At 64.6% G+C, this 115,343-nt stretch carries 98 protein-coding genes, 2 tRNA genes and 5 pseudogenes (1 of these 105 cut by a window edge); 65 read left to right on the forward strand and 40 right to left on the reverse strand.

Features of this window, described 5'->3' with window-relative positions; all coding sequences use genetic code 11:
• Positions 1-94: 94 nt before the first annotated feature.
• A complete protein-coding gene (locus LTH96_RS05290; protein WP_241464707.1) occupies positions 95-1,921 on the reverse strand; it encodes an AMP-dependent synthetase/ligase in 1,827 nt (608 codons plus the stop codon).
• Positions 1,922-2,072: 151 nt separating this feature from the next.
• A complete protein-coding gene (locus LTH96_RS05295) occupies positions 2,073-2,432 on the reverse strand; it encodes a hypothetical protein (RefSeq protein WP_241464708.1) in 360 nt (119 codons plus the stop codon).
• 352 nt (positions 2,433-2,784) lie between these two features.
• Between LTH96_RS05295 and LTH96_RS05300 the strand changes: the two genes are divergently transcribed.
• Complete coding sequence (locus tag LTH96_RS05300) at positions 2,785-3,003, forward strand: hypothetical protein (protein WP_241464709.1); 219 nt, start codon at positions 2,785-2,787, stop codon at positions 3,001-3,003.
• Positions 3,004-3,202: 199 nt separating this feature from the next.
• On the opposite strand, the gene LTH96_RS05305 is transcribed toward LTH96_RS05300, so the two are convergent.
• Positions 3,203-3,278 (reverse strand) — tRNA-His (locus tag LTH96_RS05305).
• Between the two features lie 106 nt (positions 3,279-3,384).
• Positions 3,385-3,999 (reverse strand): oligoribonuclease, encoded by a 615-nt coding sequence (gene orn, locus LTH96_RS05310; RefSeq protein WP_370644394.1) that lies wholly within the window; start codon positions 3,997-3,999, stop codon positions 3,385-3,387.
• 70 nt (positions 4,000-4,069) lie between these two features.
• On the opposite strand from orn, the gene mptB (LTH96_RS05315) reads away from it, so the two are divergent.
• The 4 genes from mptB (LTH96_RS05315) (at position 4,070) to LTH96_RS05330 (ending at position 10,009) form a co-directional block, all read left to right on the forward strand.
• Entirely contained in the window at positions 4,070-5,860 is a 1,791-nt protein-coding gene (gene mptB / locus LTH96_RS05315) for a polyprenol phosphomannose-dependent alpha 1,6 mannosyltransferase MptB (protein WP_241464710.1), read from the forward strand.
• Positions 5,850-7,493 (forward strand): polyprenol phosphomannose-dependent alpha 1,6 mannosyltransferase MptB, encoded by a 1,644-nt coding sequence (gene mptB, locus LTH96_RS05320; protein WP_241464711.1) that lies wholly within the window; start codon positions 5,850-5,852, stop codon positions 7,491-7,493. Before mptB (LTH96_RS05315) ends, mptB (LTH96_RS05320) begins: the two co-directional genes overlap by 11 nt.
• A complete protein-coding gene (locus LTH96_RS05325; protein ID WP_241464712.1) occupies positions 7,490-8,920 on the forward strand; it encodes a glycosyltransferase 87 family protein in 1,431 nt (476 codons plus the stop codon). The genes mptB (LTH96_RS05320) and LTH96_RS05325 overlap by 4 nt, the downstream gene beginning before the upstream one ends.
• A gap of 69 nt (positions 8,921-8,989) precedes the next feature.
• A complete protein-coding gene (locus LTH96_RS05330; RefSeq protein ID WP_241464713.1) occupies positions 8,990-10,009 on the forward strand; it encodes an AEC family transporter in 1,020 nt (339 codons plus the stop codon).
• Here LTH96_RS05330 and LTH96_RS05335 read toward each other — a convergent pair.
• Together LTH96_RS05335 and LTH96_RS05340 are read right to left on the reverse strand one after the other, a co-directional pair.
• Positions 9,975-11,657: an amino acid ABC transporter ATP-binding/permease protein gene (locus tag LTH96_RS05335; protein WP_241464714.1), complete on the reverse strand. Its 1,683-nt coding sequence runs from the start codon at positions 11,655-11,657 to the stop codon at positions 9,975-9,977. The two genes, LTH96_RS05330 and LTH96_RS05335, sit on opposite strands and share 35 nt — an antisense overlap.
• The gene (locus LTH96_RS05340; protein WP_241464715.1) at positions 11,654-13,402 is read right to left on the reverse strand and encodes an ABC transporter ATP-binding protein; all 1,749 of its coding nucleotides are present in this window, start codon (positions 13,400-13,402) and stop codon (positions 11,654-11,656) included. The genes LTH96_RS05335 and LTH96_RS05340 overlap by 4 nt, the downstream gene beginning before the upstream one ends.
• A 331-nt stretch (positions 13,403-13,733) precedes the next feature.
• Between LTH96_RS05340 and chrA the strand changes: the two genes are divergently transcribed.
• The 4 genes from chrA (at position 13,734) to thiD (ending at position 18,980) form a co-directional block, all read left to right on the forward strand.
• The gene (chrA, locus tag LTH96_RS05345; protein WP_241464716.1) at positions 13,734-14,966 is read left to right on the forward strand and encodes a chromate efflux transporter; all 1,233 of its coding nucleotides are present in this window, start codon (positions 13,734-13,736) and stop codon (positions 14,964-14,966) included.
• A gap of 98 nt (positions 14,967-15,064) precedes the next feature.
• Positions 15,065-16,225, forward strand: coding sequence for a DUF418 domain-containing protein (locus LTH96_RS05350; RefSeq protein ID WP_241464717.1), 1,161 nt, complete (start codon positions 15,065-15,067; stop codon positions 16,223-16,225).
• 12 nt (positions 16,226-16,237) lie between these two features.
• Positions 16,238-18,016 carry a gamma-glutamyltransferase gene (locus LTH96_RS05355; protein WP_241464718.1) on the forward strand — a complete coding sequence of 593 codons (1,779 nt, stop codon included), beginning with the start codon at positions 16,238-16,240 and terminating at the stop codon, positions 18,014-18,016.
• An 85-nt stretch (positions 18,017-18,101) separates the two neighbouring features.
• A complete protein-coding gene (gene thiD, locus LTH96_RS05360; protein ID WP_241464719.1) occupies positions 18,102-18,980 on the forward strand; it encodes a bifunctional hydroxymethylpyrimidine kinase/phosphomethylpyrimidine kinase in 879 nt (292 codons plus the stop codon).
• A gap of 43 nt (positions 18,981-19,023) precedes the next feature.
• Here thiD and LTH96_RS05365 read toward each other — a convergent pair whose 3' ends face one another.
• Positions 19,024-20,019 carry a GTP pyrophosphokinase family protein gene (locus tag LTH96_RS05365; RefSeq protein ID WP_241464720.1) on the reverse strand — a complete coding sequence of 332 codons (996 nt, stop codon included), beginning with the start codon at positions 20,017-20,019 and terminating at the stop codon, positions 19,024-19,026.
• A gap of 543 nt (positions 20,020-20,562) precedes the next feature.
• On the opposite strand from LTH96_RS05365, the gene nrdH reads away from it, so the two are divergent.
• The 5 genes from nrdH (at position 20,563) to LTH96_RS05390 (ending at position 25,324) form a co-directional block, all read left to right on the forward strand.
• Complete coding sequence (nrdH, locus tag LTH96_RS05370) at positions 20,563-20,814, forward strand: glutaredoxin-like protein NrdH (protein WP_241464721.1); 252 nt, start codon at positions 20,563-20,565, stop codon at positions 20,812-20,814.
• Between the two features lie 7 nt (positions 20,815-20,821).
• Positions 20,822-21,250, forward strand: coding sequence for a class Ib ribonucleoside-diphosphate reductase assembly flavoprotein NrdI (gene nrdI, locus LTH96_RS05375; RefSeq protein ID WP_241464722.1), 429 nt, complete (start codon positions 20,822-20,824; stop codon positions 21,248-21,250).
• Between the two features lie 41 nt (positions 21,251-21,291).
• Positions 21,292-23,436, forward strand: coding sequence for a class 1b ribonucleoside-diphosphate reductase subunit alpha (nrdE, locus tag LTH96_RS05380; protein ID WP_241465087.1), 2,145 nt, complete (start codon positions 21,292-21,294; stop codon positions 23,434-23,436).
• Between the two features lie 78 nt (positions 23,437-23,514).
• Entirely contained in the window at positions 23,515-24,489 is a 975-nt protein-coding gene (gene nrdF / locus LTH96_RS05385) for a class 1b ribonucleoside-diphosphate reductase subunit beta (protein ID WP_106123034.1), read from the forward strand.
• 40 nt (positions 24,490-24,529) lie between these two features.
• A complete protein-coding gene (locus LTH96_RS05390; protein ID WP_241464723.1) occupies positions 24,530-25,324 on the forward strand; it encodes a lipoate--protein ligase family protein in 795 nt (264 codons plus the stop codon).
• Between the two features lie 51 nt (positions 25,325-25,375).
• Here the strand turns inward: LTH96_RS05390 and LTH96_RS05395 are convergent, their stop codons facing one another.
• The 3 genes from LTH96_RS05395 to LTH96_RS05405 all read right to left on the reverse strand — a co-directional run bounded on the left by LTH96_RS05395 (position 25,376) and on the right by LTH96_RS05405 (position 27,849).
• Positions 25,376-26,032, reverse strand: a complete 657-nt coding sequence (locus LTH96_RS05395) for an MBL fold metallo-hydrolase (RefSeq protein ID WP_241464724.1) — start codon at positions 26,030-26,032, stop codon at positions 25,376-25,378.
• An 8-nt stretch (positions 26,033-26,040) separates the two neighbouring features.
• Positions 26,041-27,150 carry an S-(hydroxymethyl)mycothiol dehydrogenase gene (locus LTH96_RS05400; protein ID WP_241464725.1) on the reverse strand — a complete coding sequence of 370 codons (1,110 nt, stop codon included), beginning with the start codon at positions 27,148-27,150 and terminating at the stop codon, positions 26,041-26,043.
• 87 nt (positions 27,151-27,237) lie between these two features.
• Complete coding sequence (locus LTH96_RS05405) at positions 27,238-27,849, reverse strand: vitamin K epoxide reductase family protein (RefSeq protein ID WP_241464726.1); 612 nt, start codon at positions 27,847-27,849, stop codon at positions 27,238-27,240.
• Between the two features lie 379 nt (positions 27,850-28,228).
• Here LTH96_RS05405 and LTH96_RS05410 point away from each other — a divergent pair, with 379 nt between their 5' ends.
• The 14 genes from LTH96_RS05410 to LTH96_RS05475 all read left to right on the forward strand — a co-directional run bounded on the left by LTH96_RS05410 (position 28,229) and on the right by LTH96_RS05475 (position 43,891).
• Entirely contained in the window at positions 28,229-31,474 is a 3,246-nt protein-coding gene (locus tag LTH96_RS05410) for an Rne/Rng family ribonuclease (RefSeq protein ID WP_241464727.1), read from the forward strand.
• A gap of 209 nt (positions 31,475-31,683) precedes the next feature.
• Complete coding sequence (gene rplU, locus LTH96_RS05415) at positions 31,684-31,992, forward strand: 50S ribosomal protein L21 (RefSeq protein WP_241465088.1); 309 nt, start codon at positions 31,684-31,686, stop codon at positions 31,990-31,992.
• A gap of 52 nt (positions 31,993-32,044) precedes the next feature.
• Positions 32,045-32,299: a 50S ribosomal protein L27 gene (rpmA, locus tag LTH96_RS05420; RefSeq protein WP_036475435.1), complete on the forward strand. Its 255-nt coding sequence runs from the start codon at positions 32,045-32,047 to the stop codon at positions 32,297-32,299.
• A 107-nt stretch (positions 32,300-32,406) separates the two neighbouring features.
• Positions 32,407-34,077 (forward strand): GTPase ObgE, encoded by a 1,671-nt coding sequence (obgE, locus tag LTH96_RS05425; protein WP_241464728.1) that lies wholly within the window; start codon positions 32,407-32,409, stop codon positions 34,075-34,077.
• Positions 34,074-35,228 (forward strand): glutamate 5-kinase, encoded by a 1,155-nt coding sequence (gene proB / locus LTH96_RS05430; RefSeq protein WP_241464729.1) that lies wholly within the window; start codon positions 34,074-34,076, stop codon positions 35,226-35,228. Before obgE ends, proB begins: the two co-directional genes overlap by 4 nt.
• Positions 35,229-35,230: 2 nt before the next feature.
• On the forward strand, positions 35,231-36,634 hold the full coding sequence (locus LTH96_RS05435) for a glutamate-5-semialdehyde dehydrogenase (protein WP_241464730.1): 1,404 nt from the start codon (positions 35,231-35,233) through the stop codon (positions 36,632-36,634).
• 54 nt (positions 36,635-36,688) lie between these two features.
• Positions 36,689-36,868 (forward strand): hypothetical protein, encoded by a 180-nt coding sequence (locus LTH96_RS05440; protein ID WP_241464731.1) that lies wholly within the window; start codon positions 36,689-36,691, stop codon positions 36,866-36,868.
• A 59-nt stretch (positions 36,869-36,927) separates the two neighbouring features.
• Complete coding sequence (gene nadD / locus LTH96_RS05445; protein WP_255728037.1) at positions 36,928-37,524, forward strand: nicotinate-nucleotide adenylyltransferase; 597 nt, start codon at positions 36,928-36,930, stop codon at positions 37,522-37,524.
• 127 nt (positions 37,525-37,651) lie between these two features.
• Positions 37,652-38,620 (forward strand): hypothetical protein, encoded by a 969-nt coding sequence (locus LTH96_RS05450; RefSeq protein ID WP_241464732.1) that lies wholly within the window; start codon positions 37,652-37,654, stop codon positions 38,618-38,620.
• A gap of 11 nt (positions 38,621-38,631) precedes the next feature.
• Entirely contained in the window at positions 38,632-39,003 is a 372-nt protein-coding gene (gene rsfS, locus LTH96_RS05455; RefSeq protein WP_241464733.1) for a ribosome silencing factor, read from the forward strand.
• Positions 39,004-39,141: 138 nt separating this feature from the next.
• Positions 39,142-39,217: transfer RNA gene (locus LTH96_RS05460), tRNA-Ala, on the forward strand.
• A 191-nt stretch (positions 39,218-39,408) separates the two neighbouring features.
• The gene (locus LTH96_RS05465; RefSeq protein ID WP_241464734.1) at positions 39,409-40,398 is read left to right on the forward strand and encodes an aldo/keto reductase; all 990 of its coding nucleotides are present in this window, start codon (positions 39,409-39,411) and stop codon (positions 40,396-40,398) included.
• A gap of 61 nt (positions 40,399-40,459) precedes the next feature.
• Complete coding sequence (locus LTH96_RS05470) at positions 40,460-42,058, forward strand: NAD-dependent epimerase/dehydratase family protein (RefSeq protein WP_241464735.1); 1,599 nt, start codon at positions 40,460-40,462, stop codon at positions 42,056-42,058.
• Between the two features lie 153 nt (positions 42,059-42,211).
• On the forward strand, positions 42,212-43,891 hold the full coding sequence (locus LTH96_RS05475) for a catalase (RefSeq protein ID WP_274617590.1): 1,680 nt from the start codon (positions 42,212-42,214) through the stop codon (positions 43,889-43,891).
• Between the two features lie 103 nt (positions 43,892-43,994).
• On the opposite strand, the gene LTH96_RS05480 is transcribed toward LTH96_RS05475, so the two are convergent.
• The 5 genes from LTH96_RS05480 to LTH96_RS05500 form a co-directional block, all read right to left on the reverse strand.
• Positions 43,995-44,252, reverse strand: a complete 258-nt coding sequence (locus LTH96_RS05480) for a Rho termination factor N-terminal domain-containing protein (protein WP_241464736.1) — start codon at positions 44,250-44,252, stop codon at positions 43,995-43,997.
• Between the two features lie 46 nt (positions 44,253-44,298).
• Positions 44,299-45,189, reverse strand: a complete 891-nt coding sequence (locus LTH96_RS05485; protein ID WP_241464737.1) for an SDR family oxidoreductase — start codon at positions 45,187-45,189, stop codon at positions 44,299-44,301.
• A 62-nt stretch (positions 45,190-45,251) separates the two neighbouring features.
• A complete protein-coding gene (locus LTH96_RS05490) occupies positions 45,252-46,439 on the reverse strand; it encodes an alcohol dehydrogenase catalytic domain-containing protein (RefSeq protein ID WP_241464738.1) in 1,188 nt (395 codons plus the stop codon).
• Positions 46,440-46,575: 136 nt separating this feature from the next.
• The gene (locus LTH96_RS05495) at positions 46,576-46,998 is read right to left on the reverse strand and encodes a DUF3054 domain-containing protein (RefSeq protein ID WP_241464739.1); all 423 of its coding nucleotides are present in this window, start codon (positions 46,996-46,998) and stop codon (positions 46,576-46,578) included.
• Between the two features lie 15 nt (positions 46,999-47,013).
• Positions 47,014-47,676: a cyclodeaminase/cyclohydrolase family protein gene (locus LTH96_RS05500; RefSeq protein ID WP_241464740.1), complete on the reverse strand. Its 663-nt coding sequence runs from the start codon at positions 47,674-47,676 to the stop codon at positions 47,014-47,016.
• Positions 47,677-49,318: 1,642 nt separating this feature from the next.
• On the opposite strand from LTH96_RS05500, the gene LTH96_RS12945 reads away from it, so the two are divergent.
• The 3 genes and pseudogenes from LTH96_RS12945 to LTH96_RS05505 all read left to right on the forward strand — a co-directional run bounded on the left by LTH96_RS12945 (position 49,319) and on the right by LTH96_RS05505 (position 50,777).
• On the forward strand, positions 49,319-49,447 hold the full coding sequence (locus tag LTH96_RS12945; protein WP_255728070.1) for a hypothetical protein: 129 nt from the start codon (positions 49,319-49,321) through the stop codon (positions 49,445-49,447).
• 457 nt (positions 49,448-49,904) lie between these two features.
• Positions 49,905-50,021, forward strand: a pseudogene (locus LTH96_RS13220) (hypothetical protein); the annotation flags it as partial.
• 360 nt (positions 50,022-50,381) lie between these two features.
• On the forward strand, positions 50,382-50,777 hold the full coding sequence (locus tag LTH96_RS05505; RefSeq protein WP_241464741.1) for a hypothetical protein: 396 nt from the start codon (positions 50,382-50,384) through the stop codon (positions 50,775-50,777).
• 605 nt (positions 50,778-51,382) lie between these two features.
• On the opposite strand, the gene LTH96_RS13225 is transcribed toward LTH96_RS05505, so the two are convergent.
• Entirely contained in the window at positions 51,383-52,030 is a 648-nt protein-coding gene (locus tag LTH96_RS13225; protein ID WP_241464742.1) for a HigA family addiction module antitoxin, read from the reverse strand.
• 419 nt (positions 52,031-52,449) lie between these two features.
• Between LTH96_RS13225 and LTH96_RS05520 the strand changes: the two genes are divergently transcribed.
• The 3 genes and pseudogenes from LTH96_RS05520 to LTH96_RS13235 form a co-directional block, all read left to right on the forward strand.
• A complete protein-coding gene (locus tag LTH96_RS05520) occupies positions 52,450-52,695 on the forward strand; it encodes a PspC domain-containing protein (protein WP_241465090.1) in 246 nt (81 codons plus the stop codon).
• A 916-nt stretch (positions 52,696-53,611) separates the two neighbouring features.
• Positions 53,612-53,866 (forward strand): annotated as a pseudogene (locus tag LTH96_RS13230) (AAA family ATPase); the annotation flags it as partial.
• 320 nt (positions 53,867-54,186) lie between these two features.
• A pseudogene (locus tag LTH96_RS13235) lies at positions 54,187-54,261 on the forward strand (hypothetical protein); the annotation flags it as partial.
• 621 nt (positions 54,262-54,882) lie between these two features.
• Here LTH96_RS13235 and LTH96_RS05530 read toward each other — a convergent pair.
• Positions 54,883-55,464: a recombinase family protein gene (locus LTH96_RS05530; RefSeq protein WP_241464744.1), complete on the reverse strand. Its 582-nt coding sequence runs from the start codon at positions 55,462-55,464 to the stop codon at positions 54,883-54,885.
• A gap of 215 nt (positions 55,465-55,679) precedes the next feature.
• On the opposite strand from LTH96_RS05530, the gene LTH96_RS05535 reads away from it, so the two are divergent.
• Both LTH96_RS05535 and LTH96_RS05540 read left to right on the forward strand, forming a co-directional pair.
• Positions 55,680-56,588 carry a TIR domain-containing protein gene (locus LTH96_RS05535; protein WP_241464745.1) on the forward strand — a complete coding sequence of 303 codons (909 nt, stop codon included), beginning with the start codon at positions 55,680-55,682 and terminating at the stop codon, positions 56,586-56,588.
• A 5-nt stretch (positions 56,589-56,593) separates the two neighbouring features.
• Entirely contained in the window at positions 56,594-57,061 is a 468-nt protein-coding gene (locus LTH96_RS05540; RefSeq protein WP_241464746.1) for a hypothetical protein, read from the forward strand.
• 185 nt (positions 57,062-57,246) lie between these two features.
• Here LTH96_RS05540 and LTH96_RS05545 read toward each other — a convergent pair whose 3' ends face one another.
• Positions 57,247-57,423, reverse strand: a complete 177-nt coding sequence (locus tag LTH96_RS05545; protein WP_241464747.1) for a hypothetical protein — start codon at positions 57,421-57,423, stop codon at positions 57,247-57,249.
• A gap of 379 nt (positions 57,424-57,802) precedes the next feature.
• Here LTH96_RS05545 and LTH96_RS05550 point away from each other — a divergent pair, with 379 nt between their 5' ends.
• Positions 57,803-58,525 (forward strand): AAA family ATPase, encoded by a 723-nt coding sequence (locus LTH96_RS05550; RefSeq protein WP_241464748.1) that lies wholly within the window; start codon positions 57,803-57,805, stop codon positions 58,523-58,525.
• Between the two features lie 382 nt (positions 58,526-58,907).
• Here LTH96_RS05550 and LTH96_RS05555 read toward each other — a convergent pair whose 3' ends face one another.
• Positions 58,908-60,050 (reverse strand): hypothetical protein, encoded by a 1,143-nt coding sequence (locus LTH96_RS05555; RefSeq protein WP_241464749.1) that lies wholly within the window; start codon positions 60,048-60,050, stop codon positions 58,908-58,910.
• 660 nt (positions 60,051-60,710) lie between these two features.
• Between LTH96_RS05555 and LTH96_RS05560 the strand changes: the two genes are divergently transcribed.
• From LTH96_RS05560 to LTH96_RS05580, 5 genes are all read left to right on the forward strand, one after another.
• Entirely contained in the window at positions 60,711-61,019 is a 309-nt protein-coding gene (locus LTH96_RS05560) for a type II toxin-antitoxin system RelE/ParE family toxin (protein WP_370644397.1), read from the forward strand.
• 14 nt (positions 61,020-61,033) lie between these two features.
• Positions 61,034-62,137 carry a HigA family addiction module antitoxin gene (locus LTH96_RS05565; RefSeq protein ID WP_241464750.1) on the forward strand — a complete coding sequence of 368 codons (1,104 nt, stop codon included), beginning with the start codon at positions 61,034-61,036 and terminating at the stop codon, positions 62,135-62,137.
• A gap of 204 nt (positions 62,138-62,341) precedes the next feature.
• Complete coding sequence (locus tag LTH96_RS05570) at positions 62,342-62,989, forward strand: N-6 DNA methylase (protein WP_241464751.1); 648 nt, start codon at positions 62,342-62,344, stop codon at positions 62,987-62,989.
• On the forward strand, positions 62,986-64,647 hold the full coding sequence (locus tag LTH96_RS05575; protein ID WP_241464752.1) for an Eco57I restriction-modification methylase domain-containing protein: 1,662 nt from the start codon (positions 62,986-62,988) through the stop codon (positions 64,645-64,647). The genes LTH96_RS05570 and LTH96_RS05575 overlap by 4 nt, the downstream gene beginning before the upstream one ends.
• Entirely contained in the window at positions 64,640-67,270 is a 2,631-nt protein-coding gene (locus LTH96_RS05580) for a DEAD/DEAH box helicase family protein (RefSeq protein ID WP_241464753.1), read from the forward strand. The genes LTH96_RS05575 and LTH96_RS05580 overlap by 8 nt, the downstream gene beginning before the upstream one ends.
• A gap of 65 nt (positions 67,271-67,335) precedes the next feature.
• On the opposite strand, the gene LTH96_RS05585 is transcribed toward LTH96_RS05580, so the two are convergent.
• On the reverse strand, positions 67,336-69,429 hold the full coding sequence (locus tag LTH96_RS05585) for a DUF262 domain-containing protein (protein ID WP_241464754.1): 2,094 nt from the start codon (positions 69,427-69,429) through the stop codon (positions 67,336-67,338).
• 425 nt (positions 69,430-69,854) lie between these two features.
• Between LTH96_RS05585 and LTH96_RS05590 the strand changes: the two genes are divergently transcribed.
• Entirely contained in the window at positions 69,855-70,787 is a 933-nt protein-coding gene (locus LTH96_RS05590; RefSeq protein ID WP_255728000.1) for a restriction endonuclease, read from the forward strand.
• A 302-nt stretch (positions 70,788-71,089) separates the two neighbouring features.
• On the opposite strand, the gene LTH96_RS05595 is transcribed toward LTH96_RS05590, so the two are convergent.
• From LTH96_RS05595 to LTH96_RS05630, 8 genes and pseudogenes are all read right to left on the reverse strand, one after another.
• Positions 71,090-71,425, reverse strand: coding sequence for a hypothetical protein (locus tag LTH96_RS05595; protein WP_241464756.1), 336 nt, complete (start codon positions 71,423-71,425; stop codon positions 71,090-71,092).
• 245 nt (positions 71,426-71,670) lie between these two features.
• Entirely contained in the window at positions 71,671-72,789 is a 1,119-nt protein-coding gene (locus LTH96_RS05600) for a competence protein CoiA family protein (RefSeq protein WP_370644410.1), read from the reverse strand.
• A gap of 606 nt (positions 72,790-73,395) precedes the next feature.
• Positions 73,396-74,554: pseudogene (locus tag LTH96_RS05605) on the reverse strand (IS3 family transposase).
• 932 nt (positions 74,555-75,486) lie between these two features.
• Positions 75,487-76,518 (reverse strand): ATP-binding protein, encoded by a 1,032-nt coding sequence (locus tag LTH96_RS05610; protein WP_241464758.1) that lies wholly within the window; start codon positions 76,516-76,518, stop codon positions 75,487-75,489.
• A 1-nt stretch (position 76,519) separates the two neighbouring features.
• The gene (locus tag LTH96_RS05615) at positions 76,520-78,571 is read right to left on the reverse strand and encodes a Mu transposase C-terminal domain-containing protein (RefSeq protein ID WP_241464759.1); all 2,052 of its coding nucleotides are present in this window, start codon (positions 78,569-78,571) and stop codon (positions 76,520-76,522) included.
• Entirely contained in the window at positions 78,568-79,272 is a 705-nt protein-coding gene (locus LTH96_RS05620; protein ID WP_241464760.1) for a TnsA-like heteromeric transposase endonuclease subunit, read from the reverse strand. The genes LTH96_RS05615 and LTH96_RS05620 overlap by 4 nt, the downstream gene beginning before the upstream one ends.
• Before the next feature lie 870 nt (positions 79,273-80,142).
• Positions 80,143-81,099, reverse strand: coding sequence for an MFS transporter (locus LTH96_RS05625; RefSeq protein ID WP_255728002.1), 957 nt, complete (start codon positions 81,097-81,099; stop codon positions 80,143-80,145).
• 30 nt (positions 81,100-81,129) lie between these two features.
• Positions 81,130-81,432 (reverse strand): hypothetical protein, encoded by a 303-nt coding sequence (locus LTH96_RS05630; RefSeq protein WP_241464762.1) that lies wholly within the window; start codon positions 81,430-81,432, stop codon positions 81,130-81,132.
• Positions 81,433-81,638: 206 nt separating this feature from the next.
• Here LTH96_RS05630 and LTH96_RS05635 point away from each other — a divergent pair, with 206 nt between their 5' ends.
• From LTH96_RS05635 to LTH96_RS13245, 5 genes are all read left to right on the forward strand, one after another.
• The gene (locus tag LTH96_RS05635; protein WP_241464763.1) at positions 81,639-82,019 is read left to right on the forward strand and encodes a MerR family transcriptional regulator; all 381 of its coding nucleotides are present in this window, start codon (positions 81,639-81,641) and stop codon (positions 82,017-82,019) included.
• A gap of 171 nt (positions 82,020-82,190) precedes the next feature.
• Positions 82,191-83,714: a SulP family inorganic anion transporter gene (locus LTH96_RS05640; RefSeq protein WP_241464764.1), complete on the forward strand. Its 1,524-nt coding sequence runs from the start codon at positions 82,191-82,193 to the stop codon at positions 83,712-83,714.
• Positions 83,715-83,844: 130 nt separating this feature from the next.
• A complete protein-coding gene (locus tag LTH96_RS05645; RefSeq protein ID WP_241464765.1) occupies positions 83,845-84,042 on the forward strand; it encodes a hypothetical protein in 198 nt (65 codons plus the stop codon).
• Positions 84,043-84,350: 308 nt separating this feature from the next.
• Entirely contained in the window at positions 84,351-84,671 is a 321-nt protein-coding gene (locus LTH96_RS13240) for a transposase (protein ID WP_370644411.1), read from the forward strand.
• 30 nt (positions 84,672-84,701) lie between these two features.
• Positions 84,702-84,872, forward strand: coding sequence for a hypothetical protein (locus tag LTH96_RS13245; RefSeq protein ID WP_370644398.1), 171 nt, complete (start codon positions 84,702-84,704; stop codon positions 84,870-84,872).
• A gap of 12 nt (positions 84,873-84,884) precedes the next feature.
• On the opposite strand, the gene LTH96_RS05655 is transcribed toward LTH96_RS13245, so the two are convergent.
• Together LTH96_RS05655 and LTH96_RS13250 are read right to left on the reverse strand one after the other, a co-directional pair.
• Entirely contained in the window at positions 84,885-85,661 is a 777-nt protein-coding gene (locus LTH96_RS05655) for a universal stress protein (protein WP_241464766.1), read from the reverse strand.
• Positions 85,662-85,781: 120 nt separating this feature from the next.
• Positions 85,782-86,309, reverse strand: coding sequence for an integrase core domain-containing protein (locus LTH96_RS13250; protein WP_370644399.1), 528 nt, complete (start codon positions 86,307-86,309; stop codon positions 85,782-85,784).
• A 403-nt stretch (positions 86,310-86,712) separates the two neighbouring features.
• Here LTH96_RS13250 and LTH96_RS13255 point away from each other — a divergent pair, with 403 nt between their 5' ends.
• Together LTH96_RS13255 and LTH96_RS05660 are read left to right on the forward strand one after the other, a co-directional pair.
• Positions 86,713-86,913: an SdpI family protein gene (locus LTH96_RS13255; RefSeq protein WP_370644412.1), complete on the forward strand. Its 201-nt coding sequence runs from the start codon at positions 86,713-86,715 to the stop codon at positions 86,911-86,913.
• Between the two features lie 296 nt (positions 86,914-87,209).
• Positions 87,210-87,434, forward strand: coding sequence for a PLDc N-terminal domain-containing protein (locus LTH96_RS05660; protein ID WP_241464767.1), 225 nt, complete (start codon positions 87,210-87,212; stop codon positions 87,432-87,434).
• Between the two features lie 347 nt (positions 87,435-87,781).
• Here the strand turns inward: LTH96_RS05660 and LTH96_RS05665 are convergent, their stop codons facing one another.
• Positions 87,782-88,381 carry a rhomboid family intramembrane serine protease gene (locus LTH96_RS05665; protein WP_241464768.1) on the reverse strand — a complete coding sequence of 200 codons (600 nt, stop codon included), beginning with the start codon at positions 88,379-88,381 and terminating at the stop codon, positions 87,782-87,784.
• A gap of 327 nt (positions 88,382-88,708) precedes the next feature.
• Here LTH96_RS05665 and LTH96_RS05670 point away from each other — a divergent pair, with 327 nt between their 5' ends.
• The 3 genes from LTH96_RS05670 (at position 88,709) to LTH96_RS05680 (ending at position 91,268) form a co-directional block, all read left to right on the forward strand.
• Positions 88,709-88,987, forward strand: a complete 279-nt coding sequence (locus LTH96_RS05670; RefSeq protein ID WP_241464769.1) for a hypothetical protein — start codon at positions 88,709-88,711, stop codon at positions 88,985-88,987.
• A 425-nt stretch (positions 88,988-89,412) separates the two neighbouring features.
• Positions 89,413-90,135 (forward strand): response regulator transcription factor, encoded by a 723-nt coding sequence (locus tag LTH96_RS05675; protein ID WP_241464770.1) that lies wholly within the window; start codon positions 89,413-89,415, stop codon positions 90,133-90,135.
• Positions 90,132-91,268 carry a cell wall metabolism sensor histidine kinase WalK gene (locus LTH96_RS05680; protein ID WP_241464771.1) on the forward strand — a complete coding sequence of 379 codons (1,137 nt, stop codon included), beginning with the start codon at positions 90,132-90,134 and terminating at the stop codon, positions 91,266-91,268. The genes LTH96_RS05675 and LTH96_RS05680 overlap by 4 nt, the downstream gene beginning before the upstream one ends.
• Before the next feature lie 92 nt (positions 91,269-91,360).
• Here LTH96_RS05680 and LTH96_RS05685 read toward each other — a convergent pair whose 3' ends face one another.
• Positions 91,361-92,551 (reverse strand): heparan-alpha-glucosaminide N-acetyltransferase domain-containing protein, encoded by a 1,191-nt coding sequence (locus LTH96_RS05685; RefSeq protein WP_241464772.1) that lies wholly within the window; start codon positions 92,549-92,551, stop codon positions 91,361-91,363.
• Positions 92,552-92,925: 374 nt separating this feature from the next.
• Here LTH96_RS05685 and LTH96_RS13260 point away from each other — a divergent pair.
• From LTH96_RS13260 to LTH96_RS05705, 5 genes and pseudogenes are all read left to right on the forward strand, one after another.
• Positions 92,926-93,042, forward strand: a pseudogene (locus LTH96_RS13260) (putative RNA methyltransferase); the annotation flags it as partial.
• A 51-nt stretch (positions 93,043-93,093) separates the two neighbouring features.
• Entirely contained in the window at positions 93,094-93,768 is a 675-nt protein-coding gene (locus LTH96_RS05690) for a methyltransferase domain-containing protein (RefSeq protein WP_241464773.1), read from the forward strand.
• A 38-nt stretch (positions 93,769-93,806) separates the two neighbouring features.
• Positions 93,807-94,322: an NfeD family protein gene (locus tag LTH96_RS05695; protein ID WP_241464774.1), complete on the forward strand. Its 516-nt coding sequence runs from the start codon at positions 93,807-93,809 to the stop codon at positions 94,320-94,322.
• Between the two features lie 38 nt (positions 94,323-94,360).
• Positions 94,361-95,593: an SPFH domain-containing protein gene (locus LTH96_RS05700; RefSeq protein WP_241464775.1), complete on the forward strand. Its 1,233-nt coding sequence runs from the start codon at positions 94,361-94,363 to the stop codon at positions 95,591-95,593.
• 77 nt (positions 95,594-95,670) lie between these two features.
• Positions 95,671-96,012, forward strand: a complete 342-nt coding sequence (locus tag LTH96_RS05705; protein ID WP_058889192.1) for an RNA polymerase-binding protein RbpA — start codon at positions 95,671-95,673, stop codon at positions 96,010-96,012.
• 108 nt (positions 96,013-96,120) lie between these two features.
• On the opposite strand, the gene LTH96_RS05710 is transcribed toward LTH96_RS05705, so the two are convergent.
• The 3 genes from LTH96_RS05710 to LTH96_RS05720 all read right to left on the reverse strand — a co-directional run bounded on the left by LTH96_RS05710 (position 96,121) and on the right by LTH96_RS05720 (position 101,272).
• Entirely contained in the window at positions 96,121-96,855 is a 735-nt protein-coding gene (locus tag LTH96_RS05710) for a polyprenol monophosphomannose synthase (RefSeq protein WP_241464776.1), read from the reverse strand.
• Between the two features lie 78 nt (positions 96,856-96,933).
• Positions 96,934-98,229, reverse strand: a complete 1,296-nt coding sequence (locus LTH96_RS05715; protein ID WP_241464777.1) for a hypothetical protein — start codon at positions 98,227-98,229, stop codon at positions 96,934-96,936.
• Positions 98,222-101,272, reverse strand: a complete 3,051-nt coding sequence (locus LTH96_RS05720) for an RNA helicase (protein WP_241464778.1) — start codon at positions 101,270-101,272, stop codon at positions 98,222-98,224. The genes LTH96_RS05715 and LTH96_RS05720 overlap by 8 nt, the downstream gene beginning before the upstream one ends.
• Positions 101,273-101,368: 96 nt before the next feature.
• Here LTH96_RS05720 and LTH96_RS05725 point away from each other — a divergent pair, with 96 nt between their 5' ends.
• Complete coding sequence (locus LTH96_RS05725) at positions 101,369-102,583, forward strand: MFS transporter (RefSeq protein ID WP_241464779.1); 1,215 nt, start codon at positions 101,369-101,371, stop codon at positions 102,581-102,583.
• A gap of 99 nt (positions 102,584-102,682) precedes the next feature.
• Here LTH96_RS05725 and LTH96_RS05730 read toward each other — a convergent pair whose 3' ends face one another.
• Both LTH96_RS05730 and LTH96_RS05735 read right to left on the reverse strand, forming a co-directional pair.
• A complete protein-coding gene (locus tag LTH96_RS05730) occupies positions 102,683-103,729 on the reverse strand; it encodes a LacI family DNA-binding transcriptional regulator (protein WP_241464780.1) in 1,047 nt (348 codons plus the stop codon).
• Positions 103,705-105,432: a glycoside hydrolase family 13 protein gene (locus tag LTH96_RS05735; RefSeq protein ID WP_241464781.1), complete on the reverse strand. Its 1,728-nt coding sequence runs from the start codon at positions 105,430-105,432 to the stop codon at positions 103,705-103,707. The genes LTH96_RS05730 and LTH96_RS05735 overlap by 25 nt, the downstream gene beginning before the upstream one ends.
• 284 nt (positions 105,433-105,716) lie before the next feature.
• Between LTH96_RS05735 and LTH96_RS05740 the strand changes: the two genes are divergently transcribed.
• The 4 genes from LTH96_RS05740 to gdhA all read left to right on the forward strand — a co-directional run bounded on the left by LTH96_RS05740 (position 105,717) and on the right by gdhA (position 111,003).
• Positions 105,717-107,015, forward strand: coding sequence for a maltose ABC transporter substrate-binding protein (locus LTH96_RS05740; protein ID WP_241464782.1), 1,299 nt, complete (start codon positions 105,717-105,719; stop codon positions 107,013-107,015).
• 3 nt (positions 107,016-107,018) lie between these two features.
• A complete protein-coding gene (locus tag LTH96_RS05745) occupies positions 107,019-108,626 on the forward strand; it encodes an ABC transporter permease subunit (protein WP_241464783.1) in 1,608 nt (535 codons plus the stop codon).
• 1 nt (position 108,627) lies between these two features.
• Positions 108,628-109,575: a sugar ABC transporter permease gene (locus tag LTH96_RS05750; protein WP_241464784.1), complete on the forward strand. Its 948-nt coding sequence runs from the start codon at positions 108,628-108,630 to the stop codon at positions 109,573-109,575.
• Between the two features lie 69 nt (positions 109,576-109,644).
• Complete coding sequence (gdhA, locus tag LTH96_RS05755) at positions 109,645-111,003, forward strand: NADP-specific glutamate dehydrogenase (RefSeq protein WP_241464785.1); 1,359 nt, start codon at positions 109,645-109,647, stop codon at positions 111,001-111,003.
• Between the two features lie 22 nt (positions 111,004-111,025).
• Here the strand turns inward: gdhA and LTH96_RS05760 are convergent, their stop codons facing one another.
• Positions 111,026-111,415 (reverse strand): DUF779 domain-containing protein, encoded by a 390-nt coding sequence (locus LTH96_RS05760; RefSeq protein WP_241464786.1) that lies wholly within the window; start codon positions 111,413-111,415, stop codon positions 111,026-111,028.
• Between the two features lie 36 nt (positions 111,416-111,451).
• Positions 111,452-112,975 (reverse strand): aldehyde dehydrogenase, encoded by a 1,524-nt coding sequence (adh, locus tag LTH96_RS05765; RefSeq protein WP_241464787.1) that lies wholly within the window; start codon positions 112,973-112,975, stop codon positions 111,452-111,454.
• 215 nt (positions 112,976-113,190) lie between these two features.
• Here adh and LTH96_RS05770 point away from each other — a divergent pair, with 215 nt between their 5' ends.
• Entirely contained in the window at positions 113,191-114,381 is a 1,191-nt protein-coding gene (locus LTH96_RS05770) for a transcriptional regulator (RefSeq protein WP_241464788.1), read from the forward strand.
• A 51-nt stretch (positions 114,382-114,432) separates the two neighbouring features.
• Entirely contained in the window at positions 114,433-115,170 is a 738-nt protein-coding gene (locus tag LTH96_RS05775; protein WP_241464789.1) for a YigZ family protein, read from the forward strand.
• 71 nt (positions 115,171-115,241) lie between these two features.
• On the opposite strand, the gene LTH96_RS05780 is transcribed toward LTH96_RS05775, so the two are convergent.
• Positions 115,242-115,343 carry the 3' end of a GAF and ANTAR domain-containing protein gene (locus tag LTH96_RS05780; RefSeq protein WP_241464790.1) on the reverse strand. The gene runs 702 nt beyond the window's last position, so 102 of the gene's 804 nt are visible here — the last part of the coding sequence; its start codon lies off the right edge, out of view; it ends in the stop codon at positions 115,242-115,244.

Below are 115,343 nucleotides of genomic sequence, written 5' to 3' on the forward strand. Positions count from 1 at the left end.
ACCCTCCGGGCCCCGGGGTATCTCGCCGCGGCGCAGGCGGCCCGCGGGGGGCGCCCGGGGGCGCCGCGTCGAGATCGGCTGTGGGGTGAGCGGCTCAGTGTCGCTTGGCGCGGTGGGCGGCCTTCTCGTAGAGGTTCTCGACCACACGCTGGAAGTCACGCATGACCTCGGCCCGGCGGATCTTCAGCGAGGGCGTCAGGTGCCCCGAGTCGATGGTGAAGTCATCCTCGAGCACGGTGAAGCTGCGGATGGACTCGGCCTTCGAGACACTTGCATTGGTGGCATCGATGACCTGCTGCAGATGCTCCAGAACCTGGGGGTGCTCGGTGAGCTCGCTCATCGCGGTGTCGGGGTCGAGACCTTTGCTGCGCAGCCAGGACGGTATGACATCGCCGTCGAGGGTGATCATCGCGCTGATGAAGGGCTTGCCGTCACCGACCACGACTACCTGGGAGACCAGCAGGTCTGCCCGGATGGCATCTTCGAGCTGCGCGGGGGCGACGTTCTTGCCTCCGGCGGTCACCAGGATCTCCTTCTTGCGTCCGGTGATGATCAGCCGACCCGCCTCATCTAGACGACCCAGGTCACCGGTGTAGAACCAGCCATCGGCGGTGAAGGACTCGGCGTTGAGCTCGGGCCGGTTGCGGTACCCCCGGAAGACGCTGCTGCCCTTGACCAGCAGCTCGCCGTCGGACTCCACGCGCACGGCATTGCCTGGGAGCGGGATCCCGACGGTGCCGATCCGGTAGACCGAGGGGATGTTGCCGGTGACCGGGGCCGTGGTCTCGGTGAGTCCGTAGCCTTCGATGATCTGGATGCCCACGCCGTTGAAGAAGTGGCCCAGCCGTTCACCCAGCGGGGACCCGCCGGAGAAGGCGTGGGTGACGTTGCCGCCCATCCGGTTGCGCAGCTTCGAGTAGACCAGCTTGCTGAACACGGCGTGCTTGAGCCGGAGACTCAGCGGAACGCGGCCCTCGGCGGTGGCGCGCGACCAGTCCACCGCCGCGTCGGCCGCGGCCTTGAAGATGCGCTTCTTGCCATCGCCTTCGGCCTTCAGCGCGGCGGCGTTGTAGATCTTCTCGAAGACCCGCGGAACTCCGAGCAGGAAGGTCGGCCGGATCACGCCGAGATCTTCGATGAGCTGCTTGATGTCGGGGGTGTGCGCCACCCGTCCGCCGGCGGCGATGAAGATCACCGAGATGAACCGAGCGAAGACGTGGGCCATGGGCAGGAACAGCACCGTGGAGGAGTGTCTGCCGACGACGCCGTCCATGGCGGCAAGGGTCTGCAGGCTGTGGTCCACGAAGTTGCCGTGGGTCAGCTCGCAGCCCTTGGGTCGGCCGGTGGCTCCCGAGGTGTAAATGATGGTGGCGAGATCCTCACCGACGGCGGTGGCCCGGCGGCCCTCGAGGTCCTGGTCTGAAACAACAGCGCCGGCCTGCCGGAGCTCGTCCAGTGCGCTGGACTCGATGAGCAGCACCTCGGGGGTCTGCTGGAGTCCGGATCCCTTCAGGCCCTCCAAGATGGTCTCCCGATGCCCGGGCGTCTCAGCGAAGACCAGGCTGAGTGCGGAATCCTCGGCGATCCAGGCGATCTGTGCGGCGGAGGAGGTCTCGTAGACCGGGACCGAGACGGCGCCGGCGTACCAGAGCGCGAAGTCCAGCAGGCTCCACTCATACCGGGTCGCAGACATGATCCCGACGCGATCGCCCAGCGTGACACCGCGCTGGATCAGGCCCTTGGCGAGAGCTGCGACGTCGGTGTGGAACGCGGCGGCGGTGACGTCCACCCACTCGCCGGCGGCGTCACGGCGCGTGAACAGGACGTTCTCAGGGTCCTCGGTCCGCTGCTGCTCCAGAAGATCGGTGATGTTCATATCGGCCGGCACATCGATGAGCGCCGATATCGCGGTTTCCTGCACGGAGTTCCTCCCGGTGTGGTGACGCGTTCTTCGGCGAGCGCTGCTGGTGATCCGGTGTTGACCACCGCCTTAGGAAGAATATCCTGCCCGCGATGAGGTGTGCTCAGAGGCGAAATCCGGCGACGCCGTGTGAAGCGCCCGAGGGACGGTTTCAGACCGACGGCAGGTCCACGTGGTTCATCGCGCCGTCCTGCAGGCGCAGCAGAATGCTGCGGGGTGCCCGGCCGGACGCATCCTGATAGCGGATGCTGAACGGCTCGCCTGCCACCAGGGTGATCGGAAGATCCAGCGGGTCCCGCTTCAGAGACTCGGCCAGGCTGTCACCCTCATTGAGGATGGCCACGACCTTCGCGTCCAAGCTGCTGGTCAGGGTGATGACTCCGGGCTGATGTGACGCGGTGATCCGTGCGTCCTTGCCGGCGTGTCCCCGAGCGATGGCCACCACAACGGCAGCCACCGCCAATATCGCGATCGCGCCGGCGGCGAGCCAGTTCGCGGAGAGAAAGTCCATGCCCCAACCCTACTCACCGTGCTGGGCTCCAAGGCAACCGGGCCCGATGGCAGCCGGGGCGACGAAGCCGATCACGGCAAGCCAGGCGCGGGAAGGAGATCTCTGGCTGCGTTGAGCGCGGAGTCATTTCGGTGCCCTGGTCTCCCACGCTTCGACCAGGAGCTCGGAGAGCTCATCGGCCTCCTCCTGCTGAGCCTCGCAGATGAGATCGCATGAACCCTCAAGGCTGATCTGCGGGGACGACTCCGGGCGGCGTGCTGCAAAAAACTTGCAGCGAAGCGTGAACGAAACCGGGTCGAGCGGCGTAACCCCTAGAAACACTCCCATCCAGCGACCGAGGGGACGCCAGGACATGAGCAGTCGAGCTGAACTCGAGGACCAGGCCCATTTCGCCCTGATGGACGTCAACAGGCACTGGTTGGAAGCACTCACCGCGGAGCAGGCAGGGGATCTGATCAGATCCCACTCCGCATTCGAAGACATGATCACTGCGGCGCGCGCAGGGAAAGCCGCACTCGAAGCCGTGGAGAGCATGGTCGAGGAGCGCCGAAGCAAGGAACACGCAGCATAGGATCTGGCACCGGTGGGCAGTGGCGCGCTGTTCACCGCATAGAGACTTTTCCATCCGCGTACGCGTGCCGCGTGGACTTCACCGTTCCCAAGCTCCACCGAGGCGCATGCTGACCCAGGAGCGCCAGGGTCTCGGCCCTCGGTCCGCCTTCGCGCGCGCAACGAAAAACGGCCCTGGTCGGATGACCAGGACCGTTCCATGGGGTGAGCGACGGGGCTTGAACCCGCGACCCTCGCGACCACAACGCGATGCTCTACCAGCTGAGCTACGCCCACCATGTGGAGCCGAAGCCGGCTCCCGCACTCGCTGCTCATCAGCCTTGAACGCCTGAAAGCAACGCATGTCAGTCTACACAGACTCCGGCCGAATCCGGAAATCGGCTCAACTCTGCTTGAAGACCGTCCGGCGGTAGTGCCGCAGCTCTTCGATGGAGTCCTGGATATCTCCGAGCGCCCGGTGGTTGCCGGTCTTCGCCGGCGCGGACTCCTTCGCCTGCGGGTACCAGCGGGAGGAGAGCTCTTTGATGGTGGAGACATCGATGAGTCGGTAGTGCAGGTGCTTCATCAAGTCCGGCATGGCCACACGCAGGAAGGCCTTGTCCGCGTGGACCGAGTTCCCGGCCAGGGGCGCCACACCCGCCTCAGGGATCCAGGCCTTCACATAGTCCAGGACCCGCTGCTCGGCGACCTGGACCGAGACGCCGTTCTTGAGGTCCTCGAGCAGGCCCGAGGCGGTGTGCATCCTCTGCACGATCGGGGCCATCGTCTCCAGCCGCTCGGCCGGGTCCGGGCTGATGACCACCTGGACCCCTTCACCGAGGATGTTCAGCTCGGCGTCGGTGACCAGCGCCGCGATCTCCACCAGGACATCGTGATCGGGATTCAGCCCAGTCATCTCACAGTCGATCCACACCATCCGGCCCGCCCAGGAGCCACCCGGGCTCACCGGCACAGACGTGATGGATGAGGCGTTGGTCTCAGTCTCTTCAGAATTCACGGTTCTCACTCTACCGACAGCCCGCCAGGCGCCGGGGTGACAGCGACTGTGGGTGATAAATTCAAGGGCGATGAGCGCTGAGGCTGGAGCCACCGAGAACAGCCCTGCACCGCGCGGTGCCGAGGGCGCCGTCGGGCTCGGCAACCCCGATCAGCGCCCCCAGACAGACCCCGATCCGCGCCCGCCGCGCAAGCGGGACATCTGGCTGCACATCCTGCGGTCCTCCACCCGCCCCAAGAGCGTCTGGTCCCCGATGGTCGAAGGCCTGCTCGGGTCGATGCTGGTCCTCCTGGGCTCCTTCGGCGTCGGATGGCTGGTCAGCGTCTCCCCGCTGTCCCGGCAGCCGTGGATCATCGCGTACCGCACCGAGACGGTCGGCGTGGTCGTCGCCACGATCGCGCTGACCCTGGGCTGCTGGGTCATGCTGCGCGCCTGGCTGCGGCTGGGTCGGGTGCTGGAGAACCCCGATCAGAGCCAACAGTGGCCCACTCGCTCGCTGCGCACGGTCAACGCCGCCGTCGTGCTCTGGTCGCTGCCCCAGCTGGTCGCGCTCCCGATCTTCTCCCGCGACGTCTTCGCCTACCTGAATCAGGGCAGGCTGGTCCTGGCCGGTCAGGACCCCTACACCACGGGCGTCTCCACCCTGGACAACTGGTTCCAGCTGGGCACCGACATCCTCTGGGCCGAATCCGAGACGCCTTACGGTCCGCTGTTCCTCTGGCTCGAGGCCGCGGTGATGAACATCGCCGGAGACAGTCCCGACCTTGCGCTGTTCCTCTTCCGGCTCGCCTGCGTGGGCGGGGTGGTCATGATGATGATATTCGTGCCCAAGCTCGCCCGGATCCACGGGATCGACCCTGCCCGGGCGCAGTGGATCACGCTGGCGAACCCGCTGCTGATCATCAGCTTCATCTCCAGCGCCCACAACGACGCGATCATGGTCGGCTTCGCCCTGGCTGGCATCTACGCCGCGGCCCACAGCAGGGGAGTCCTCGCCACGCTGCTGGTGGTCGTCTCGATCGGGATCAAGCCGATCACCATCGTGCTGCTGCCTTTCATCGGGCTGCTCTGGGCCGGACCGGTGGCCTCCTGGTCACGGAAGTTCACCTACTGGTTCCTCACCGCTGGCATCGCCGCCGCCGTGATGATCACCATCGGCCTCATCCAGGGCTACGGCTTCGGCTGGCTCGCCGTCCTGGCCGGCACCGGCACCGGAAGCGTCTTCTGGTCCCCGATCGGGATCGCCGACGGCTGGCTCGGCACGTTGCTGCGCTCCTTCGGACTCGACAGCAGCTGGACCCTGGAGGTGTTCAAGATCGCAGGCCGGCTCCTCTCGGTGGCCGTGGTGCTGTGGCTGATGTTCCGCGGCAGTGAGAAGTTCATCGTCCAGCGGATGGTCTGGGCGTTCACCGCCCTGGTGGTGCTCTCACCGATCATCCAGCCCTGGTACCTGCTGTGGCTGCTGCCGCTGTTCGCGATCACCGGGATCCGCAAAGACTGGCAGTTCAAGTGGGTGGTGTTCACCATCGCCTTCTTCCTGACCTTCGGCGCCTCGGACCAGCTGTCCATCTACCAGTTCCTGCAGCTGGACGCTCAGATGCTCGCTCTCTCCGTCACGGTGTCCTGGATCTGCATCGTCTGGCTGGCCCTGCTGGACCGGCAGACCCGCTGGGTGGTCTGGGAGGGCTGGGGCCTGCCCGCGGTCCGCTGGGAATGGCCCCGACTGCGCGGCCGCCGATCCTCCCAGACCGACGACGGCGCACGGGCGAGCCCCGCCGCCCACGACGCCGCCACACCGGCCGACGCCGCCGCACCGGCCGCCGAGCCCGGGGGAGAGGAGACCGCTCCAGGTGCGCGCTAACCTCGTCTCCCGCAATGCGCTGCGCGCGCGCTCTTTCCTCGGCCAGTGGCCGCCGACCGCCTGGTTCATCGGCGGCGAAGAGGCCGCCGCCTCGCACACCGCCCGTCAGGGACTGCTCGCCTCGATCATGATCATGTTCGGCTCCTGGGGCGTGGGCTGGCTGGCGATGACCCCGCAGTCGCTGCTCGCGCTGAACCCGGTGCTGCTGCCGCTGCGCACGACGACGGCGGGCGTGGTCACCTGCACGGTGCTGCTGGTCTTCGGCGCGCTGCTGCTCGTGCGGTCCTGGCTGCGCCTCTCCCAGCGGGTGGGGTCCTGGTCGGCGCGGGCGACCCCGGTGATGCGCCGGACCCTGTTCATGTGGGCCACCCCGCTGATGTTCACGCTGCCGATCTTCTCCCGCGATGTCTACTCCTACCTGGCCCAGGGCCGGGTGCTGCACGCCGGACTGAACCCCTATGAGCACGGCGTCTCCGAGCTCCCCGGATGGTTCATGGAGGGCGCGGACGGGCTCTGGGCGGAATCCCCGTCCCCCTACGGACCGCTGTTCCTGGTGCTGGCGCAGGTCGTCTGGTTCGTCTCCGGCGGCGTCCCAGAGATCGCGATCCTGCTCTTCCGCGGCCTGTCCCTGATCGGGATGGCACTGATGCTCTACTGCATCCCCCGGCTGGCCAAGGCCTTCGGCTCGGAGCCTTCCTGGGCGCTGTGGCTGTGCCTGCTGAACCCGATGACCCTGCTGGTGTTCCTCCCGGCGGCCCACAATGACGCGCTGATGATCGGGCTGATGCTCGCCGGCACGCTCGCGGGGCTGCGCCGGAGACGGGTGCTGTGCCTCGTGTTGGTGGTCGCGGCGATCGCGGTGAAGCCCATCGCGATGGTGGTGCTGCCCTTCATCCTCCTGCTGCCGCTGCGCAGCACCGCCGCGCTGCGGCACCGTTTCCGAGAATGGGCCATCGGGGGCACCGCCGCCGCCGTGCTCCTGGTCGCCGGTGGCGCGGCGCTCGGGATCGGCCTGGGCTGGATCGCAGCCGCCCTGGGTGCTGGCGCCGCGGTGCTGCAGGCCGCCCCGGTGGGACTGCTCGGGATCGGCCTCGGTGCCGCGCTGCAAGCGCTGACCGGGGTGGACGCCGCCGTGGTGACCGAGATCGTCTACACCCTGGCGCGCGCCGCGGCCGGCGCGATGCTGGCGTGGATGCTGCTGCGCCGCAACGTCGGCAACCCGGTCCTCTGGGCCGGCTACGGGCTCACCCTGGTGGTGCTGACCTCCTCGATCATCCAGCCCTGGTACCTGCTCTGGCTGCTGCCGTTCTACGCGGTGGTCCACGTCTACCGCGGACGAGTCCTGGTGCTGGTGACCACGGTCTTCACGGTGATGGTGCTCCTCTCGATGGTCGGTCAGCTCTCGGTGGCGCAGTGGATCGATGCGGCCGCGATCTACACCATCGCCATCGCCGTGGTCACCCTGTACCTGATCTATGTGGTCTTCCTGGACCCCAACACCACCGAGTTCTTCGACATGCGGCGGCGCTCCCAGCGCTGGAATGCACAGCACGGGTGGGAGCGGCTGAGAGGATTGACCCCGCCGCGCACCTCCTGGGCGGCCGAGGACATCTACGAGAAGGACACGACGTGAAGCTCCCCGGCTCCCGACTGCTCTGGCTGCTGCTGGCCGCCACCACCCTGGGCGCCGCGCTCTCCGTGGCGGCCGTGCAGTGGTGCCGGATCCACGGCTGGACCGACCCCGATCAGCACATCCACATGTGCTACTCCGACTTCTCCCTGCTGTTCAGCCAGCGCGGGCTCGCCGAGGGACTCTTCCCCTTCGTCGATGACGTCCCGGCCGATCAGGTCATGGAGTACCCGGTGCTGCTGGTCATGGTCGCCGGGGTGCTCGCGCTTCTGGTCCCCGGAGAGGGCATCACCGACGAGCGGATCCTGGCGTTCTACGACCTCAACCACTTCGCGGTGATCCTCTGCTGGCTCGGCGTCGTACTGGCCACCGCGTACTCCACCGCAGGTCACCGACGCCAGGACGCGCTGATGGTGGCCCTGGCCCCGGGGATCATCCTCTCGCTGTCGATCAACTGGGACATGTGGGCGGTCTTCCTGGGCGCCCTGGCGCTGCTGCTCTGGGGCCGCTCGCATCCGGTCTGGGCCGGGGTGCTCATCGGTCTGGGCGCTGCGATGAAGCTCTATCCGCTGTTCTTCCTGGGCGCGATCCTGGTGCTGTGTCTGCGCAGCGGGCGGCTGCGCTCCTTCGCGGCGACGACGATCGCCGCAGTGCTGACCTGGCTCGCGGTGAACCTGCCCTTCATGCTCCTGCAGTTCGAACAGTGGTCCACCTTCTACCGCTTCTCCTCCGAGCGCGACGTCAGCTTCTCCTCGGTCTGGTTGTTCTTCAGCTGGCTGCCGCTGGACGGCGCCGGGTTCTCGCTGCTCTCCAACGGGCTCTTCCTGCTGTGCTGCCTCGGCGTGGCCTACCTGGGCTGGGCGGCTCCCACCCGGCCGCGGATGGCGCAGCTTTGCTTCCTGATCGTGGCCAGCTTCCTGCTGCTGGGCAAGGTGTACTCCCCGCAGTTCGTGATGTGGCTGATCCCGCTGCTGGTGCTGGCGCGCCCGAAGGTCCGCGGATACCTCGTCTGGCAGGCCGCGGAGGTCTACCACTGGGTCTCGGTGTGGATGATGAGCGCGAAGATCACCTCCGGCGGGGAGTTCGCCGGCGGCACCGAGCTCATCGACTGGGCCTACCACATCGGGATCCTGGCTCACATGGCCACCCTGATCTACCTGATGGTCCAGGTGGTCCGCGAGATCCTGGACCCCGAGAAGGACATCGTCCGCTCCCAGCCGAGGGATCGGGACCGGGCGGCCGCGAGAGCAGCAGCGACCGACGACGACGCGCGCAGCTCCCACCAGCGCACCTCCGCACCGCGCCATCCAGATCCGGATGGCACGGTGCTGGGGGAGACAGACCCGCTGGCCGGTGTCACCCGCGGGCGACCCGATGCGTTCGGGCTGCCCGGACTCGGCCGGACGACCTCCTTGAAGCTGCGCTGGTGACCCGCCGGCTGCTGCCGCGGGCCGCGCCGGCTGCGCCCGCTGGTCTCTTCCACGGCGGGGGAGACCCTGATGCTTGACATGCTCGCCGTCATCGGCCCGATGTTCCTGGTGATCGGCGTCGGTTTCGCCGCCGGATTCATCCCGCGCTTTCGCAGCGGGCAGGACCACCTCAACGGCTTCCTGTTCTACTTCGCGCTGCCCACCTTCATCTACACCGCGATGATCACCGCCCCGCCCACCGCCGGCTTCCCGCTGCTCGCGGTGGTCATCGTCGCCGTCGTGACCCCGCTGGTCTCCATCGCCCTGTACTACGGCAGCCGCCTCTTCGGCGTCCGCGGCCACGAGGGCGCCGCGGCGACCTCGCTGGCCGGCAGCTTCGGCAACGTCGGGTACTTCGGAATCCCGGTGTCGATCAGCGTGCTGGGCCCCGAAGCCGGCCTGGCCGCCGGGATCGTGCACATGATGCACAACCTGATCTACCTCAACGGCTACCCGCTGGTCCGCACCGTCGTAGCTTCCCGTGCCACACAGACCGGGGACGCGCAGACCGGGGATGCGCAGGCCGGGCACGCGGAGCGGGCCGGCGGCATCGGGCACCTGCTGCGCACGCAGATCGGGCCGATCCTGAAGCGGGCGCTGCTGCTGAACCCGGTGTTCATCGCCATGGCGCTGGCGCTGCTGGTGGTCTTCAGCCCGCTGAGCCTGCCCGCGCCGATCAACGAATCGGCGAGCCTGCTCGGGCAGACGGCGGTCCCGCTGGCGCTGTTCTGCGTCGGCCTGGCGCTGCACCCGGCGATCGAGGGGATCCGCAGCGGGGGAGTGCCCAAGCGTCTGATCGGACTGGGCACGGTGGGCAAGATCCTGGTGCTGCCGGTGCTGACCTGGCTGGCGGTGCTGCCCTTCTATGACCAGCTGGGACCGATCTGGGCGGGCACGCTGATCATCATCGCCGCGATGCCGTCGTCCACCACGGTCTATGTCTTCGCTCAGCAGTACGAGGGCGACGGCCGGCTGGCCGCCTCGATCCTGGTGACCAGCACGCTGGCCTGCCTGATCACGCTCCCGCTGCTGGCAGAGCTGCTGCTCTGATCTTCCCCGCGTCGATCTCGTAGACGCTGCCCACATGGCGCAGCACCGCGCTGCGGTGGGCGATCATGATCACCGTCGCGTCGGTGGCCTCAGGCATCCGGCGCAGGATCTCGGCCTGGGTGAGCGGATCCTGGGCCGAGGTGATCTCGTCGAGGATCAGCACCGGGCTGCCCCGCAGATACCCGCGAGCAAGCGCCAGCCGCTGTGACTGACCCCCGGAGAGCCGGGCGCCCTCGCTGCCAAGCTGCGTGTCCAGACCTTCCGGCATCGCCTCGATATCGGCGGACAAGCAGGCGGAACGGCAGGCGGCAAGGATCTGCTCCTCGGTGGCCGCCGGGCTGCCCAGCAGCAGGTTCTCCCGGATGGTGCCGCTGATCATCACCGGGCGCTGCTCCACCACGGTGATGTTCGCGCGCAGCGCGGCCAGCTCGAGATCACGCACATCGGTGCCCCCGAGCCGCACCTCACCGGCCTGCGGGTCCCAGACTCGGGTCAGCAGCGAGGCCAGCGTGGACTTTCCCGACCCGCTGACCCCGACGACGGCGGCCACCTGCCCGGCTTCGACGTGAAGCTCCACGTCGCGCAGCACCTCTCGCTCGGTGCCGGGGTAGCCGAAGCTGACCCCGTGGAAGGACACCGAGGCGGCGCCGTCGCGCTCGGTGCTCACCGCGACGGGGTGGGTGGGCTCGGCGACCTCGCGCGTGCTCTCCTCGAGCTCGCGCAGGTTCGCCGCGGAGGCCAGCGCCGCAGGCAGCGAGATGCCCAGCGCCTCGATCGCGGCGAGCGCGGGGGCGGTGCCGGGCACCAGGGCCAGCACCAGCAGCAGCTCGGTGTAGCCGATCACGCCCTCCTGGGCCTGGGGCAGTCCCAGCAGCAGCAGGATGAACAGTGCGAGCACCTGCCAACCCTGACCGGCAGCCGCGCGCAGTCCCTGCAGCACCGAGGCGCCGCGGGAGCCTTCCCCGATCTGGGCGCCGATGTGGTCCACCCGCTGAGCCCGCTGTTCCTGGGCGCCGAAGATCGTGATCTCCTGAGCCCCGCGGAGGTCGTCGCTGATCTCCTGGGCCAGGGCGCCCCGCGCACGCACCTGAGCGGTGCTGTTGGCGCGTCCGCCGCGGCGACCGATGCCGATCAGCGCGGCAGCGGCCGCCAGGTAGATCAGCAGCAGCCCGAGTCCCAGCGCTGCGCCGGTCAGGTTCCAGGTGAGCACGACGGCGGCGGCGGGGATCAGCACCGCAGTCACCACCGGGGCCAGGGTGTGCGCGAAGAAGACCTCCACCCGGTCCACGTCACGCGTGGCGGCTGAGAGCAGCCGGCCGCTCCCGCGGGAGGCGGTCACCGCCGGGGCCAGCGGGATCAGCTTCTCGTAGAGCCTGATCCGCAGCTGCTCGAGCAGCGCGAAGGCCGCGGTGTGCCCGGAGAGCTGCTCGGCGTAACGGGTCAGGCCTTTGGCCGCGGCCAGGGCGATCATGACCGCCACGACGGTCCCCAGCTGCGGGATGTCCTGGCCGTCGGCGAGACGGCCCACCAACCAGGCCGGATAGACCAGCAGAGCGGCGCCGCAGAGCAGGGTCAGCGTCCGGGCGAGGGCCGAGAGCGCGAGCAGCCCGGCGGATCCCTTGGCCAGCGTCAGCAGATGCATGATCATCGGTCTTCACCTTCTCCTGCAGTGGCCTGCGCGTAGTAGCCCTCCTCGGCGAGGAGCTCCTCTGGGGTGCCCAGCGCCGCGGTGCGTCCGGCTTCAAGGACCAGGACCTGATCGGCCCAGCGGGTGGTGGCCAGCCGGTGGGCGATGATGATCAGCGTGTGGTCTCCGGCGAGGCTGCGCAGCGATTCGTCGACCAGTTGTTCGGCGCGCCGGTCCAGGTCAGCGGTGGGCTCGTCGAGGATCAGCAGCTTGGCCCCGGAGAGCAGCGCGCGGGCGATCGCGAGTCGGCGGATCTGTCCTCCGGAGAGCGAACCGCCGTCCTCACCGACCTGGGTGGCCAGTCCTCTGGGCTTTGCGGCGATCTCCGCGTCGAGGCGCGCCTGGGCGAGGACCTCCCAGAGCTGGCGATCGGTGGCGTCGGGACGGGCGAGGCGGAGGTTCTCCGCCACGGTGCCGGAGAAGATGAACGGCTTCTGCGGCACGGTCACCGCCGCCTGCTGCAGCGCCGCAGAATCGGCCGGCTGACCCTCGAGCAGCAGCTGACCGGCCGCCGTCGGGATCAGGCCCTGCAGCACCGCGGCCAGGGTGGACTTGCCGGCTCCGGAGGGACCGACGACGGCGACGGCGGTGCCGCGCGGGACGCTCAGCGTGACTCCGCGCAGGACGCTGCTGCCGCCGCGGTCCACGCCGAGATCCTTCAGGCGCAGCAGTTCGACGGTCTCCGCCGCAGGTTGTGCACGCGCAGCTTCCGACGGGGCCTCAGCGACCGTCGTCGGGGTCGTCAGCGTCTGGGTGAACAGTCCCTGCTGGGTCCGTCCGGCCATCGCGACGTAGAAGGAGCGGCCGAGCTTGTCGATGGGTTCGTAGAGCATCGTGGCGAGCAGCACCACGGCGAGGAATCCGCCGGCGGTGATCGCACCGACGTCGAATCGCCACAGGGCCAGCCCGACCGCGGCGGTAATCATCACCAGCGAGAAGAGCGCGTCATTGACCAGGATCATCAGCTGGCTGCGCTTGAGCAGCGTCACCGCCTGGACCCGCAGGGCAGCGGCGGCCTCGGCCACGCTGCGCCGGCCGGCGTCTTCAGCGCCCAGCAGCACCAGCCCGCCGAGGGAGCGCAGCACCTCCTGGAACTTCGCGGTGGCCTGTCCGGCGAGGCGCCGGTAGGCGGCGGTGGGGCCGCGGAAGCGCGCCAGGAAGAACCGCACCAGCACCGGGACCAGCAGCACCAGGACCAGCAGCACGACGGCGATCACCGGGTCTACGAAGATGCCCAGCATCAGCAGCACCAGGGCCGGGGCGGTGAACGCCGCCAGCGCCGGCCCCAGGAACTCCGCACGGTATTCCGCGATGCGTTCCACCCCGCCGGTGAGCAGCTCAGCCTCACCCGTGCCCGGGCGGCCGCCGCCAGGGCGCCCACCGGGACCGCCGCCGCCGGGGCCAGCAGGTGGCCCTGACGGAGCGGCCGGGTCACGGCCCAGCGCGACCCGGATCCCGCTGGCCCGCCAGCGCTGTTCCTCGACCGCGCGCAAGCGAGGCGGCACGGCGGCGGCGATTCCGGCGCAGATGATCGCAGCGGCGCCGGCGATCGCGCCGAGGACCAGCGCACCGGTGGGGTCCGTCTCGCCGAGCGCCGCATCCAGGACCTGGCCCAGGGCGAGGAACAGCGTGGCGAGCGCGATCGTGCGGATCCATTGCAGCGCGGCAGCGATCCACGCGCGGGGAGGCATATCTTGCAGAAGCACGCCTCAGATCATTCCAGGTTCAGCGGGCCCCCGTGGGCCAGTGCAACATTTGCGAAGCGCCGTCCGATGCGCTGATCGAGCTGCCGTGATGCAGCCACCGGGTGACGCCCCGGCCGGGACAGCAGTCAGCGCGGCGTCGGACTCCATCGCGATCAGCTCGGAGGCCTCGGTGCGGAGGTCCAGGTGAACGCCGCTGGGCTCAACGGACACGCGCTCGACACCGATCTGCGCCGACCGGTGCCGCGGATGACCTGATCTGGCTGAACAGGACCAATCGGCTGACCGGGGCTGTTCAACTTCTGTTAACCTTCCTGCTCGAGTGTGTGCGCAGATGACTGAGCACGCAGAGGACGACGCCGGCCCCGCCGTCTCCCGACACCCCGGCACCGTGGCAGAGGTGTTCCTGGTCTTCCTGCGCCTGGGGCTGACCTCCTTCGGCGGGCCCGTGGCCCACCTGGCATATTTCCGCGAGGCCTTCGTCACCCGACGCCGCTGGCTCACCGAGAAGGCCTACGCCGACCTGGTGGGGCTGTGTCAGTTCCTGCCCGGCCCGGCGTCGAGCCAGGTCGGCATGGCGCTGGGCCTGCAGCGCGCCGGCTACCCCGGGATGATCGCGGCCTGGTTCGCATTCACCATGCCCTCGGTGGTGCTGCTGGTGGCGTTCGCACTGGGGGTCCAACACGCCGGGGACCTCACCGAGGCCGGCTGGATCGACGGACTCAAGGCCGCCGCGGTGGCCGTGGTGGCCCACGCGGTGCTCTCGATGGCCAAGGCGCTGACCCCGGACGCTCCGCGGGCGTCCATCGCGGCGGCCGCGATGGTGCTGGTCCTGCTGGTGCCGAATCCCTTCATCCAGGTCGTTGCGATTCTCGCCGCCGGGGTCATCGGGGCCCTCTGGCTGCGCCCCCCGGAGACCGGGCCGAAGCCCGAGGACGCGTTCACCGTGCGGGTCTCCCGACGTGCCTCCTGGACCGCGGGTGCGCTCTTCGCCGCGCTGCTGGCGGGCCTGCCGATCCTCGCCGCCGCCAGCGGCACCGGATTGGCGGCCATGGTCGACTCCTTCTACCGAGCCGGGGCGCTGGTCTTCGGCGGCGGCCATGTGGTGCTGCCGCTGCTGCAGGCCGAGACCGTCCCCGCCCTGGTGGACCCCGAGGTATTCCTGGCCGGCTACGGGGCCGCGCAGGCAGTCCCCGGCCCGCTGTTCACCTTCGCCGGCTTCCTCGGCGCCTCCAGCACCGGCACGCCCACCGGCCTCGCCGGCGCCGCCGTCGCGGTCCTGGCCATCTTTGCGCCTGCCGCGCTGCTGGTCATCGCGGCGCTGCCATTCTGGGAGCGGCTGCGCAGCAACACGTCCGCGCAGAAGGCGCTGATGGGGGTCAACGCCGGAGTGGTCGGCATCCTGGCCGCCGCGCTCTACACCCCGGTCTTCACCGCCGGGGTGCTCGAGGTGGGAATCGAGGCGCTGGTGCTCGCTGTCCTGGCCTTCGTGGCGCTGAACAGCTGGCGGGTCCCGGCCTGGGCCGTGGTGCTCGCCGCGGGCCTGCTCGGCTGGGTGCTGCTCTGAGACCCGGCTGACGGGAACCTGGATGTAGAGCAAAAGCGCAGGACCGAGAGGTACAGTTCTGAGGTACTTGACTGCTATGGCGAGGAGGACCCTGCCGCATGCTGAGCTCCCAAGCTCGCGGGCTGAGTCGTCTCTATGCCCTCGACGTGGCGCGCGCCGCCGCGGTCTTCGGCATGATCATCGTCAATGTCGGTCCCTACAACACCGACGGATGGGCCTCCTGGATCGTACGGGCCCTCAATGGTCGCGCCTCCATCCTCTTCGTGGTGCTCGCCGGGATCGGCGTGACCTTTCTGGCGCGCCGCTCGCTGACCAAGGGCATCACCCGGCGCAGCACGCTGCTCTGGCGGGGCCTGCTGCTGCTGGCACTGGGCCTGGGACTGCAGACCCTGGAGCATGGGGTCAACGTCATCCTCACCACCTACGCGGCGCTGTTCTTCCTGGCGGCGTTCATGGTCAAGATGTCCACCCGCTGGCTGTTCTGGTCCGCGACCGCCTCTGCGCTGCTGGGACCGGTGCTCTGGATCCTCGCGCGGCAGACCACGCACTTCCACATCGAACCCGCCCAGATGGGGGACTCTCCGTTCCAGATCATCGGCGCGATCCTGGTCTCTGGCCCCTACCCGCTGGTGGTCTGGATCGCTCCGTTCTTCCTCGGGGTCTGGCTGGGCCGGCAGCCGCTGGGCAACGCGAAGCTCCAGTGGCGCCTGGTCTACCTGGGAGCCATCGCCGGGTTCGGCGCCTTCGGAGCCTCGGAGGTGCTGGTCCGGGTCCTCGGCGAGCCGGACACCACGCAGGTCGGCTTCGATCGGATGATCTCCGCGGTGGGACATTCGCAGATGCCGCTGTGGCTGATCAGCTCCAGCGGCACCGCGGTCATGCTGCTCGGCATCCTGCTGATCGCGGTGCCTCATTTCAACCAGGGCATCCGGCCGCTCGTCGTGGTCGGGCAGATGCCGCTGACCGCCTACACCGCGCACCTGGTGATCATCGCGCTCTTCATCTACCCCGGACCGCAGAAGCCGCTGGAGGGCTTCTTGATCAGCTGCGCGATCATGCTGGGGCTGATCCTCTTCGCCGTCGTGTGGATGGCCAACTTCCGCTACGGCCCGCTCGAGGCGCTGCTGCGGATGACTCCCGCATTCCTGCGCGTCACCTACCGCCTTCCCGAACGTCACCGCCGCCGGCAGCTCGCGCGCCCCTACCCGCGCCGGGCGAAGCCGGGGGCATCCATGGAACAGAAGCCGACGCCTTCCTGAGGGAGACGAAACATGCAGCCGAAGAACCCCCTGTCGCACCGCGACGCACCGATTGACGTCCACGCACCGCCCCACCTCCTTGAAGCGCCCCACACCGTGCGCCCCCGGACGCTGCGCAGGCGGGCTGCGAAGACCACAGCGCTGCTCGCCGCCTTCGGGCTGCTCGTCGCCTGCGCCACCGAGGAGGAGCCCCCACCGCCGCCCCCGCCGGCGCCCAGCGAGGAGCCGCAGGAGCCCACCAGCACCCCCGAACCGGTGGAGGACACCCTCACCCAGCAGGGAGTCAGCGCCGGGCATCCGCTCGCCGTGGACGCCGCAGAGCAGGTCCTCGCCGACGGCGGCAACTCCGTGGACGCGGCCATTGCCGCCGCCTTCGCCATGTCGGTCGTGGAGCCCTTCGCCTCTGGGCTCGGCGGCGGCGGCTCGGTGGTCATCGCCGGCCAGAACGGTGACCCGCTCTTCTACGACTACCGCGAGATGGTCGGGGTGGACGGGGAGATCCCCGAGACCGGCATCGGCGCACCGGGCTTCGTCGCCGGCATGGGACGCCTGCATCAGGAACACGGCAGCCTGGACTGGGAGCGGCTGCTCCAGCCAGCCCAGCAGCTCGCATCCGAGGGCTTCGAGGTCTATGACTTCCTGGCCAGCCGGATGACCGAGGACCTCGGGCCCGAGGCCATCGAAGGGGTGGAACCCTTCGAGGTCGACGGCGAGGCGCTGGCCAGCGGAGACCAGCTGGTCCAGACCGAACTCGCCAGCACCTTGGAGACCCTCGCCGCGGAGGGCTGGGACTCCTTCTACACCGGCAGCCTCGCCGAGGAGCTGACCCAGGTCGAGGGCATCGATGCGCAGACCCTCGCCGACTACGAGGTCACCGCCTCCGCACCGGTCTCCGGGGAGTTCGGCGACTACGAGGTGCTCGCCGCGGCGCCGGCGCTCCCCGGCCCGGCGCTGGTGCAGCTGCTCCAGATCGCTGAGGCCCAGGGCATCGCCGAGCTGGAACCGGGCTCTGCGGAGTACATCGAGACCCTCTCTGAGGCCTGGCTCGTCGCCGAGGAGACCGTGTTCACCCAGATCGGCGACCCTGCCTTCGTGGAGGTCCCCGTCGAGGAGCTCACCGACGCGGCCGCCAACGCCGAGATCGAGGTCTCCGCCCAATCCGCCGCGCAGGATGCCGCCCAGGACTCGGAGGAGCAGCCTGCCCAGGCTCAGGCGGACGCTCCGCAGGATGCCAACACCACACACATCTCGGTGATCGATGACGAGGGCATCATGGTCTCGATGACCAACACCTTGACGAACTTCTGGGGCGCCGGGGAGGTCAGCGGAGGCTTCTACCTGAACAACCAGCTCAGCCGCTTCGAGGCGGTGGACTCCCCGGCGAACCAGCCAGAGCCCGGCCGCAAGTCGGTGACCTGGTCGATGCCCAGCATCGTCCTCGATGACCAGCAGCGACCCGTGCTGGGCATCGGCACCCCGGGTGGACACCAGATCCTGAACATCATGGGCACCGTGCTCACCCAGTGGGGCCTGCAGGACGCGCCCCTGCAGGAGGCCGTGGACGGGCTGCGCTTCCGCCTCATCGAGGAGGACGAGCTTCTGGTCCTCGACGATGAGCCCGACGAGGAGACCCGGGAGGCCCTGGAAGACCTCGGCTGGGAGCTGCAGGTCTGGCCGGACGAATGGGGCGGCTTCGGCTCGGTCCAGGCGCTCGAGGTCGACTACGAGACCGGCGAGGTCACCGGCGCCGACGATGACCGGCGCGTGGGCAGCCACACCGTCATCGACTGACCTGGGACCTGCCTGCATGATCCGGCCCGCGCCCCGCCGATGAGAGCGGCGGAGGGGAGCGGCGCGGGCCGATTAGCATGGAGCCATGAGTCTCCCGTCACCGCGCAGCATCCCCAACATCCTCTCGATCGCCGGAACCGATCCCACCGGCGGCGCCGGCATCCAGGCGGACCTGAAGAGCTTTGCGGCGCACCGTGGATACGGCATGTGCGTGGTGACTGCGCTGGTGGCACAGAACACCCAGGGGGTGCGCGGCATCCACCTGCCCCCGGCGAGCTTCCTGCGCGCACAGCTGGATGCCGTGTCCGATGACGTGGCGCTGGACGCGATCAAGATAGGGATGCTCGGCACCGAGGAGATCATCACCACGGTGGCCGAGTGGCTGGACGCGCTGGGGCTCAGCGGGGATCACGACGACGCCGGGATCCGACCCGTGCTGGTGCTCGACCCGGTCATGGTCGCCACCTCCGGGGACCGGCTCCTCGACGCCGCCGCGGAGTCGGCGCTGATCCACTTCCTGCACCGGGCGGACCTGATCACCCCCAACGTGCCCGAACTCGCGCTGCTGGCCGGGACCGAGCCGGCGACCGACCCCGCGGGGCTCATCTCTCAGGCGCGCACCGTGGCGGATGCACATCAGGTGGTGGTCCTCGCCAAGGGTGGACATCTCGACGACGCCTCGGCGAAGGAGTTCGTCGTCGACACCCTGGTCTACCCCGGGCAGTCAGGAGCGCGTCAGGAGGAGGAGCAGTTCCTCTCGCCGCGGATCCACACGCAGAACACCCACGGGACCGGTTGCTCGGTCTCCGCGGCGCTGGCGACTCTCGCCGCCCGCGGCCACAGCTGGTCGACCGCGCTGCCGGTGGTCAAGGACTGGATGACGGCCGCGCTCCAGGACTCTGAACGCCTCGACGTCGGCAAGGGTCACGGCCCGATCCAGCACTTCGCGCAGCTCTGGCGCTGAGCTTCCAGCGCGTACCTGCCGGCGTCGGGCTGGCGCAGATGCCTCAGCCCTGCGGCGTCTCGTGCGGTCCACCGGCGTGCTTGGCGATGTCTTCCCACTTCCAGGTGGTCCCCATCGCGTCATCCGAAGGGAACCAGGCCCCGGTGGTCGCGCGATCACGTGGAGTCGGCCCGGTGGCACCCTGACCCGAGACCGGCGCCTGATCCTTCAGCGCGGTGACCCGGTCCCTGATCGAAGCCATCTGCTGATCCAACGCCGCGGCCTGGACCGCGGCGTCGCGCAGCTCATCGAGGATGTCGTCGGGCACCTCGCCGTCGTAGGTGTAATAGATCTTGTGCTCCAGCGAGGCCCAGAAGTCCATCGCCACGGTGCGGATCTGCACCTCCACGTAGACGAACTCGGTGCGGTTGGAGAGGAAGACCGGCACCTGCACGATCACATGCAGGCTCTGGTACCCGTTGACCTTGGGCGTGCGGATGTAGTCCTTGACCTCGACGACCCGCAGGTCCGGCTGGCTGCACAGCATCTCCGCGACCCAGTAGGCGTCTGAGACGAAGGAGCAGGTGATCCGGATCCCTGCGATGTCCCGGATGGAGTGCCGGATGCTCTCCAGGGTGGGTTCACAGCCATAGCGCTGCACCTTGTCCAGGATCCGGTCCAGGGATTTCAGCCGGTAGTTCACATGCTCGATGGGGGAGTAGTCGCGGGTGTGTTCGAACTCCTCGCGCAGCACGTTGATCTTGGTGAGCACCTCATCCATGCCGAACTTATAGTGCAGCTGGAACTCGGTGAGCTGCCGCCGGATGTCCACCATCCGCACCGCCACGCCGTCACCCTCCTCTCCGGCGCTGCTGTGCAGCTCCGAGAGCAGCGCTCGGTAGACATCGGACTCGCTGCGCTGCGCCTTCTTCGCCAGCGGCGCCTGCTGGGCCAGGTCCTTGCCGGGCGGGACGCGGACCCCGGCGCTCAGCGAGACTCGGTCAGGGGCATCGACGGGCAGGAAATGGCTGTCAGTGGCAGGAGCGCGTCCAGCGGACATGGGGGAAGTTCTCCTAGGGGGTTTCAGGGGTTCACAGCGCGGGGCTGGGAGACGACGGTCACGGGACCGGTGATTCTGATTCTCGACCCTAGGTGCACTCTCTGTGAAGTCCCTCTACGGAATCGTTGTGATCGCCCAGACAGCTTCCGCCGACAGCCGCGAAGCCGCGATACTCTGCAGGACCCATGTTTGGGCGGTATTGCTCGTCGATGGGATCCTGGATGAGACCCCAACCACAACATCTGGTGAATGATCGAGGGCGCAGACGCAACATCTTCCGATTTCACGGTCCAGACACGCCGAGACACGCGGTGGTTCAAGAAACTTCTTCTCGGGAGTATCGAACTCCACAGCTGTGGAGGAAGAGCGGGTGAGGGCGCCGCTTCCGCGCCATTCCAGGGGAGTCATGGTCCACAGGTCCTGTGGACAGTCGGTGGAGAACTACACGGGTGCAAGTACATCATCTAGTGCCTGCTGATATCGCCGAACCCAAGATGTAGTATTGAGGCATAGCCAAAACGTCACGTTTGAATCGGGGAGCCCATGTCTGTCACTGTCTACACCAAGCCCGCCTGCGTCCAGTGCAACGCCACTTACCGCGCCCTGGACAAGAACGGCGTGACCTACGAGACCGTCGACATCACCCAGGATGCCGAGGCCCTCGAGCGGCTGCGCGGCCTGGGCTACATGCAGGCACCCGTGGTCATCACCGAGTCCGACCACTGGTCCGGATTCCGTCCCGACAAGATCTCCGAGCTGACCGTTCAGCACGCTGCGATCAGCTCGGTCGCCTGATGCAGCCGTGAGCACCTCGGCGAGGCTGATCTACTTCTCCTCGGTGTCGAACAACACGCACCGATTCGTGGAGAAGCTTCAGCGCGGGGCAGGGGAGGTTGCGAGGCTTCCGCTGCTCACCAGAGATGAGACCCTCGAGGCGGAACAGCCCTTCGTCCTGGTCCTTCCCTCATATGGGGCCGACGCCGGCGAAGGCTCGGTGCCGAAGCAGGTCATCAAGTTCCTCAATGTTGAATCCAACAGGAACCTCCTGCGCGGAGTGATCGGCGCGGGCAACACGAATTTTCATGAGAGCTACTGCATCGCAGGCGACATCGTCGCCGCCAAGTGCGGAGTCCCTCATCTATACAGATTTGAACTGATGGGCACACCAGAAGACGTGGCCACGGTCGAGATGGGATTGGAAGAGTTTTGGAAACAGCAACCAAGCCGCTGAACGCGGCGAGCACCGCACAGACCCAGCACGGCAGGGACTCCATGGACGCACCGCTGGCCAAAGTCATGCCCGCCCAGTGGCAGGGACTGAGCTATCACGAGCTCAACGCCATGCTCAACCTCTACGGCCCCGACGGCGAGATCCAGTTCGAGGCGGATCAGCTCGCGGCCCGCCAGTACTTCCTGGACCATGTGAACACCAACACGGTCTTCTTCCACAACCTGGAGGAGAAGCTGGGCTACCTGGTCGAGAACGACTACTACGAGCCCGAGACCCTGGAGCAGTACTCCAAGGAGTTCACCAGGGCCATCTTCGACCGCGCCTACGCCGCGAAGTTCAGGTTCCCCACCTTCCTGGGCGCCTTCAAGTTCTACACCTCCTACGCGCTGAAGACCTTCGACGGTGACCGCTACCTGGAGCGCTACGAGGACCGCGTGACCATGGTCGCGCTGCACCTGGCCCGCGGCGACGAGCAGCTGGCGAACAAGATGGTCGACGAGATGATCTCCGGCCGCTTCCAGCCCGCGACCCCGACCTTCCTGAACTCAGGCAAGAAGCAGCGCGGTGAGCTGGTCTCCTGCTTCCTGCTGCGCATCGAGGACAACATGGAGTCCATCGCCCGCGCCATCAACTCCTCCCTCCAGCTCTCCAAGCGCGGGGGAGGCGTGGCCCTGTCGCTGACCAACATCCGCGAGAACGGCGCCCCGATCAAGCACATCCAGAACCAGTCCTCCGGTGTGATCCCGGTGATGAAGCTTCTGGAAGACTCCTTCTCCTACGCCAACCAGCTCGGCGCACGCCAGGGCGCCGGCGCGGTCTACCTCAACGCCCACCACCCCGACATCTTCCGCTTCCTCGACACCAAGCGGGAGAACGCAGACGAGAAGATCCGGATCAAGACCCTCTCGCTCGGCGTCGTCGTCCCGGACATCACCTTCGAGCTCGCCAAGAAGAACGAGCCGATGTACCTGTTCAGCCCCTATGACGTCCAGCGCGTCTACGGGAAGGCGTTCAGCGAGATCTCGGTGACCGAGAAGTATCACGAGATGGTCGACGATGCGCGGATCCGCAAGACCAAGATCAACGCTCGCGAGTTCTTCCAGACCCTGGCCGAGATCCAGTTCGAGTCCGGCTACCCGTATGTGATGTTCGAAGACACCGTGAACCGGGCGAACCCGATCGCCGGACGGATCTCCATGTCCAACCTGTGCTCGGAGATCCTCCAGGTCTCAGAGCCCAGCGAGTACGCCGACGACCTGAGCTACTCGGAGATCGGCAAGGACATCTCCTGCAACCTTGGCTCGATGAACATCGCCAAGGCGATGGACTCACCGGACTTCGGGCAGACCATCGAGACGGCGATCCGCACCCTGACCGCGGTCTCGGACATGTCCTACATCAACTCGGTCCCCTCCATCGCTGAGGGCAACCGGCGCTCCCACGCGATCGGTCTGGGGCAGATGAACCTGCACGGCTACCTGGCGCGGGAACGCGTCTACTACGGGTCCGAAGAGGGCATCGACTTCACCAACATCTACTTCTACACGGTGCTCTATCACGCCCTGCGCTCCTCGAACCAGCTCGCGATCGAGAGCGGCCAGAGCTTCGACGGCTTCGAGAACTCCCAGTACGCCACCGGTGAGTTCTTCGAGAAGTACACCGAACAGCTCTGGGCGCCGGCGACCGAGAAGGTCCGCACCCTGTTCGGCCACGTGGCCATCCCGACCCAGGCCGACTGGCTGGAGCTCAAGGCCTCGGTCATGGCCCACGGCATCTACAACCAGAACCTGCAGGCGGTGCCGCCCACCGGCTCCATCTCCTACATCAACAACTCGACCTCTTCGATCCACCCGGTGGCCTCGAAGATCGAGATCCGCAAAGAGGGCAAGCTCGGGCGCGTCTACTACCCGGCGCCCTACCTGACCAATGACAACCTGGAGTACTACCAGGATGCCTATGAGATCGGGTACGAGAAGATCATCGACACCTACGCCGCTGCGACCCAGCACGTGGACCAGGGCCTGTCCCTGACGCTGTTCTTCAAGGACACCGCCAGCACCCGCGACATCAACAAGGCGCAGATCTACGCATGGCGCAAGGGCATCAAGACGCTCTACTACATCCGCCTGCGCCAGCTTGCGCTCGAGGGCACCGAGGTCGACGGCTGCGTCTCCTGCATGCTGTGACCCTCGCGCCCACCGGGGCCGTGATCATCACGGCCCGTCCCGGAACTCCACGCTTCTTCTAGAAAGAGACCCCTGACGTTGACACCATCTAAAGCGCTCCTCGAGCACGTCGAGGCGATCAACTGGAACCGCCTCGAAGACGAGAAGGACAGCGAAGTCTGGAACCGCCTGGTCAACAACTTCTGGCTGCCGGAAAAGATCCCGCTGTCCAACGACGTCCAGTCCTGGGCGACGCTGACCGAAGAGGAGAAGACCCTCACCATGCGGGTCTTCACCGGGCTGACCCTGCTGGACACCATCCAGGGCACCGTGGGTGCGGTGGCGCTGATCCCGCACGCACTGACCCAGCACGAGGAGGCGGTGATGACCAACATCTCCTTCATGGAGTCGGTCCACGCCAAGTCCTACTCACAGATCTTCTCCACGCTGTGCTCCACCAAGGAGATCGACGAGGCCTTCCGCTGGTCCAAGGAGAACGCGAACCTGCAGCGTAAGGCGCAGATCGTGATGGACTACTACCACGGCGATGACGGGCTGAAGAAGCGGGTGGCCTCCACCATCTTGGAGTCCTTCCTCTTCTATTCCGGGTTCTACCTGCCCATGCACTGGTCCTCGCGCGCCAAGCTGACCAACACCGCAGACATCATCCGGCTGATCATCCGCGACGAGGCCGTGCACGGGTACTACATCGGCTACAAGTACCAGCGGGCGCTGGAGCGCGAGACTCCGGAGCGCCAGCAGGAGCTCAAGGACTACACCTACGAGCTCATGTACGAGCTCTACGAGAACGAGCTGCAGTACACCCACGACCTCTACGACGGCGTGGGCCTCAGCGAGGATGTGAAGAAGTTCCTGCATTACAACGCCAACAAGGCCCTGATGAACCTGGGCTATGAGGCGATGTTCCCCAAGGAGCTCACCGACGTGAACCCCGCGATCCTCTCCGCGCTGAGCCCGAACGCCGATGAGAATCACGACTTCTTCTCCGGCTCTGGATCCTCCTACGTGATCGGCAAGGCCGAGGAGACCGAAGACGACGACTGGGACTTCTGATCCGCCCACCGGCTGACAGATCTCGCCAGACACACATCGCATGACAGACACAGGGCCGCTCCAGGTCTACCGACAGCGCGCAAGCCACGGCGCCGAGGCTGACCTCGAGCTGGCCCTGACTCTGCTGCAGCGCACCCGCGCCGCGAAGGCCCTCCGCATCCGGGACTCTCAGAGCGACGGCGGGATCGCACCGTTGTTGCGGCTCTACCGTCCAGAACCCACGGTGGCCTTCGGACAGCGCGACCAGCGGCTGCCGGGATTCGCCGCGGCTGCCCAGGGCTGCCGCGAGGAGGGCTTCACTCCGCTGGTCCGTCGCGCCGGGGGTCGTGCGGCGGCCTATCATCCGGGTTCCCTGGTCATCGACCACATCGAGCCGGACCCCGATCCGATCCGTGCATCCCAGACCCGGTTCACCGAGTTCGGCGAGCTTCTGCGCGAAGCACTGGAGACGGCGGGGGTCTCGGCCCGCCTGGGACCCATCCCCGGCGAATACTGCCCGGGCGACCATTCGATCCACGGCATCTCGAGGGTGGATCCTGACCTCAGGATCAAGCTCATCGGGACCGCCCAGCGGGTCATCAGCTCGGGCTGGCTCTTCTCCTCCTCGATCATAGTCGAGGACGGAGCATCGATTCGTCGGGTGCTGTCCCGCGCCTATGCGGCTCTGGGGCTTCCCTGGGACCCGCTGACCGCCGGTGCGATCACCGATCTCGGCGTGGACACCACCGTGGAGAACATCGAAGCCGCGGTGCTCCAGGTCTACCGCCGGCACTGGTCGCTGGAAGAGATCGACGAACCCTCGCCGACCCCTCCCAGCGTCAATGCGCGCCGTTGATCAGTGCCCGCAGCTGATCACTCCCTGCGGCTGATCACCCTGCGCGTCCGATCACTCTCCGCGATCGATCCATTCCTGCAGCTGCGGCGACTCGGCACCGATGGAGGTCGACGGGCCGTGCCCGGTGTTGACCACCGTCTCGGCCGGCAGCTCCTGGAACAGTCGAGTCCGGATCGACTCGATGATCGTCTCGAAGCTGGAGTAGGACCGACCGGTGGCGCCGGGACCGCCGGAGAACAGCGTGTCTCCGGAGAACAGCACCGGTTGTGTTGCGCCGTCGGGGCCGGTCAGCGCCTCGGAGTAGAAGCAGGTGGACCCGGGGGAGTGGCCCGGGGTGTGGATCGCCACCAGGGTGGCGTCTCCCACGGTGAACACGTCGCCATCGCCGATGTGCACATCCGGCACGGTGCCCCCATGCACGGAGTCCCAGAGCATCTGATCCTCCGGGTTCAGATGGATCCTGCCGCCCAGGCGCTTCTGCACCTCCAGAGCCTGGCTGATGTGATCGTCATGCCCATGGGTCAGCAGGATCGCGCTCACGGCACGTTCCCCCACGGCCTTGGCCACGGCGTCGGCGTCGTGGGCGGGATCGATGATGATGACCTCGTTCGCATCGCCGATGATCCAGACGTTGTTGTCCACATCCCAGGTTCCGCCGTCGAGCGAGAACGTTCCGGAGGTGACGAGATTCTCAAAGCTGGTGCTCATGGGATTCCTCAATTCTGGGTGGAGGACTGAAGCTCGACGACCGAGCGCAGCACCTCGCCGCGGTTCATCGTGTCGAAGGCTTCCTGGACCTGGTCGAGGCTGACGCGTTCGGTGACGAAGGCGTCGAGGTCGAGGTTGCCGTTGCGGTAGTGGCTCACCAGCATCGGGAAGTCCCGGGAGGGCAGGCAGTCGCCGTACCAGGAGGACTTCAGCGATCCGCCGCGGCCGAAGAAGTCGGCCAGCGGAAGCTCCAGGGTGTGTGAGGGATCGGGAACCCCGACGAGCACCACCCGTCCGGCGAGGTCGCGGGCATAGAACGCCTGCTTGTACGTCTCTGGTCGGCCCACGGCGTCGATGACCACATCAGCGCCGAAGCCGCCGGTCAGCTCGCGGATGGTCTCGACCGCGTCGGACTCTTTCGAGTTGATGGTGTGGGTTGCGCCGAGGTCGGCCGCCTTGGCAAGCTTCCGGTCGTCCAGGTCCACGGCGATGATGGTGGTGGCCCCGGCCAGCTTCGCGCCGAGCACCGCGGCGGTGCCGACTCCGCCGGCGCCGATCACAGCGACAGACTCGCCGCGCTTGACCTCGCCGGTGTTGATCGCTGCGCCGATTCCGGCCATGATTCCGCAGCCCAGCAGGCCCACGGCTGCATTGGACTCGGCGGGCAGGTCCTGGATCACGGTGCACTGTCCGGCGGCGACCAGGGTCTTCTCCGCGAAGGCGCCGATTCCCAGCGCGGCCTCCAGCGGGGTGCCGTCGGTGAGCGTCATCTGCTGCTGCGCGTTGTGGGTGTCGAAGCAGTACTTCGGCTCGCCCTTGCGGCAGGCGCGGCACTCGCCGCAGACAGCTCGCCAGTTCAGGATGACGGTGTCACCGACAGTCACATTGGTCACGCCTTCGCCGATCTTTGAGACCCGGCCGGTGGCTTCGTGGCCCAGCAGGTACGGGAAGTTGTCGCCCACCTCGCCCTGCTGGTAGTGCTGATCGGTCTGACACACGCCGCAGGTGAGGACATCGACGACGACCTCACCAGCGATCGGGTCCGGCACGATGATCTGCTCGAGAACGGCGGGGCCGTTCTTCTCTTTGACGACGACGGCACTAACGGTCTGGGACATTGCCAGCTCCTAAATATCTGCAGGTCACACGTTCGGCGTGTCTTGCACGCCGGTTTCCACGATATCTCAGGAGCCCGACGGTGCTCCTCAGCCGGTGAAGACCTGAGGGAACTGCACGATGATGCTGCCCAGCACCACCAGGTAGATCAGCGCGATGACCACCCACCACCAGTCAGCGGAGAGCTTCTGCAGTCCGGTGCCCGCGGGCAGGGCGCCGGTGGCGATGTTGCGAGCGGTGACGACCACGAACATCGGGATGACCGCTGCCCAGACCACCATGCAGTAGGGGCAGAGCGCGCCGATGACGAACACCGCCTGGGACCACAGCCAGATGCAGAAGATCAGCGCGAAGGTCACGCCGGCCTGCAGCCCCAGCCAGTACCAGCGCGGAAGCGGGACCCGGCTCAGGATGGTCACGGCGACAAGGATCGCCATCGGGAAGCCGATCACGCCCAGGAAGATGTTCGGGAAGCCGAAGCTGGAAGCCTGCCAGGAGTCCATCACGAGCCCGCAGGAGACCCAGGGGTTGATGTCGCAGGCGGTGGTGTAGTCAGCGTCGCGCCAGAGCTGGACGCGCTCATACATCAGCAGCCCGCTGGCCACCGCGGCGATGACCGAGGTCAGCAGCAGCCAGAGGCCCACCGATCGTGTGGAGGCGACGGCGGGACGAATCAGCTGCTCAGTCGGGTAAAGGGCCATGCGGGGATTCTACGCAAGATATCTGGAGGGGTATGCGATACTGAGTTGCATCGGCGAGCGGACCACACCCGCAGACCGAGAAGGCTTGCACGCCATCACCTGGGCCTCAGCGATGCCGCTGTGAGAAACGGTCACAGCAGAGGCCGGGGAGTGATGAGCAGCCACTGGAAGGCCGCGCAGAGCGCGCTCCGAGAATGGGAGCAGCGCCCGGAAAGCCAGTGCAGCTAGGAACATAGGTTTGAGACAACATCAATAAGTGGAATGAGCAGGTCGCACCCTTTGTGAGAGCCAGGGTCAACGCGACCGGCTGAATCCACCTAAGCAGAGCCGCAGACGCGGTGAGTGTGGCACCGTGGGAGCGGTCAGGAGCAACTCCATAATGTCCCACCCCGAGACCCCCGCAGACGACGCAGCGGGCAGCAACGACATCTTCAATCCCTTCAGTGCGCCGCAGCCGTCGCCGGAGAGCTCCGAGCCCTCCCGCAGCGCCGCAGAGGCGGAGTCGGCCCAGGAGCCCAGAGCAGCCGTTCAGGACGACGCCGTCAACGTCCTGTTCCAGGCGCCGGATCTGGCCACGGTCAAGCCACGGACCCCGGCGAAGACCCGCAGCGCCGACACCGAGGACTCCGACTCCCAGGACGAGGACCAGCCTGAGTCCGGATCACGCCGGCGCGGTTCGCGACGCAGCGGCTCCAACGCGGGAAGCCCGTCCAAGGACGACTCGGCTTCGCGCAGGGGCGACCGGTCCGCCAGTGATGGTGACCCCAGCTCTGGCGCCCAGGACCGTCCAGGACAGGACCGTTCAGCACAGGGCGGTGACTCGGCGAACAGCGATTCCCAGGGCCGCGACTCACAGAACAGCAGCTCCCAGGATGGGGACTCCGAGGACGACGAGTCCCAGGACTGGGATGCGCAGTCCGAGGACGACCAGGACGGTGACGGCCAGGGCCGTCGCTCGCGCCGCAAGCGTCGCCGCGGCGGTCGGAACAAGAACCGCAGCTCCGAAGACTCCAGCGACTCCGACTCGTCGGACTCGCAGAGCTCAGCGGGGGACTCCGCGGACCAGCGGGACTCTGCGCGGCAGAACGGCTCGAAGAACTCCGAGTCCAAGAACGGCGACTCCAAGGACGGCGAGTCCGGCGACGGGTCCGGTTCGCAGAGCCGCTCCGAGCGGGAGACCAGCTCCGCGGACGATGACGAGCCGGTGATCCGCAAGCGCCGTCGTCGTCGTCGCGGCAGCGCCGACCTGGAGGTCGAGTCCAACGAAGATGACGCCCACACCGTGACCCGGGTCCGCGCGCCGCGCGAGGCCGCTGAGGCTCCGGTCTCGGACAAGGTCACCGGGCTCAAGGGCTCCACCCGGCTCGAGGCCAAGCGGCAGCGCCGGCGGTCCTCCCGGGACACCGGACGCCGCCGGCAGGTCATCACCGAGGCCGAGTTCCTGGCGCGCCGCGAGTCCGTGGACCGCAAGATGATCGTGCGCCAGCGCGGCGAGCGAATCCAGATCGGCGTGCTCGAGGACGGCGTGCTCGCAGAGCACTACGTCTCGCACACCACCCAGGATTCGCTGATCGGCAACGTCTACCTCGGCAAGGTCCAGAACGTGCTGCCCTCCATGGAGGCCGCCTTCGTGGACATCGGCCGCGGCCGCAACGCCGTGCTCTACGCCGGTGAGGTCGACTGGGCCGCGTCCCGTCTGAGCGGAGGCCCGCGCAAGATCGAGAACGCGCTGAAGTCCGGGGACTCGGTGCTCGTCCAGGTCACCAAGGACCCGGTCGGACACAAGGGAGCCCGGCTGACCAGCCAGATCTCGCTGCCCGGTCGCTACCTGGTCTTCGTGCCCGGCGGTTCGATGACCGGCATCTCGCGGAAGCTGCCCGACACCGAGCGCGCCCGGCTGAAGAAGGTCCTCAAGGACCACATGCCCGACAACGCCGGCGTGATCGTGCGCACGGCTGCGGAAGGCGCCTCCGAGGAGGAGCTGACCAACGACATCAACCGGCTGCGCTCGCTCTGGGAGCAGATCCAGCGCCAGTCCGATGACAAGAAGGTGCTGGCACCGGAGCTCTTCTACGCCGAGCCCGACCTGACCATCAAGGTGGTCCGTGACGTCTTCAACGAAGACTTCTCCTCCATGGAGGTCCAGGGTGACGAGACCTGGGACAACATCGAGGCGTACGTCACCTATGTGGCTCCGCACCTGCTCGACCGGCTCCAGCAGTGGATCCCGGAGGAGCAGCAGGCCGACGACATCTTCTCCCACCACCGGATCGACGAGCAGCTGAACAAGGCGCTGGACCGCAAGGTCAACCTGCCCTCCGGCGGCTCGCTGGTCTTCGACCGCACCGAAGCCATGACCGTGGTCGACGTCAACACCGGCAAGTTCGTCGGCTCCGGCGGCAACCTCGAGGAGACCGTCACCAAGAACAACCTCGAAGCCGCCGAAGAGCTCGTCCGGCAGCTGCGCCTGCGCGACATCGGCGGGATCATCGTGGTCGACTTCATCGACATGGTCCTCGAGGTCAACCGCGATCTGGTGCTGCGCCGACTGGTCGAGTGCCTGGGCCGAGACCGCACCAAGCACCAGGTCGCTGAGGTGACCTCGCTGGGTCTGATCCAGATGACCCGCAAGCGCATGGGCACCGGCCTGCTGGAGGTCTTCTCCGAAGACTGCGAGCACTGCGCTGGACGCGGCGTGATCACCCACGCCGAACCGATCGAGCACGGTGGATCCTTCACCTCGCACGGGGACCCGCAGAAGGCCCGGGCGCCGAAGAAGCGGCGCAAGGCCAAGGGTCGCCGCCCCGAGGATGACAACGACTCCCAGCAGTCCACCCCCGAGGTCAGTGCCGAGGAGAAGGAGCGGCAGGAGAAGGCCCGCCAGGCACTGGCCCAGGTCGCCGCGGCCACCGCGTCGAAGCACGCCGAGGAGGAGCAGCGCTCCACCGGGGATCGCGACAAGAACACTGACGCCGGTGCCGAGCAGGGCTCCGCGAAGAACGCCGAGACGGGTGCTGACCGCAACGACGGCGACCGCTCTGCCGAGAACGCTCAGTCCGGCTCCACGTCAGGGTCCCGTCCGGCACGCCGCAGGGGACGACGCAGCGCCAGCCAGCCCGCTGGCAGCGCGGGGTCGAGCACTCCGGCTGACTCCGGCGCAGCTGATTCCGGTGCAGCGAAGACCGACAGCGTGAAGACCGGCACGGCCAAGTCCGACGCCGCGGCAGCGGCTCCGGCCGAGGCCTCCGGCGAGAAGGTGCTCAAGATCGGCGGCGAGGAGGTTCCGCTTCCGCGCGCCGAGAAGCGCGAGCAGAAGGCGCCCGCCTCCGCAGGCGCCTCCAGCCAGGACAAGCAGGCCTCGCTCGACACCCTGGGTCAGGCGCTGGACTCGCGTGAACCGCGCAGCCCGGCACCGGCCCGTCGCCGTCGTCGTGCCGCCGGATCGGTCCAGGGCGCCTCCGGCGAGGTGCAGCAGATCGCCGCCGCGCAGAAGCCTGAGGGCAAGACCTTCTCCTCGGCGCAGGCCGAGCAGGGATCTGCCGAGACCGCGACGAAGAAGCCGGCGACTGAGCCGGTGATGCTCGGCGTAGGGGTCAAGGCCGAGGAGATCTCCCGCCCCGAGTAGCCAGCGGGCCGGGCCTGCTCCACCCGCTGGGTGGATCGGGCTCGGCCAACTTGCTGTCCCAGGGGTCCTCGCGTAAGGTTGACCCTTGGTGTTATAAGCACCAACATGTCTTCCGCGCAGATCGGCGGAGAGTCTCTGCAGAGAGAATTCACCGCTGATATGCGCGATTGGTTTAGTCCGAAATGATCATCGAGAGAAGTGAGTCCCAAGTGGTGTACGCGATTGTCCGCGCTGGCGGCCGCCAGGAAAAGGTTTCCGTTGGAGACCTCGTGACCGTTGACCGAGTTCCGGGCGCGGCAGGCAGCACCATTAAGCTGCCGGCAGTGATGCTGGTGGACGGGGACAAGGTCACTACCGCAGCAGATGAGCTCGCCAAGATCTCGGTCGAGGCCGAGGTCCTGGAGAACTTCCGCGGTAAGAAGATCGTCATTGAGAAGTTCAAGAACAAGACCGGCTACCGCAAGCGCCAGGGTCACCGTTCTGAGCTCACCCGCATCAAGGTGACCTCGATCGCCTGAGGCGATCAAGGTTCGCAGTTTCCCCGTTCTTCCCGAGAGGTAGGCAGACCCAATGGCACATAAAAAAGGTGCGAGCTCGACTCGCAACGGCCGCGATTCCAACGCCCAGTACCTGGGCGTGAAGCGCTTCGGCGGTCAGAACGTCTCCGCTGGTGAGATCCTGATCCGCCAGCGCGGCACCAAGTTCCACCCCGGCGTCAACGTCGGACGCGGTGGCGACGACACCCTCTTCGCACTCGCAGAAGGCGCCGTCGAGTTCGGCAGCCGTCGCGGTCGGAAGGTCGTCAACATCGTCCCAGCAGCCTGATCCAGGCCTGCACAGACGTTTCGCACGTAAAGTCGAGGGTGGGCCCACTTGATGGGCCCACCCTCGACTTGTCTTAAGTCAGAATTTTCTTCAAGGAGTCTCCAGCCATGGCACATTTCGTCGACCGAGTGGTCCTCCACACCACGGGCGGTAACGGTGGCCACGGCTGCGTCTCCGTGCACCGCGAGAAGTTCAAGCCCCTCGGCGGGCCCGACGGCGGCAACGGCGGCGACGGCGGCTCCGTGGTCCTCGTGGTCGACCCGCAGACCACCACCCTGCTGGAGTACCACCACCGTCCGCATCGCCACGGCGAGAACGGCGGCGTCGGCCAGGGCGACCTCCGGCACGGCACCCGCGGTCCCGTGCTGGAGCTGCCCGTGCCCGAGGGCACCGTGGTCAAGGACCGGGACGGCCGGGTCCTCGCCGACCTCGTCGAACCCGGTGCCCGCTACACGATCTCCGAAGGCGGACAGGGCGGTCTCGGCAACGCCTCACTGTCCTCGAAGAAGCGCAAGGCCCCCGGCTTCGCCCTGCTCGGCACCCCCGGTGAGGCGAACGACATCGTCCTGGAGCTGAAGTCCGTCGCGGACATCGCCCTGGTCGGATTCCCCTCCGCCGGCAAGTCCAGCCTGATCGCCGCGATGAGCGCCGCGCGGCCCAAGATCGCTGACTACCCCTTCACCACCCTGGTGCCCAACCTGGGCGTCGTCGAAGCCGGTGAGACCCGGTTCACCGTGGCTGATGTGCCCGGACTGATCCCCGGCGCCGCCGAGGGCAAGGGCCTGGGACACGAGTTCCTGCGCCACGTGGAGCGCTGCGCCGCGCTGGTGCACGTGCTCGACTGCGCCTCGCTGGAGAGCGACCGCGATCCGCTGGGCGATCTCGACGCCATCGAGGCCGAGCTCGCCGCCTACGCCCCGGACAAGGTCGAAGGCGCCGGCGGCACCGAGGACAACTCCTCCAACGCGGTTCCGCTCAACGAGCGCCCACGCCTGGTCGCGCTGAACAAGACCGACCTGCCCGACGGTGCCGCGATGGCTGAGATGGTGCGCGCCGAGCTCACCGGCCGCGGCTACCGGGTCTTCGACGTCTCCGCACTGAACCGCGACGGACTGCGCGATCTCGGCTTCGCCATGGCCGAACTGGTCCTCGAGGCGCGCGCCCAGCGCGAGATCGAACCCGCCCCGGTGCCGGTCACCGTGCGGCCACGCGCGGTGAACCGCAAGCAGTTCACCGTCACCGCGGAGTCCAAGGGCGGCGAGCCGCTGTGGCGCGTGCGCGGGGACAAGCCCGAGCGCTGGATCCTGCAGACCGACTTCGGCAACGACGAGGCCGTCGGCTACCTCGCCGACCGCCTGGTCGCCGTCGGCATCGAGGACGAGCTCTTCAAGCAGGGCGCCAAGCCCGGCGAGGCCGTGGTCATCGGCTCCGAGGAGGACGGCGTGGTCTTCGACTGGGAGCCCACCATGGCTGCCGGTGCCGAGCACCTGGGCGGTCCTCGCGGCACCGATCTGCGCCTGGACGACCATTCCCGGCCCACCCGTGCGGAGAAGAAGCAGGAGCAGGCAGACCGCCGCGCCGCGAAGGTCGCCACCCGCGCCGAGATGGACGTGGAGTACCGCTCCCAGGCCGGCGCGCCCACCAAGCGCAAGGACGACGGCGCGCCCACCAGCGTCACCGATGAGGACGGCGTGGAGATCTTCTACCCGCACGGCAATCCTGACGACCTGCAGGACGAGGGCTTCGGCACTGATGAGGCGGAGGCCGACCAGCGATGAGCACGCCCCGGCTGACCGAATCGATGGTCACCGCCCGCACAGACCTGGTCAACGCCAGGCGCGTGGTGGTGAAGATCGGCTCCTCCTCGCTGACCACCCTTGACGGGGGGATCTCCGTGGACGCGCTGAATCGGCTGGTCGCGGATCTGCAGGTGCTGCGTGCGCGCGGCACCGAGGTCGTGCTGGTCTCCTCCGGTGCGATCGCCGCGGGCCTGGCCCCGCTGGGTCTGGGCACCCGGCCGGCCGACCTCGCCACCCAGCAGGCTGCGGCGGCCGTCGGCCAGGGGCTGCTGCTGGCGCACTACACCCGGGCCTTCGCCCAGTATCAGACCACCGTCTCGCAGGTGCTGCTGACCGTGGAGGACCTGATGCGGCGCACCCAGTACACCAACGCGCTGCGCACCCTGGAGAAGCTGCTCAGCCTCGGAGCGGTCCCGGTGATCAACGAGAACGACGCGGTGGCCACCCACGAGATCCGCTTCGGCGACAATGACCGGCTCGCCGCGCTGACCGCGAACCTGCTCCGCGCGGACGCGCTGATCCTGCTCTCCGACGTGGACGCCCTCTACGACGGGCCGCCGGAACAGGGCGGCTCACCGGTCTCCCATGTCTCCGGTCCCGAGGACCTGACCGGGGTGACACTGGGCCGCCGCGGGAAGGCCGGCGTCGGCACCGGGGGCATGGTGACCAAGGTCGAAGCCGCCCAGATCGTCGCCTCCAGCGGCATCCCGGCGCTGCTGACCTCCGCGCCGAACGCCCGCCGGCTCTTCCACGGCGAAGACGTGGGCACCTTCTTCGAGGCCAGGGGACGACGCCGCGGCGCCCGGTCCGCCTGGATCGCCCACCTGGCCCACCCCAAGGGCCGGCTGAGCATCGACGACGGGGCTGTCGCCGCCGTCGTCGAAGGTCGACGCTCACTGCTGCCGGCCGGGATCCTCGCCCTGACCGGGGACTTCGAGGCTTCGGACCCGGTGGAGATCACCGACCGGGCCGGCACCGTGCGGGCCAGGGGACTGGTGGGGTACTCCTCCACCGAGCTCCCGCAGATGCTCGGGCGCTCCACCGCCGAGCTGGGCACCGACCTGGGGCCGGAATATGAACGTGCAGTGATTCACGCAGATGACATCGTCCGCATCGAGACTAGGCTGTGAGCATGGCAGACCAGCAGAAGACCCAGCAGCCCGAGACCAGCTCCGCGAAGGACGACTCCGAGGAGACGGTGAAGGACGTCCCGGGTGAGACCCCGAAGGACGTCCCGCAGGAGGTCGCCGACGGCATCAGCGCAGTCGCCGAGCGCGCCCGCGAAGCATCCCGGGGTCTCCGCGGCCTCGACCGCGAGCACAAGGACCGGACCCTGGCTGCAGTGGCCTCCGGCCTTCGCGAGTCCGTCGTCTCCCTCACCGAGGCGAATCATGAAGACCTCGAGCGAGGCCGCGAAGCAGGACTCAGCCGCTCGCTGCTGGACCGGCTGGCGCTGAGCCAGGAACGCATCGAGGCCCTCGCCGCATCCGTCGAAGAGATCATGGGCCTCAGCGACCCCGTCGGTCGGGTGCTGCAGGGCCGCACGCTGCCCAACGGGCTGCGCCTGACCCAGGTCAGCGTTCCGCTCGGAGTGATGGGAGTGATCTACGAGGCCCGCCCCAACGTGACCGTGGACATCGCAGCCCTCGGGCTCAAGTCCGGCAACGCCGTGATCCTGCGCGGCGGGTCCGCCGCGCAGAAGACCAACGAGATGCTGCTGGCGATCATCCGCGACGCGCTGCGCACGACCGCGGTGCCCGTCGACGCGGTGCAGTCCATCGACAGCTTCGGACGCGAGGGTGCCACCGCGCTGATGACCCAGCGCGGCTCCGTCGACGTGCTCATCCCGCGCGGAGGCCGGGAACTGATCCAGCACGTGGTGCAGAACTCAAGAGTGCCGGTGATCGAGACCGGTGAGGGCAACGTGCACATCTACATCGACGCCCACGCCGACGCGGAGACCGCACGCAACATCGTGGTCAACGCCAAGACATCGCGGCCCAGCGTCTGCAACGCCGCCGAGACCCTGCTCCTGCATGTCCACGCCGCCGAGGCCGGCCAGGAGGTCCTGCGCGGGCTGCTGCGCAGCGGCGTGAACCTGCACGTGGACGCGCGTGCCCGCGAATGGCTGCCCGCCACCCAGCCGGAGAGCCTCACCGAGGATCCGGTGAAGTTCGGCACCGTCACCGAGGTCACCGAAGACGACTACGCCACCGAGTACCACGATCTGGAGATGGCCGTCGGAGTGGTGGACTCACTCGATGACGCCATCGCCCACATCACCCGCTTCTCCACCGGGCACACCGAGGCGATCGTCACCGACTCGGTGGCCAACGCCGACCGGTTCGTCGCCGAGGTCGATGCCGCGGCCGTGATCGTCAACGCGTCCACCCGCTTCACCGACGGCGGGCAGTTCGGCCTCGGTGCGGAGGTCGGCATCTCCACCCAGAAGATGCACGCCCGCGGGCCCATGGGGATGGCCGAGCTGACCACCACCAAGTGGATCGTCCGCGGCGAGGGCCAGGTCCGCGCCTGATTCCCGTACACTGGGGATCGATAAATCCACGTTCATCCCACCTGAGGGAGAAGCATGTTCAACCTGCACGTCATCGCCACAGTTCTCGGCGCCGAGGAGCCCAGCGCGCTGCCGATCGAAGCGCACTGGTTCGGCATCATCATGTTCGTCCTGCTGATGTTCCTGCTGCTGATCACCATGAGCTTCGCCGATAAGGGCCGCCAGCTGCCCGCGGCACCGCACAGCGATCACTGACCCTCTTGGCGCAACGTCACCCGCGCGTCGCGGCGACCTCTGAGCGTGCTCCAGGTCCGCTGCGACTGGGGATCATGGGTGGCACCTTCGACCCGATCCATCACGGTCACCTGGTCGCGGCCAGCGAGGTGGCAACAGAGTTTTCCCTCGATGAGGTCATCTTCGTCCCCACGGGGGAGCCGTGGCAGAAGGCGGGCCGTGAGGTCGCGCCCGCTGAGCATCGCTACCTGCTGACCGTGGTCGCCACGGCCGCAAATCCTCGTTTCACCGTGTCCCGCGTGGACATCGACCGCGGGGGAGCGACGTACACCATCGACACCCTGCGCGACTTTCGCGAGATGTACCCCGATGCTGAGCTGTTCTTCATCACCGGTGCCGATGCGATGGCCCAGATCATGTCCTGGAAGAACGTCGATGAGCTCTGGGAGCTCGCGCACTTCGTCTCGGTGACCCGTCCCGGGTACATCTCCGAGGACTTCGGCCGGACCGATGAGATCTCCCTGATGGAGATCCCGGCGATGGCGATCTCCTCCACGGACTGCCGCGAACGCGTCCGCGCCGAGAAGCCGGTCTGGTACCTGGTGCCCGACGGCGTGGTGCAATACATCGCCAAGCACCGGCTGTACCAACCAGATTCAGCGGACCCCGCGCGTTGAGTGCTCCGCACCCTCACGCCTCGGCATACGATGGACATCGGTGCTCCACCGTTGAGACCGATTTGATCCAGGGCAACGTCCCTACTCGGGCAGCACTGTCTGGCCGGGGACTTCAGGAGGCCGCACGATGACCGCAGAGAACACCGAGCTGAACGACGCGTCAGACGGCGAAGATCTGCGCGCCCGGTACCTTCCGGTCTCCCGCAAGGAGCTGCGCCGTCAGCGCGAAGCTGAGCTCGCCCAGAAGCGCACCGGAAAGCGTCGTGCGCCGAAGCGGGTCATCGACGGGGTCTCAGCCGACGCGACCGCGCCGGAGAGTGGCCTTGGATCCCCCGAGGCCGCTGAATCCCTCAACGACGCCGAGCCCGGCGCCGTCGGCGGGTCCGGCACAGCCCCCGCGTTCACGACCGGTTCCGAGTCCACCAGCGGATCCAGCTCCAGCACAGCGCCTGCCGCCGCCTGGGAATTCTCCCTCCCAGCGCCTTCCACCCAGGACTCCACACCCGTTTCGGCAGCCGTGGCGGCTGCTGAGGCTGACCACTCGGAATCTCAGCAGCCTGAAGAGGCCGAGTTCTTCGGTGCCGAAGAGGGTGAGACGCCTGAGGATCGGGCAGAGACCGACTGGTCCGAAGCTGATCTCGCGGCCGAGGACAGGATCGCGGAGCTGCGGGAGCTCACCCAGGCCGTGGTCGCCGCCGATGATCCAGACCGAGTGGATCCCGAGCTGCTGAAGAAGCAGCAGGCCCTCGCAGCCCGGGCGATGCAGGCCAACCAGGAACGGCTGCGCAGGGAACAGGTCGAGGCGGACCGGGATGATGAGGAGCGGCGGCGTCCTCTGCGGCCCGAGTCCGACGTGATCACGCGCAAGACCCTGCGGGCTCACCTGGAATCTGATGAGCCCGCGGAGCCGACCGTCTACGCGACCGGATCCATCGAACCGATCCAGGCGCGCGGAGCCCACGGTCTCGAAATCGACGCGATGGTCGAACACAGCACACGTCAGGGAGCGCGTCAGTCCATGATGGGCTGGCTTGTGATCATTCTCGCCCTGCTGCTGATCATCACGGTCGGTGTTGTACTCTCATTCATCCTCTAAGCTTGGACGTCATGGCTATCACCGAACTAGTGCTCTCTGAACTCCGCACCGCGGCCTCTGCGGCTGCGGACAAACTCGCGACAAACATCGTCGGGCTGGACGTGGGGGAGCGGCTCGGCATCACCGACGCTTTCCTGGTCTGCTCGGCACCTTCTGAACGGCAGATCGGCGCCATCGTCGACGAGGTCGAGCGCCAGCTCAAAGAGGTCCACGACTCCTCACCGCTGCGCCGTGAAGGCCGCGGCACCGGTACCTGGGTGCTGCTGGACTACGGACACATGGTCGTCCATGTCCAGCATGAAGAAGAACGCGCGGTCTACGGCCTCGACAGGCTCTATGCCGATGTTGCCAAGGTCGACCTGCAGCTTCCTGATGCACCGTAGGTAGGGGCGCATAGCCCCAGGTCAGCGGCTGGGCCAGGCAATTCTCCGGAAGTTGGACGCCGATTTGCGCAGCGATTCGGGTTCACAGTACAGTAGGGGAGTTGCCGCGGCGCAGTTGCTGAGCCGGGGTGGTGATCTGGGGGTATGGCGCAGCTGGTAGCGCGTCCGCATGGCATGCGGAAGGTCAGGGGTTCGAATCCCCTTACCTCCACCAGAGCGAAGCAGGTCCGGAGTCCAACAGGACTCCGGACCTTTTTCGTATGCCTGCATGCCTCCCCGCTGACCTGGCTGTTCTCTCCGCGCCAAGCCGGCGCGCCGGGACCTGAGACGTGTCCTCGGTGAGGAGTAGGCTGGTGTCGATCGTCACAGCTGTCTCAGATCACAGCCAACCTCGGAGGTTTCCCTATGCAGCATCGTGTCCTTGGCCGCACCGGTCGCGAAGTATCCACCATCGGTCTCGGCACCTGGCAGTTCGGCGGGGACTTCGGTCGCGTCGAGGAAGCCGACGCCTACGCCGTCATGGATGCCGCAGCTGAGCAGGACGTCACCATGTTCGACACTGCAGACGTCTATGGCGACGGCCTCAGCGAGCAGCTGATCGGCACATGGCTGGGCAAGAACCCTGAATGGACCGGACTGGTCGCCACCAAGATGATCCGCCGCGCGGAAGAACCCAGCCTCGAACACGCCACGGCTGAGAACTTCCAGGCCTGGATCGACCGCTCCCGGAAGAACCTCGGAAGAGACACCCTGGACCTCGTCCAGCTGCACTGCCCCAACGATGATGTCTTCAGCTCAGATGCCGTCTTCGACCGCCTGGATGCCCTCGTGGAATCCGGCGCCATCGCCCACTACGGCGTCAGCGTGGAGACCACTGACCAGGCCCTGAGCGCCATCGCCCGCCCAAATGTGGCCTCGGTGCAGATCATCCTCAACGCCTTCCGGCAGAAGCCGCTGGAGGCCGTGCTGCCGGCCGCACAGGAAGCCGGAGTGGGCATCATCGCGCGCGTCCCGCTCGCCAGCGGACTGCTCAGCGGACGCTACACGAAGGACACCACCTTCGAGGAGACCGATCACCGCAGCTACAACCGCTCCGGTGAGGCCTTCGACATCGGGGAGACCTTCTCCGGGGTGGACTTCGCCACCGGGGTCGAGGCGGCCGCGGAGTTCTCTGAGCTGGCCAAGCAGGAGGGGCTGAAGCCGACGACGGCGGCCCTGGCCTGGGTCGTCCAGTCCTCCGGCGTGAGCACCGTCATCCCCGGGGCGCGAAATGCCGAGCAGGCCCGCCAGAACGCGCAGGCCGGTGGAGCGCCGAAGCTCTCCGAAGACTTCCGGGCAGCGGTGAGCAGGCTCTACGCCGATAAGATCGCGCCCTCGGTCCACGCCCGCTGGTGAAGACCGCGGGGCGTGCGCTGAACTGAGCACCCAGACCAGATACCACCGAGCAGGAGGACCTATGCGCATCGCCGTCATCGGAGCCACGGGCAACGTCGGAACAGCGGTGCTGAGGCACCTGAGCAGCCGCACCGAGGTGGACAGCGTGCTGGGGATCGCACGGAGACTCCCCGACACCGACGCCGCCCCGTATGCGGACGCGCAGTGGCATCGCGCGGACATCCAGTACAGCGAGGTCGTGCCCGAGCTGGCCGAGGCGCTCTCCGGCTGCGACGCCGTGATCCATCTGGCCTGGCTGATCCAGCCCAACAAGGAGCGCACCCTGCTGCGCCGGGTCAATGTCGACGGGACCCGGCACGTGCTGGAGGCCGCGGCCCAGGCGGGGGTGCGCCAGGCCGTCGTCGCCTCCTCGGTCGGGGTGTACTCCCCAGCCGAGGATGACGTCGCGCACGATGAGCAGTGGCCCACCGAGGGCATCCCCGGGTCCCACTACAGCGAGGACAAGGTGGCCCAGGAGCGCGTCATGGACGAGTTCCTGCAGGCTCATCCTGACTTCTCACTGGCCCGGTTGCGACCCGGGCTGGTCTTCCAACGCGAAGCCGGCTCCGAGATCCAGCGCTACTTCGCCGGAAAGCTGGCACCGGTGCAGCTGCTGCAGCTCTTCCGACCTGCGGTGGTTCCGGTCCCCGGCGGCATTCGCACCCAGGCTGTGCACGCCGATGACCTGGCTGCCGCCTACGCACAGGCCGCGATTCTGGGGGCACAGGGCGCATTCAACATCTGCGCCGATGACCTGCTCGACGGGGACGCCATCGCGAAGGTCGTCTCCGGTGAGAAATCCCCAGGAATCGCGCTCCCGCTGCCGGCTGCTGCGCTTCGTCCGATGATCAAGGCCGCCCACCGGGCCGGGATCCTCCCGACGGATGAAGGCTGGCTGGACATGGGCCGCCACGTGCCGGTGATGGACAACTCCCGGGCGAAGAAGGAGCTCCACTGGGCACCGGAGCATTCCGGTGCCCAGGCACTGGAGGAGCTCGTCCAGGGCATGGCCGCCGGGGTCGGCGCCCCCTCGGCGCCGCTGCGCCCCCGGGACCTCGACGCCGCGGACCGGCCGGAACTTCCATCTGCTGAGCACGAGCTGGGCGGAGAGGTCGACGCGCTGCTGCTGCGCCAGTACATGTCCGACCATCTTGCCGGAGCCACCGCGGGAACGAATCGGATCAAACGCATGGCGGCCGACTACGTCGACACACCGGTGTTCCCGCAGATCTCCGAGGTGGCCGAGGCGATCAGGCGCGAACGCGGCTTTCTGGTCAAGCTCATCCAGCGTCAAGGCTTCTCGACTCCACCCGGGTCCACCACCATCGCGTGGCTGGGGGAGCGGGTGGGACGGCTCAAGCCCAACGGCAGACCACCGGGCGGCCGATCGCCCTCCACGCTGGTGCTCGAAGCGGAGATGATGATCACCGCGGTCACCGGCAAGCTTCACGGGTGGTCTGTGATGAAGGACCACGCCCACGCCCTCGGGGTGGATCCGCAGGTGTTCCAGGGGTTGATCGAGGATGCCGAGGCCCAGCGCGAGCAGCTGGAGACCGTCCACGAATACGCCCGGCACCGAGCCTTCCGCAAAGACCGCGACACGTTCGAGAAGACACGCTGAACCACTAGTTCTGAACTACTCGTAATAACTTCTTGATCTTGCTAAGCTCAGAGAGTCCACCCCATAAGCCTGCCCGCCTCATGTCGGGCAAGTGAGGGTCCTCTTCAGTCCATGAGACGCAGGGGACCTCGCTGCAGCGAAAAGGAGAGCGAATTGGCACAGACCGATCCGATCCTGACCACTCGACAGGGTCACCCTGTCACCAATAACCAGAACCAGCGCACCGTGGGCAACCGCGGTCCCGCCACGCTGGAGAACTACCAGTTCCTCGAGAAGATCAGCCACTTCGACCGGGAACGCATCCCGGAGCGTGTGGTCCACGCCCGTGGCTTCGTGGCCTACGGCGAGTTCGAGGCCACCGGCATGATCGGCGACGAGCCGGCGTCGAAGTACACCCGCGCCAAGCTCTTCCAGGAGGCCGGCAAGAAGACCGACCTGGCGATCCGCTTCTCCACCGTCATCGGCGGCCGTGACTCCTCAGAGTCCGCCCGGGATCCCCGCGGCTTCGCTGTGAAGTTCTACACCGAAGACGGCAACTGGGACCTGGTCGGCAACAACCTTCCGGTGTTCTTCATCCGCGATGCGATCAAGTTCCCCGACGTCATCCACTCGCTGAAGCCGGACCCGATCACCTTCCGCCAGGAGCCCAACCGCATCCTGGACTTCATGGGCCAGACTCCCGAGTCGATGCACATGCTGACCCACCTCTTCAGCCCCCGCGGCATCCCGGCGACCTACCGCCACATGGAGGGCTTCGGCGTCAACACCTACAAGATGGTCAACGCCGAGGGCGAGACCGTCCTGGTGAAGTACCACTTCCACCCGCGCGCCGGCGTCGCCTCGATGACCGAGGCAGAGTCTGCCAAGGTGCAGGGCCAGGACCTCGGCCACGCCTCGAAGGACCTCTTCGAGTCCATCGAACGCGGCGAGTTCCCACAGTGGGATGTCCACGTCCAGATCATGGAGGATCACGAGCACCCCGAGCTCGGCTGGGATCCGCTGGATGACACCAAGATCTGGCCCGAGGACCAGTTCCCGCTGCGCAAGATCGGCGTCATGACGCTGAACCGCAATGTGGGTGACCACCACAACGAGAACGAGCAGATCTCCATGGGCACCGGTGTCCTGGTCGACGGCCTGGACTTCTCCGATGACAAGATGCTGGTCGGTCGCACCTTCTCCTACTCGGACGCGCAGCGGTACCGCGTGGGACCGAACTACCTGCAGCTGCCCGTCAACCAGCCCAAGGGCCGCGACGGCAAGGTCTACACGAACCAGCGCGGCGGACTGATGTCCTTCGGCAACGACGTGCATCCCGAGCAGAACCCGCACGTGAACTACGAGCCCTCCATCCACAATGGACTGCACGAGTCCCCGGAGCCGCAGCCGAACAACGCTCCGGCCGTCGGCGGACAGCTGGTGCAGGAGAACCTCGATCGCCGCAATGACTACCTGCAGGCACGCGGTCGCTACAACACCATGATGGACTGGGAGCGCGATGAGCTGATCAACGTGCTCACCGGCATGCTCGAGCAGTCCGAGCGCGACGTGCAGGAGCGCATCGTCTGGCACTTCTTCATGATCCACGATGACTACGGTCAGCGGATCGCGAAGAACATCGGCCTCACCGTGGAGGATGTGTCGCACCTGTTGCCGTTGGCGGTGCAGAACTTCACCGAGGAGGAGGAGCAGCGCCTCGCCAACCTCGGCAACAATGGCGACACCATTGACCCCGAGCAGTGGGGCACCTGGACGGCGTCCGTCGAGAACCGCCAGGCCTCGGCCGAAGACGTGCTCGCCGGCAACCTGGGAAGCCCCAGCTACAGCAAGTGATGCTGCACAAGAACTGAGCGTCAGCTGAGACGGCAATGGCCGGGAACCCGACGGGTTTCCGGCCATTGCCGTCTCAGCTGGCCTGCTGGTCCCGCTGAGAACCTCAGTGGTTGCGCAGCGCGTCGATCAGTTCAGGCTTGTTCATCTTCGAGTACCCGGTGAGACCGAGCTCCCTGGCCCGATCCTGCAGCTGCGCCACGGTCCGGTCCTCGTAGTTCGACGCCTCCCCGCCCTTCTCGCCTTCGCTGCCGCGGCCTTCCTTGGCAGCCGCGTTGGCGATGCGAGCGGACTTCTCCTTGGAGTTGCCCTCCTCGCGGAGGCGTTCGTAGAGCTCCTCATCCTTCACGCTTGATCGTGCCATGGAGAAAATCCTTCCGTCGGCTCATGCTGGACTCAGGTGCTGCGGCTCAGAAACCCTTGCCGCCGGTGACCGGGATGACCGAGCCGGAGACGTAGGAGGCCTCCTCGCTGGCGAGATAGACGTACGCCCCGGCGAGCTCCGCGGGCTGCCCTGGGCGGCCCAGGGGAGTGTCCTGACCGAATTGAGCGACGCCGTCGAACCCGGTGGCCGGGATCAGCGGAGTCCAGATAGGGCCCGGTGCCACACCGTTGACGCGGATGCCCTTCTCGGCCAGCTCCGCTGCCATCGACTCGATGAAGGCGACCTGGGCAGCCTTGGACATCGCGTAGTCGAAGAGCACGGGCTTGGGGCCCACCGCCTGGATGGAGGTTGTCACGATGATCGAGGCCCCGGGGTTCAGATGGGGCACCGCCTCACGGGTGATCACGATATGCGCGATGAGGTTCGTCTCGAAGACCTTGCGCACCTCAGCGGTAGGCGTCGAATCGACGCCGTCACGGGCCCGCTGGTAGGCGGCGTTGAGGATCAGCACGTCGATCCCGCCGAGGTCTTCGACGGCGCGGCGCACGATGCCCACGGCGCTCTCCTCGTCGGTGATGTCCACCGGGTAGGTGGCGCACTGACGGCCGGCCTCGCGCACGTGCTGAGCGGTGACCTGGGCGTCCTCCTCCTCCTCTGGGAGGTAGGCGATGGCGATGTCCGATCCCTCGCGGGCGAAGGCGATCGCGACGGCGCGGCCGATGCCGGAATCGCCGCCGGTGATCAGGGTCCTGCGCCCCTTGAGCCGTCCGTGGCCGACCCAGCTCGCTTCGCCGTGATCCGGCTCCGGACCGGTCTTGCCGGTCAGCCCGGGCTGGTCCGGCTGCTCCTGCTCGGGGAGGTCGCTGTGACGGTACTTCGTCCGGGGGTCCTGCTGGGTGTATGGATCGCTCGTCATGACTGATGTCCTTCGAGAGAGGTGTGTCCGGCAGGCAGCCGGCTCAGGTTGGTGGCCGCCGCTCAGACTGCTGACCTGGTGGGATCCAGGACGACCTTGATGCAGCCGTCTTCCTTCTTCTGGAACATCTCGTAGGCGCCGGGAGCGTCGGTCAGCGGCAGCGTGTGCGTGATGAAGTCGTCCACAGCCAGGGGATCTGCGGGATCTTCGACCAGCGGCAGGATCTTGTCGACCCAGTTCTTCACGTTGGCCTGGCCCATCTTCACGGTGATCTGCTTGTCGAACATGGTGATCAGTGGAAGCGGGCTGGCGGCGCCGCCGTAGACGCCGCTCAGCGAGATCGTGCCGCCGCGGCGGACGAGCTCGATGGCCGAGTACAGGGCAGCCAGGCGATCCACGCCGACGGTCTGCATCATGGCCTTGCCGAGGGCGTCGGGCAGGAACTGCGCGGAGATCTGGGCTGCCTTGGCGATGGGGGAGCCGTGGGCTTCCATGCCGACCGCATCCACGACACCGTCGGGGCCGCGGCCGTCGGTGGCCTCGCGGATCTGGTTCAGCGATTCCTCGCCGGTGTCGAAGACCATGACGCCGTGGCGGGCGGCCATCGCGCGGCGTTCGGCCACGGGATCGATGGCGTAGACCTTCATGCCCTGGTGCTTGGCGATGCGCGCCGCGAACTGGCCGATCGGGCCGAGTCCGATGATCGCGATGCTGTCACCGCTCTTGAGTCCGGTGTAGGCCACGCCCTGCCATGCTGTGGGGATGACGTCGGAGAGGAAGAGGTAGCGGTGGTCGGGCAGCTCGTTGCCGACCTTGATCGGGCTGTAGTCCGCGTGGGGGACTCGCAGGTATTCGGCCTGGCCGCCGGGGACGGCGCCGTAGAGCGCGGAGAAGCCGTAGAGGGCGGCGCCCATGCCCTGCTCGCGGACCTGGGTGACCTCACATTGGGTCTGCAGGCCGCGCTGACACATGAAGCAGCTGCCGCAGGAGATCTGGAAGGGGATGACCACTCGGTCACCGACGGCGAGGTTCGAGTCGGGACCCGCCTCGACGACACGACCCATCGGCTCGTGGCCCAGGATGTCGCCGGGGGTCATGAACGGGCCGAGCACCTCATAGAGGTGAAGGTCCGAGCCGCAGATCGCGGTGGAGGTGACCTCGATGATCGCGTCGTTGGTCTGTTGGATCTGTGGATCCGGGACGGTCTCCACACTTACCTTGTTATGGCCCTGCCATGTCACTGCTTTCACGTCGCGTCTCCTCAGAAGTTCTTCTGCGCGGCATATCTGGGAGAGATGTCATTCTTCACTCCCGGAATCACCCTTACAGGGTCCACGTTATCGACTACCACCTGGCAGTGAGCTGGACATGAACCCCACGTTGGCCTCAGCGCGTCACGCCGCGACGCGTGGGTCGGCCAGTGAGCAGACCACTGACCAGGCGTCTGCCGAGCAGCAGGGTGCCCAGTACGCCGAGCGCCACCAGGATGAAGGACCATTCCGCGCCGCCGCCGCCGCAGAGCACGCGCACAGTCATGCCCAGAGCCACGGTGCCGAGGATCACGACGACGGCGTCCGGCCAGAGCCGCGAGGGGCTGCGCCAGAAGCGCACTGCCAGCGAGCTGACCAGCAGTGCGAGCAGGAACGGTGCAGCGGTGCCCCACACATCGCTGAAGGCCAGTCCGGTCTCGTGGGAGCGATTGCCCGTGGCGGCGAAGGCAAGCACAAGCAGGCCGTCCAGCAGCAGGAGCAGCCAGGGGAGTGCGGCATGGCGGGTCGGCGCTGCCTGCGGGGAGGGGGAGGAGTGCATGGACCGAGTCTAGGACTATGCCTCTGCGTGCGTCGGGGCTGCCCGATCATCTATCGAGGCGGTGCAGGCATCGATGCGGCTGATCGCGGTGGTCAGCGTTTCTACGGTGGCCCAGAGGTCGGGGTGCTGATCCTGGATCTCCTCGAGTGTGGAACCTGAGGACTTCAGGGTGGCCAGATCGAAGCTGGCGTTGGTGCGTGCACCCGCGACGGCGGCCCGAAGTGCCCCGAAGGCGACGACGACGTCGGCGATCACGGCTCGCTTGCCATGTTCTGCCAGCCAGGACAGGTCGTCGATGGCCGAGACGGCGTATTCGCCGAGTTCTGCGGAGGTCTGCGCCGCACCGATCGCGGCCTCACGGATGGCCTTCTCGCGCTTCGGTCCCCGCTCCAGCTTGAAGGCTGCGCCGAAGGCGTGGGAGGCGGTGGCGTCGTCGTCGGCCAGCTGCAGGGCGGTCTGCCGAAGATCGCCGGCTCGGGCGAGGATGGCGGCGAGCGTGTCCCGCCGTTCTGGATCGGCTTCGGTGTACCCGGCGACCATGGAGGTCAGCGACGCGGCGATGGCAAGCATCGTCCCGGCCCCGGCGCCGCCGCCCGGGGATCCGGTGGACTGGGACAGGCCTTGGGTCCATTCGGCGACCGTCGAGCGTTGCGTGGTGATCTCTTCCGCATCAGTCATGGGTCGAGTCTGTCCTACGACTGGTAGGAATGAAACGCAGGCTGCAGGGGAGTGCAGGTCCAGGCAGAGGTGGAGTGGGCCGAGAGCTCCCTGTCATCGACTCATGTCGATCCCGCTCAATACGGGTATCCGTAAATCTAATTTATAGACATTATCTTCACTGCTAACTCAGTGTAGAAACTAGGATCGCTGGTCTCGACTCATGACAAGTCGACCGTCGTCCCACCGGGGACCCTCTCGCATCTGCGCGCCGACATGGTGACTTACGCAGCGTGATTGCTGAGCGCAGAGCAACTCGTGATCCGCCTGCTGGCCGAGCCGGTCGATAACGGCGCCACCGTCGATGATGTCGCTGCAGCACCAAGCCTGTCGCGCGCCGATGCTGAGACGCTGATCGCAGGCTCAGACTCACCGAACCCGGACTCAGCTGAGTCGCTGCTAGGCACCCGAGCGATGAGGACGGTGGGTGCGGGGAGGAGGAGGCATGTGACCGTTCGCACTATAGATGGCGTAGATGACCAGTAGTTATGCGAGCATAAACGCTTCAGCTTCCTTCACGGCTTCGCACTCAACTTGGCTTAAGAGGAATCTTCACGCTCGAGTGTTGAGTGCAGCTTGAGCACCCCGCATCCTGGGTGAAGTGCCCCGGGTTTGATGCAACATCCCTTTAAGTTGAATGGATGTAGCCATGCCTCGTCGAATCGACCCCGCTCTGAAGGAACGCGCAGTCCGATTGGTGCTCGATCACCAATCCGAATACTCCTCCCGCACCGCCGCAGTTGAAGTCATCTCCACACAGGTCGGTGGAACTTCCTGCCCCGCACGCAGCCACAGTCGACGGTCCCGCGGAACGGCTGCGCCATCGTTCATTCCCGCACACACCATCTCACGGTGCACACACGTCTCAGACCTTCCGAAGCCGGATCCAGACGTGAACTACCAGCACCCACTCAATAGCGAGTACGTGGTTCTCAGTGGGGAAATAGGCGAGCATGACCGTGACCACTGGTCCGATCGACTGGCCGCCGTTGGCGCCCAGCCCCAGTTGAATATCACCAAGAAGACCACGTTGGTCGTCATTGGAGCTAAGGCAGGAAAGGGCAAAGCATCGGACGTAGAGACACGACGCACTGCAGGTCAACCCGTCCGCACCATCCCAGGCGATCGCCTCATCCACCTTCTGGACGACGTCCAGCACTTGGAGACCCCCGAGTACCTCAGCGCGCCCGACATCGTCCAGCAATCGGACTTAGCGACTGACTCATCACGAGTCGAGGACCGTGAAACGCTTCGTCGAGAACCTCTGCCTGCTGGCCAGCCCGACCCCATCCTCGAGACTCCGTCCCCTCGACAGCCAGAGGCGAGCACCCCGATCGACACGCCGTCACACGTTGGTTTGGCATCAGGCACGGACTCTGACTCGAGGACCTTTCAGCGTTGGGACGGCCCGCCGGGGAGCCACCCCGAAGGATGGACTCTGGCGATGCAGCATCGAGGGCGTCCGCGCCGGATCACCACATCTCAGCTGAATCGGAACCCCACCGGGACACTCAAGCAGGTCGGCGCTGCCGCGGGGATCATCTTTGCGAGCTTCATTGCAGCCGTGATTCTCACGCCACTACTTGGCCCAATAGCGCCCCTGATGTTCATCGCGGGAATCGTCTACGGCATCGTCTACCCGATCAAGTCTGCTCGAGCGGACAGGCTGCGCTGGCAATACTGGTCCAGCCGCCCTGAGCCGCGGATGGTTCTGCTCGCATACTCCCGTTGAGTCTCCTGGAATGTCGACTTTCGCCATGCCCACTGTCTTCCACAAGCGCTCTTTGGAGACGGTGGGCAACGCACGTCTGGTCGAGGTTGACGAGGCGCAGCAACAGATGACGGTGCCTAGGTATGGCGGTGGAGCGCCGTGTTTGGTGAGAATGAAGATCCACCGAGGGGAGCGATCGTGGTCAGTGGCAAGGAGCAGTACGACGGGAAGAGTACGGCAGAGATGTTCGACATCTTGCGGCACGAGATCCTCGCAGCGCGATTGAAGGTCACTCTCGACAGAGAGCTCAACCGGCCGACCTCCGTCAGGGTGAGGAGACTGGCCGCAATGAAGCTGCCACCGGTGGACTGGACGCGGTCTAAGGAAGATATTCCGCAGTGGGTGCACTGCGGTTGCTGCTCGAAGAGCCTAGGGGGACAGCCCGCGAAAACACGCCGGTCTCTGTTTCGACGTTTCCGGCCATGGCGTGCTTTATTTCGCTAGCTCCCTGGAAGGCGCGTTCGCGGAGACCCGGGCCCGGTTCCGACCATCACCAGTCATCAGAAAACACGGGGCAGAAAAGATTCACACCTAAGGAGGGTCGGGGGAGTGCCGTGTGGCTGGCGAGAGAAGCGCACGATCGAAGAAGCGGTCCTCAGCAATCCCTTGCCATTCTTGGATGTGGGGAGTCCCCACACCGACTAGGTGCTCACCACTGCCATGGCAGCAGAGCTAGTCGACCTGGGGAGGGGAACATTGACGTGGCCAGTGTCCGCTGACGCAACCGGCTGCTCACCCGGGCCGTCGCGTCGTGGGCCTTTGATCAGCGCGATGCCGCTGGCAGCGGTGCGCACCGCGGAGAGGCAGGCAGATTGTCGAGGGCCCTCGTGGGCGTCCAGACCGAGCGCTAGAATTCGCTGACTGGATTGTCCGGTCGCAACGGAAGGTGCGGGACATGGTGGAGATGAGACACAAGGACTCCGCTCAAGAGAAGCTCGACCTTCTGAATCAAGACCCGCAGACTCAACTTCTCACTGCGGGTGAGATGGCGGACTACGTAGACAAGGCCCGTAACTGGCCCTCGGATGCTGCGCGCAAGGGTCGACTGATCTCAGTCAGGCACGCTGGGAAGACCTACTACCCTGCCTTCCAGATCGACCCGGTGCATCGAGAGCCCTGGGGGTGGGTCTCGACCATGGCGAGGATCCTGACGAACGAGGGGGTCAGTGGCCGGTCTTTCACCATGTGGGCGGCGACACCGTCACCGCGCTTCGGCGGCGACACCCCGGCGATGCACACCCGCGACCCGGACTTCATGCCCAAGGCAGCAGCGGACCTCGCTGAGCTATGAGCCTTCTCCCTGCCATTCGGCACCGCCGGCCCGGGCGGTGCGCACCGCTGAGGCCCACACCTCGGCGTCGACGAGCAGATATCGCGCATCGAGGTTGCCGAGCGGACGCTTCTCGGGCGGAAGCTCGCGCAGAGCGGAGATCTCATCGAGCCGGCTGCCCTAGGGCTCGGTCACGAGGCCAAAGAGATATTGGTTGTCCCACGCCCCGGCGGTGGTGACGCTCAGGACTCGCTCAGCCTGGAGCAACTTCGCTTCCCGGACGGCCCTTGGTTACCACTCGATGCGCTCAAGGTTAGCCAGCAGCGACGCATCGTCGAGGCTGTCCTAACGATGTGCACTCAGGGTGGTATCGATGTGCCCTCGGGCTGGGGCCAGGGTCGTAGTGGTCTGATACCGGCACCACCCCGACGTGCAGCCCCCAGCAACCTGTAGAACTTGTAGAACTTGTGGAGACTGTAAAGGAAAAAAACGTTGCTTCGAGCAACTACATACTGAGGGGCGGCGCCAGGAGGAGGGTTTCTTCTGGGTGTCAGGGGGGGCGTCGGTGAATGAGTCTCACCTTAAACCCCTGCGCAGGCTCAGCAGGGCTCGGGTGCAGCTTCTCGTCAGCTCAGCGATCCGCCACCAGTGGCGCGGTCGTAGGTCGCCTGGAGGTTCATCCAGAAGCGCTCTGAAAGATCGAAGCGCTGCGCGAGCAGCGTGGCCACCTCAGCGGTGATGTCTTGGGCGCCCTGAGTGATCGAGGTGAACTGCGCCGGGTTGAGACCGAGTTCTTGAGCCACCTGCTCCGGTGCCAGCCCGAGGGGCTTGATGAACTCCTCTAACAGGATCACCCCGGGGTGGATGAGATGTGTCGAGGGTTTCACGGCGCCATTCTGTGGGTTGTTGGCCTCGTCATAGCGCTGCGCACGCTCGAACTCAGCGCGGTCGGGGAGCTTCATCTTGGCCAGGCGCAGCACGGGGGCCGGGGTGGGGTGCCCCAGAGACTCGTCCAGAGCCAATCTGATCTCAGCCATGAGGATGTCGCGATGCAGAAGTTTCAGAGCCACCACCCGAGGAAGCTCTGGCCCGTACTGCGCATGTGCCAGGTCGCGCTGGGAGGGGACCTTCATCTCGGCCAACTCCCGCACGGTGCCCTGGTGGGGTCGGCCGAGCTGCTCATTCAGCGCGAAGGTGACATGCGCAGACAGGATGTGCCGGCGTAGCTCGTTCATGGCCAGCCATCGCTCGGTGGGATTCTCTGGTCGCTTCACCAGATCAGTATCACGCGGGGGATCGGCACTGTGAAGAGGGGGTGTCGACTCAGTCTCCGGAGGAAGGGGGGCGGTGATTGATTGACTTCCGTCACACATGGTTGCAGATGGAATGTAGTGGGCCGCGTCGAACGCGTTTCACTTCGACGGCGCGATCGCTGCGACCAGAGCTGGAGGCCACCCATGCTATGGGTGCTCACCGTAGGTCGATGGCTACACCGCCGCGGGGTCTCCCGGGGTGTCTCACTTCTAAGGGTGAGGACCAGCGTTGCCGGTCGCAGTTGACCCGGGCGTACTTGCCTGGGTACATGGTCCACCTCGATGCGAAGAAGCTCGCCAGGATCCCCGACGGTGGCGGCTGGCCGGCCCATGACCGCGGCGCCGGGGCGACATGGTGGCCCGTGCGTACTATGGAAGGCATGGAAAAACTCTTTGAAACTATTCGTAGGCTCGGTTTCCGGCGTGGACCTGGCCGCGTCGTCGCAGGCATCGGGGGAAGCCTGGCCGAGACGTTCGGACTCAACGTGTGGTTGGTCCGCTTGCTGATCTTCTTGTCCTTTTTGCTTCCCGCGTTGGGAGTCGGAGCGTATCTGTTGGTGTGGGTTCTGACGCCCTGGCAGGACGGCAGCATCCCGTTGGAGCGCGCCTTAGGAGGCCGCCGCTAGACGTGAACCTAACCACGTCACGACGGTGAGAGATCGTCCGGTGTCATCGAAACGACCGTGTCTCGGAAAACTGTAGGTTTATAAGACATCTATGGGTGCGGGTCGATTGACGGTTTGCATTTCGACCGCGAGGTCGGAGCGACTCAACGGACGAAAGTGGAATCCAGGACTACCCGTCGGTGGTGTGGAGATACGATTTACCTAACGACCGACTAAAAAATGAGTCAATACCAGCGGATGACGTGGGAGCTTAACGGTGGACACCTGGATCGATCAGTTTCTGGCAGCTTTCCCGGACCGCACGGACGTGGCAGACGCAAATTCGACTGCGTTCGACTTCTCGATCGACAGAATAAACATGGCCGGGGGTGAATCGGTCCCAATACAACGAGCCGGCGTCACGGCTATCGTAGGCTCGAACAACGCAGGCAAATCGACGCTTCTTCGCGAAATCTCGGAGTTGATCTCCCATCGTCGAGGATCAGCCGAACGACCCCGAGTAGCCGTCGAGTCCCTAAACGTGACTCGACGAGGAACCACTGCGGATGCAATTTCTTGGCTCGGACAGAACGCGAGTTTCGTTGTTCAGGACCATCAATCCGGGTTTCATCGGGCAGAGACGGGGATACTGGATCCGGCCACCATTCAGTACAACTGGACGCACTCTTCCGCAGGTCTTGGTGGACTCGCGGGATCCGTCGTGTTCTACGGTGACGCTCAGCGGAGATTTAATATCGGGGGTGCCGCCGAGATGCGTGACTCCCATACGGACCCGCCCGAGCATCCCATCCACTACTTACAGGACTCGAAAGAACTTCTCGAGAACGTCAGTGCAATCTCCCAACAGATATTTGGCAAGCCACTGACGTTGGACACTCTGGGTCGAACCATACGCCTACGCGTCGGCGAGACAGAGATGGAACCACCTAGGATTGACGATATTTCGGCAGAGTATCGAGAGCGCGTAGCCGCCTTGCATCCCCTGGATGCCCAAGGCGATGGTATGCGCAGTCTCATGGGACAGCTGTTGCCAATAATTACTGCAGCGTACAAGATTGTCATAATTGATGAACCAGAAGCGTTCTTGCACCCGCCGCAAGCTCATGCTCTCGGAGCCGAGCTGGGACGTATTGCCGTAAGTACTGGTCTACAAATAATTGTCGCCACCCACGACCGAAGTTTTTTAACCGGTTTGCTCGACTCTGGTGTAGATGTTTCAGTAGTTCGGTTGACCCGCGGTGATGGGCCCGCGCGGGGTAGCCGACTCGACTCGAATCAGCTTAGAGATCTTTGGGCGGATCCAGTGTTGAAGTACACGAATGTACTGGATGGCTTGTTCCACCGATTAGTAGTCGTCGCAGAAGCTGAAGGCGACTGCGCGTACCTCGCGGCTGCAGTGGAGACTGGTGAGCCGAGGGAAGACAGCGTTCCGCGCAACGAAATTTTGTTTGTTCCAACGGGGGGCAAGGATGGGATGGCCAAGGTCGCAGCGGCGCTAACAGCGGTAAACGTTCCAGTTGTCGTTGCACCGGACCTGGATATGCTGGCGGATGTATCAAAGCTTAAGGCTCTCGTTGAATCATTAGGTGCCGAATGGACTACTGAGATGTCTGACGCGTGGCGTCTGGCGACGGTGAACCTCAACACTAGCCGAGAGCCCGCGACTGTTAACGATGTTCTTGTGTCAATAGAATCTGCTTTGCATGCGAGTCGCGGAGAGAAGTTCAGTGCTGAGCACAAGAAGACTATAAGTGCGCTTTCCCGCACTAAAGATTCGCCATGGTCTGCCGTAAAAGAGCATGGAATGTCTGCTTTTAAAGGTGAATCATACACGGCGGCGCAAAAATTGCTCGCTCTTTTGGATGAGGCTGGAGTGGTGCTTGTCCGCGAAGGGGAGCTCGAAGGACTTGCGCCAGAGGTCACCGCAAGGAAAGGGCTGCCTTGGCTTCAAGCTGCTTTGACGGATGGACAGCAGAGTAACCAAGTTACACAAGCACACGTGAAAAGAATTCTCAATTCCGGAGTGTTTAAAATTAGAAATATTGTGAATAGAGCTGCAGAGTAGTAAATGTAAAAGCTACTAAAAAAGTATGGTAAGAATCCAATATTAAATTGTAAATGCGTTACTGGAATGAAATCCTTCGTCGCTAGTTCTTTCGAATGCCTCGCAACCTTTCTCCTAGAGGTTTACCCGTCTGGTTGTGCGCGCTGGAGCTCTCGGTAGATCGTGGCGCGGGAGACATCGAAGAGCTCCGCCAGCTCGGACTGAGTATGAGTTCCAGCTGCATGGGTGGCGAGTAGGTGCTTGCGCTTCGAAGGTGAGAGCTTGGGCTGCTTCCCACGTAGCCGCCCCTTGGACTTTGCGATCGCCATCCCTTCTCGTGTGCGCGCCCGAATCAGATCGGCCTCGAACTCGGCCACCATGCCGAGGACGTTGAAGAGCAGTCGGCCCACCGCATCATTTGGATCGTAGAGACTGGCCCCGATGCTCAGCGTCACCCCTTTGGTGGTGAGCTCGTCAGCGATGTTCCTCGCATCCGGCAGCGACCGGGCGAGTCGGTCGAGCTTGGTCACCACCAGTGTGTCCCCAGAGCGGACGGCGGCGAGGGCTTCACGGAGCCCGGGGCGGGTTCGGTTGGTGCCGGTGAGTCCGTGGTCGACGTAGACCTGATCGGGGTCAACGCCGAGTCCGATGAGTCCTTCGCGTTGGGCGGTGAGGTCTTGTCCGGTGGTCGAGACCCGGGCGTATCCGAGCTTCAGTCCAGTCATGGTGTCTAGTGTTCCAGATAAGGGACCTTCACAGGGCTTTTAATCGGGCGGGGTATACGTGCATCCGGAGCCCAGTGTCTGTATGGGCTGGTTTCGGGGTGGGGAAGTGCCCGGTGAGCGACCGGCTTACGGGCATTCGTTGAGGGCACCGACTTTCGTGAACGGCAAAGCTTTTCCCTCCCCAAGATCAGTCGGATGCTCACGAGGAGAACCCATTGAACAACGCGAGTGACAATCGTTCCGTCTTCGTTGTGCACGGTCGCAATGAGCTGCTCCGAAAATCGATGTTCGACTTCCTACGGAGCATCAATTTGTCACCGATGGAGTGGACATCTGCCGTTGAGCTCACCGGCGAGGGGTCGCCCTACATCGGGCAGATCCTCGATGCAGCCTTCGACCACGCGACCGCTGTGGTTGTCCTTATGACACCGGACGAGGTGGCGTACCTGCAGCCTCGCTACGGCAATAGCGACAACGACCAGGAAACTCAGCCTGCGCCACAAGCTCGCCCCAATGTGTTGTTTGAAGCGGGGATGGCTTTGGGGCGTGACCCCAAGCGCACTGTTCTCGTGGAAGTAGGGGAAGTGCGTCCTTTCAGCGATGTTGCTGGACGCCACGCAATCAAACTATCGAACGCTCCTGCGACCCGTCAGGCTCTGGCGAACCGGCTTCGAACGGCAGGCTGTGCTGTCGATCTCCATGGTACGGACTGGCACACGAGCGGGGACTTCGCTGCGCCACCTCCTCCCGGCGACGGCCTCCAACTCGGGCGTCGAATACCAAGCAGCACTACCGCGAGGAAAGCAGTCGACTTCGATCTGAAGTACTTCATTAAGGGTGGCAATCGTATGGACAAGCTACAGGTGATCAACCGAGGCACGGAGATCGCCTACGACGTCACTCTGGCAGTGCCTGAGAACTCAGCGCTGGATCTGCGGTCGACCGATGTCGGGCCAATCACGAAGATCCCGGGTGGTGGCCGTTCTGTCACCGTTGACGTCTTCAATACGGGACGCATGCTGTCCGGTTCGCAAGGGGAGGACGCCTTCGACGTCACCATCACAGCCCGTGCCGAGGGTGGCGAGCAGGTAACCCAGGATGTTTTTCTCGATCTGAACGGATGATGACGATGGATGATGAGTTTCAAATTCCGGTGAGTCTGCCACTCGACAGTGACGGCTTCCTGCGTCGCGAGTGCCCAAGCTGCGAACGGGAGTTTAAGTGGTTCAGTCACGCCGAGGACGATGAGAATGCCGAACTTGTCGCGCAATACTTCTGTCCACTATGTGGTGTCGCAGCAGGTTCCGATTCATGGTGGACCCACGCGCAGCTTGAGTACGGCTTCGGCAGCGCTAGTGGGGCGATTGACCAGGCTGTACAGGATAGTTTGGCGGACGCATTCAAGGGCATCAAAGGCATGAAACTTGAGCCCAACTCGTCATTCAGCCTTGATTTTGAGACCCCAGCTGCATTGGTCGAGCCCGACGACATGGTTATCGTCGAACCGCCCTGCCATCCCAATGAGCCGGTGAAGGTCCCTGAAGCTTCCGCGGAACGTGCTTTTTGTCTGATCTGCGGTGCACAGTTCGCAGCGTAGGTGGGGACAACCTGCTCGTCGTCCGGCAGAGGAGCGGTTTACGAACGATGGACCATTTCATTCCACAGTGAGGCCACCATCTGACGCTCGAGTAGCGCAAATGGCCTTCTGTATGTGTGAACTACCGACCAGCACTGGCGGCAGGGCTTTCACGCGTCCGGAACTCCCGCCGTCATCCGGCACGATCACCACAGATAGGACTGGCTGACGTCGTAGCCCAGACCCTCGAGGTAGGTATTGAGCTGCTGTTGAGCGTCGGCACGATTCCGGAAGCCAGCGAAACTGAATCCGCTCATGTCGGCATCCTCGGGGACTTTAAAGATCATGGCGGTTCCGAAGGCGGGAACGCTGATATGGGCCATGCTGGGATTCCTGTCTGTTTGGGCTCTAGCTGCTCGAACCCATTCTGAGTGGCGCCCTTCACCATACGGGTCTGCTGTGGCAGCTTCACCCGATGTTGTCGTTCTCGTGGCGCTTCGTGTCGTGGTTACGTAGCGTAAAGCCGATCGTCTTCCGGGCGGCCTGCACATCTCGCAGGGCCGATTGGTCTGGGGTGGATGCGGAGCGCCCGACTTAGCCTGGGCGTATGGATCTCTTCTTTTGGTCGCGGTACCGTTCCTCGTCATGTTTACCGCCACTTGGTTCCCGCTGAGGGCGTTCGTTCGACGGAATGCCACTCAGGTGCGGTGAGGGATCCTCTTGCGGGGCCCAGTTCAGTGCTGTGGCTGGCACACTGGCCGCATGGCCTTCGAGCGGTTCCCAATCCGAAGACTCACCGAGAATCCGTCCAACATACTTGATCGGCAGAGTTGGCCGGCGACGTTGGCGCCTGTTGCGACGATCCTTGATCACGGACTGGATCTTGGCTTAGCTACGGTTCTGGTGGGTGAGAACGGGTCCGGTAAGTCGACCATCATCGAGGCAATCGCGTTAGCCTACGGGCTCTCCCCCGAGGGAGGCTCGACCGGAGCCCAGCACACCACGCGTTCTACAGAGTCGGTACTCGCGGATCACCTCCACGTGGTCCGCAACGCCGGCGCTACCCGACGCGGATACTTCCTCAGAGCCGAAACCATGCATAGCTTCTATACCTACCTCGAGTTGAACCCCAGCACGAGCCGGGCGGACGTTCCTTTTCACGAGATGTCCCACGGTGAATCGTTCCTCGAACTCGTGGGTGATCGGTTTCGCGGTTCGGGTCTGTGGGTCCTCGATGAGCCAGAATCAGCACTGTCCTTCTCTGGTTGCCTGGCGTTGCTCAGCGTGTTGAAAGAACGCGTGGCGGCTGGGGATTCACAGGTGATCCTTTCGACGCACTCACCGCTACTGGCTGCCTTGCCCAATGCGCAGATCCTCGAAGTGGGCAGTTGGGGTCTGCGTCCTCGACAGTGGGAGGATCTCGACCTGGTCGCGAGCTGGCAAGCTTTCCTCGCTTCGCCCGAGCGCTACCTGAGACACCTCTAGCTGAATCACCACCCCCGTGCCTCATCTGACAACCTCATCTGTACGCTGAGGGATCCTCTACCGTGCGCATCCTTCTCGCAGCCCAGCGCTGCCCGCTTGCTAGCTTCAGGGAGCGCCCAGGCCACGAACACTGCTTGTCCAAGAAGGCTCTCTAGTGTCGTGACTACCTCTTGAAGGTGCGAGTGATTCAGTAAACCCCGCGTCCGGAAACAGTGTCCCCTCACACTCCGGCCGCGGGGTTTGCGCATTCCTGGTGCAAGGGTTCGATCTCAGCGCCAGGAGCGAGAGGCACTCCTATTAGTGCCCGCTACGGGATCTCCTTGCGTGCGACCGCAACCTCGCGACGATCAAGAGGAAATCGGTACACGCGGTAGTGACTGCTCTAGCTCATGGACTGTTCCGGTTCGGTCGAAGACAGATGGTTCAGCGTGAGATCGATGAGGTCTACGAGGTCCTGGGCTGAGACGCGTGAGAAATCGATGTCGCTAATTGCTTGGAACCTCAGTGCACCGTCACCGTAGAACGCCGGTGTGGTTCTGCGTCGCGTGTTCCTGCCGCCGTCCTTCATTGGGGCTCCTTTGAGGCCGTGGACTATGACGGCTTCCCAATCGCCCCGTGCTGTCGGACGGCTAGATTTCCCTCGGGACAGCGCTTCTCCGAGGTCAGAACGATCCTCCGTGAGTCGGACGTGGAGAGCCTGGTGGTCGATGTCGTGCTCCATGCTGTGGGCTAGGTCGTATGCGGCGCGGCGGACTTCCTCGTCTTCTTTATGCCCCGGGCGAGGGTCGAAGTCCACGCCGAAGCGCAGTTCACCTCCGGGCTTGTTGTCCCGCCATCGGACCTCGGCGATGAAGGTTCGATCCTCGCCTTCGCCTCGGATCGGGGCCCACGCCTTGATAATCGGAAGGCCGCCACCGCTGGTCACCCCAGCGACGGCCATGTACCCACGTGAGTGGAGCTCCTTCACAAGACGCCGGGTGACGACACGGGCGAGGAACTTCTGCTTCAACTCATCGAGTTGCAAGCCACCTTCGGCTGCGCCAGTCTCGAGCACCCCAGAGATTATTCGGTCCCATTCCTTCAAGAGCGTGGCTGCCTCACGCGCGAGGGAGCGTGCGAGCTCGTCCTGAGAAGACTCCCATCCGCTGAACAGACTGCTCAGACTCAAGAACTTCCAGCGGTCGGAGACCTCTGATAAGCGCACCTCATCTGCGCCGAGTGCCGCCAGGTAGAGATCGAGATCCGGATCCAACGCTTCGTATTTGTCTTGCTGTTGGGCAGACATCAGATGGCCAAGCTTCACTTCAATTACTGCGCTCTTCGAGCCGGCGGTAAGCAAAAGGTCGGCGTTGTTAGCGGCAGATACCTCCCGAACGAGGTCGTCTGGGACGAACCCGACGAGTGGTTCCCAAGGGGCCGGGTCACGGTCACTCAGGAACTGAATGAGGTCTGACACGTTGGTCTCTTGGGCCAGAAGGCGTTCGAGTCCTCTTCCACGCACCCATGGTGCTCCGGTTCTCTCCATAGAGAGGATTGTGGCACGACAGACTCAGGTGTCACGCAGCTGGTGATGACTACCCGATCCGGGCGAGACTGCGCAGGCCACCCTCGACCGCGAGAACTCCCGTATTTTTGCCGGGGGAGAGGTGTCTCATCCACCGTCTTGCAACCCAAGGGTTGGAAGACGCTAGGCGGGTTTGGTGCAGAAGGAAGTGATGGACCCGCGCGACTAGCGCGTGCTGGTTCAACAGGAGGGGCGAGGTCGTGCTGAGAGTGGAGAACTTGAGCGTCATCGGTGTGTTGGAGCTACCCATCCGCTGATGGGTAGCTCCGACGAATGCCGATCAGCCCTTTCCGAGTGTTGAGCCGGCCTTGGACTTCACAGCCTTGCTTGTTGAATTGGACGCAAGCTTTGCTCCCGCCTTCGAGAGCATCGACTTCGATGGTTTGCTGCCTTTTCCCACTGACTTACCTCCCGTCGCTTAAATAGATTCGAGTACCAGTACTGCCTCTGTCTCGATCCGAGTGGATCCGTGAGGGCGGTGGCCGCCGACTTTGCTGACCGCAGCCTTGTATTGACCAAGTTACTCGTATACAGTGATTCACACAAGGGGTGACGAGATGAAGCCGAGTAATTGAGTGGTTGATAGGCTAGCGTGGACCTGGCGCTATTCGGCTGGGTTAGGTGGATCTGTTGCGCATCGCCTTTGAAGATGACGAGCTTCGACGGATGGCTGAGGATGCTGCCTACGCACCAAAGCGGTGGGGTCCAGAGCTGGTTAGGGCCTACCGACGGAAAATTCAGGTACTTCACGCGGCTTCTGACGAACGTGATCTGCGCGCGATGCGTTCCCTCCGACTGGAGCAGCTCAGGGGGGACAGAGCTGAGACGTCTTCTATCCGAATCAACAAGCAGTTCCGACTTATCATCAGGTTCAGAACCGATGACGATGGGCGCGTCGTGACCGTCATTGAAATGGTCGACTACCACTGAGAGAAGGTGAAGTCGTGAGCACTCCGATCATGGCGGAGGCATTTCCGGCAGGGGAGCACCTTGCTGAGGAGCTTGAGGCGCGTGGGTGGACCCAGGCTGATTTCGCCGAGGTGCTGGGGCGACCGACGCAGTTCGTGTCCGAGATCATCTCCGGCAAGAAGGAAATCACTCGGGAGTCTGCGGCACAGATCGCGGCAGCCTTGGATACCTCGGTTGAGTTCTGGTTGAGCCTTCAAGACTCCTACCTGCTCTGGAAGCAATCCCAGAACGCGCAGACCCGTGAGAATCTTGATGCGGTCAAGATGCGCGCGCAGCTACGAAAAAAGGCCCCAATCTCGCTGCTCCGGAAGCGTGGGTACATCAAGGCCACGGACCTTGAGGGTCAGTCGCGTGAGGTCGATCGTCTCCTCGGAGAAACTGTGCCTTTAAAGTGGGCGGCTCGGCGGAGCAATGAGGACGAGACAGTTACTGTCCTACAGCGCGCCTGGGTCGCCTGCGTGAAGCTGAGTGCCACCTCGCTCACCGTCCCGACCTACGACCGTGAGGCCTTTGAGAATCTTGCCTACAAGCTCTCGGGGATGGCTTGTGAGCCGGAGGCGTTCTCAGATTTCCAAGCTTTGTTCGCCGAGGTCGGAGTGAAGCTCGTCTACGTGGAAGCTTTCCCTGGCGGCAAGCTCGATGGTTGTGCAATGTCGGTGGACGGGACGCCAGTCATAGGGATCTCGGGGCGCGGCAAGCGACTCGATATTGTCCTATTCACGATCCTGCACGAAGTCGCACACGTCCTTGAAGGTCACCTAAACGACGACGGAGTGCCGATCCTCGACGACCTCAAAAGTAGCGACGTAAAGGATGCCACCAAGAGTGAGCTCGATGCGGAAGGAAAGGCCGATCAACTCGCTAGCGTTCTCGCCATACCGGGTGATCTCCCCGTCATCCCTGAACGCGTGAGTTCCTCATGGGTCCGTGCGCAGGCGGAACAATTAGGTGTACACCCCATCGTTGTCGTTGGTCGGCTTCAGAATGGTGGGCGTTTGTCGTGGAAGACAACGCTGGTGCGTGATGCACCGACTGTGACGGCACACATCGAGCGTTGGGCCGCATTGAGTCCAGTCTGATTTGGCCGCCTAAGGGAAGCTATCTCGTCGTCAATGAGGTGAATGTGGCGCCAGCTGTAGCTCCGAGATCACCCGCTGAGACCTACGCAGCCGGGGGACGACGTACGACCAGGCCGTTGAGGTCACAGATTTTCTCTACGTCGACCGCAGGACCGTTTATCGTATTGTTCAAGAGATGGCCAAGCACAAGCTGAAGGAGCGACAATGAGCCTCAAGGAGGCAGAGAGCCTGGTCAAGTCCAAGCAGCGGGTCGCCGACCACGGTGAGGTATTCACACCCGCATCGATGGTTGTGGAAATGTTGAACCTTGTGAAGGGTGAAACAGGACGTATCGACGCGCGGGTCCTGGAGCCGGCATGCGGCTCGGGAAACTTTCTGGTTCCGGTTCTGCTTCACAAGCTCGTCACCGTGCAAGTCAGGTACGGTAAGAGCCAGTTCGAAAAGCGGCATTACGCCCTATTTGCACTGATGTGCACCTACGGCATTGAGCTTCTGTCCGACAACGCGCAGGAGTGTCGTGACAATCTCTGTGCCGTGTTCAACAGCTTCCTGGACGTCGACAGGGACAACGAATGGGCGCGAGTCGCCCGCTGGGTCCTTGAGGCCAACATCGTCCAGGGCGATGCGTTGACCATGACTCTCCCCGATGGTGAACCGATCACCTTCCCTGAGTGGGGATATCTCGGTAAAGGTAAGTTTCAGCGTCGGGACTTTCGCTACGCAGATCTCACGCAGCGGGCCTCGTTCGAGGGGACCTTGTTCGGAGAGATCGCTGAAGAAGACCTTTTCACAGCGGTTCGAACTCACCCGATCATGACTGTTCACCAGATCGCCAAGCAGGTGGCCATATGAGTCAGGCGCCCTTGGCGCTTCAGGCCTATAACCCCGATGTCCTGACCTGCATTGCCAACCTTTCCAACGATGAGGTCTTCACCCCGCCCGAGATGGCCAGCAGGATGCTTGACGTGCTTGCCACGGCCTGGGCGGAGGCTAACCACGGTGCCGATCTGTGGGCTGACCCCACGGTGACCTTTCTTGACCCGTTCACCAAGTCCGGCGTCTTCCTCCGCGAGATCGTCCGCCGTCTTACCGAGGGTCTGACCCCCACAATTCCGGACCGAGAGCAGCGTGTGGACCACATCCTCACGCGGCAGGTCTATGGCATCGCCATCACGGAGCTAACGGGATACCTCGCCCGACGCAGCGTCTACTGCTCCAAGTACGCCAACGGGCCGCACTCGGTGGCCCAATCTTTCACCACAGAGAACGGGAACATTTGGTTCCAACGCACCGAGCACACCTGGGGCGGCGGCAAACGCGAGTTCTTGACGGATTCGCTCACCGGTGAGGAGATCGCCGTCTATGCCAAGCGGAGGTGTACATACTGCGGGGCCGGTGAAGAAGACTATGGGCGTGGCAACGGGTTAGAAACCCATGCTTACGCTCTCATCCACACAGACGACGCCAAGGCTCGCATTGCTGAGCTGTTCGGAGAAGACATGCAGTTCGACGTGATCATCGGTAACCCCCCGTACCAGCTCAGTGACGGCGGGCATGGCTCTTCAGCGGCCCCGATCTACCAGAAGTTTGTGGAGAAGGCCCTCGAGCTCGACCCCCGATTCGCGGTTTTCGTCACCCCCTCACGCTGGTTCGCCGGCGGGAAGGGGCTTGATGAATACCGCAGGAGAATGCTTGGCGACCACCGCATGAAGAGCATTGTCGACTACCCCAAGCTCTACGAAGCCTTTCCTGGAGTAAAGATCCGAGGTGGTGTGTCTTATTTCCTCTGGGATCGCGACTACAACGGCCCCTGCACCATCCAAACAATATGGGACGGCCAGCCGGTCGGCGACCCCGTTTCTCGCTACCTCGACGCTTACGACGTTCTCGTTCGCCGTAATGAGGCCGTCTCGATCCTCGAGAAGATCAGGGCAAAGAATGAACCGACCCTCGATAGCCGAGTCTCGAGTGGCAAACCGTTTGGGCTCCGGACGTTCTTCCACGGCAGGGAGACCCGCCACGGTATCAACGAGCCCATTCAGCTCTTTGGTTCGCGAAAAGTGACCTGGGTCGAGCGCTCGGAAATCCCACTCAATGACGCCTGGGTCAACAAGTGGAAGGTCCTCATGACCGCGGTACAGGGCACGAGTGCTGCCGTGGAAACTAAGTTCCTCTCCAAGCCGATTATTGTCGGACCGGGCACTGCCTGCACCGAGACCTATCTAGTGGCCGGCAAGTTTGACGACGAGGAAGAAGCCACGAGGTACGCGCTTTACCTCCGAACCCGTTTCGTTCGCTTCTTGGTTTCACTACGTAAGTCCACCCAGCACGCAACCAGAGATGTTTACGCGTTCGTGCCGAATGTTCCGCTGGATCGGGATTGGACCGATGCGTTGCTCTACGAGCGATACGGGTTGACCCGCGAGGAGATCGCTTTCATAGAGTCTCAGGTCGCCGCACACAGTGACGATCTCTTTGATGCAGCTCAGGATGCAGACGACGATGAGTAAGAGCATCGAGGAACTGATGCCAGCGAAACCCACCGCCCGGTTAAGGATCTACGCTTGGGCACCGGCCCACCCGCCGAACGACTATGCCGGACTGATCAAGATCGGCCAAACCACTAAGGCCGATGTAAATGATCGGATTCGTGAGTCCCAGGGACAGATGCAGCAGTCTTACGTCCTGCATGTTGATGTGCTCGCTGAACGTGAGGACGGCTCACTCTTCCGCGATAGCGACGTTCGCCAGCGCCTTATCGACAAGGGCTTCGTCAATCCCAGGTTTGGTTCTTCTCGGGAGTGGGTACGTTGTTCGCCAGCGGACGTGTTGACGGCGATCCTCGAGGTGCGCACCGGGGTTGAGGTGACCGGCACCCACCACGAGACATTCGCGATGCGGCCCGAACAGACTTATGCCGTAGACAAGACATACGGCTACTATCGCGAGATCTGGGATGAGAGCCCCGAGGCAGTGCCGCGCTTCCTATGGAACGCGAAGATGCGGTTTGGCAAGACTTTTGCCTCCTACCAGCTCGCCAAGAAGCTCGACGCTAAACGCGTGCTCGTTGTGACTTTCAAGCCCGCCGTGGCCGACGCTTGGAAAACTGATCTGGAATCCCATGCCGATTTCGATGGCTGGCAATATCATTCAGCCTCGACCGCGCACGGACTCGATTTTGTTGACCCTGACCGCCCTCTGGTGTACTTCGGTTCGTTTCAGGACCTGCTGGGTCGGGACAAAAGGACCGGCGCTATCAAGGCCAAGAACGAGTGGGTGCACAGCGCGAACTGGGACCTGGTGATCTTCGACGAGTATCACTTTGGTGCCTGGCGGGACAGCGCCAAGGAGCTCTTCGAGGGTGAGGACGCAGCGGTCGCCAAAAAGGAACTTGCCGCCCAGAGTCAGGACGCGCTCGAGGCGTTTGACGAGGAACTCGACGAGTTGGGCAACACCGAAGGCGACTTCCTCCCAATCACCACCCACGCATACCTCTACCTCTCCGGCACCCCGTTCAAAGCCCTGGCGACAGGGGAGTTCATCGAGGAACAGATCTTCAACTGGACCTACACCGACGAACAACGCGCGAAGCTGGAGTACGCGGAAACCTACCCCGGCGAGTGGAACCCCTACGGGGCGTTACCGGAGATGCGCTTGCTGACCTACCAGATGCCTGATGAAATCGTCGCCGTCGCTAACCAGGGTGAGTTCGACGAGTTCGACCTTAACGAGTTCTTCGCCGCCGAGGGAACCGGCGCGCACTCGGAGTTCAGGCACAAGGATGACGTGCAGAAGTGGCTCGACATTATCCGCGGGGCACACCTACCCACCCAGGTCGATGCAATGCACCTGGGGACTAGACCGCCCTTCCCGTACTCTGACGCGCGTCTCCTGCCTTACCTACAGCATTCGTTCTGGTTCTTGCCCAATGTCGCAGCATGCGAGGCGATGGCCAACCTTCTTACCGAACGCCAGAACGTTTTCTGGCACGACTACCAGGTCCTCACCGTTGCAGGCCCCAATGCCGGCATTGGCCTGGCGGCTTTGCCCCCGGTGAGGGATGCCATCGGAGACGGCCACGGCACCAAGACCATCACCCTTTCGTGCGGCAAGCTCACCACCGGTGTGACCGTGAAGCAGTGGTCCTCGATCCTCATGCTGCGGAACCTCGACTCACCGGAGACTTACTTCCAGGCAGCATTCCGAGTGCAGTCTCCTTGGTCCATCAAAAACCCCCACGGCGACGATCCCAGCAAGGAAGTGGTTCTGAAACCGGTCTGCTTCGTCTTCGACTTCGCCCCTACCCGGGCCTTGCGTCAAATCTCCGACTACGGCTATGGGCTCGCGCCGGAAGCCATCAATCCCGAACATTCCATCGAGGAGCTGGTCAGTTTCTTGCCTGTTTTGGCCTACGACGGGTCGAACATGACCCAGGTCGATGCCGGTGGCATTCTCGATATCGCTATGGCCGGAACTTCGGCGACTTTGTTGGCACGAAAATGGGAGTCCGCGATCCTTGTCAACGTCGACAACGAGACGCTCCGCAAGATCATGGGTAGCCAGACCGCCATGAATGCTGTCATGAACATCGAAGGATTTCGTGCGCTAGGAAGCTCGATCTTCGAGACTGTTGTGAACAAGAGTGAGGCGGTCACCGACGCCAAGAAAGAGCGGGGTGAGACACTCACCCCCAAGGAAAAGAAGGAGCTCAGCGCTGAGGAGAAGGACTACAAGTCCAAGAGGAAGCAGATTCAGGAAAAGCTCATCAAGTTCGCCACGCGCATCCCGGCGTTCATGTACCTCACCGATTACCGCGAGAACACCCTCCGCGACGTCATCACCAAATTGGAGCCCGAACTGTTTAAGGCAGTCACCGGACTCACCGTCGACGATTTCCACCTTCTCGTGTCCCTCGGAGTTTTTAACGCCACCCACATGAACCAAGCTGTCTTCGCCTTCCGCCGCTACGAAGAAGCATCCTTGTCCTACACCGGTATCGAGTCACACCGGGGACTCCGGCGATTCGGGCTCTATGACACTGTGGTGGAAGTTGGGGAAGATCCCGAATTCGACGAGCGTAGAACGAAGGCAGCAGCCAGGACCGCATCGCCGACCATGGATGTGATCACCTAAAGGCCGTGCTCGGCTCGGGGGTCGCCCTTTAAGGCACTGCTGCGCACATATGGAAGTCTCTACGCTCAGATTTCGACGACTCGCAGTTGCGAGAGGAGGACGGGTTCAGCAAACCGAGCCGTCCAGTATTCCCATCCGTCGGCGTCCTCTGCTCCATCCGCTCGGGCCGCTGATTCGGGTGTTCGATACTCCGTGTCATTAAGCAGAATAGTGCCGTCTTGAGTGACCTCAGCAATAGATTCCGTACGCCCGTCCGTCGGTACTAGCGGTGTACCCGGGGGTATCACGCCAGCCAAGACCAGCTCATCGAACGATTCCATCACCAATTCCGGAAGCACCTGGGGAGACCTCGGCGGCTGCGGGGTGTAGTTCGGATCCGAGAGCTTCCGGAACCCTTCCCGCGTCACAGCTGCGATGAGCTTACGCCGGGCTACGAGGAAGCCTTGGTAGTCCATCTGCATCCAGTTGTCCGGCAAGGCGTGCCACCACATTTGCCGGGCGAGCCTCTCTGTACCGATCGACTTGTCACCCACTTGCTGGGGCCAATACTCGTCGGGGGCCTTGTTGGAAATGTCGATGTTGTCGGACCACTCGACCAAGGATTGGTTGGCAACCTGGTTGATCTGACGGGTAGCGCTGTATCCAAGGTTCTTGCGCAAGTGGTCCTGCGGGAACAGGTGGTGTTTCTCCATGCCTTTGACCAATGTCCGAGAGGGATCGAGCCAGTCCTTGACCTTCAGGGTAGAGAGCAACGCATCTGCGTCGAGGATGTTCAGCGCTGCTACGTAACCGGTGTGGGCAGGACCGTACATGTTTGAAGTGTGCAGATCCTCGGGCAGGCTGACGAGCCACCAATCTTCTGTGAGGGTGGTTTCGATCTGAATGTTGATGGCCTCTCTGAAATCCTGCGGAGTCTGTCCAATTCCTTCCAACCGATTGAGGTCGTCCTGGCCGCGGGTCTCCGGGCTGGTCGAGTAGCGTCCCGTGATTTGAGCCATGAAGTACCAGCGCGCCATGACCTCCCGGAGTTCATCGACTGGGACGTTGAACTCGGTGCGCCCGATCAGCCACAGCGCGTACCCGTAGAGGAAAGTGTTCTTCGAGGTGACCATCGAGCCGGTGCGGATGCCAGCGCGTTCGATGACCTTCAGGAACTCGTCCCAGTTGTTGGGGTGGAGGGTTCGCGTCTGGCCGCTTTTAAGCCTGGCCAGTTCCCTGTCCCGATGTTCTGGGATGATTTGTCGGGTGCGGGGATCGCGTCCACGCAGAGCGTTGTAAGCATCTTGCAGACGCGAGCGGCGGTTGCCGATGGCAACCACCACCCGCAGGATCTGTCCCGAATCCAAAGTGAGATAGGGGTTCTTGGGTGTCCACGTAATTTTCGTGTCGGTTATGCGGGCCATCTCTTGAGCCGTAAACCGTGAAGCTCTTGCGAAGTCCTCCAGCTCTTGCCGGCCTTCTTCCCAGAACACAGAGAGCCAGGTGAGGATGAAGTCAGCGGAGGCGAGCTTTACGCCTTCGGAGTTGATGCGCACGAAGATATCGGCCACTGTTTCGCGCGGCACATCCTTCTTGAGTTGGACAACTTGGAACTCATAGTTGAGAACCTGGGCGAGACGGTTGACGGTGAGTTCGATCGCCCGTTCCTCGTCCCGGTTCAGGCGTTCCACGCTGCGGGCTTTCTCCAACTTTGCGATGTACTCGTGACGGGTGTCGATCGCAGAAGAGAAGACACCCCGGATGTCCTGGATCCAATCTGGAGAACGCTTAATAGCCGAGTCTGGGATCGCGAACCGCTCGGTCAAAGGATTGAAAGCGACGACAATACGCTCCTGCGAGTAGTCCTCACGGAGCACCTTCTCGCCGGTGACAACGGCGTAGAGGGACGTCAGTCGTTGTTGTCCATCGATGACCTGCATGGAGGCCGACTGGGATTTGTCCGAGACTCCGATGGTGCGGGAGTGGTGTTCGCCGGCGTTCTCCCAGAACATCAGCTCTCCGACGGGGAACCCTTGATACATCGAATCGACGAGGTCACGCGACTTGGAATTGGACCAGACAAACGGACGCTGAATATCGGGCAGGCGGACTTGGCCGGAGGAAACACCGCTCACCAGCTCCTGAACAGACCACGGGTGATGACCGAATGTTTCCGGCATAGACAGCCTCTCTCAGAGATGGACTTTCCCCCACTATCCCATCTTGCACTGACAGGCTGCTCCCACCGTGGAGTGAAGGGTTGACCGGGACTGACGTCAGCACAGGTTGCCCAGGCCCCTTTCTAGAGGGTTCGGCAACGTTTCATGGTGGGTGATCATGAAACGTCGCAGGTTTGAGACCGCATCCTTCTAAGCTGGGAGGATGCAGCCATGCCTCGTCGAACCTGCTCTGGAAAAAACCTACTGTCCGATTGGTGCTCGATCGGCAGTCCGGCACTCCTCTTGTCCAGTTGCGGTGAAGATGAGCTCTAATCAGGTTGATGTCCTTCTAGACAACAGCACCCGTTCAACGCGAAGAGCCGTCACTTGTGACAGGAGGATGAACTCTTCGCCCCATTCCAAGCCCGCACATCCCGAGGGGAACTATGAGCGAGTCACCCGCAGAGTCCGCCGTTCCGATTTGGCCACATTTCTTGCCACACGTTTTGCGGGTACTCAACTCCGGTGAATCTTTACCACGCAGAGACTTGGTCGGACGTGTCCTTCAGTCCGCTGAGCTTTCCGAGGCAGCCCTCGGGGAAACCATCGCTGCGGGTGACGGGCGTGCCGCTAACCGGGTGGGCTGGGCGCTCACGAACTTGTACAAGGCGGGTTGGGTCGACCGGCCCCAGCGCGCCGTGTATCGCATCACTGAGGCGGGGCGCGCATGGTTCATGCAGAATCCTGACGCATCGCTGAGTTTCAGTGAAGCCCAGCAACTCTTCCGGGACTACTGGCCCCAAGAGGTGGCAAGCACCAGGACCGTGGGTTCGAATCCCACGGTACCGGTGGAGGCTACTGAATTGGACCCCATTGAACAGGTGGAGTCCGGGGTCGAGCGGCTCAAGGATGAGGTTTCCGACGAGTTGCTGCGTCGACTCCGCGAGAGCAACCCCACGTTCTTCGAGGATGCTGTGGTGAGTGTCTTGTTGGCCATGGGATACGGGGGCGCGGAGCAGCGCGGAAAACGCATTGGCGGAACCGGTGATGGCGGTGTGGATGGTGTCATCGATCAGGATGCCCTCGGTCTTGACCAGATCTACGTTCAGGCTAAACGCTACGCCGATGGGAACTCCGTGGGGCGCGAGGCGATCCAGGCGTTCATGGGGGCGCTCCATGGGCTCGGCGCCCACCGTGGCGTCTTCATTACCTCGAGCAAGTTCACGCAGGGGGCTCGCGAGTATGCGAATGCTGTTCCGACCAGGATTGTCCTGATCGATGGCAGGCGTCTTGCCGAATTGATGATCAAGTACCGCGTGGGGGTGCAGGTGAAACAGTCCTACGCTGTTGTTGAGATTGACGAAGACTTTTTTGAGTAAGTAACGGGCGTGCCCAATAACCGCGCGTTCACCAAGTCTGAACGTCCGATCCTCTATGGGGATCACGCATTCGACGTCCCCTTGGAGTCTGATCCCGGTCAGTGGTGCTTCTCTAGCCGCAGCGCTGTAGGACCGCCTAGGAAGTCCTCTATACCGTGCGAACTGCTCGCTGTCGCTAGAACCATCCGACCTTCAGAGCGAACGCCTCCATCTCGGAAACTGAAGTGCGGCAGACCCATGGTTCCTACCTTGTTCGAACCGCTGGCAGGATCGGGGGAGGATCGAGGTCCGCTCAGAGTCCCTTAGTCTTTGACTAGCTGGAAGAGATCGAAATAGTCGATTTCCTCGCCGGAAATAACATCGACATGAAGAGGGTAGCCATCCCAGGATCGCAAGATGCTGTCCGTGAGTCCTGGCACTTCGTTCATGGCCTTGTTCTCAGCGCCTTCCGGGTCTTCTGACTCGATCCGGTGCCCGTTCTCGTCAAGGACAAGGGTTGCGTAGAGGTATATCCGTTCCTCTTCAATGGTGCCGATATCAGCGTGAGTCGCATTGGGGAGGGCTCTGCGTAGTGCGGCCAAGATTTGCGGCCTCAGCCGTTCACGTTCCGCAATGTCGTATGTCACCTGATCGTTCATGGCTCCTCCTAATAGCCGAATTATCAGCAGTTCATGGAGACGTAGCAGCAAGCTACCAGGCCCTTAGCGACTAAGAGTGGAAACTCGACCTGAACCTTCAGCAGACTCTAGCTCTGATCGGAAGGAACATGAACCGCACGCCACGACTCGCGCTTACCTGCACTAGCTTTGGGTCCGTGATATTTGACGGTTTGAGAAGATGACCCGGATAACAGATCTCCGCACTCAGAGCAGCGGCGGGGCACCTAATGAGCGAACTGGCGGATCTGATGTGGAAGCCACTCCAACGGTCCAGTGAGTCGGGCAACTTCACGGGCGCTCTCAGCGTAGACGCGCACACCATCGATGCGCCATTGACGGGCCATTCGGTCATCTATTCGACTGGCGACCGGGCAAACGACGGCCCAGAGCCTCTGACCTGAGCGGTCATCAATCCAAATGGGTACACCCATCGCGACAGCGATATCTCTCGAGAGCTTATCGGGCGAGACTATGGGGGTCCCGTCCCATTGATCCTTCTCATACCCGTACCGGAGGTCCCGGGGGGAGTAGCCGGCGGAGCGCGCGTCTTGGAGACCTATGCGGAGCCCACGTCGTTGCCGTTCGAACAGCGCTTGCAAGTTGCGACTGTGCGCCTCCTGCTCTCGACGGTGCGTCTCTTGTTCACGACGTCGTTCCTCCAATACCACCTCCCACCGGGCCAGATCGGCAACGGACACCAGAAGCTGGGCATCGACGGTGAAATAGTCACGCTGCCCGACACGCTCCTCGAAGGACCAGTGCGACACGGTGGTGATACTGCCGTTGAACAGGCCCCGGACGACGCGTGAGAAGTCCACCTCGCCGGCCGGCGTCCAAAAGTAGGGGGTTCTGTCGTTGAGGCGGGCCAAACCGCGGTCAGCGGTGATCGTCTCGGGTTCGAGTTTTAGCCGGGCGCTTGGTAATGCGCTGATCCAGACCGCATGCTTCGTCGAGACCCAGATAGTCATGATCTGATCGCGGGCATACCGATCGGTGCGTTCTTGACCTTCCGTGATCGTCATGCCCGCCAACTGGATCTCGAACGCCACGCGCCGACCCGAGGAGGCCGTACCCAGTACATCGGCACGCCACCCGCCGGCATCATTCACACCAGGTGTGGCCTCGACTGTTGCTTCGAATCCTTCGTCTCGGATCATCAGCGCGATGCGGTGCTTGAGACCCCGGTGCGCGGGGGATTCCCCCTCCATGGTGCAAGACTCCGGTCTGCGCAGGTGGGCGAAGAACCGTAGGCCGTTCCGCGACACCTTGGCGAGCATGACTCCGTCGCAGTCCCTGCAACGAGGACGGGCAGGTCCAGGTGCACGGTAGGTCGATTGCCACACCTCGTCAGTGCAGGCTGTGGAGTCGAGGAGGACCTTGTCGGGGGATAACGCCGTGAGCGGCAACGAGGGCGACCTATCGGGCTGGCCGCGTCACGGACATGCGCCTATGACCCGTCGTTCTATGTTCCATTAGTTCGCCATTGGGGTAGCCACTGAGCCGGGCCAGCGCGAACGTAAAGCGGCAAACGGCCATCGCAATGAGGACACTCTTCGAGAGGAGCAGGTGACCGGTCAATGTCAGTCGGTATCGGGCCGGCGCACTGTGGGCAGATATTCATGATTCATCATGGCATGACCCAAACGTTTTTAGCTGCTTTGAAGTGGATCGCGGGGCGTCTAGACCCCAGGTGTTTAGTCATCTGTCTTCTGCCAAATGAGCGACTCCAGCCTCTCGTCCTTGCGGACCGAAGGGAGGCTTCAAAATGTTACGCACTTGCGCGACAGACTCGGTGACAGTGTTGAGATGGTCCGTCCCCGGCTCCGTGGCGTGACCATTTCTTGGATGCCACTAGAGCAACTCCCACAAAGCAAGTTGGCCAACAGGGTCTGCCGCACGAATAGGTGACATCTTGACCTGACCTACAGTTTGGTTTCCACTCGGTCTGACTAGCTTCCGGCGGTGAGCGGTTGAATCGCGTGTGCGAGGTCGTAGTCATGCGGCGTGGCGTAGGCGAGACCGGAGTGGCGGCGCGGCGGTTGTAGAACACGTCGATGTACTCGAAGGTTGCGTTCGCCAGCTCGACCCGGGTTCGCCACTTCTTGCGTTTGAGCAATTCGATCTGCATCGAGGACCAGAAGGACTCCATCATCGCATTGTCCAACCCGTCACCCACGGTCCCGAACGAGGGCAGAAACCCTGCCGAGCGGATCTTCTGAGTGAATACCCACGAGGTGAACTGGACTCCGTGATCCGCATGCACGATCCCACCAGGGCTGGGCGTTCGCGCGCGGATCGCCATATCCAGAGCGTTGACGACCAGGTTTGAGTCCTGTTTGGAATCAATCGCCCAGCCGACTGTCATGCGGCTGCACGCGTCCAGAACCGCCGCGCAGTAAATCTTGCCTTCCCTGGTGGGATGTTCGGTGATGTCCGTGACTCAGAGTTCGTTGAGCCCGAGGCGATGGAACTTACGGTTGACCAGGTCATCGGCTGTGGCCACGCCCTTGAGGCGCTTGACCCGGGGCGGTCCTGGTAGACCGCCCAGTCCTGCGCGGCTCATCGGCATCCACACGAGCCGGCTGGAGCAGGTGATCCCCATCCCGAGTGTGAGCTCGGCGTGGATCCGTCGGTAACCGTAGGTGCCCCTGGAGGCGATGTGGACCTCCCCGATAAGGCCGGTGAGCCAGCGTCGGCGCAGTTCCGTGGCGCTGGTGGGGCGCCGTTTGTAGCGGTAGTAGCCCTGGCGGGAGACTCCGAGCAAGCGACAGCAGGTGTTCACGGGTTCCCCGGCGTCGACGAGACGGTAGATCACCGGGTGCGCTCTTTTGGGTCGAGGGGCTTCTCATCGAGCCAGGTGGATGCTCGTCGGAGGGTCGAGATCTCTTGCTCGAGCTGACGGACCCTGGCGCGGGCGGCGCGCAGCTGCGCCGATTCGTGGGTCGTGTGTCCGGAGCGGAGACCGTGATCGATGTCGTCCTGGCGCAGCCAGGAGTGGAGTGTGACCTCGTGGATGCCGAGATCGGCTGCGGTCTGTTTGACCGGTCGGCCCTAGCGCACGAGTGAGATGGCGCGGGCCCTGAACTCTGGAGGATAGGGGCGTCGCATGGTGAAGAGCCTTCCATGAAGGCCTTCGGCTAGCGAGGGATGGTGGAAACCAAGCTTTGGGTCAGGTCAACCTGTCACCTATTCGTGCGGCAGACCCATACATGAGCCTGTCCAATAACGCAGAAGGTTGCAGTAATCGGAGGGAATAATCCCGCGCACACGCGCTTCTCGCACTTGGCCGTCCAAGTCGAGCACGAGATCCCAGACCCGGTTGAGGGCTCGCCAGGGCTCTGCGTCCCTTACATCCGGGAAGATCGCCGCCACTTCGCGCTCAACGAGACCTCGTTTCCATCGCCCATCGGCTCCGCTTAGTACCGCATCGAGGAAGGATGTGCGCGTTAGTAGCCTCGCAATCTTTACTATCTCGGGGTAGACAAGCAAGGTGGGAGCTTTGTGATGGGACCGCTCAGCGCGGTCCTCCCGCACGGACTTCGCAATACCCACTGTGGCGCACTCTTCCGCGAAACGGGTCAGCGGGGAATCCACGACCACCCCGCGGCTTGTGAGCACCCCGCGCCAGTGCCTTTCAGCCACTAGGGCTTCGCCGTATCGGCTCAAGTCCCTCTGCACTTTGCCAATCCACCGCTTGTGTTTGATGCAGACCCATCCGCAGTGGGGCAACAACCCCGTTCCGCGCTCTCCGGGGGGCAGGCACCGCTCGCACAAATCACGCTCGTTGACTAGGTTCTCGCCTAGCGTCCGCGGCGTCGTAAAGGCCCTAGGGTGCAAATTGCCCAACTGTCGCCACAAATCGATTCGGTCCGAAGCCCTCCGGACCTTAGACAGAGGATAGCCTTGCTCACGCACGGCTGCTTCGATGTACTCGACACGAGAGCCATTCGCCTCAGAGTGACGCCGCGCGTAGGTTGGGAGGTTCTCGCCACCTACGAGCCGGGTCGGGACGGGGAGGGGTGGGAAGCTTGGCCGATCTTTCAACGCGCCCTCCTCACGCGCTTGCGACCACTGGCTGGCGCAGTTCCACGCGCCGCTTGCCGCGCGGCCTCCTCGTCCAGGATTATCTCGTCCAGGACCGACCGGTCAATCCGTTCCTTTCCCGTCATGATCGCATCGATGGCGGCGTCTCCGAGCAGTCCGCGCAGCGAGCCGATGGACCCGCCCGTGCGGTGATAGAGATACGCCGCCTCGTCCTCGAGTGATCCTTCTGGGTGGCTTGTCAGCGGAAGTAAGGATTCCATGCCAAGCACCAGTTCTACCCATTCATCACGGTCCGTCGCTGACCCGATGGAGTAGGGGACTAAGCCGTACATCTTGGTCCGGGCTCTGATCTGTTTGCCGATGTCTCCGGTGAACAGGTCAGAGCTCAGCAGGTCGATGCCGCAATAAACGAAGGCGGCATCGACGCGCTCGGTGAACACTTTGAGTTGGGAAGCTGCCTCAGCCCCTACAGAGCGGGACGTACGCAGGTTATGTACCTCGTCAAGAATGACCAGACTGGTTTCCTGATGCGCCATAACATGGACCACCTGATCGGTGATGGTAGGGGCGTCGAACCGCTGGGGGATTTGCATACCGAGCCAGGTTGCGAACGCTCGCATCAGCATCTTGGGGGTCGCCCCGGGCGGAACGACGGCGTAGACGACAGGGGTGACTTCAACGCCATTGCCCAGAACTTTGCGGCGTTGGCGCTCGTGGCGTTTGCCCAATGTTAGCGCTGTGGTTGACTTGCCTAGCCCGGCACGTCCTGAGATCGCGAAAGCACGCTGAGCGGTCGCGCTGCGGGCGCTCACCCGAGCTTGGATGATGCGCAGGTGTCTATCGATCCGGGCTAAGTCTTTAGTCTCCAGCACCGTATCTGCGCCTATCCAAGCGAAGCGTTGATCGTCGTACTCATTCTTTTCATCAGGCGACAGTGAAAGTACTTGCTTGTTGGTGAGCTGCTCTGGCTCCACTACTCGTTCGGCGACGAACTCGCGCCAGCGCGTGACACTGTCCGGGATAGCCATCTCAGTCCTCCAGGTCTATACGCCTGGCCTTGCGGCGCGGTCGTGTTCGGATGACAGGTTCGGATGAGGGTTCGGACTCTTCTTCGACGACGGACAGGTCTGGACTGCCATCCAATCGCGCGTGGTTCGGGTGGTTGAGCAAGCGGTCGGTCGCTTCTGGCACGCTGACGATGTTTGTCGCCGAACGCCGACTGGCGACTTTCTCCGCCGTGCTCGCAGGAGCCGTGAGGATACGGTTAATCTCTGCCACGACTTCCTTGCCCGGAATCGTGCCGTCGCGCCGTTCGACCATCCTCTTCGCCGCCTTCAGAACGTCGCGGGAGAAGGGCGCGAGCGCCTGTCGGTCTAGGATCCACCGGGCTTCGATCCACCGGCTATTAAAATGGTCGCGCACCCAGATGGAGTTCATCCTGTGGGGGTCATAGCGTACTTCCCACCTACCGCTAGCGGGGGAGGGGAGTCCACTGTTTACACCTCGGTAATCGGCTAGTTCCTTCGACTCGTAGTTCAGCCCGTCAAAGTTGATACCGGACGGTTGAATCGTTCGGTAGACGACTGGCATAAGCGAGATGAAGTCGTCGCGCTCCAGTGCGACGTGCACTTGCGGAGCGACCCCTGCCAGTGCTGCAAACGCTTCGTTTGGCGTTAGTTCCTTCTTCGGCATCGCCGGATGCCGCAGACCGCGGGAGGGCCGATTGAGGTAGATGCCGATGATCCACAAGTCGAGCAGGTTCTGCACCTCAGCCAGGCCCCAGTGGGCCTCGCGGGCAGGGTCTGCACCTCGTTGCACGACGTTGGGCCCGACGTAGCCCGCCAAGTGCTGAACAAACCCGGTTCGGACACCCCGGAAGAATGATTCGATGTGCGGCTTGTCGGTGGGAGTCTTGGGCGCAGCCAACGTCAGACTGATCTGGAGCCGTTCACAGGCGTTCATGAATGTGACGCTCTTGAACGCCTTGCCTCGATCCATGGTGATTGATTCGGGCACGATGATCGGCTTTGCAGCGGTGGTGGCCTCGACCTCGGCGTCACTGGGGATCATTCCTTGGGGCAAGATCGACCGAGAGTAAGACAGTGATGCGTCCCAGCCCGGTTGCATCGGAAGAGGAGTCAATGCGCGGGCCAGAAGGACGGCAGCGTCTACGGCCTTGGTCGCTACAGGGCGCAGGATTGCGGCAACAGGCACGCGTGTGGCGACGTCGATGGCGGCGGTGAGGTCCACCCTGCCTGTGGAACCGTCTGGGTAGACGACCATCAAGTCCAGGGGAGTGGAGTCGATCTCGACCAGTTCGCCCGGGCGGGAGGGAGTCTGGTGACCCCACGCCCGGTCCGGTCGGTTTGCCTTGCTCCTGCGGGTGGTCGCCTGACCGAACGGGCTACGCGAACGTTCCAGCCCAGTGAGCACGCGGTACAGAGTGGCATCCGAGGGTACCGGCCAACCGTTCTCCTGCGCGTGCAACTTGGATCGCAGGATGGCGCGGGAACGTGTTCCGGTTGACAAGTTAGTCTGGCCGGCGATTTCTTTCTCGAGCAGCGCTACCACTCGAGGATCCGTGCGTCCACCCACGGTGGCCTGCCGCGTTTTCCGCTTGTCGACAAGCCCGAGCATCCCTTCGGCCCGGTAGGAGGAGATGTGACGCTTTAGCGTCCTCTTGCTCATCGGGGTCTTAGCAATGCGTAGTTCTTCGACCTTGGCTTCAATTCTCTGCTCCAGAGTATTGGCAAGGTCATACTCAGTCTTGGGCTCGATCCCGCCCTCGCCGTTGTTCGGGGGAACCCCGTTCAATAGCTCGTAGACGTGTCGGTGGACATGTAGAACACGCTCACGGGCCTCAGGGGCGAGAGTGTCCAACACGGCCATGTTGTCCAGTGAGGGGAGCCGGTCGGGAGAATCCGGAAGGTAGGACTCATCCGACAGGAGGTCCGCAACAGGCACGCGGCGAATCCTATTGGTGGTCAAACTCTTCAGCGCCAGTTCTGGGCCGTCCTGTGCCACGACCTGCCAAGAGTCCCCATCGTAGGAGATGTAGTCGAACAGGCGAACACTTCTCATCGACCCTCCATCGATACATCGACTTCTGAGTCCATGGACAAGGGTTCAGTCAGGTCGACTACAAGGGACCCGCTGAATATCAGGTGAAATGCTCCGGCCTGGACGATTTCCCTGGCTAAACCGCTGCTGCGCATGGCCCGGGCAATGCCCACCCTCAGTGAGGTGGTAGGGCAGAAGGCGTCCAGTAGAAACTCGGACAGGACCTGGCTGGGTGCGTAGCGATCCATCCGGTATCCACCCAACCAAGTCAAAGTCTTGGCGATCTGTTCGTCCAGGCCGGTAAAGAGCTCATACTCCCAACCAATTTCGTCGCACAACTCCCGGGTTAGCATGAATTGGTGCGCCTCGGCCTTGTCGGGACGGCGCACGTCCACCAATCGACCATCACCATTGCTCAGCCGGGCAAAGAAGTCCGGCACGTGGTTTCGCAGTCTCCGACCGTTCGAATCCAATGTCACCTTGGGCCACAGCAGGGCAAGTGGTTGCGAGGCAATGCCCACGACCCCCTGGTCGTGGTCAGCAGTCAAAAGGTACTGCCGCTCTAGTAAGCTTTCGAACCCGGTGTGGCGCTTCGTCGTGCTCGACCACCACAGACCCTCGTAGTTCCGCTTGCCCTGCCACGCGAAGAATTCTCGAATGGGGAGTGCATCCTCGAAGCGGTGCGAGGACATCACGGGGTGGTCCGCATCTACGTTGAGCATCTGGCCACCGACGCGTGCCAGAACGCGAGTGGTATCGGTGACGTTTGTCGGTAGGGACCGCAATGCTTGACTCACGGAACGATGTCCGATCTCTGGAGTTGATACCGAGTACATGCCAGGTCGACTGCGTCTGTCAACAGACGATGTACCAGTGTCAACTTGTTCGCGAATAGTGCCTCTTATACTGCGAAACGACAACGACAGCATGCCAGCAGTTTTCATCTGTCTCCAGGGCCAACCTGACATAATGTAGATTATCGGCGCTTAACTAGGTCCGCGCTAGCTGGCTTGTTCAGTTTTTGTCTTGTGTCACGGAATCTGGTCAATATGACACAGAACCTGGCCTGTTACGATTTCTGCAAGGAATGTCACGCTATATGGCCACTCAGGAGAAAGCATGGCCAGCCAGACACCGCGTTCAATTTACTTCAACTCGACTGACCGTACCGTGATCTCATACCGGGTCGGATCGGAAGTTGTTGAACGCCCGATCACCCGCCAGCTTGCTAGGGTTGCTTTCGAGTCGGTCCTGCCCGTTCGCACGTTGCCCTCGTGGAAGGGCAAGAACGTGTACGAAGGCGACTACTGGTCGTCAACGACCCGCGGCTTTGTCCACCATGAGTCTCTGCTAGAGCGCGAGTACTTGATGGGTGCGGATTTTGACCTCTCGATCACCGCAATGTCTTGGCAGCCGTTCGTCCTTAGGTGGCCTCATGGCACCAAAGGTCATCGCGGCCACGTCCCTGACCAACACCCATCTGCTAAGTGTTGCAATCACCGCAAGAACCCAAGGATGGTCTATCGGTCACCTCCCCAGCGAAGCTGAGTCTGGCCGATTCGCGCGTCCACGAAACCCACCCTGTAGCGCAACTATCGGGCACTCTGACGTCGGGGCTCACTTGCGAATAATGCCGCGATCCCCACCAGCACCGGAATCGACGCCAGCACCGCAGCCGCCAACGCATAGGACCCCAACACCCCATAGCCCAGAGGAAACACCACCGGGCCGAAAGCTGTGGACCCAACGGAGATCGTGGTGACGATCCCGCGGATCGCTCCAATATGCAGGGTGCCGAAGTAGTGGGTGAAAGCAGCTGCTTCCACAGTGCGCACCGCACCACCGGATGCGCCCAGTAGCGCGCCGAAACCGACCGTGGTCCAGGCGTCCTGGACCACGCTGAGCAGACCCATCGACCCTGCCAGAAGCGCCATGGAGAACATCACACCGAACTTCGGCCGGACCCGGTCAACAAGACTTCCGACACCGATGGTGACGACCAACGCCGCGATCGCCTGTGGGATGAAGTTCGCGGCCGCCTCCATGGCGGTGAGCCCTCGCTCCCCCAGCGCCGCGATCTGATGGAAATTCAATCCCGTGCCAAGCATTCCTGACGAGGCAACGCCTGCGGTGATGATCCAGAAGATCGGCGTGTGCAGCGCCTCCCGTACCGTCCACTGGTGGATCGGGAACCCCCCCCCCCCCGCGATCCCGCCGCCTGCGGCTGTGGGTCCAGCCCCAGACACCGAGGTTGTCTCGCGGTCCACCTCGGACTCCAATTCCAGGGATGAATATCGTGCAGCCCGTCGTTGGTGGCGCAGGAAGAACCACCCCAAGGGCAGCACAATGGCCCACACGGCGAGGCCCTCGATCATCCACACAGTAGAGGTGCCCAGGTGTCGGATCATCCACTCCAGCAGCACCGGAGACATCGCGATACCCGCCGAGCCCACCGCAGTCTTGACCCCCAGCGCCAGCCCTCGCCGGCGAGTCACATACACCGCGACCGCGGTCGAAGCAGCCAACCCAAGCGCTCCTTGACCTGCCATGCGCAGTCCGATGAAGCCAAAGGTCAGTCCCTACAGGCTGGTCACCAGACTCAGCAGCATCAACACCCCACCGAAGAAGAATCCGACGACGATCATCACCGGGCCGACCCCGTAACGATCCAGGGCTCGGCCGATCAGTGGCATCGCGCAGGTGCCCAACAGAGTCGCGATCATGTAGCTGGTCGAGAGGGCGTTGCGGGAAATCTCCAGGTCAGCGAGCAGCGGCTCGGTGAACACCGCGATCGCGGCCGTCTGGCCCGGGGCGCTCATGATGGTCGCCAGCGCGGCCGCGGCCACGACCTGCCACGACGACCCAGCATGTACTCTGCTCACTCCAGACTCCCCTTAAAGTCTCCCCACGCAACGGCCCCCGTGTGAGGAACCTACCGTAAGGTGAGAGTAAGTCGCGCGCCAGTCCGGCGTCAGTGGCGCAGCCCGGCCACACTCATGACCACACCCAGCCCGGAACCATAACGGAGCCACAACGGAGCCACAGGGCGGCGTTGCTAAAGTGGTGGGCCACGATGCAGGGAGGCCACATGTCAGAGAATCTGACCGATACCCAGATGCATATCGGTGAGCTCGCTGAACGCACCGGACTCTCCCTGAGGACCATCCGCCACTACGGCGATATCGGGCTGCTGCCAGCGACCAGCCGCACCGAGGGCGGATTCCGGGTCTACACCGAAGCCGACCTGGCGCGGCTCCAGCGCATCAATTACCTCAAGCCCCTCGGGTTCAGCCTCGAGGAGATCTCCGAGGTCGTCGGACTCCTGGACCTGGAATCCCTCACCCCTGATCAGCGCGACGCTGCAGAGTCAGCGCTGCACCGTGTGACCGAGGAACGCCGGAAACTCGCCGCCTACCTGGCCCAGGCGGAACACATCGTCGAGGACCTCGAGAGCAAGCTCACTAACTGAGACTTTCGTCACAGATCTTGTAACTCTACCCTTACGTAAGAGTAGAGTTGGCGCAGGCCGCGCGACCATGAACCGCTCGGACTCCTCATTCTTTCAGCTCGCACCGTAGCGCGCACACTCGCAGACCTTGAACCCCGGCACTCCCGTGCCCACAACGCCGAACGGAGATTCATGGCCGCCTCCACTGTCGCGCCACATGCTGAGATCACCCCCGAGGAACGCCAGTCCGTTCTTCGCACGCTGAAGTCCCCGCGCCTGCTCAAGACCGAGATCCTCGCCGGGCTCGTCGTGGCGCTGGCGCTGATCCCCGAGGCCATCGCCTTCTCGATCATCGCCGGCGTCGACCCACGCATCGGGCTCTTCGCCTCCTTCACCATGGCGGTATCGATCGCCTTCCTCGGTGGACGCCCCGCAATGATCTCGGCCGCCACCGCGGCCACCGCGCTGGTGATCGCCCCGCTGGTCGCGAGCCACGGGCTCGACTACTTCATCGCCGCGGTCATCCTCGCCGGCGTCTTTCAAGTAGTCCTGGGGGTCACCGGTGTTGCCAAGGTCATGCGGTTCATCCCCCGCTCGGTCATGGTCGGCTTCGTCAACGCCCTGGCCATCCTGATCTTCACCTCCCAGTTCCCCGACCTCATCGGGGTCCCCTGGCTGGTCTACCCACTGGTCGCCCTGGGCCTGGTCGTCATCTACCTGCTGCCCCGGATCACCAACATCGTGCCCCCGCCGCTGGTGGCCATCGTGCTGATCACCGTCCTCGGCGTCGTCTTCGCGCTGAACGTGCCCACCGTGGGTGACAAGGGCGAGCTGCCCCAGTCCATCCCCGAGCTGTTCATCCCGGATGTCCCGCTCACCATCGAGACCTTCCAGATCATCGCCCCCTACGCCCTGGGCATGGCCGCGGTGGGACTGTTGGAATCACTGATGACCGCCAAGCTGGTCGACGACGTCACCGACACCCGCTCCGGCAAGGTCCGTGAATCCTGGGGCCAGGGCGCGGCGAACATCATCACCGGCTTCTTCGGCGGCATGGGCGGCTGCGCAATGGTCGGTCAGACCATGATCAACGTGAAGGCCTCCGGGGCCCGCACCCGGATCTCCACCTTCATGGCCGGCATCTTCGTTCTCTTCCTGGCGGTTGCCCTGGGCGACATCGTCGCGATGATCCCGATGGCCGCTCTCGTCGCGGTGATGATCTTCGTCTCGGTCGCGACCTTCGACTGGCACAGCATCAAGCCCTCCACGCTAAAGATGATGCCCAAGTCCGAGACCGCGGTGATGCTGGTCACCGTGATCGCCACCGTGTGGACGCATAACCTGGCCATCGGTGTGGGTCTGGGGGTGCTCACCGCGATGGTGCTCTTCGCCCGCCGGGTGGCTCACCTGGCCGCGGTGGAGCGCAGGATCGAGCAGCACTTCGGCGAGGAGATCGCCAAGTACGAGGTCATCGGTGAGCTGTTCTTCGCCTCCTCCAACGACCTCTACACCCAGTTCGAATATGCCGAGGATCCCGACCACATCGTGATCGACATGTATGGCTCCCATGTCTGGGACGCCTCCACGGTGGCGTCTCTGGATGCGATCACCGAGAAGTACTCCAAGTACGGCAAGCGGGTCGAGATCGTCGGCCTCAACACCGCAAGCGCTGCGCTGCACGAGCGGATGGCCGGCAAGCTCGGCGCCGGTCACTGATCACAGGGCACCTGTTGGTGAATTCCCCCGTGAATGGACTGCGCGGAAGCCTCGTGCGTGCCGTGACTGGCATGCGCGGGGCTTCTACGCGGCCTGCCAGGCGATGCTTGCCCCGAGAAGAAGAGGACTCATGAAGACGAAGACGATCACTGCGCTGGCGACCATAGCTTTGCTGACTCTCACCGGCTGCGATGCCCAGTCCGGCCCGGCCGACGAGGCGGAACCTGAGGAACAGGTCGAGAGCACGCCACCGGTCCTCGAAAGCGACACCGGCCCAGCAGACGAAGACGTAGAAGACATCGAGAACGAGGAAGAGTCTGCCAACTAAGCGGAAAGCTGACTCACCCGTTAGCTGACCGGCGTGTGTCTTCTAGAAGACTTGTCCGTTCATCAGGGGGGTCGGACGGCACCCGCCTGGCCCGCGTCGGTAGCTAAATGAGAAGATTGTCAGCTCCTGGTCGAGCGTGACTCATCACAGTGCTGCCACTCTGCGACCCTTCCCAGACTGGCAATGGCCGATGGCCGCCGCTGAACTCAGCCCACTGCGGAAAGGTCCGTGATTGCCATGTCTATCGTCGCTCATTCACACCCGTACATCGTGGGTGTTGACACCCACGCTCGGACCACGTCTACTCAATCCTCGCAGCGCATACCGGAACGCCACTGGAAACCAGATCGTTCCCCACCTCTGCGGAGGGGATCGTGCGTGCCATCAGCTGGGTCAGCCGTCACACCGCAGCCGACGCCGACACCCTCTGGGTGATCGAAGGCGCGGCCTCCTACGGGGCGATCCTCACAGGCATCGTCGCTGCCCATGGCTACCCGGTCGCAGAGGCACCTCGGATGAATGCCAAGAATCGACGCGGAGTCGGTAAATCCGATGCCATGCACACGTTCCGAATTGCCGCGGCTGCAAGGCCGTTGCTGGTCAAGGAGCTGCGTCGTCCTCGGTTGTGAGACGGTATCCGCCAAGGTGTCCAGATCCTAGTGACCGCCCGGGAATCCATGAGCAAGGATCGCACTCGCTCGGTCAACGCGCTCAACGCCCTGATGCGTGGCAATGACCTCGGACTTGATGCCTGCGAGAAACCGAATCCCCTTCAGATATCCGAGCAGGACGAAATCACCGTTCAGCAGATTGTGCTTTTGCCCCGCTGAGGGAGAAGCGCGTCACCGAACTACGGCGACGGGACACTGCGAATGCTGGAGAACTTCCTGGGTCACTGATCCCAGGAAGAGCGTGCTGAGAGGACTGCGTCCCCGAGTGCCGGTGACGAGAAGATCGGCCTCGCGGCTTGCCTCAGCGAGTTTCTCGGAAGCAACGCCCCGAACATGCTCGATCTCCAAAGGAACACCATTGAGCCGCGCCTCGGCGATCACCTGATCAACTTTTCCATCTGTGTGGCCATCGTGCTTGTGCACATGCATTGCAAGGATACGCCCACCGGTATCTCGGGCATGCCGCATGGCGAACTCCAACGCATGTTTGCTCGGCTCGGAGCCGTCTATCCCAACCACGATGAGACCAGCGCGGGGAGCATACGGCTCACGAACCACCACGACCGGCCCGGTGGCCTGACGAGTCACGTGCTGGCTCACAGACCCATACACCATGCTCTGAAGCGGGCCATGCGTTCGCGCACCGAGCACAGTGAGATACGCATGCTTACTTTCACGCACGAGGGCCTCGCCCGGAGAATTGAGCACATTCGTGACTGAAGTCTGTGCCGCCTTTGCATCAGCCAGTAGCTGGTTCAACTCGTCGGTGACATGACCCGCCCGGAGGTGCTGAGGCACATCAGCCGCTCCCCGCACATGCAATGCTGAGACAATCACCTGCAGAGGGCGAGAAAGTTCAGCGGCAATATTGTCGGCCCAGGTCAGAGCGATTTTGCTGTGTTCTGATCCGCCATAGCCGAGGACAATTGCTCCTTCTGGTGTCATCATGGCCCAACCCTAACAGAACGTGAATGTTGCAAGGATTCAGTGAGAACGCTCCAACAGGCCTGATTCCCGCTGGAAGACTTACTCTAAGAGTTCTGAAGCGTCCCAGGTTTTCTGTCGCTGTTAGGCGGGCTGCGGCTCACTCACACTAGCTGGGCAGTATGCGCGCGCGTACTCTGCCGGGGTCAAGTTTCTCCGCGTCCCGTGAAGCCTGCGATTGTTCCACCAATCGACCCAACCAGCGGTAGCGAACTCGACGTCTGCCAGCTGCCGGTAAGGGCCCCCGTAAAAGACATCGGTGCGGATGCACTCGGTCTTGAACACCCCAATGATGGACTCCATGAAGCTGTTGTCATAGTGTCGCCAACGGTGCCGATCGAAGGGCGAATGCCCTCGATCTCTAGATGCTCGCTGAAGCGCACGGAGGTGAACTCGTCGCTGATTGCGAGACACATGCACGAAGCCGCGATAAAGAACGCCTGATTGGGAATGCCTGGCGGGCGCTAAGGAGGATGGCGCCCCAAGCCCGGCGCTGAGATCGCTTGCTTGCGCCAGGAACGCGGAAACCCCGCGGCCGGAGTGTGAGGGAACACTGTTTCCGGACGCGGGATCTAGTGAATCACTCGCACCTTCAAGAGGTAGTCGCGACACTAGAGAGCTTTCTTGGACAAGCAGTGTTCGTGGCCTGGGTGCTCCCTGGAGCTAGCACGCGGGTAGCGCTAGGCTGCGAGAAGGATACGCACGGAAGGGGATCCCTCACCGTGCACGATTCGGAGTCTCATTCGTTCGTGAGTCGTGAATATTCCGGGGACTGCGTGCGCACCGCCATGTCTCCGATTCGTGCGCGCCGTACGACCCGGCAGGAGCCGGACATCTGCGGAGAGCGCCACGGTGGGTCGGGCCGCTGGCGGTGTCGCGCGTGCTGGGTTAGGGTCGAAATGTAGTGTTTATATTAAACTAATTGTGGGGGCGCATGATGGCGGCAACGTTGATAGTGGGAATCTCATTGATTCTCATTGGGTTGGTCATGATGGCCCTTGGCGTTGCGACCAAGATGGAGAGATTGCCGATCAATCCATTGATCGGCATTCGTATACCGTCGACCATGGCTGATCCGGAAACATGGACTCGTTCACACAAGGCGGTATGGGTCTGGACGACTGTCTCAGGTGCTGGTCTCTCAGTTTCCGGAGTCATAGTGCTTGTAACTCAGGACGACAGCGGCCTGTGGGGGGGCTACAGCACCGTGAGGTAAGCCCGTGTTTCTCCTTGTCCTCTGGTGATCGGAATCGCTGGTAAGCGGGTAGCAGACATTCGTCCGGTGCTTCCGCTGCCGCCGAGGGAACCGACCAACAACCCCCAAGCTTCTATAAGAGCGGTATTTTTTTGGTGTCCGGTCATCTGTCTGAGGAAACCACCGAAGCGTTGGGCGAGTCGCGCATCGGCGACTCGCTTGCGGGTGTGCGTTGAACGATCGGTTTACGGGTAGCGATGGCGATCCATCAAAGGACGTGACGAGCGCCGCCGTATTCCACGGTGTACCTTGAGTTCATGGAGCTCACTGCGATCGTCATCGTTATCGGCGCCGCGCTCACGATCGCGGTCCTTGCGTTCATTGTCATCGCACTGGTTCAGGTTGGCCGTGAGCCGAACCTGCCCCTGCCTCTGCGCCTGCTCTGGGCCGTTGCGATCATCGCTTTCCCCGTGGTCGGATCTCTGGTGTGGTTCGGCCTAGGCAACCCGATCAACGATCAAGTCGCGCACAGTTTCTCCTGAGTCGGTAGATTCGACCGTTGCTCTGACACTCGAGGCAACCGAGAAGCGATCGACTTTATAGGACACTTGCGCAGTGGGCCGAGCGGTGAGTGCGTCGCAGTGCCGCCTGTATGCCTGTCGTACTGCTGCGTTGATGACGTCGATCATCGCAGCGCCCGTAAAGGGAGGTCTTGCGGGCACGTCGCAGCGTCCGCGAGCCCTGGAACGGCCACCATCGACCAGGACCCACCGCAGAAACTTCTCAATATCCCTGTACCCACGCCGCCGCACAATCTCTGTCCGCTTCCCGGCTGGCCTCTTTCTAGGCTCTTCAGCTTTGAGCGCGGTCCGGGTGTAGCCACTGTCCATCACGTCACCTCCTCGGCGTGCGAACCGAAACGTGTCCTCAGCCATCGGCCGTACGCCCACCCGACAGCGATACCCACGAGGTGCCCGACCGACCCCAGGGGCAGCGAGAAAAAGAACACGATGTTGGCGGCGATCAGGAAGCCCAACCATTGAGTTGTCGTGCCGCCGAAGAGTCGCGACGACGGGCGCATAGCCAAGACAGCCGCCGTCACACCGAATACGGCCGCTGAGGACCCGACGATAGTCCCGTCCTCAGCCCACGCCGGGACTGCTGCGATCGCGGCCAGGATCCCCAGTGAACCTGCCAATCCGGCCAGCAGATAAACCGCGATCAGGTCCATGGCACGTGCGGACTGCTCCAGCAACGGCCCGAACGCCGCCAGCATAACGACCATCAACACGACGTGGACAAGCAGCTCGTGGACGAACATCACGGTCAAAGGGCTCCACGGCCGCTCACCCAGGCCCTCTACGTCACCCGGGAGGGAAAGGCGTTCTGCTACATCGTGGTTCACCAACTGGGCGATGTACACGACTATCTGGATCGCGATGATCGAGAGGACGGCCGGGCTTCTCATCAACTGCTTCAACATCATCATCACGCGATGCCCTTCATCAGGTTGAAAGCGATCTGGTCGGCGCTGGCGCTGATGGTCTCCAGGTCGCGAAGTCGTGCAGGAAAGCTGTCACGGCCAGCCGGCAGGAGCTGCCAGCTGCGCCGCCCAATTCGTCCGAGCCGTTTCCGCAACGGGGTGCCAGTCGTTGAAGCTTCTCCCCCTTCTCGTCGCGGCAGAGCTGCCAAGGGAGAGTCCGATGGGATCGATGGCTGTGATGTCGCCACTGCCCCGCCAACTCCCAGCACAGAATGGCTCAGGCATCGGCACACCGTGTGGCACCAGATATTGAACGCGCCCCTTCTAGAGGCGATGGACGGGCTGCGCTTGCGCCTCACCGAGGAGGATGTGCTCCTGGTTCTCGACGATGAACCTTACGCTGCGACCAAGGGTGTGCTCGAAGAACTCGGTTGGGAGCAGCAGGTCTGCCCCGACGGATGGGACAACTTCGGCTCGGTCCAGGTGCTGGAAGTCGACTGCGAGACCGGTAAGGGCACGGGCGCTGAAGATGACCGACGTGCGGGCAGCCACGCCGTGATCGACTATGCGATCCTAGGTGCCAAGACTCGGGGAAAGGCACGCGCGCTTTGAGAATGCTCCGTCGTCGGGCTCACTGCCCGGGCTAAGCAGCTCGCCCATCTGCTCAGACACTCAGAACGACGCATCTGCCTCCGAGCGAAAGACCAGCGGCCCCGATGACGGTGTGGTTCGAGAGGTTGAACATCACAGACGCTGCGTGGCGGGTCGGTTCATCGGCGGCGGTGCGAGCAAGCAGGGTCAAGGGATTGCACTGACGCTGGGACATGTCGCTTAACGCGGGTGAACCAGGATAGATTCGTCGCAAAATCCATCCTCAAGCAAGTTCACGAGCCTCTTGACTTGTGACAACCACACGTTCAATTGGGAAGGGCCATTAAACCCGTCGCGAGATGCTGATGGGACGTGTGAGAAATGCCGATTATGTGACGCCCGAGTCCCTACCGAACGCGTGGCCCCGCCTCGATCAAGGAGCGCAGATGCACACAGCACAGACCGGCCGAATCCTCGTGGTCGACGACGAGGTCGATCTGGCCCGGCTGATCGAGGGGTACCTGCGCAAAGCCGGGCTGGAAGTCGCCGTGCGCCATGACGGAACTGAAGCCGTGGCCGCGGTGCGCGACTTCGACCCGGACGTGCTGGTACTGGATCTGGGACTGCCCGGCATCGACGGGATCGAGGTGTGTCGGCAGGTGCGGACCCTCTCCGACTGCCACGTGCTGATGCTCACCGCCCGGGACGACGAGATCGACAAGATCATTGGCCTGTCGGTGGGAGCTGATGACTATGTGACCAAACCTTTCAGCCCCCGCGAGCTCGTCGCCCGAGTCCAGGCCATGCTGCGCCGAGCCCGCACCAGCAACAGCGAGACTTCCGGAGGGCCAGACTCCCCCGGGCCGGCGCTGGTGATCGAAGACCTGGTGGTGGACGAGGCTGCCCGGAAAGTGCAATTGGGAAGAGAGCCAGTGGCCTTGACCCGGATCGAGTTCGATCTGCTGGCGTGTCTGGCCACTCACCCGCAACAGGTGTTGTCCAGGACACAGCTGGTGGAGTTGGTCTGGGACACACGCTGGACCGGGGATGATCATCTGGTGGATGTGCACATCGGGCGCATCCGTAAGAAGCTCAATGATGATGCCTCCAGTCCGAGGTTCATCCACACCATCCGCGGGATCGGGTACCGGATGGGAACTGGACGATGAGCTCCACCGCGACCGACCGCCGGTGGTCCTGGAGCCCCTTGACGGTGCGGTTGATGCTGGCCCAGACCGCGGTGCTGGTGGTGGGGCTGATCATCGTGGTGGTCACCGCGGTGCTGGTGGGACCCTCCATGTTCTACCAAGAGCTCATCGAGTCCGGTCACGCCTATGCAGCCTTCGGGTTGGTCCACTTGGAAGATGCCTTCCGATCGGTGATCCTGACCGCTCTGGTCATCGGCGGATTGCCGGCCCTCTTCATCGCCGGGATGCTCAGCTTCTACCTCTACCGCACCATCGGCCGTTCCCTGGCATCGTTCAGCACTGCGGCCGGGCAGGTGGCCGCTGGCAACTACGACGTGCACGTGACCTCCACGAAGCTGGGTCCGGAATTCGACTTGCTGGCCGACTCCTTCAACGACATGGCCGAGAAGCTGGCCGCGGTGGACACCACCCGACGCCAGCTGCTGGCGGATCTGGCCCACGAGATGCGCACGCCACTGGCCAGCCTCAAGGGCCATCTGGAGGGCATCGAGGACGGCGTCGTGGAGTGGGATGAGCGGACCATCGGAATCTTCGACGCTCAGATCGCCCGGATGGAACGCCTGGCCCGCGACATCCGCCAGCTCACCGCGGCCGAGGAGGCCACCGCCAGGTTGCAGCTCACCCTCCAGGACCCCGGTGTGTTGGCCTGCCAGGCGGCTGCGGCCATCGAGCCCGCCGCCGCGGTCAAGAACATCGCGGTGACAACCAGCAGCGGCGGCCCGATGGCGACACCGGTGTTGCTGGATCAGGAACGGATGGGTCAGGTGCTGGGCAACCTGCTGGAGAACGCCTTGGGCCACACACCGCCCGGGGGTGCCATCACCGTCCACACCGATAACGCACCTGAAGCGGTCACCGTCACCGTCACCGACACCGGGGAAGGCATCAGTCCCGAGCACCTGGAACACGTCTTCGCGCGCTTCTACCGCGTCCACACCGGCCGTGAAGCTCACCGCGCAGGCTCAGGCCTGGGGCTGGCGATCAGCAGGTCTCTGGTCGAAGCCCAGGGCGGGACCCTGGAAGCTGCCAGCGACGGACTCGGTCACGGAGCCACTTTCCGGATTCGCCTGCCCCGCAACAGAGACCCGGGGTAACCCGCGCGCATCTCACGGACCACCCCGAGAACCTCCCGAAACGAGACGCACCTCCCCCAGGATCAGACGCCCCGTGCTGCGGACTCGGCCTCTCACTTGTTGCTCTTCTCGCTATCGGAGCCCCTTTCCGACAGATCTCCGAGCACCAGCCGACGGGTGCGCTTGACACTGGTGCTGACCAGCTTCTCCAGCGGCCCCTGCCCCAGAGCCCGCTGCCACACCACCGCGAACACGGCTGCCACCACCACGTGGACCACGAACCACACGTAGGGCAGCCCGTAGTGCGCCTCGACCGACAGGGCCACCAGGTGGACGGTGTACAGGGTAAAGGTCATCGCGCCCATCGCCGAGAGCGGCAGCAACCACTTGCCGATCTTCGGAGCGATCAGCAGAAACACACCCAACACTGTCAGGCTCACCCCGAGGCTGGCCGCGATCGCGAGCGGAGTGTTGGTGTGCGGGGTCGCGATCGCCAGCCACCAGCCGGTGGAAGCCGGCAACGAGTCCGGACCAAAGATCAGGACCTGATCCAGCTCGTACCTACTCATCCAAGAGGTGTCCAGGAGTCGTTGGTAGCCGCCGAGCGCGTAGAGCAGGATGTACGAGGTGGTGTGGGCGAAGATCGTCAGCCCCACTCCCACGACCACCACTCGGATCTGAACGGCGGTCTTGCGCAGATTCAGTCGCCCCAGCCCCAGGCCGACCAGCAGATAGGCCATGTACGGCAGAGCCGGGTAGGTACCGGTCAGCAACAGCTGAGACGCGGTGGCCCCCGGCTCGCTCAACACGTCAGCGAACGTGGGGTTGTAGGAGCTCCACGCGGGCAGTTGGCTGAGCAGATTCTGCATGAGCATCGGGGACACGATCCCGAAGACCGCCGCAGAGATGAAGAGCGCCTTGGGGCCCAAGTGCAGGAATGGGATCGCCAGCAGGAAGAAGACTCCGTAGTAGAGCAGGATGCCGTAGGCCGGAGGGTCCTCCGGCATCAGGGTCCCGATCCACAGACCTACGACTGCGATCAACAGCGCCCGCACTCCCAGTCCCAGCCTGTCAGCGGTCATCCGCCTGCCAGTGTGCGGGTTCCGCCCGCCGGAGGTCAGCGCCAGTCCCACCCCGGCCAGCAGGGCGAACAGCGCTGCTGAGTCCCCGGAGAAGATCCGCCACGACCAGCTGGCCTCCCCGGTCTCCTCGTTCCAAGCCGGAAGCAGGTGAATGGCCATCAGTCCCACCAGAGCCAGTCCTCGTGCCGCATCGATCCCCACCAACCGGCGCGTGGACCGCACCAGACCATTCTCGATGCCCCCCGCTTTGGTTTCTGATGTTCCACTCATGTTCTTCCCTTTCCTGCCCGTCCCGTGAGGGGCGGTGAAGCCTGCGGCCAATGGCCGTCGCTGTGGTCCCGGAGCGCCCGGGAACGTATTAGTTCCAGGGTGTCCGCTGCACTTAGAGCCCAGGTCGCGGGATCCTCAAGATTCCATGAAGACTCCACGAGTCATCGACTCAAGGGGAGCCCGTTAGCCTTGAGGGCGTGACCTCACCATGGCCCCTGACCTGCCCCGCATGTGATGCACCATTGAAACTGACACCCACGCCGGATTCCCCAGCTGCATCGACCGGTGCCGAGACCGCCGCAAGGACCGAGGCGATCGCAGGTCCCGTGGCGCCACGGGACACTGAGCCACAGCAGCCGGCGTTGAAGTCGGCGCAGCCGCTCAAGGCGCTGAGCTGCCCTTCCGGCCACCGCTTCGATGCGGCACGTCAGGGTTATGTCAACTTGCTCTCCGGTCGCGGTACCCGTTTCACCCCGGATTCAGCGCAGATGATCATGGCCCGCGAACGTGTCCAGGACGCCGGAGTCTTCGCCGCACTCAGCACGGAGCTGGTCAGGATCCTCGCGGAGCAGATTCCGGTGCACAGACCGGCCCACCCTGGCAAGCCTGGGCTGCTGCTGGACTGCGGCGCCGGCACCGGGCACTACCTGCACCAGCTCCTCGACGCTGCCCCGCAGGCCCGGGGAATCGCTCTGGACCTGTCCATCTCCGGGCTCAAGCGCGCCGCCAGGCACCCGCGAACCCTCGCGCTGGCCTGGGACCTGTGGCAGCCACTCCCCCTGGCCTCAGATTCGGTGGATCTGCTGCTTGATGTCTTCGCTCCCCGCAACGTGAGTGAATACGCCCGAGTGCTCCGCCCGGGTGGACTGGCGGTGGTTGTGACCCCCGGTGACGTGCACCTGACCGAGCTGCGCGAGGCAGGCATGCTCGGAATCCACGACCAGAAGCTGCGGCAGCTCAAGGACCAGATGACACCCACCTTCGGTGCCGCCGAACTCAACGCCCAGGTCAGCGGCAGGGTCCCAGTCGACGCCGGTCTCGCCGCTGACCTGGTGTTCATGGGTCCGGCCGGGCATCATCGGGATCATGATGCGCTGCGCGAGAGTCTGCAGGCCCGTGACGTGGCCGCCGTCACGGTCGACCTCGACGTGAGCCTGTGGCGCGGATAGGCTGAAGTCACGCGTATATGGGTTGATGAGGAGCTGAGATGATCGAATGGTTCGGCGACAACCTCTGGGCACCCTGGCTCGCAATTGCCCTGGGACTCCTCGTGCTGGAGGCCATCACGCTCGATCTGCTCTTCCTGATGCTCGCCGTCGGAGCCGCCGCCGCCACCACCGTGGCCCTCGCCGGTGGAGAGCCCTGGCTGCAGGTGTTGGTCGGCTGTGCCACCGCCCTGCTGATGCTTGGCGCCGTCCGGCCCATCGCCCTCAAACATCTCAAGAAGGGCCCGGCGAACCAGCTGACCAACATCGACCGGATGGCCGGCATGGAAGCCCATGCGCTGGAAGTCATCACCGGCGACGCCGGCCTCGCCGAGGTCGACGGCGACACCTGGACCGCCCGCACCATCGGTGACGTCCGGATCGAACCCGGGATGGACGCCGTCGTCGAATCTGTGGACGGCGCCATCGTCTACCTGCGACCTGCGCGACAGATCAAATGGGATGAGGCGGGCCCCGACACCATCGGGCCCAACACTCCCCGACCGGAAGGCGCCTGAGAGATCTTCAGGCGCGCCACTGAAAAGAACGGAACGTCATGGAAGTCACTGCACTTGTAGTTCTCCTGGTCCTCGTCGCCCTGGTGGTGATCATCATCGCCCGCAGCGTGCGCATCGTGCCGCAGGCTCGCGCCGGACTGATCGAGCGCCTGGGCAAGTACCAGCGCACCCAGGGGCCGGGACTCACCCTGCTCGTCCCCTTCATCGATCGACTGCTGCCGATGCTGGACATGCGCGAGCAGGTCGTCTCCTTCCCGCCCCAGCCCGTGATCACCGAAGACAACCTGGTGGTCTCCATCGACACGGTGGTGTACTTCCAGATCACCGATCCGAAGGCCGCAACCTACGAGATCCAGAACTACATCATCGCGGTGGAGCAGCTCACCACGACCACACTGCGCAACGTGGTCGGCGGACTGAACCTCGAAGAGGCCCTGACCTCACGTGATCGCATCAACGGTCAGCTCCGCGGGGAGCTGGACAAGGTCACCGGACGCTGGGGCATCCGCGTCGCCCGAGTCGAGCTCAAGGCCATCGAGCCGCCGCACTCTATCCAGGACTCGATGGAGAAGCAGATGCGCGCCGAGCGCGAACGCCGCGCCGCGATCCTCACCGCCGAAGGCACCAAGCAGGCCGCGATCCTCACCGCTGAAGGTGAGCGACAGGCCTCGATCCTCGCCGCAGAAGGTGACGCACAGGCCCGGATCCTTGGCGCCAACGCTGAGGCGCAGGCCATCGAGACCGTGTTCAACGCGGTCCACGACTCGGAGCCCGGCCCTGAGCTGCTCTCCTACCAGTACCTGCAGATCCTCCCGGAGATCGCCAAGTCAGAGTCCAACACCATGTGGATGATCCCCGGCGAGTTCAGCGACGCGTTGAAGAACCTCTCCGGAGCGTTCGGCGGACCCGAGTCGGCCCAGCAGTCAGGCATCAGCCTCGAGGACCGAGAGGCCGAACGAGCAGCTCGCACGGAGCGGCTGAAGCAGCGTCGGCTGGAGAAGGCCCAGGAGAGTGCACAGAACAAGGGCAAGCCCGCCATCTCCTCGGCCATCGCGGATATGGCAGAGTCAGCCCGCAGCACCTCGGTCACCGATGAGAACCCGCACTACACCAGCCGTCAAGAGGTCGAGCAGGAGGCCCGCAAGGCCCAGGTCGGCAATGCGGCAGTCGCCGAGTCTCGCACTGAGGCTCCCGCCGAGGAAGGCACCGAGCTCACCGAGCAGCCGGTCTTCCAGCAGCAGCCCGAGCCCATGGAGGACCCGCAGCGCTGATCGAGATGGGAATAACTCTGCGGTGCTCTAGAGTTATAGCTAGGAATGACTCTGCCCATCACACTGGAGGATAATCGATGAGTGATCGCAGTCTGCGCGGAATGCGCCTTGGTGCGCAGTCCATGGAAACCGAGCAGGGCGTCGAGCCGGCGCCGCGTCAGGAGATCGAGTATCTCACTGAGGATGGCGAGCGGATGCGGGTGATGTTCTCCGCTGAGGCCGATGTCCCCGCAACCTGGGTCTCCCCCACCGGCAAGGAAGGCCTGCGCGTTGACGTCGACAGGCCCGAAGCCGAGCCGGAGAAGCCGGTCAGGACCCACTGGGACATGCTGCTGGAACGACGTTCCACAGAGGACCTCGAGGTGATCCTGCAGGATCGTCTCAAGCTGCTCAAGGAGCGTCGCGGCGAGGCCGCCTGACTCCCGCAGCTGATGCGATGCTGAGCACAGAAGCCTGCTCACAGACGGCGACGGCGTCCCTCCCGAGAGATCGGGACGGACGCCGTCGCTGTCTGTGTGTGCTGATCGTCAGCGCTGGCGCAGCTTCTGCCCCAATGTCCGGGCCCGCGCGCGAAGTCCCCAGCGCGTGACGTTGACCATCGCCTCTACAACGATGTCGGAGCTCATCTTGGACTCACCCAGCGTGCGCTCGACGAAGGTGATGGGCACCTCGACGATGGTCTTGCCCATGCCCGCCACCCGGAAGGTCATGTCGACCTGGAAGCCGTAGCCCACCGATTCGATGCTGCCCAGATCGATCTCTTCGAGCACCGAGCGCCGGAACACCCGGAATCCGGCGGTGATGTCGCGGACCTTCAGACCCAGCAGCGTCCGGGAGTAGAGGCTGCCGGCGCGAGAGATCGCGATCCGGTGCAGCGGCCAATTGACCACCGAACCTCCCGGCACCCAGCGTGATCCGATGACCAGGTCAGCCTCATCGATCTTGGCCAGCAGCTTCGGCAGCTGCTCGGGCTGGTGCGACCCGTCCGCGTCGAGCTCGACCAGGACGTCGTAGCCGCGTTCGAGTCCCCAGCGGAATCCTGCGATGTAGGCGCCGCCGAGCCCGTTCTTGGCCGTGCGGTGCAGCACGTTGATCTGCGCGTCCTGGGAGGCGAGCTCGTCGGCGAAGTCTCCGGTGCCGTCGGGGCTGTTGTCATCGACGATGAGCACATCTGAGGTTGGAACTGCCGCACGAAGACGTGCCACGGTGCCCGGCAGGGCATCGATCTCGTCATAGGTCGGGATGATCGTCAGGATCTTCACGAGTCGCTTCGCGTCCTTCTGGGGGTTGTGGAGATGAGGGTGGAGGGTCGAGGACAGTCTACGGTCACGTGCTGGCGCTCAGGCCTGGGCTCCAGCGCCGGATCGAGCGACAGGATGAGTCACCTCGACGCCGTCGATCACAGTGGAGATCAGCGTGGGCAGGGTCGCGCCGTCGAGATAGGGCAGCAGCGGGGTCCGGGCCCGCACATCGGTGCTCCACGCCGCGGTCCGCGAATCAGGGGTCTGCACCGCCAACGAGTCCACCTCCCAGATGGCGTAGGTGGCCCGGGCCCCAGGGTCCAGCTGCGCCGAGGTGGCGGGTGTGCCGCTGGACTCGGGCAGCGACCGGTAGGCGCCGCGAGTCTGCGCGTTGAACCCCGCCCGCACCGAGACCGGATCGCTCTCGTGGTGGACGTGTGCGCTCACCGCTGCCCAGGGGCTCTGTCCTGCCTCGGCGACGGCGCTGACCGGAACGCCGACGCTCAGTGCGGTGGCCAGGTGGCCGCGACCGCGCAGCACCACCTGCACGCCGGTGTTCAGCAGCGACTCCCATTCCTCCCGGGACGCGGAGTCGAAGCCGTGGAGCACCGTGGGCAGCCCACCTGGTGGACTCTGCCGCTTGGCGCACATCTCGCCGGTGGAATCCACCAGGGCCGCCACCATGGTGGCCGGGGTGATGTTCTGACTCATGCGCAGGATGAGCTGACGCTGGGCCAGCGCGGCTGCGAGTCTGATGCTCAGCAGCTGTTCCAGCACGTCCTCAGCGGGGAGCTGCAGCGCCGCAGGGCGGCCGAGTATCGCATCCACGGTGCGGAGCAGCTCCGCGGCGGCCCGCACGGCGTCCAGCCGGTCAGCCACGCCGGATTCGGCGAGCCCGGTGAGCGTGAGCACCGGGTAGGCGCGAACCCGGTGCTCCGCGGCGGCCCTGAATGCGGTGTTCAACAACTCCTGGGCCACCTCGGCCTCGCTCAGCGCGGGCACCGGCAGTTCGATGTTCAGCCGCACGGCGCCGCAGCCCAGGGCTGCCGCCGCGTCCAGCGCCGCAGCGATCCGGGTGCCCCAGGAGCCGACGCCGGCGGTGCCGGGCGCCGCGTCAGCTGCGGCATCTCCGGCGGCATGTTCGGCGGCATGTTCGGCGGCATGTTCGGCGGCATCGAGGTCCACCCAGCCCACGAAGGCGGGCGCCACCAGGGCCCGGTCCAGGTCCTGGATGACCAGGTCGGCGTCCTTGCGCTCTGCGGCGGTCTCGTCAGAGCCGACCCAGGCGATCAGTCCGTCCTCGACCAGCATCGCGTCTGCGTAGGGCTCAGAAGGGGAATGGATCGTGCCGTTGGTCAGCAGTCGCGGCGGGTGCGCGGCACCGGTGCTAGTCATCAGTTGGCTCCTCCAGGTTCTGATAGGCCACCGAGGAGTATGCCACCACTCCCCGGCCGATCAGCTGCACTGCCTCATGACAGCGCGCCGAGAGCTTGGCCGGGGTATGTGGAATCTTGCTCAGCTGATCCAGGGTGTCGATGCATTGTTTGGTCCAGCGCACGAAGTCTCCTGCGGCCAGCGGCGAGTCGTCCAGCGCGCTGCGCAGACTCTGGCCGTCCGCCCAGGCGTACATGGGCAGCACCAGGCCAAGCTCCGGGGCGGCGGTGGGTTCCAGGTGATGACGCTTCTCCAGAGCTTCAAGTTCAGCGTGAACCTCAATCCCGGTCCGCGCAGCCTGGGCCAGGCGCTTCGTCGGCATCACCGGCATGGCCCCCTCATCTTCGCGTTTGGCCTGGTAGACCAGCACCGTGACGAAGGCGGCCAGTTCCTGCGCGGTGAGCCCGGAGAGGACTCCGCGCTCCATGAGCAGCCCGGTGAACAGGTCTCGCTCGCCGTAGATGCGGCGCAGCTGCTGTCCGCGATCGGTCACCGCGAATTCGGTGGCGAACCACTCCTCCGCGGTGAATCCCGGACGCTGAAGCGCCGGCTCGACGGAGATCAGCTGTCCCGGGTCTGCCGGCGGGACGTGTGGCATCAGCTCCGGGTCCACCGCCTCCATGTGTCCGAGCTCATGCAGGACCCCGCAGACCCGGTCGAAGGTCTTGGCGATGGAGCCGGTGCGGCGGTCGATCTTCAGCTTGAGCTGATCGATCTCGCGCTGCAGCTTCCATGCGCGCTCGGCCCAGCGGGCGTGGTCCTCACGCTCGCTGCAGCCATGACAGGGGTGGCGCTGCAGAGCGCTCTGCAGCTGCTCCAGCGACTCCGCCTCGGTCTCCTCCTCGCGGAAGCCGAAACCGGGGGTGGGCGCGTTGGACCGCGGCGGCACCCGCTCGTGCATCGCAGCACGCATCGAGGAGGCGAGGTCCCGGCGCACCTTTGGCACCTTGACCTGGGGCTTGCGCGGGAGCCGGACGCTGGAGATGACCTCGGGCGGCTGGGCGAAGTCCTCGGCGGTGACATTGCGGAACTTGCCGTCGGCGGTGATCACTCCGGGCCGGGGGTCATGTTCGGGCGCACTGTGGACCACCAGGGACTCTCCGAAGCCGCGCTTGCCGCCGACCTCGATGACGTCGCCCGGCTGAAGCGCCGCGAGGACCCGGATGATCTCGCGTCGACGCTGCCGCTGGCGCGCCTTGGCCTGGTCCTTCTCCGCCTCACCGAGTCTGCGGCGCAGTGCGGCATATTCGCGGAAGTCCCCCAGATGGCAGGCCATCGCCTCCTCATAGCCGGCCATGGAGGATTCCCGCTTCGCCACATCCCGGGCGACGCCGACCACCGAGCGGTCGGCCTGGAATTGGGCGAAGGAGGATTCCAGAATGGTGCGCGCGCGTCGTCGTCCGAACTGGGCGGTGAGATTCACCGCCATGTTGTAGGAGGGCTTGAAGCTGGAGTTCAGCGGGTAGGTCCGCTTGGAGGCGAGTCCCGCGACCTGCCGCGGATCCATGCCCGGCTGCCAGACGACGACGGCGTGGCCTTCCACGTCGATTCCGCGCCGTCCGGCACGGCCGGTGAGCTGTGTGTACTCCCCCGGCGTGACATCGACGTGGGATTCGCCGTTGAACTTGTCCAGCTTCTCCAGGACCACGGTCCGGGCGGGCATGTTGATCCCCAGCGCCAGGGTCTCGGTGGCGAAGACCACCTTGAGCAGCCCCTCGGCGTAGAGCGCCTCGACGAGCTCTTTGAAGGGTGGGAGCATGCCGGCGTGGTGCGCGGCGACCCCGTTGATGAGCGCCTCACGGAAGCTCTCGAAGCCCAGGATGGCGAGGTCCTCGGCCGGGAGGTCCCAGCCCATCTGCTCGACCCGGGAAGTGATCTCGGCGGCCTCTTCCCGGGTGGTCAGCACGATGCCGGCGTTCAGGCACTGCTCCACAGCGGCCTCACAGCCCACTCGGGAGAAGATGAACCCGATGCAGGGGAGCAGACCGTCGCGGTCGAGAGCCCGGATCATCTTGGGCCGGTTCAGCCGCGGGCGCCCGGCGCCGGATCCGGAGATCCCGGAGGCGCCCGAGGTCCCCGCGCCGCCGTGGCTGCCGGCCCCGCCTCGGCTGGAGGAGGCGCTGCTGCGCAGCTCCTGGCGGGGGCCGCCGCCCGGTCCGCCCTTGCCAGAGCCGCGAACCGCGCCGCGACCCGGACCTCGACCGGGTCCCCGGCCGTTTCCGCGAGACCGGTTTCCGCCGCTGCGCCGGGAACTGGGCCCTTCGCTCTGATGCGCGAGGCGCTGCAGCTCGGGGTTGACCAGCGTCGGCGCGTCGTCGTCCTCCTCGTAGATGAAGAGATCGTGCAGCTCGTTGTCCACGAACATGTGCTGCCACAGCGGCACGGGACGGTGCTCGGAGACCACCACCGAGGTCTCCCCGCGCACCGTGTCCAACCAGGCGCCGAACTCTTCAGCGTTGGAGACCGTGGCCGAGAGAGCGACGACCTGGACGTGCTCAGGGAGGTGGATGATGACTTCCTCCCAGACGGCGCCGCGGAAACGGTCGGCCAGGTAGTGGACCTCGTCCATCACGACGTAGCCCAGATCCCGCAGCGTCGCGGAGTCCTGGTAGAGCATGTTGCGCAGCACCTCGGTGGTCATCACCACGATCTGCGCCTCGGAGTTGATCGAGGTGTCCCCGGTGAGCAGACCCACCTTGTCGGTGCCGTGGACCTCCACCAGCTCCTGATACTTCTGGTTCGAGAGCGCCTTGATCGGCGTCGTGTAGAACGTCTTGGTGTTGTGGGCCAGGCCGAGGTGGACGGCGAACTCGCCGACGATGGTCTTGCCCGCCCCGGTCGGGGCCGCGACCAGCACGGCCCGTCCTGCTTCCAGGTGCTGACAGGCCTGGACCTGGAAGTCATCGAGGTCGAAGGCCTGAGCCTGGCGGAAGACCCCGAGCTCAGTCTTGGCCTCCGCTGCTCGTCGACGTGACTGTGCGTAGCGCTCGGCCGGTGAACTCATGCTTCCAGCCTATGACATCGCGCCGGCTCGACTTCACGTGGCATCTCCGCCTCCGTCAGCTCATCCCGGGCCCCGCGAGCTGGCTAGACTGCAGCGATGACCACGGCTCCCTCTCCCCGGCGACAGATCCTGCTGGGGGCGCTGCTGCCGGCGTTCATCTTCAGCGTCGGCGCCGGTGCCATGATCCCGATCCTGGCTCCCTTCGCCGTGGAACGGGGCGCCACCCTCGCGGTGGCGGGCATCATCGCCGCGATGCTCCCGCTGGGTCAGATCCTCGCGGATCTGCCCGCCGGTGCGCTGGCGGCCCGAGTCGGCGATCGTCGTGCGATGCTGCTGGCCGCCGGTGCGGCCGCGCTCGGCTTCCTGGCCGCAGGGCTGGCCCCGTCCCTGCTCACCCTGGGCGCCGCCGTCGCTCTGGTCGGTGCCGCGAATGCGGTCTTCCACCTGGCGCGGCACTCCTATCTGACCGAGGTGACCCCGGTGCATCAGCGCGCCCGCGTGCTCTCCACCCTGGGCGGGGTGCATCGGATAGGGCAGTTCATCGGACCTTTCCTCGGCGCCGGGGTGATCGTCCTGGGAGACCTGCGCGCGGTGTTCGCGCTGGCGCTGCTGACTGCAGTCGCCGCGGGGGTCACGGTGCTGCTGGCACCGGAGATCGACACCCGGCCCGCCCGCGCGCCCGGCGTCGCCCGGGCCGGATTCGCCCAGGTGATCGCGACCCACCGCGACCTGCTGCTGACCTTGGGGATGGCGTCGATGCTGGTCGGCGCCATCCGCGGGGCGCGTCAGCAGGTGCTTCCGCTCTGGGGTGAGCACATCGGGCTGGACCCCACCACGATCTCGCTGCTGTTCGGCCTCGCCGGTGGCATCGACATGTTGCTGTTCTACCCCGCGGGCAAGATCATGGACCGATTCGGCCGGCTCTGGATCGGGGTGCCCTCGATGATCTGCCTCGGGCTGGCCATGGCCCTGGTGCCGCTGGCGCATTCGGTGCCGGTGCTCGCCGGGGTGGCGGTGCTGCTGGGCCTCAGCAACGGGCTGGGTTCCGGGGTGATGATGACGATCGCCTCGGACATCGCACCCTCCGACGCACGCCCGCAGTTCCTCGGCGCCTGGCGGCTGATGCAGGATCTCGGGATCGCCGCCGGTCCGCTGACCCTCGCCGCCGGGGCGGCGCTGGGCTCCCTGGCGGCCGGGATCTGGGTGGCCTCCGCCATGGGTCCGCTGGCAAGCGCAGGACTGCTGCGCTGGCTGCCGCGCTATTCGGTCCACGCCAGTCGTCGGACCCGGAGGGCCGCAGGGCTCGAGTGACCCGGAGGGCCGCAGGGCTCGAGTGACCCGGAGGGCCGCAGGGCTCGAGTGACCCGGAGGGCCGCAGGGCTGGAGCAGCGACCGCGCAGCGACACGCGGTCAGACGGGCAGCGCCCCCGGAGCCTTGGCGGTGCTGCGCCGGACCAGCAGATCGAAGCTCAGATCCATATTCTCCGGGTGTGTGCCGCCTGACTCGACCGTGGCGAGGATGAGCTTCGCCGCCGTCGATCCCTGACTCTGGGCGTGCTGGTCCACCGTGGTCAGCTCGAAGAGCCCACCGAGCTCGTGCCCGTCGATCCCGACGACCGAGAGGTCCTCGGGAACTCTGATCCCCAGCTCGCGCGCCGCGAGGACCGCCCCGATCGCCATCTCATCAGAGGCCGCCACGAGTCCGGTCATCCCGGTGCCAGGCATGCCCAGAAGCTGGCGGGCCGCATGGAAGCCACCGGGGATGGTGAAGTCTGCTTCACCGATGAGGGCGGGGTCGGTCTGCAGGCCCCGGCGCCGGAGTGCCTGGTCGAAGCCCTCCCGACGCTGGCTCGGGACCTTGTAGTCGGCGTCGAACCGTTCGGCACCGCCGATGAAGCCCAGCACCTCATGGCCCAGATCGAGCAGATGCGCTGCGGCAAGCTCGGTGATGGCCAGGTCATCGATCGCGACGCCGGGCAGCGTGCCGGAGGTGCCGCCGATGATGACCACGGGGATGCCGAGTCGCTTCAGCTCCAGCTCCTCCCATTCGCTGAGCTCCAGGGCCACGACGACGACGGCGTCGACCCGGCGTCGTCGGAGGAAGGCGCTGAAGATCTCTCGACGCACCTCGGGGTCTCCGGTGACGTTGTACAGGGTCACGTCGTAGCCCGCGCTGGTCGCCTCGTCGGAGATGCCGGTGAGCACGGTGTTGAAGAACCACCGGTGCAGCTCCGGCATGATCACCCCGAGATTGCGCATCCGGCCTGAGGCCAGGCTGGACGCCGCGGAGGAGGCCACGTAGTCAAGTTCCGCGGCGACCTTCAGGATCTTGGCCCGCGTGCTAGTCGAGACGTTGCCCCGTCCGCTCAGCGCACGGGAGACCGTCGCGGCGGACACCCCCGCGGCCTTGGCGACATCATCCAGGCTCGTCATCAGCCGGCGTGCCGGCGCAGCCACACGGTGCAGTCGGCCGGAACCTCAGCCCCCTTCAGCGCAGCGGTGGCGAGCAGCACGTCGTGCTCGGCGGGCAGCGCCACCGGCTGCGTTCCGGTGTTTGCGAGCACCGTCACGTCCTGGTTGGCGAACATCAGCACGGAACCCTCGTTCCCGGGCAGCCAGCGCAGCTGCCCGAGGCCCAGATCGTGTTCCGCGCGCAGTGCAAGCATCCGCCGGTAGAGGTTCAGCGTGGAGTCAGGGTCGGCGCGCTGGACGTCCCGGGCTAGGCTCTTCCAGCGCTCCGGCTGGGGAAGCCACGGCGTGCCGCCTGCGGTGAACCCGAAGGTGTCAGCGTCGGCGACCCAGGGCAGCGGGACCCGGCATCCGTCACGGCCGAAGCGTTCTCCCGCGGTGCGGAACCAGGTCGGGTCCTGGCGGGCCGCATCGGGCAGGTCGTGGACCTCGTCGAGGCCGAGCTCTTCACCCTGGTAGATGTAGGAGGAGCCCGGCAGCGCCAGCATCAGGGCGGTGGCGGCGCGTGCACGGGCAAGACCGGTCTGCCGATCAGGCAGGCCCGGATGGTCTGGCCCGATGCCGCTTCCCTGCGGGTTCTCCCCGGTCAGCGAGAGCCGGGTGGCGTGGCGCACCACATCGTGGTTCGACAGCACCCAGGTGCTCGGGGCACCCACGGAGTTGAAGGCGTGCAGGGAGTCATCGATGACCCCACGCAGCTGTCCCGCATCCCACGGGGTCTCCAGGTACTGGAAGTTGAACGTCTGGTGCATCTCATCCGGTCGCACCCATAGGGCCGCCTTCTCCACGGAGGACACCCACGCCTCACCGCAGAGCGCCCGGTCGCCCTCGTACTCCTCAAGGACCAGGCGCCAGTCGCGGTAGACCTCATGCACCTCGGTCTGTTCGAAGTAGGGCGCCGGGGTCTCCTCGCCACCCATCGATGCGGCGTCGACATCCGGGGTGTAGTCCGGGAAGTCCTGATCCTTCACCAGTCCATGGGCCACATCGACGCGGAAGCCGTCGACTCCGCGGTCCAGCCAGAAGCGCAGGATCCGCCGGAACTCCTCCTTGACCTCGTCTTTGGACCAGTCGAAGTCCGGCTGGCTGGAGTCGAAGAGATGCAGATACCACTGACCCGGCGTGCCGTCGGGCTCGGTGATGCGCGTCCAGGCGGGTCCGCCGAAGATCGACTGCCAGTTGTTCGGGGGCTCCTCCCCCTGGGCTCCTGACCCGTCGCGGAAGATGTAGCGGGCGCGCTCCGGGCTCCCGGGTGCCGCGGCCAGGGCCTGTCGGAACCATTCGTGCTGATCCGATGAATGGTTGGGCACCAGGTCCACGATCACGCGGATGCCGAACTCGTGGGCGCGCGCGAGCAGGGTGTCGAAGTCGGCCAGCGTGCCGAAGATGGGGTCCACGTCGCAGTAGTCAGCGACGTCATAGCCGGCATCCTTCTGCGGTGAGGTCATGAAGGGGCTCAGCCAGATCGCATCCACACCGAGACCATGCAGCTCTCCGAGCCGGGCCGTGATTCCGGGAAGGTCCCCGATGCCGTCGCCGGTGGAGTCGCTGAAGGAGCGCGGATAGATCTGGTAGATCACGGCGCTGCGCCACCATTCGGCGGCAGTCCCATGCTCCTCGGTCGTCGCAGCTCCTCGAGGGGCGACGTCGGCGGTGAAGGTGGAGGTGCGCAGGTCCTGGTGAACAGTCATGTCTCCAGCATATATGTAAGCGCTTCCACCTGGACAGCCTCGGCACACAACCGCTTGCACCGCCCTGAAAAAGTGGCTGCCACACCAGAAACAGCGCATCATGAACCATAAGCGCTGGCCACAGGGCCTTTCCTCCCCTCACTGCCGACTGCCCGCTCAGGGTTGCGTGGATCACATTCTGTCCCCATACTGGAAGCGCTTGCACTCAGGACGGCGGGGTCATCGACTCCGCTTCTTCACAGAGAGGGACACCGATGACGGTGAACACCGGAAGATTCACGACGATGACCGCGCTCCTGGGGCTGGGGGCACTGGCACTGACCTCCTGCGGCTCGGGAGGCGACTCCCCCGACGCTGAGGCAGCCGATCCGGCTGAGACCGAGACGACAGAGGCCGAGACGACGGAGTCCGAGGCTGAGGAGACCGAGGACGGCGATTCTGAGAGCGGCGAAGCAGCCGCCTCCGGCAGCCTGACCATCTGGGCCGATGCCAACCGGGCAGAGGTCCTGGCCGACGTGGCGGAGGACTTCGAGTCCGACACCGGCATCTCGGTGGAGATCGTGCAGCAGGACTTCGAGGAGATCCGAGACCAGTTCGTCTCCCAGGTCCCCACCGGTGAAGGCCCCGACATCGCCGTCGGCGCCCACGACTGGCTCGGGGTCCTGGTGAACAACGGCGTGGTCGCCCCGGTCGAGCTCGGTGACACAGCAGGTGACTTTGAAGAGATCGCCGTGGACGCCTGGACCTATGAAGGGCAGACCTACGGCCTCCCCTACTCGATCGAGAACATCGCGCTGCTGCGCAACACCGAGCTGGCTCCCGAGGCCCCGGCCGATTTCGACGCGATGATCCAGATGGGCGAGGAGGCCGGCACCGAATATCCGTTCCTGGTCGGCCTGACCCCCAACGAGAGCGACCCCTACCACCTCTACCCCTTCCAGACCTCCTTCGGTGCCCCGGTCTTCGGCACTGACGAGGACGGGAGCTACGACTCCTCGCAGCTGACCATGGCCGACGCCGGCGGAGAAGAGTTCGCCGGCTGGCTGGCGGAACAGGGCGAGGCCGGTGTGCTGAACCTCAACATCGACGGAGACCTGGCGCAGGAGAGCTTCAACGGCGGCAATTCGCCGTTCTTCCTGACCGGTCCCTGGAACGTGACCGGCGCGCAGGAGGCCGGCATCGACGTCGCGGTGGATCCGATCCCGGCCGCCGGAGACCAGGACGCGCAGCCCTTCGCCGGGGTACAGGGATTCTTCCTGTCCTCGCAGAGCGAGAACGTCGTGGCCGCGAGCAACTTCCTGATCAACTACGTCGGCACCGCGGAGGTCCAGACGGCGCTCTACGAGACCGGTGGACGCGCGCCCGCACTCACCGAGTCCTTCGACCAGGCCCTGAGCGAGGATGAGATCGTCGCCGGATTCGGCGAGGTCGGTGCAGAGGCTGTGCCGATGCCGGCGATCCCCGAGATGGGCGCGGTCTGGGACGACTGGGGATCCAGCCAGGCCGCGATCATCAAGGGCGACGGCGACCCGGTGGAACTCTGGCAGAAGATGTCCCAGGACATCACCTCTGCGATCGACTGATCGATGAGCACACTGACCACCACCAGAACCGATGACCGCTCCGCCGACGGGCGCCGCGCCCGGCGCACCGCCGAGGCCGCAGGCGTCGGGTGGAAGCTGCTGCTGCTGAAGATCATCGTGCTGGGGCTGCTCAACGCCGCCTCGGTGTATGCCGCCATGGTGCTCTTCTTCAACGAGAGGTGGCTCATCGGCACTCTGGTGGTGGTCAGCGGTGCCTTCCTGACCTGGATCTACTTCCAGCGCGGAGCACTTCCCGCGAAGTATCTCGCCCCAGGAGTGGTGTTCCTCCTGATCTTCCAGGTCTTCGTCATCCTGTACTCCGGCTACGTCGCCTTCACCAACTATGGGACCGGCCACAACAGCACCAAGGACCACGCGATCCACGCGATCATGCTCCAGACCCAGGACCGGGTGCCGGATTCGCCGACGTATCAGCTCACCGTTGTGGAACGCTCCGGGGAGCTCGGATTCGCGGTCACCACGGAGGCCGGCGAGGTGCTTCTCGGGTCCGCTGAGACCCCTCTGGATGATGTTCGGGGCGCCGTCGTCGAAGACGATCGCGTGGTTCAGGTGCCCGACCATGAGGTGCTGAGCTTCGCCGAGCTCGTAGATCGGCAGCAGGAGCTGACCACACTCGCTGTTCCACTCTCAGACGACCCCAACGCCGGAGCGCTGCGCACCCAGGACGGGCAGCGGGCGTATGTCTACACCTCACGCTTCGTCTATGACGAGGCCGCGGACACCCTGACCAACACGCAGAGCGGAGAGACATATACCGACGGCGGGGAAGGTGCGTTCGTCACCGCGGCCGGGGATCAGCTGATGCCCGGCTGGCGGGTCAACGTGGGTCTGGACAACTTCGTCCGCGCCATCACCGAGGAGTCCATCCGTGGACCGCTGCTCTACGTCACGGCCTGGACCTTCGCGTTCGCGTTCCTCTCGGTGGCGACCACGTTCATCCTGGGCCTGTTCCTGGCGATCGTCTTCAACGACCCCCGGATGAAGTCCCGCAAGTATTACCGCCTGATCATGATCCTGCCCTACGCCTTCCCGGGATTCCTCTCCGCGCTGGTCTGGGCCGGGATGATGAACCAGGAGTTCGGGTTCATCAACAACGTGCTCTTCGGCGGGGCATCGATCCCCTGGCTCAGCGATCCATGGCTGGCCAAGCTGAGCATCCTGATCGTGAACCTGTGGCTGGGCTTCCCCTACATGTTCTTGGTCTGCACCGGTGCGCTGCAGTCGATCCCCGAGGAGCTCACCGAAGCCGCCCAGATGGACGGGGCCAGACCGTTCCAGGCGTTCCGGCAGATCAAGTTCCCGCTGCTGCTGGTCTCGATCGCTCCGCTGCTGATCTCCTCCTTCGCCTTCAACTTCAACAACTTCAACCTGGTGTACATGCTCACCGGTGGTGGGCCCCGGGACATCGAGGCCGGGATCAATGTGGGCTCCACGGACATCTTGATCTCCATGGTCTACAAGGTGGCGTTCGTCGGATCCCAGAGCGACTACGGGCTGGCCAGCGCCTTCTCCATCCTGATCTTCTTCATCGTCGGCACCATCTCCGTGATCGCCTTCCGGCGCACCCGAGCACTTGAGGAGTTGAACTGAGATGGCCCTGTCACAGCGCACGCTCACCCCCCGCCAGCCCACTTCCGACCCAGTCACCCGCGGCACGCCCACGCCCCGCGCACCCACCCGCCTGCGCTCCTTCCGACGCTGGTTCTCCCAGACCGGATGGCGCCACCTGGTCGGCGTCGCCGTCGTCATCTTCGCCGCCTTCCCGCTGGTCTACGTGTTCTCCGCCTCGCTGAACCCCGGCGGCACGCTGATCACGGCCAACACGTTGTTCGGGAACCTGAGCCTGCAGAGCTATGTGGACCTGTTCAATCGTCCGCAGCAGCCCTTCGCCGCCTGGTACGTCAACACCCTGTTCATCGGGTTCAGCGCCTCCGCCGGCAGCGTGATGCTCGGCGCCCTGGCCGCCTACGCGTTCTCCCGGATGCGCTTCACCGGGCGCCGGTTCGGTCTGATCACCATCCTGCTGGTGCAGATGTTCCCGCAGCTCCTGGCCATGGTGGCCATCTTCCTGCTGATGCTCTCGATCGGTGAGATCTTCCCGGCCATCGGGCTGAACAGCCAGATCGGCCTCATCATGGTCTACCTCGGGGGCGCCCTGGGTGTGAACACCTATCTGATGTACGGCTTCTTCAACACGATCCCAGTCTCCATCGACGAGGCAGCCAGGATCGACGGGGCCGGCCACGCGCGGATCTTCTTCACCATCATCCTTCCGCTGGTCTCCCCGATCCTCGCGGTGGTCGCCCTGCTGTCCCTGGTCGCCACGCTCAGCGAGTTCGTCATCGCCTCGGTGCTGCTGCGGGATCCGGAGAAGCAGACCCTGGCGGTCGGCCTCTACCAGTTCATCTCGCAGGAGACCTCACAGAACTGGTCCGTCTTCGCCGCCGGAGCGGTCCTGGCGGCGATCATCCCGGTGGCCCTGTTTCTGGCGCTGCAGCGATACATCGTCTCGGGTCTGGTCGCAGGCAGCGTTAAGTGACGCCGGCCGGCGTCTACTAGGGTGGGTTTCGCCGTCCGGAGTGGGCGCGTGATCGTCGAGGAGACAACCATGAGCCCCAGCAGCCAGCGCATCGCCACAGTGTATGACCAGGTCATCGCGCGAAATCCTGGGGAGCTTGAGTTTCATCAGGCCGTCAAGGAGGTCTTCGACTCGCTGGGCCGGGTGCTCACGAAGTTCCCCGAATATGTTGAGGAATCGATCCTGGAACGGATCTGCGAGCCGGAGCGGCAGATCATCTTCCGCATCCCGTGGATCGATGACACCGGCCGGGTCCACATCAACCGCGGCTTCCGGGTGCAGTTCAACTCGGCTCTGGGTCCCTATAAGGGCGGGCTGCGCTTCGACCCCTCGGTCATGCTCGGCACGGTGAAGTTCCTCGGGTTCGAGCAGATCTTCAAGAACGCGCTGACCGGGCTGCCCATCGGGGGCGGCAAGGGCGGCAGCGACTTCAATCCCAAGGGCCGCAGCGACGGCGAGATCATGCGCTTCTGCCAGTCCTTCATGACCGAGGCCTACCGCCACATCGGCTCCTCAACCGATGTCCCGGCCGGCGACATCGGCGTCGGGCGCCGGGAGATCGGCTATCTCTTCGGCCAGTACAAGCGCATCGTGAACAGCTATGAGGCCGGGGTCATCACCGGAAAGGGAACCTCCTGGGGCGGATCCCTGGTGCGCACCGAGGCCACCGGCTACGGGACCGTGTTCTTCACCGAACACATGCTCGGCGCCACCGACCGAAGCCTGGACGGCTCGCGGGTGCTGGTCTCCGGATCCGGCAATGTCGCGTTCTACGCCATCGAGAAGATCCACGCCCTGGGCGGCCTCGTGGTGGGTGCCTCCGATTCCTCCGGTGCCGTCCATGACCCGAAGGGCATCGACCTGGAGCTGCTGCGCGAGATCAAGCAGGTCCAGCGCGGACGCATCAGTGACTACGCCGCCCACCGCGACACCGCCGAGTTCATCGCGGACAGGCCGGTATGGGCCGTCGCCGAGAAGCACGACGTCGATGTCGCGCTGCCCTGCGCGACGCAGAACGAGCTCGACGACGACGACGCGCAGCTCCTGCTCAAGGCCGGCGTCAAAGCGGTGGTCGAGGGCGCGAACATGCCCACCACGCCGGCAGCCATCGCTCGGCTCCGCGAGGCGGGGGCGCTCTTCGGACCAGGCAAGGCCGCCAACGCCGGTGGCGTGGCGACCTCGGCCCTGGAGATGCAGCAGAACTCGATCCGGGACTCCTGGACCTTCGAGTACACCGAGGCCCGGCTCGCGGAGATCATGGAGAACATCCACGCCCGCTGCGCCGGCACCGCCGATGAGTACGGGGTCCCCGGGGACTACGTCGCCGGCGCGAACATCGCGGGGTTCACCCAGGTGGCCGACGCGATGATCGCCCAGGGCGTCATCTGAGTCGTCCCCGAGTCCACTGGGCTCAGCCGGTGGTCACCGGCTCCAGCGCCTCGGTCTCGGCATCGGTGAACAGCCGGGAACGGATGAGGAACCGCTGGCCGGTAGGTCCTTCGATGCTGAATCCAGCGCCTCGGCCCGGTGCCACATCGATGGTGATGTGCGTGTGGGACCAGTACTGGAACTGGGCCTGGGAGATCCAGACCGGCACCGGCTCCGGGGTCCCAGGGTCCAGCCGGCCCAGCAGCACATCCGCTGGGCCGGTGAGGAAGGTCCCCTGGGTGAAGCACATCGGAGCCGATCCGTCACAGCAGCCTCCTGACTGATGAAACATCAGCGGCTGCCCGTGGCTGTCTCGCAGCCGGACCAGCAGCGCCGCGGCCGCATCGGTGACGGCGATCCGTGAAGTGCTCATCGCGTGATCATGCTCCTCTCCCCCTGGTCATTCCGCCTAGAAGAATCCCAGCTTGTCCTCGCTGTAGCTGACCAGCATGTTCTTGGTCTGCTGGTAGTGCGAGAGCATCATCAGGTGATTCTCTCGGCCGATCCCGGAGTTCTTATAGCCTCCGAAGGCGGCGTGGGCCGGGTACTGGTGGTAGCAGTTTGTCCAGACGCGTCCGGCCTGGATGTCCCGGCCGGCCCGGTAGGCGATGTTCGCCTCGCGGGACCAGACCCCGGCGCCCAGACCGTAGAGCGTGTCGTTGGCGATCTGGATGCCTTCGGCGTAGTCCTTGAACTCGGTGACCGAGACGACCGGACCGAAGATCTCCTCCTGAAAGACCCGCATGGAGTTCTGGCCCTTGAAGATGGTCGGCTCCACGTAGTAGCCCTCTGAGAGGTCCCCACCCAGGTCCACCCGGTTTCCACCGGTGAGGACCTCCGCGCCCTCCTGCTGACCGATGTCGATGTAGCTGAGGATCTTCTCCAGCTGGTCGTTGCTGGCCTGGGCGCCGACCTGGGTGTCGGTGTCCAGCGGGTTTCCCTGCTTGACCAGCTTGGTCCGCGCCACGGCCTTCTCGAGGAACTCGTCGTAGATGCTGGACTGGATCAGCGCACGCGAGGGGCAGGTGCAGACCTCGCCCTGGTTCAGCGCGAACATGGTGAAGCCCTCGAGCGCCTTGTCATAGAAGGCGTCATCGACTCGGGCGACGTCTTCGAAGAAGAGGTTCGGGCTCTTGCCGCCGAGCTCCAGGGTCATCGGGATGAGGTTCTGTGAGGCGTACTGCATGATCAGTCGCCCGGTGGTGGTCTCACCGGTGAAGGCGATCTTGCGGATCCGTGGGCTGGAGGCCAGCGGGGCGCCGGCCTCGGCGCCGAAGCCGTTGACCACATTGAGCACCCCGGCCGGCAGCAGGTCTCCGATGACCTCCATCAGCACCAGGATCGAGGCGGGGGTCTGCTCTGCGGGCTTGAGCACCACGGCGTTGCCTGCCGAGAGCGCCGGCGCCAGCTTCCACACCGCCATCAGGATCGGGAAGTTCCACGGAATGATCTGCCCCACCACGCCGAGCGGCTCGTTGAAGTGGTAGGCCACCGTGTCGGTGTCGATCTCGCTGATCCCGCTCTCCTGGGCCCGGATCGCACCGGCGAAGTAGCGGAAGTGATCCACGGCCAGCGGCAGGTCCGCCGCGAGAGTCTCTCGCACCGGCTTGCCGTTCTCCCAGGTCTCGGCGACCGCCAGCATCTCGAGGTTCTCCTCGATCCGGTCTGCGATCTTGTTCAGCACCACGGCCCGCTCGGCCACCGAGGTCTTGCCCCAGGCGGGCGCGGCGCGGTGGGCGGCGTCGAGGGCCAGGTCGATGTCTTCGGCCTTGGAGCGGGGAATCTCGGTGAAGCTCTTGCCTGTGAGCGGAGAGGGATTCTCGAAATACTCGCCACCCACCGGCGGGACCCACTCTCCGCCGATGTAGTTCTCGTAGCGGGACTTGTAGCTCATCAGTGCCCCGTCGGAGCCGGGCTGTGCATAGATGGTCATGTCGGGTTCCTTCCCATGTCGCTGCGCCTTGCGATCCGCTCCGAGTTCCGAAGATTCACGGCCGACGCTGTGATGTGCCTCACATGCACCCAGCGTAGAACTATCCAGGTTGCAGGACAGTTGCATGGTTAGACTGTGGGCCAGCACACATTCACCTATGGTGCGCCGTGCTGCCCCGCAGCCCCCGCGCACGCCAGGAGCGTCGAAGGAGTGCCATGGAGGCTCTGCCCACCGAACCGAAGACCTGGACCGCACTGCCGCACGCGCTGCGCGAGTCCTGGCTGCGTTCCGCCGGGGGCGTGCGAGACCCGATCAGCGCACTGCCTCCCATCGAGCTCGACGATGTCCAGCTGCGCGAGTATCGGCAGCACCACCCGCTGCGGCTGGTGCTGCCGGTGCTGAAGCGCCTGCTGATCGAACCCGCGACCGAGGCCGGGCTCATCGTGGCGATCGGAGACGCGGCAGGACGACTCCTCTGGGTGGAAGGGGCACGCGAGACGCTGCGCCAGGCGGAGCGCTCCGCCTTCCAGCCAGGTGCGAACTGGTCCGAGACGGCCATCGGCACCTCGGCTCCGGGCCTCGCACTGGCCACCGGCCGCGGCGCCCAGGTGCATCGGGAGCAGCATTTCTCCTACACCGCACACCGGTTCTCCTGTTCAGCGGTGCCGGTGCGCGACCCGGCCACCGGACTAATGCTGGGCGTGGTGGACCTGACCGGGGACGCGCAGGCCGTCGCGGTACATTCGCTGCCGCTGCTGCTCGCCGCGGTCTCCGCGGCTGAGGCGGAGCTGAAGCTTCGACCAGCCGCCACCACCCAGGCCACACTGACCACACTCGGAGCAGGCCCGGCCGTGTTGGGCACCTCCGATGCGCAGCAGCAGCTGGGTCTGCGTCACGCGGAGATCCTCTTCCTGCTGGGATGGCAGGCGGATCGCGGTGCCGAGCGCGGACTCACCGCTGAGGAGCTCGCCGAGCTGCTCTACGGTGAGGCCCACCACGAGGTCGCGGTCCGCGCCGAACTGGTCCGACTTCGCCGGCTTCTCGCTCAGCACCGCTCCCCCAGCATCGACCTGCTCTCCCGCCCCTACCGGCTCAGCGCCCCCGTGCAGCTGGACGCCCGCGACGCCTGCGCGGCCCTGACCGCCGGTGACCGACAGAGGGCTCTGGACCTCTACCGGGGCGAGCTGCTGCCGGGAAGCGAAGCTCCGGGAGTCCTGCGGATCCGCCGGGAGCTCTCGGCGCTGCTGCGTGAGGCGGTGCTCTCCGACGGCTCCGCTGAGGATCTGTGGCGTTATCTGCAGCTCCCCGAGGCGGCCGAGGACTCGGACGCGATCCGGACCGCACTGCGCATGATGCCTCCAGAGTCCCCTCGCCGCGCCGCCCTGGTGGCACGGAGCACACTCTAGAAGCACGCCCTTGCCGCGGGCGTCGCACCCGGCGTCGTAGACTCCTCAGACATGTCCGCATTCGCCGTGGGTCCCGCCGGAGCAGACCTCCCCCAGCATCTCCGGCCCTATACCGTGCTGCGCCCGACCGCAGAGATCACTCATGAGATCGAGCGTCGACGCTCACTGTTCCGCACACACCTGCGCCGAGCCGACAGTGCAGAGGCGGCACAGTCCTGGGTCGAGCAGCTGCGCAAGGCCCACCCCGGCGCACGGCACCACTGCAGCGCCTGGGTCATCGGCGCCGACCGGCTGATTCAGCGCGCACTCGACGACGGCGAGCCCTCCGGCACCGCAGGGGCCCCGATCCTGGCGGCGCTGCTGAAGTCTGAGATGCCCGGTGGAGACGCCGACCTCAGTGATGTCGTGGCCGTGGTGCTGCGCTGGTTCGGCGGAACCCTGCTCGGACCCGGCGGACTGGTCAGCGCCTACTCCGACTCGGTGACCGGCGCCCTGACCAGCGCTCGCGAGCAGGGTCAGCTCCGGCGCAGGGAACACATGCGCCTCTTCGACGTGCAGGCGCCCATCACAGAGGCGGGCCGCTGGGAGAATGAGCTGCGCGCCGCCGGCACGCTGGTGACGGCGACTGACTACAGCGCAGACGGCGCCCAGGCACGGATCAGGCTCTCGGTGCCCGACACCGACGCGCAGATCGCCGATCTGCACCGGAGGGTCGCCTCGCTCAGTGCCGGAGCGGCGACCCCGGAGGCGGCCGGTCAGCGGTGGGTCGACCAGGCGGGTCCGCGCTGAGGTCCACGTCCGCGCAGGGATCCAACCGCGCGCGGCCTGTCACGTGGGAGCTGAGCATGCAGCCCAGCGGCTCAGGTGTCGAAGACCGTGGAGGCTGACTGGCGTCCGACCGTGGCCACCAGCTCCTCAGCGAGAACTCGGAGCTTCATATTGCGGTGGCTCGAGGCCTTGCG

Source organism: Nesterenkonia sp. LB17 (genome assembly GCF_022565915.1).
Lineage (GTDB): Bacteria > Actinomycetota > Actinomycetes > Actinomycetales > Micrococcaceae > Nesterenkonia.

Coding starts and splice junctions, on each gene's coding strand:
- LTH96_RS05745 (WP_241464783.1), top strand. CDS start 107,019: ATGAGCACACTGACCACCACCAGAACCGATGACCGCTCCGCCGACGGG.
- LTH96_RS05390 (WP_241464723.1), top strand. CDS start 24,530: ATGACAGACACAGGGCCGCTCCAGGTCTACCGACAGCGCGCAAGCCAC.
- LTH96_RS05610 (WP_241464758.1), bottom strand. CDS start 76,518: ATGGCTATCCCGGACAGTGTCACGCGCTGGCGCGAGTTCGTCGCCGAA.
- LTH96_RS05690 (WP_241464773.1), top strand. CDS start 93,094: ATGGCCCGCGAACGTGTCCAGGACGCCGGAGTCTTCGCCGCACTCAGC.
- nrdE (WP_241465087.1), top strand. CDS start 21,292: ATGGACGCACCGCTGGCCAAAGTCATGCCCGCCCAGTGGCAGGGACTG.
- LTH96_RS05505 (WP_241464741.1), top strand. CDS start 50,382: ATGGTGGAGATGAGACACAAGGACTCCGCTCAAGAGAAGCTCGACCTT.
- rsfS (WP_241464733.1), top strand. CDS start 38,632: ATGGCTATCACCGAACTAGTGCTCTCTGAACTCCGCACCGCGGCCTCT.
- proB (WP_241464729.1), top strand. CDS start 34,074: ATGAGCACGCCCCGGCTGACCGAATCGATGGTCACCGCCCGCACAGAC.
- LTH96_RS05520 (WP_241465090.1), top strand. CDS start 52,450: ATGGAAAAACTCTTTGAAACTATTCGTAGGCTCGGTTTCCGGCGTGGA.
- rpmA (WP_036475435.1), top strand. CDS start 32,045: ATGGCACATAAAAAAGGTGCGAGCTCGACTCGCAACGGCCGCGATTCC.
- LTH96_RS05335 (WP_241464714.1), bottom strand. CDS start 11,657: ATGATCATGCATCTGCTGACGCTGGCCAAGGGATCCGCCGGGCTGCTC.
- chrA (WP_241464716.1), top strand. CDS start 13,734: ATGACTGAGCACGCAGAGGACGACGCCGGCCCCGCCGTCTCCCGACAC.
- LTH96_RS05775 (WP_241464789.1), top strand. CDS start 114,433: ATGTCCGCATTCGCCGTGGGTCCCGCCGGAGCAGACCTCCCCCAGCAT.
- LTH96_RS05585 (WP_241464754.1), bottom strand. CDS start 69,429: ATGCCGGAAACATTCGGTCATCACCCGTGGTCTGTTCAGGAGCTGGTG.
- LTH96_RS05410 (WP_241464727.1), top strand. CDS start 28,229: ATGTCCCACCCCGAGACCCCCGCAGACGACGCAGCGGGCAGCAACGAC.
- LTH96_RS05635 (WP_241464763.1), top strand. CDS start 81,639: ATGTCAGAGAATCTGACCGATACCCAGATGCATATCGGTGAGCTCGCT.
- LTH96_RS05620 (WP_241464760.1), bottom strand. CDS start 79,272: ATGCTCAACGTAGATGCGGACCACCCCGTGATGTCCTCGCACCGCTTC.
- LTH96_RS05570 (WP_241464751.1), top strand. CDS start 62,342: ATGAGCCTCAAGGAGGCAGAGAGCCTGGTCAAGTCCAAGCAGCGGGTC.
- LTH96_RS05625 (WP_255728002.1), bottom strand. CDS start 81,099: ATGGCAGGTCAAGGAGCGCTTGGGTTGGCTGCTTCGACCGCGGTCGCG.
- LTH96_RS05700 (WP_241464775.1), top strand. CDS start 94,361: ATGGAAGTCACTGCACTTGTAGTTCTCCTGGTCCTCGTCGCCCTGGTG.
- LTH96_RS05750 (WP_241464784.1), top strand. CDS start 108,628: ATGGCCCTGTCACAGCGCACGCTCACCCCCCGCCAGCCCACTTCCGAC.
- LTH96_RS05295 (WP_241464708.1), bottom strand. CDS start 2,432: ATGGACTTTCTCTCCGCGAACTGGCTCGCCGCCGGCGCGATCGCGATA.
- LTH96_RS05675 (WP_241464770.1), top strand. CDS start 89,413: ATGCACACAGCACAGACCGGCCGAATCCTCGTGGTCGACGACGAGGTC.
- LTH96_RS05545 (WP_241464747.1), bottom strand. CDS start 57,423: ATGGCCCATATCAGCGTTCCCGCCTTCGGAACCGCCATGATCTTTAAA.
- LTH96_RS05355 (WP_241464718.1), top strand. CDS start 16,238: ATGCAGCCGAAGAACCCCCTGTCGCACCGCGACGCACCGATTGACGTC.
- LTH96_RS05665 (WP_241464768.1), bottom strand. CDS start 88,381: ATGATGATGTTGAAGCAGTTGATGAGAAGCCCGGCCGTCCTCTCGATC.
- LTH96_RS05470 (WP_241464735.1), top strand. CDS start 40,460: ATGCGCATCGCCGTCATCGGAGCCACGGGCAACGTCGGAACAGCGGTG.
- LTH96_RS05540 (WP_241464746.1), top strand. CDS start 56,594: ATGGATGATGAGTTTCAAATTCCGGTGAGTCTGCCACTCGACAGTGAC.
- LTH96_RS05400 (WP_241464725.1), bottom strand. CDS start 27,150: ATGTCCCAGACCGTTAGTGCCGTCGTCGTCAAAGAGAAGAACGGCCCC.
- LTH96_RS05495 (WP_241464739.1), bottom strand. CDS start 46,998: ATGCACTCCTCCCCCTCCCCGCAGGCAGCGCCGACCCGCCATGCCGCA.
- LTH96_RS05465 (WP_241464734.1), top strand. CDS start 39,409: ATGCAGCATCGTGTCCTTGGCCGCACCGGTCGCGAAGTATCCACCATC.
- LTH96_RS12945 (WP_255728070.1), top strand. CDS start 49,319: ATGTTCATCGCGGGAATCGTCTACGGCATCGTCTACCCGATCAAGTCT.
- LTH96_RS05735 (WP_241464781.1), bottom strand. CDS start 105,432: ATGACTGTTCACCAGGACCTGCGCACCTCCACCTTCACCGCCGACGTC.
- LTH96_RS05555 (WP_241464749.1), bottom strand. CDS start 60,050: ATGGAGAGAACCGGAGCACCATGGGTGCGTGGAAGAGGACTCGAACGC.
- adh (WP_241464787.1), bottom strand. CDS start 112,975: ATGACCATCTATGCACAGCCCGGCTCCGACGGGGCACTGATGAGCTAC.
- LTH96_RS13255 (WP_370644412.1), top strand. CDS start 86,713: ATGGAGAGATTGCCGATCAATCCATTGATCGGCATTCGTATACCGTCG.
- LTH96_RS05770 (WP_241464788.1), top strand. CDS start 113,191: ATGGAGGCTCTGCCCACCGAACCGAAGACCTGGACCGCACTGCCGCAC.
- obgE (WP_241464728.1), top strand. CDS start 32,407: ATGGCACATTTCGTCGACCGAGTGGTCCTCCACACCACGGGCGGTAAC.
- LTH96_RS05595 (WP_241464756.1), bottom strand. CDS start 71,425: ATGAACGATCAGGTGACATACGACATTGCGGAACGTGAACGGCTGAGG.
- LTH96_RS05500 (WP_241464740.1), bottom strand. CDS start 47,676: ATGACTGATGCGGAAGAGATCACCACGCAACGCTCGACGGTCGCCGAA.
- thiD (WP_241464719.1), top strand. CDS start 18,102: ATGAGTCTCCCGTCACCGCGCAGCATCCCCAACATCCTCTCGATCGCC.
- LTH96_RS05640 (WP_241464764.1), top strand. CDS start 82,191: ATGGCCGCCTCCACTGTCGCGCCACATGCTGAGATCACCCCCGAGGAA.
- LTH96_RS05300 (WP_241464709.1), top strand. CDS start 2,785: ATGAGCAGTCGAGCTGAACTCGAGGACCAGGCCCATTTCGCCCTGATG.
- LTH96_RS05435 (WP_241464730.1), top strand. CDS start 35,231: ATGGCAGACCAGCAGAAGACCCAGCAGCCCGAGACCAGCTCCGCGAAG.
- LTH96_RS05695 (WP_241464774.1), top strand. CDS start 93,807: ATGATCGAATGGTTCGGCGACAACCTCTGGGCACCCTGGCTCGCAATT.
- nrdH (WP_241464721.1), top strand. CDS start 20,563: ATGTCTGTCACTGTCTACACCAAGCCCGCCTGCGTCCAGTGCAACGCC.
- LTH96_RS05350 (WP_241464717.1), top strand. CDS start 15,065: ATGCTGAGCTCCCAAGCTCGCGGGCTGAGTCGTCTCTATGCCCTCGAC.
- LTH96_RS05680 (WP_241464771.1), top strand. CDS start 90,132: ATGAGCTCCACCGCGACCGACCGCCGGTGGTCCTGGAGCCCCTTGACG.
- LTH96_RS05440 (WP_241464731.1), top strand. CDS start 36,689: ATGTTCAACCTGCACGTCATCGCCACAGTTCTCGGCGCCGAGGAGCCC.
- LTH96_RS05615 (WP_241464759.1), bottom strand. CDS start 78,571: ATGAGAAGTGTTCGCCTGTTCGACTACATCTCCTACGATGGGGACTCT.
- LTH96_RS05575 (WP_241464752.1), top strand. CDS start 62,986: ATGAGTCAGGCGCCCTTGGCGCTTCAGGCCTATAACCCCGATGTCCTG.
- LTH96_RS05720 (WP_241464778.1), bottom strand. CDS start 101,272: ATGAGTTCACCGGCCGAGCGCTACGCACAGTCACGTCGACGAGCAGCG.
- LTH96_RS05725 (WP_241464779.1), top strand. CDS start 101,369: ATGACCACGGCTCCCTCTCCCCGGCGACAGATCCTGCTGGGGGCGCTG.
- LTH96_RS05670 (WP_241464769.1), top strand. CDS start 88,709: ATGGACGGGCTGCGCTTGCGCCTCACCGAGGAGGATGTGCTCCTGGTT.
- LTH96_RS05365 (WP_241464720.1), bottom strand. CDS start 20,019: ATGTCCGCTGGACGCGCTCCTGCCACTGACAGCCATTTCCTGCCCGTC.
- LTH96_RS05550 (WP_241464748.1), top strand. CDS start 57,803: ATGGCCTTCGAGCGGTTCCCAATCCGAAGACTCACCGAGAATCCGTCC.
- LTH96_RS05655 (WP_241464766.1), bottom strand. CDS start 85,661: ATGATGACACCAGAAGGAGCAATTGTCCTCGGCTATGGCGGATCAGAA.
- LTH96_RS05330 (WP_241464713.1), top strand. CDS start 8,990: ATGCTTGACATGCTCGCCGTCATCGGCCCGATGTTCCTGGTGATCGGC.
- LTH96_RS05450 (WP_241464732.1), top strand. CDS start 37,652: ATGACCGCAGAGAACACCGAGCTGAACGACGCGTCAGACGGCGAAGAT.
- LTH96_RS05395 (WP_241464724.1), bottom strand. CDS start 26,032: ATGAGCACCAGCTTTGAGAATCTCGTCACCTCCGGAACGTTCTCGCTC.
- LTH96_RS05580 (WP_241464753.1), top strand. CDS start 64,640: ATGAGTAAGAGCATCGAGGAACTGATGCCAGCGAAACCCACCGCCCGG.
- gdhA (WP_241464785.1), top strand. CDS start 109,645: ATGAGCCCCAGCAGCCAGCGCATCGCCACAGTGTATGACCAGGTCATC.
- LTH96_RS05740 (WP_241464782.1), top strand. CDS start 105,717: ATGACCGCGCTCCTGGGGCTGGGGGCACTGGCACTGACCTCCTGCGGC.
- LTH96_RS05485 (WP_241464737.1), bottom strand. CDS start 45,189: ATGACGAGCGATCCATACACCCAGCAGGACCCCCGGACGAAGTACCGT.
- LTH96_RS05715 (WP_241464777.1), bottom strand. CDS start 98,229: ATGACTAGCACCGGTGCCGCGCACCCGCCGCGACTGCTGACCAACGGC.
- LTH96_RS05760 (WP_241464786.1), bottom strand. CDS start 111,415: ATGAGCACTTCACGGATCGCCGTCACCGATGCGGCCGCGGCGCTGCTG.
- LTH96_RS05405 (WP_241464726.1), bottom strand. CDS start 27,849: ATGGCCCTTTACCCGACTGAGCAGCTGATTCGTCCCGCCGTCGCCTCC.
- LTH96_RS05480 (WP_241464736.1), bottom strand. CDS start 44,252: ATGGCACGATCAAGCGTGAAGGATGAGGAGCTCTACGAACGCCTCCGC.
- LTH96_RS05590 (WP_255728000.1), top strand. CDS start 69,855: ATGAGCGAGTCACCCGCAGAGTCCGCCGTTCCGATTTGGCCACATTTC.
- LTH96_RS05705 (WP_058889192.1), top strand. CDS start 95,671: ATGAGTGATCGCAGTCTGCGCGGAATGCGCCTTGGTGCGCAGTCCATG.
- LTH96_RS05530 (WP_241464744.1), bottom strand. CDS start 55,464: ATGACTGGACTGAAGCTCGGATACGCCCGGGTCTCGACCACCGGACAA.
- mptB (WP_241464710.1), top strand. CDS start 4,070: ATGAGCGCTGAGGCTGGAGCCACCGAGAACAGCCCTGCACCGCGCGGT.
- LTH96_RS05645 (WP_241464765.1), top strand. CDS start 83,845: ATGAAGACGAAGACGATCACTGCGCTGGCGACCATAGCTTTGCTGACT.
- LTH96_RS05660 (WP_241464767.1), top strand. CDS start 87,210: ATGGAGCTCACTGCGATCGTCATCGTTATCGGCGCCGCGCTCACGATC.